Origin of the sequence: Natronorubrum sediminis, assembly GCF_900108095.1 — an archaeon.
GTDB classification, from domain to species: Archaea; Halobacteriota; Halobacteria; order Halobacteriales; family Natrialbaceae; genus Natronorubrum; species Natronorubrum sediminis.
This window is the reverse complement of the sequence record NZ_FNWL01000004.1, coordinates 115,344-227,949: the sequence shown is the minus strand read 5'-3', so window position 1 is coordinate 227,949 and position 112,606 is coordinate 115,344. Positions and strand designations below refer to the sequence as shown.

The window sequence follows — 112,606 nt, the reverse complement described above, 5'->3', positions numbered from 1 at the left end:
GTACTTAGAGCGAGCCGTCGACGAGCCAATCAACCTCCTGTTGCAGGGTCCACCCGGCAGCGGGAAGACCGCAGCGGCGCGCGCACTTGCCCGTGAGGCACACGAAGACCCGGACAACGACCTGATCGAGATCAACGTTGCCGACTTCTTCGGTCGGACGAAGACGGAGATCAAGAACGATCCGCGCTTCGAGCAGTTCCTCGTCGGGCGATCCTCGATGTCCAAACGGGACATGATCAACCGCGTCCTCAAAGAATCGGCGAGCTACGCCTCCGTCTCCGGCGAGTACAAGACGATCCTGCTCGACAACGCCGAGGACGTCCGCGAGGACTTCCAGCAGGCGCTTCGCCGGATCATGGAACAACACCACCGAACGACCCAATTCATCGTCGCCACGCGCCAGCCGACGAAGCTCATCCCGCCGATCCGCTCGCGGTGTTTCCCAGTCTCCGTTCGTTCCCCCTCGAGTGAAGAGACCGTCGCCGTCCTCGAGCGAATCGTCGAGCGCGAGGACGTCGCGTACGAAGCCGACGGCCTCGAGTTCGTCGCCGGCTACGCCAACGGCAATCTCCGGCAGGCTATCCTGGCCGCCCAGACCACCGTCGAGGACGAGGGCGAACTCACGATGCAAGCGGCCTACGAGACCATCGGCGAGGTCGGCCTCGAGGACGAAATCGAGGAGATGTTAGACGACGCCGAAGCCGGTGAGTTCACGGACGCCCGCAGCGCGCTGGACGACCTGCTCGTCGACGAAGGGCTCGACGGCGAGGAAGTCATCGATTCGATCCTCGGCGTCGCTCGCAAACGATACCAGGGCGAGCATCTGGCCCGAATTCACCGACTCGCCGCTGATATCGAGTTCGAGATGCACGAGGGCTCGAGCGACCGGATCCACGTCTCTCACTTGCTGGCAGAACTGGGACGGGATGCCTGAGTGGTATGCGCTACCCCTTCGCATACACTTTTCTCGAAGAGAGTCGAATCACGGTCGAATACGTATGCCAAGCTCACTCAGTCCGGATCGCCTCGCGTCGGCGATCGAATCGACGGATCCGCTCGCCGTCCTCGACATCCGCGAGCCACTGGATTACGCGAACGGCCACGTTCGAGAGTGCACGCCGGTCCACCGACCGGTCCTTGAGGAGCGCCTCGCGACGCTAGTCCCGAACCGATCGACCCCGATCGTCCTCTGTGATCGCTCGGGCGACCGCGCGCCCCTCGACACCGCGTGGCTCGTTCGAAACGGGTACAAGAACGTTTCGTTCCTCGAGGGCGGAATGGCGGCGTGGGAGGCCGCCGGCAACGAGGTGATCGAGGCGATCGACGGGGTCCCCCACACGGGGTTCGACTTCACCAGCAAGGAGTTCGGGGAGCGAGTCGAAGCCGAGGAGCGCCTGTCGAAGCTGACGCCCGAGGAGTTCGACGACCTGTCGTCGGCAGAGCCGCTGACCGTTGACGTACGGACGCCGGAGGAGTACGCGGACCGCACGATCCCCAGGTCGGTCAACCTCGAGGGAGTCGACGCCGCCCTCTACGCGGAGACGCTCCGCCGCGACGAGGAGCGACCCCTCGTCGTTCACTGCGCCGGTCGGACGCGAAGTATCATCGGAGTCGCGACGCTCGAGAAGCTCGGCCTCGAGAACGTCTACGCACTCGAGAACGGGACGATGGGGTGGGAGCTGGCCGACCAATCCCTCGAGGAGAATCCGGACCGACGGTCACCGGACCTCGACGTCGACGGGGAACGACGCGAGCGACTCCGCCGTTCGGTCGAGAAACTGCTCGCGGACACCGACGTGGAACTGCTCGATCCTCTCGAGATAGAACGCCTCGAGGCCGCGGTTGACGAGCGACAGACGGTGTATCGGATCGACGTGCGAACCGAAGCGGAGTACGCTGACGGCCACCTTCCCAACGCCGTCTCGGTTCCCGGCGGACAGGCGATTCAGACGGCCGAGCGACACATTGCCGTCCGCGACGCCGAGATAGTCTTCGTCTCGGACGACCACGTCCGGTCGGCGATCACCGCCTACTGGTTCGACGAGATGGGGTTCGAGAACGTCACCGCCCTCGAGGGCGGGGTATCAGCCTGGATGGAAGCCGGACGGGATCTCACGACTGATTCGCCCGAGAGCTCGGTCGTCGCTCCGGCGCTCCTCGACGATGTCGGGACCATCGCGCCGGAGCAACTCGAGCGGCTCCGAACAAACGGACGCGTAGCGATCCGGAACGTCGACGCGAGCGGCGCGTTTCGCGACCGTCACATTCCCGGATCGAAGTGGGTTCCCCGCTACGAACTCGAGGCGCACATCCGATCGAACGAGACGAGCGAAACGTTGGTCCTCACCTGCGACGACGGCTCGATTTCCAGGGCCGCTGGAGCGATGCTCGTCGCCGAGTGCGACCGCTCTGACGTGCGGGTACTCCGGGGCGGCGTCGAGGCGTGGGCGGACGCCGAACAGCCCCTCGCCGACGGCGAGACGGGGCTGACCGTCGAGCCTCGAGACGACGTCTACGACCTGACCGGAGAGGGCTTTCGAGATAACAAGCGTGCGTACCTTGAGTGGGAGGAACGCCTCGTCGAGTGAGCTGACAGCAGTGGCCGTCTCGGAACGTGCGCTTCACCGTCGACGCTCGCGTAGCGATCGGGATACGCTCATATCACTGCCCGTACTAGCCGGAAATACGCTCCTATGCCTACGGTACTCGAGACACGTATCGAGAATCGCTTTCGCGTTCAGCCAAATCACGCGAACAACAACGAGACGCTCCATGGCGGCAACCTGATGAAGTGGCTCGACGAGATCGGCGCGATGTCCGCGATGCGCTTTTCCGGCGAGACCTGCGTCACCGCCCGCGTCAACGAACTCGAGTTCGAGCGGCCGATCGGAATCGGTGACACGGCCGTCGTCGAGGCGTTCGTCTACGATACCGGTCGGACGAGCGTGCACGTCGGTCTCCGAGCGTGGCGTGAAACCCCAACGACCGGTGAGATGGAGCGAACGACGGAGTCGTCGTTCACGTTCGTCGCGATCGACGAGGACGGCTCTCCAGTCGCCGTTCCGGAACTCACGGTCGACTCAGAGCGAGGACGAAAACTCCGAGAACGAATGCTCGAGACCGAAGCCGAGTCGTAATCAGCCCGCGCCATCCCAACCGGCCAGCAGAACAGTCTTCCACGGCTCTGTTGAAATGCGCTGTGAGCGATGAGTCTGAATCCCGGTGGTGAAGACATGTCCTGTATTTAGCAGTCGGTGCGTTGGTTTTAGCAGTCGAAACGTTAGTTTCACGCTGGCGTTCGTAAGTCAACATCTCAGTGCCGACGCTAGCGATAGTTTGGTCAAACTAGGTATAGTGAGAGAGATTCGTTTGAGAGCAAAACCAGCAGACAGCAGGTGCGTCTCTGCGTTCGTTACTGGAAGGAACGAGGAGGGGCGTCTGTGCGTACGTAAAGGCAAGGTTCGCGAGATGCGCCCTCAAGACTCGCGCCACTTGTGGCTACACTCGACGCAGGTGAACAGTCGAACCTCATAGGAACCGCCCGGCTTCGGCATCATCTCGTAGTAGGCCCAGTCGCTGTCACAGTCGTCCGCTGGACAGGGTTCTTGCATCGTCTCAGTGGAGCCTTGGGTCGCGTCGGCCACGACGGGTGCCTCGTCGTCCTGTTGGTCCTCCTGGATCGACATTGCCGCTTCTGCTTGGGAGTCCCGCGGGTCCTCGTTCTCACATGAGCGACACACCCACGTGTCGCCCTCCGTATGCATCATCGACCCACACCCGTCGCAGAATTGCATTGTAAACGAATCTACGCAAGTGGCAGATATAGGTTTGTCATTCGACGACGTTCAGAGATCAGCGAACTGGACCAAACGATTCGATCTGACTGAATCTACAGGAACTGGTGTGCAAGATTCGCGACGTGTATTCAACACGCAGTTCCTGTCAAGATTGACGGTTTCGAGAGCGCCCCTTTCACCGATCTTGCATTGGATGCTCGAAAGAATCAGTCTCGAGCAACCGATTCTTCGTTCTCTTCGCCCGTTGTCTCTTCGTCGGGTTCGGATGGCTGCTCGAGTTTTCGCAGGCGAGCTTTCATGATGCGGGTGTTTTCGACGCCCTCGACGGTGATCCGGACGCCGTCGAAGGTGATCTCCTCGCCTTCCTCGACGAGACGACCCGCGCGATTGAAGATAAAGCCGGCGATGGTCTCGAACTCCTCGCCCTCGGGAAGTTCGATATCGAGGGCTTCGTTGACGTCCTCGATGTTGACCTCGCCGCGGACGATGACGGCCCGGTCGTCGACCTCCTCGATCGGTTCGTCCTCGCCGGATTTGAGGATCTCGCCGACGATCTCCTCGATCATGTCCTCGACGGTCACGAGTCCCTCCGTGGTCCCGAACTCGTCGATGACGATGGCCATGTGCATCCGGTTTTCGCGCATCTCCGTGAGGAGTTCGTCGACGTTCTTCGACTCGGGGACGTGTAAGGTCGGTTGGATCAGGTCCTCGAGTTCCAGATCATCGGCGTCCGTCTCGCCGTAGTTCAGGTCGCGAACGAGGTCGCGGATGTGAACGACGCCCTGAACGTTGTCGAGACTACCTTCGTAGACCGGAACGCGGGCGTGACCGCTCTGGATGCAGGTTTCGATGGCCTCGTCGATGCTCGCGTCTTTCGGGACGGCGGTCATGTCGAGTCGGGGCGTCATCACCTCCTTGACGATAGTGTTGTTGAAACGGAAGATTCGCTGGAGCATCTCGTGTTCTTCTTCGGCGAGCACACCCTCGCGTTCGCCCGACTCGATCATCTCCTGAATTTCGTCGCGGGTGACGTACGGCGACTCGATCGCCCCCGTCGAACCGGTCAGTTTGTTCACCTGGCGAGTGAGGTAATCGAAGAGGACGATGAGCGGGTAGAGGAGGTACTCGGTCGCTTTCAGGGGCTTCGAGATGCGGATGGCCCACGATTCCGTGTTTTCGACCGCGTAGGATTTGGGGACGCTCTCACCGAACAAGAGGACGATCGCAGTGATGCCGAACGTCGCCAGCAAAACGGCCGACAATCCGCCGAAGTACAGTCCCAATAGGGCAGTCGCGATCGACGACATCGCGATGTTGACGATGTTGTTGCCGACGAGGATCGTCACCAGCAGTCGGTGTGGGTCGTCCTTGAGCGCCTTGACCAGACTCGCTCCGGGGACCTCATCCTCGACCATCCCCTCGAGACGGTGTTTTGGGAGATTGAACATCGCAATTTCCGAGGAAGAGAAGAATCCGGAGAGTGCGATGAGGATCGTTACTGCGAGCACCCCGAGAACGGTCACCGTCGTCTGATCGATCTCGAGTCCCGCGACGGGAACTTCATACGCCGCAAACACGATCCCAGACAGCAGAGACGTCGCCATTGATGTGGGACTTAATAGCCGAACCGGTTAACCGTTTACCATTTACGGGTCGCCGCGAGCCAGACATCTCTACAGGGGAGGAGGAAGCGATACGAACGCCGCCGACGACACGTTTACCAGATCGGTTCCCGTACAACCGGGTATGGGAGATACGCACGGTACAGACACCGACGCGCCGATCACGTTCTATCGTCTGCAGGCGTGTCCGTACTGCGAACGCGTCACTCGAGTGCTCGAAGACGCCGGTCTCGAGTATCACTCACGATTCGTCGAACCGCTACACTCCAAACGCGACGTCGTCAAACGCGTCGCCGGCGTCCGTACGGTTCCCGTCATCGTCGACGAGAACACCGGCGTCACGATGGCCGAGAGTGCGAACATCGTCGACTATCTCGAGTCGACCTACGACCCCGACGGTGAGAACGCGAACGCGAACAGAAACGGAGGGGGGCACTAGTGCCCGACTTCGAAGTCGTCGAACTCGGCTCCGCCAACCATCCGACGCCAGGGGAGGCCATCGAGGACTTCACGCGGCCGCTGGTTACCGACGAGTTCTGGGAGGATCGCCAGCTATCCGAACTGCTCAGCGAGGAAGGACGCACAATCGTCGTGTTCACCCCGATGATCGGCTCGTTCGTCGGCACCTACATCTGGAGCGAACTCGAGGAGCGAGCGTGGGCCGAGCGGGCGAATTCGGTCGTCGGCGTCACCGCCTCGACGCCCTACGGAATTTCACAGTTTCTCGAGGAAAACGAGCTCCCGTTCACGCTCTTTGCCGACCCGAGCAACGATGTCGCGGCCGCCTACGGCATCGACCACGATCTCGACGGGATGGCCGGCGTCAGCGAGCCGCGAGTAGCGTTTTTCGCCGTCGAACCGGATCTGACCGTCGACGCCGCCTGGGTCGCGACCGAGTGGCCCGAGTTCCCCGACTACGACGCCCTCGAGTCGGAACTCGGCCTCGAGTCGCGGTAGAACGGATACGGCTCCAGCGACGGAGGCTGGCCACCCAAGGACGCTACGTTTTTGGCCCAGACGCGGCGACGCTACTGTATGGACACGGTGGACGCGGAGACGCTCGAGCGAGGCGCAGCGGCGATCCGTGCGGGGGAGTTGGTCGTGTATCCCACCGAGACGGTCTACGGACTGGGAGCCGACGCGCTCGACGCTGACGCCGTCGAGCGCGTCTTCGAGGTGAAAGGGAGGGATCGGTCGAAGCCGGTCTCGTTTGCTGTCCCATCGTTCGAGACGGCCGTCGAGGCCGAGTACGTTCACGCGAACGAGCGCGAACGCGCCTTCGCGGCGGAGTTCCTCCCGGGACCGGTGACGGTGCTCTGTGAACGCGGCGAGGCGATTCCGGACGTGCTCACCGCCGGCGCGGACCGCGTCGGCGTGCGCGTTCCCGACTGCGAACCCGCACTCGCACTACTCGAGCGGGCGGCACGACCAATCACGGCGACGAGTGCAAACGTCAGCGGTGAGCCAAGCGCCCGCCGCGTCGCCGATATCGGCTCGCAGGTTCGAAACGCGGCGTTCGTAGTCGGGGCCGACCAGCTGTACGCGTCTGGTCGCGAAACGGACGAAGTGAACGAAACGACCGACGGTGACGACGAAGCCGACAGGGACGAAGCGAACAACGGGGACGAACGAACCGAAAGCACCGTCGTCGACGTTTCGACGGGAACGATCCACCGCCGCGGAGCGAACGCGGCAGCGATCGACGCGTGGCTCGAGAATAACTGATCGCGAAGCGCGTTAGTCGGCCGCCTGTTCGTGGTCGGCGTGAGCGTGCTGGTCACAGCCGAGAGCGCTGATTGCGAGGCGAGCGCTTTGGCGAAACAGTGAATCGACAAATCGGAGGACGTTTCTGGGACCTGTCTGGACGCCAGGTGAGCGATAGCAAACGATCAACGACCACATGATCGCGACGCCGGCGGACCCGAGCGCAGAGAAGGTCATCCCCATCGTCGCGTACGTGAAGGCGTAGATGCCACCGATCGTCATCGACGGAACGCTCGAGCCGAGCGGGATTCGGGCGGAGGTATCTCGGATCGTCGGTGCGAGGAAGACGATCGAGAGAACGCTTCCAGCGAGAAACACAAGGTCTTGCCACATCATCGTAGAACGCATTACTCGGTTTTGAGTAAAAGTCTGACGGTCCGGGAGCGGTCGCCTTCCGGAATCGTCCCGAGAGAGGAGTATCACGGCATCTAACCTGTATTTTAGAATCCGAGTAACGAGCGAAGCGTCCGGGTTCGGACGCCACACTTCGTCGCGAACTCGCAGGCGGAACACTTCGATCGATTGGTCGTTCGAGCCGGCGGGCCGTCGAGTTCCCGAACCGAGCGAAGGACTCGTCGATACCGGGCTTTTCGACGCGTCGAGAGTTTGATTCGTCGAATTACCCCGTGAGCGGGATACTCGAGCCAGGCGTGCTCGACTCGCTGGTCGTGTTCCCACGACAGCGCCTTGGCGGCTCCGACGGCGTGGACCGACTGAGAGTCCCAGACCCCCTGTTCTGGAGGGGAACCGGTCGAAATCAGGACGGGCTCGAGTGGGTCCTCGAGAACCTTGTGGACGATACCGTGGCAGTCGCGGCCAGCGACGTAGGTGTTTTGCACACTCGCCGCCGTGAGTCGATTCCAGTGGCCGCGCGCTTCGAGTCTGTCTCTCGTCGCCCCGAGTCGCTCGCGATACTGGATCGGAGTGGCGGCGATCGGTTCGGCCTCGAGTGCGCCCGCTGGAGCGCTCAGCAGTTCGGGATAGCGCGTCGCGAGGTTTCGAATCGAGTCGACGACGGGCGGCGGTTCACCGTCGTCGTCGCTCGTCTGACGATAGTAGCACTTTCGCGGACAGTACGCGGCCGTCCGCAGATCGCTCAACGAAACGAGGGCTCGAGTCACGGACGCTCTGGCCGCCCGTTGGTATAAAAAACAGTGGCGGCTGTTCGGTGGAACAACGTTGCAACGTGCCAGCGGTGGCAGACGGAGCGTTAGAAGTCTACGTCCGTTTCCATCCCTTCCGTCGCGTCCTCGAGGCCGTCCTCGCGAACGTCGCTAGCCATTCGTTCGGAGAGGTCCGCATCCGCGAGGATGCTGTCGAACTCGTCTCGGTAGCGATCGTTGGCGGCCCGAGACTCGTCGGTCGCCGTCGCGACCCGTCGGTAGCGACTGATCTGGTCCTCGCTGACGTCGTACTCCTCGGCGAGCGTCGCATCGTCTTCCTCGCGCTCTCGGATAGCGACGAGGTCGACTTCGTCGGCGTCGTCGTCTCGAACGAGGTGCAACGAGAGGCGGGCGTCGAACGCCGTCTCGGGATCGATACCGACGTCGTCGGCAATTTCTTCGTCGGTCTCGCCATCGTAAAATGCCGTCGCCACGTCGGCGAGTTCGTCGTTCGAGAGGGTGGTATCGAACTCGTAACGCTCACGCATCTGCTGGACGACGCTCTCGAGGCGCTCTTCGACCGTTCGCTCGTCGCGCTCGAGTGATCCGCGCGTGTTTTCCTGGGATTCGGTGACCGTCGCGTCGCCGTCGGTGACGTCGGTAAAGATATCGCGGAGTTCCTCCGTTTTGTCGTTCATGGATGGTCATTCGCGACGGGTGGCTATTTAAGCCTGTTGCCAGCTTACGTTGGCGTCTCGATCACGCATAGAAAACAATTATAAACTCTGAATAGGGTGGAAATTTTCACAAGAAGGCGGGGCAATTGTCTTCGAGGGTGTGTGACAAGAATTAAGTCACAGCCCCCCACGTCATTGTATATGAACGTCATAGCACAGTCGGAGGTGGGACGGGAAACCTACCTGGGAATTGGCAGCGTGGGGTACGCGCTGTTCTATCTTCTCGTGGTGATTACGCTTTCCGTCTTGGCCTACGGCATCTACCAGCGATTCAGTCGCTACGCCGAGGGTGACGACGACCCGTTCGCCAGAGTCAACGAGCTACCGAGTCGCATCATCAGCGCGACAAAGATCGTCCTCTCGAACGAGAAACAGTTCAACAGGGATCTCTACGGCGGGCTGATGCACTCGTTTATCCTCTGGGGTTTCCTGACGCTGCTCATCGCGACGCTCATCATCGGCTTCGAGCAGTACACGACGGAACTCATCTTCGGGTTCGTCTTCTGGGAAGGTGACTTCTATCTCTCCTACCAGTTCATCGTCGACGCGATGGGGCTGCTGTTCGTCGTCGGGATCGGAATGGCGATGTACCGACGCTACTGGGTCCAGAACCACCGTCTCTGGGGCCGTCACACCTCGAACGAAGACGATATCTTCATCTGGACGCTGTTCGGGCTCGGCGTGGGTGGCTTCCTCCTCGAGGGCGCGCGAATTTACGCAACCGGCATGCCAGATCACGAGGTTGTGAGCTTCGTCGGCTACGGAATCGCCATACTCTTTCAGGCGATCGACCTGCCGACGACCGGCGCCGCACTCGAGGCATCCACCGGTGGTGCGAGTTACAGCGCAGTGAGCAACCTCGGCTACAACGCCGAGACGCTCCACTGGCTGGTCTGGTGGAAACACTCGCTGCTCGCATTCTTCTTCATCGCGTGGATTCCCTACGCCAAGCCGTTCCACATGATCTCCTCGTTCGCGAACGTCGTCACGCGCGACGAGAAAGCCGGCGCTCGGCTGCCAAACGTTCCGTCGGACCTCGACGCGACCAACGCCGAATCCATCGACGACTTCACCTGGAAGGAAATTCTCGACCAAGACGCCTGTACCAAGTGTGGTCGCTGTTCGTCGGTCTGTCCCGCAAAGGCCTCCGACCGACCCCTCGACCCGCGAAACGTCATCCTCGACCTGAAGAAGTACCGCGAGGAACTCGACGCCGGCGGCGAGGAAAAACCGATCGTCGCCGACGGTGGCACGAGCGTCATCAACACCGAGACGATGGAGTCCTGCATGGCCTGTATGGCCTGTATGGACGCCTGTCCCGTCGAAATCGAACACCTCCAGTCGTTCACCCGGCTCAACCGCCAGATGACCGACCAGGGAGACATCTCGAGTTCCATGCAGGACGTCTTCCAGAACGTCATGCAAAACGGCAACACGTTCGGCGACAGTCCACGAAACCGCGGTGACTGGGCCGACGACCTCGAGTTCGACGTTCCCGACGCCCGCGAAGAGGAGGTCGACTACCTCTGGTACGTCGGCGACTTCCCAAGCTACGACGAGCGCAACAAGCAGGTCGCCCGTTCGCTGGCGACCATCCTGCAAGAAGCCGACGTCAGCTTCGGCATCCTCTTCGACGACGAGAAGTACGACGGCAACGACATTCGCCGCGTCGGCGAGGAGTTCCTCTACGTCGAACTCGCCGGTCACCACGTCGAAACGTGGGAAGACTGCGAGTTCGATAAGATCGTCTGTACGGACCCACACTCCTACAACACGTTCAAGAACGAGTATCCGGAGGTCGACTTCGAAGAGTTCGCCGACGATCCGATGATGCCCTTCGAGTACGAAGACGAGTGGAACGCAGACGGCGAAATCGACGTCCTTCACTGGACCCAAGCCGTCGAAGAACTCGTGACCGAGGACAAACTCGAGCTGTCGGGCACCGAACTCGACTACACCGTTACCTACCACGATCCGTGTCACCTCGGGCGGTATAACGACGAGTACGAAGCGCCGCGCGAACTCATCCGCGCAACGGGCTGTGAACTCGACGAGATGCCACGCAACCGCGACAACTCGTTCTGTTGTGGTGGCGGCGGTGGCGGGCTCTGGATGGACTTCGAAGAAGAGCCAAAGCCGAGTGAAGAACGAATCCGCGAAGCGCTCGAGGACACCGACAACGGTCCTGACGTCGAGAAGTTCGTCGTCGCCTGTCCGATGTGCATGACGATGTACGAGGACGGCCGCAAGACCGGCGGCTACGAGGACGACATCGAAATCGTCGACGTCGCTGAACTCATCGTCGAAGCCATCGGTGCGGAAGAAAAGGCTGATCTCGAGGTCGCGGCGGACTAACGACGAACTCGAGGGTGCACTTGTTTTCCGATCGGTTTTGCAAGGGCGACACTACGTTCTGAGTACGACGGATAGACGTGAGTCAAAGCGATGCAGGGTCGACGCGTTTGACACACTGACGCGACGCCGAAACCGCACAGAAATTCAATCAGAACAGCCAAGCGACGCCGACGCGTCGCTGCTGGCCTCGGCGGAGACGCTACCTTCGTTCATTTCGCGGGCGAACTCGAGGAAGTTCTCGAAGACGAGCTTGGCTTCACAGGCCTGTTGATAGTTCTCCTCGGTGATCTCTTCGAGGACGGACTGGCGGCGCTCGTCGGAGAGGTCCTTGCGGTGGACGAGTTCGCGGGCGGTCTTCGTGTCGTACTCGGGGTGAAATTGGACGCCGAAGACGCGATCCTTGCGGAACCCGTGATTGGAGTAGTGATTCTCCGCGAGGGGCGTTCCACCGGGTGGGAGTTCCGAAACTTCGTCCGAGTGGCTGGTGAACGCGAGAAAGTCCTCACTGATCCCATCGAAGAGCCGCGAGTCGGACTTGAGGCGGTCTATCTCGCTGTAGCCAACCTCGTAGGCACCCATATCCTCGACGGTGCCCCCGAGGACGTCGGCGAGAAGTTGGTGGCCCCAACAGACGCCGAGGAACGGAATGTCGCGATCGATTGCGTCGGCGACCCACTCCTTGGTCGCCTGCATCCACGCTTCGTCCCAGTACACTGACGTTCTCGAGCCGGTAACGACGGCTGCATCGAACTCGAAGTTGGCCGGGACCTCACCCGAAGAGATATCGAATTCAGCGATAGAGGCGTCCAGTTCGCGCCGGAAGTTTCGTGTCGTGTTCTCGTCCTGTTGGGCTGCGTTCAGGACGGCAATACGAAGCTGAGTCATCGTTCCGTAATGACTACTCTGAAGGGATAGTCTTTCTGTCCGTCGTCGGCGTTGCCGCAACCACGGACGGCGATGAGTTTTTGCTCGAGGGCCTCGCCGACGAGTTGGGGCGGGTACTGTCATCGAAGCTGGTAGTCTCCGTCTTCGGTTCGCCGAACCGACTGTTCGGTGTGAAGCCAGCCGTCTGAAAGCTGTGCGTCTCCGTCGACCTCGTCGGATTCGTCCCCAGAACCGCTGTCGTCGACTGTCTCACGTTGTCGCTCGAGATTCACGGTCCAGTTTCCGTCCGCGATACCGGCAGGATCGACGTAACCGTCGGCGACGACCGAGCCCGAGAGTTCGAGGTCGCCCTCGCCGTCGCCAGCGAGGACGCTACCCGCGTCGTCGACGATTCGGGCGCGACAGTTCACGACCGGGCGGCCGACGACCCGAGAGGCAGTCTCCGTCGCGTCGTCGTCGGTCCCGTCGAACGACTGGCTCAACGCGGTCGGGCACTCGAGTCGTCCGTACGCGTTGGCGAGCGAGACGCCGGCGTCTCGATACCGAGTTCGAGCGTCGTCGGACATGGAGTGCTCGACGACGGTTCGCTCGAGTGACGCCGCGGCCTCCGCAAATCCGGGTTCAGCTGCGAGTTGTTCCAACGGACGTGAGTTGCCGGCCAGAACCGTCGCGCGTTCGTCGGCGATCGCTGTCAGGGTGTCACCGGGGTCGAACGCCCTGTCGAGCAACACGGTCCCCCCGACGTACAACAACGGCAACGCGACCCGAACGAGTCCAGCCACGCTCGAGAGAGGTGCCACGAGCGGGGCGACGTCGGTCCGCGAGAGGTCCCAGGTGAGAAGCGCCGAGATGCAGTTCCACTCGAGTGTGCGTTCGGTGTAGCCCACGACCGGTCGACCCTCGGTACCGTGGAAAATCGCCAGAGGCGTCCGGGTGTCGTCGCTGTGGCCATCGGGTTCGTCACGACCGTCGTGGTCGGCCCCGTTTTCGTCGGATATCGGTGCTCGATCGGCGTTCGCGAGTTCCTCGAGTGTGACCGATCGGTCGAACGGAATCGACCGGACGAGGTCGCGCTGGGCGGCTTCCGATACGACGAGGTCGGGATCGAGAACCGCGAACGGGCGCTCGACGGTCACCGGTGTGAGCCAGTGGGAAATCGGTGCGAAGGCGGCCTCAAGTCGACGGCAGGCGAAGCAAATCGCCAGCGAGGCGACCCGGTTTCGCGTGAGGAGACAGACGGTGTCACCGGCACCGATGCCGAGTGCTGTCAGGTGTTGTGCAGTTCGGTCCACGATCGCCGCGAGTTCTCCGTACGTGACCCGGTTTTCGTGTATCGTTTCTGCGGGGGCATACAATCGCTCCTCGGAGGTATCGACGACTGCCGTTCGATCGGGAAATCGCTCCGCCCGACGTGCCATCGAAAGTGTCACGGATACGCATACCACACTTCCCCCCGTAGTAGCCGGGGAGTCACTCGCAAGCCCATATTACCGAAATCGGTTCGACGGCGGAGACTGTTCACTCGGCGTCGACGTGCGCCTCGAGAAAACCCGCCAGCCGATCGTTGACCGTCCGCGAACGCTCGATAAAGCAGAGGTGGCCCGCTCCCTCGAGTTCGACGTACTCGCCGCGGGGGAGTCCGTTCGCCAGTTTTTCGCCAGCGGCGGGTGCGACCAATTCGTCCGCTCCGCCGTGGAGCACCTGCGTCGGCTGTGTGACCTCGATTAGCCAGTCCGTCGCGTCGAACTCCTCGAGTGCGGCCAATTGTGCATCCCAGCCCGCTCGGTCGGCGTCGCCGTCGGCCCGCCAGTCGACGATGCCGTCGCGGACGTCCGTCTGAGCCTCCAGAAAGGCGTCCGAAAACGCCGTCTCGAGCGACGTTCGCAGCGCCTCGTCGTCTTCGGGGGACGCGGCGAGGGACTCGAGGTCGAACGCGTCGGCTCGCGGAGCGGTTCCGAAGAGCGTCAACGTCTCGACGCGACTCGAGTCTCGAGCGGCCCGCAGCGAGATCGCACCACCGAGACCGCAGCCGACGAGGTGGGCGTTCGTGATCTCACACTTGGCGAGGACGGCTTCGAGGTCCGACACGAGGTCCTCGAGGCTGTACGGGCCGGGCGGTGCGTCGGAGCGACCCGTCCCGCGAAGGTCCCAGACGACGGTTTCGGAGGGGCCGGCGAGGGCAGCGTGTTGCCAGCCCCAGAGCCAGCCACCGAGGCCGGCCTCGGAGACGAAGACGACCGATTGGCCCTCGCCCTCGCCCTCGCGGTCGTAGTGCAGCGAGACGGAGCCATTCGTTGTGGTGGGCATAGAAGAACGGTGTGGCTGGAGGAAGGCGACGGTTTCGGATTCGTACGCTGGCTGTCGAGATAGCCTGCTACTCGTGTAGTGCCCGAACTCGATCTTCGATCCACTCGAGCACGGCGAAGCAGACACCTAAATGATGTTCGGCCTCGAGCGAAGACGGCTCTACAGTTGCGGACGCCTCCGGTGGCGGATGGTAGTGTTCTCGAGGCGCCTCTGGTTTTGGGTGTCGGTCCCAGCGACACTGCCAGGGCTCGTCTTCGCGGCTCTCGAAATAGTGGACTGTGTAGTCGCCGCCGACGAACCACCGAATATCGACGCGAACATCGCGTACTGTGGACGGATACTGCGTTCCGTCTAACTGTAATTCGAGAACGCGCGGAGAAATTGTATCAGGCCGGAACTTCCACGTCGAAACGAGCGAATGCGTCGCTGCACGCTGTGCGAGTACTTCGAGCGTCGGAACATCGAGAGGACCGCTCGGAGTTTCGTCTCGCCCCGTCACGTCTTCGACTGGATTTGGCCGTCGTTTGCTGATTCGGCTCGCTGAACGGCGCGTTTCAGAACGGTGATGTCCTGACGAATGGTCCGCCACGTTGTGAGGTCGTCCCACTGGTCGTGAAGTGCTTCGTGATCTTCGAGGGCATCGTCAGAGACGACGACTGCATCCGGATCCGGGACCCCATACGTTTCCTGAAGGTCCTGATCTGCGTCGATGAGTTCTGCCAACCGCGACCGAAGTTCGCCGACGCTGTGTTCGCGTGCAAGCGTCTCGACACGTTTCCACTGGAAGTACGATGGGTTACGCTGATACAGCGTCGGTCGCGCCCCGGTTTGTTCTGCAATTCCCATCTCGACGAGTTGCTCGAGTGAGTGACGGGCACCGGTCTCGGAGCAGTGTGCCCTCTCTGCGAACTCCTGTGCAGAAACGGGATCGGTCGTGCCGACGAGAATATCGTAGACGCGTTGAAACGTCGTTCGATCTGAATCCCACTGTCCCGACGGATCGGTTGAGGGGGTTGATCGTTCCGTCATAGTTCCCCTTCGAGGAATGAGAGTATATATCTTTTCTAGAGCGCAGATATATGATCCCGTACCGAACGGTGTGGAGAGCTAATCGGAGGATCTCAGCGTACGGGCAGGGAGAATGAACGCCAACGGTCTGAATCATGCTGAGCGCTACCGTTCTTTGAGATAGCAGGTAATCGAGTACGACGTAAAACGCTATCAATGGCACTCAAGCCTCGAGAGCCCGCTTCGTGTCAGGTCCATATACGCCGATGGCTCGGAATAGCAACCGAAACCAGAACCACAGCCCAAGCACCCAGATCGGAGCACCAATACCGATCAGTTCTTCCGCAAAAAGAACACCACACGATCAACGACAGAGCCTCGAGTCGCTCAGGCGTCCTGGACCTGTCGCAAGATATCCGGTGCGTCCTCGAGCGTCCCGTCCAGATCCTCGACGTTCGGGCCGCCGCCCTGTGCGAAGTCCGGCGGACCGCCGCCGCCACCGCCGACTCTCGAGGCGAGTTCGCCGACGACTTCGCCGGCGTTGACGCCGACGCCGTCGGGCACCGAGACGACGAACTGGGCGCTGTTCTGGCCGCTTCCCAGCACCGCGATCTTGCCCGTCTCGCTGATGGCGTTCGCCGTCGCGCGGAGTTCGTCGACGTCGGCGTCGATGCGGTCGACGACCGCGGTCGTCTCGCCGACCTCGACCTCTTCGGCGTCGCCACCGCCACCGGCTCGAGCCGCGGCGAGTTGTTCGGTCAGATCGTCGATTTCCTTGCCGCGGTCCTTCCACTCCTCGAAGAACCGTTCGGCGGTCTCGGGGACGTCTTCTGGCGAGACGTCCAGAATCTCGGCGGCCTCGTAGAGTGCGTCTTCTTTGCGTTGGGTCGCCTCGAGGGCGGCCTCGCCGGCGGCGAACGTGATTCGCTCGACGCCGTCTTGAACGCGCTCGGTGGAGAGCACTTTGATCGTGCCGATTTCGCCGGTTCGGGCGACGTGAGTGCCACCGCAGGCCTGGACGTCGTCGTCGACGTGGATCAGGCGGATCTGCTCGCCCGGCGGAATGCCCCCCTGATAGAGGCCGAAGCCGTGTTCCGATTCGGCGTCGTGACGGTCGGGCCACTCCTGGGTGACTGCGGTGTTGTCCATCACGATGTCGTTTGCCAGCGACTCGATGCGCTTGACGTCCTCGCGGCTGATTCGGTCGTAGTGGCGCATGTCGATCCGGGAGCTGTCGACGCCCTTCTGGGCACCAGCCTGTCGGATGTGCTCGCCCAGAATCTGGCGTGCGGCGTGGATGACGATGTGGGTGGCCGTGTGGTGGCGCATCAACTGCCGGCGTCGGCCGGCGTCGAGTTGGCCGTTGGCGAACTCGCCCTTGCCCGGGCGCTCGTCGGTTCGATGTAGGATGACACCGTCTTCGATCTGGACGTCCGTGACTTCGACCGTCGTATCGTCCGTCGAGAGCGTTCCCGTATCGGCGGGCTGACCCCCGCCTTCGGGGTAGAACATCGTCTGGTCGAGGACGACGTCGTAGCCCTCCTCGCGCTCGAAGACGTCGAGGACGACGGCTTCGAACTGCGTGCGCTGTTGATCGTCGTAGTAGAGTTTCTCCGTCTTGGGGAGGTCCTCGAAGCGTTCGTCTTCCTCGTCCTCGGCCGCGTCGATGGCCTCGGGCGTATCGTGGCGCTTCGCGACGAGACTGTAGAAGTCGTCGGGAACGTCGACGTCCGCTCCCGCTTCGTCGGCGATCTCGGCGACCATATCGGGCTGGATGCCGTGGGAGTCGTAGAGTTCGATGAGTTCCTGGGTCGGAATCGCTTCGCCTTTCTTCGCGTACTCCTCGGCGAGCGCCTCGACGCGACGGCCCCCGCGCTCGAGCGTCTCGCGGTACTTCTCAACCTCGGTTCGGACGATGTCGCGGATGGTGTCTCGGTTCTCGTACTCGAGGCGCTCGGCTTGCATGTCGACGAGTTCGTCCAGTGGCGCGTCGACGCCGACGTTGTCACAGAGGCGTTTCGTCCGTCGGAGGACCATCCGTGCGAGGTAGCCCGTCCCGACGTTCGAGGGGACGATGCCGTCCCCGAGCATGTACGCGAGGGTGCGACAGTGATCGGCGATGGCATAAATGTCCTCGAGGGGCTCCATTAGCTCCTCGAGGGCGGCGGCATCGACGTCGAGTTCGGCGGCGATCTCGCCGCGAGCGGTCTCCATGTCCTCGGCCTCGTCGATGTCCATGTGGCCGGCGAGTTTCGCTGCGCGGTAGACGAGTTCCGCCTGGTCGTCGGTGTGGTCGATGTCGGCGTTGTCCTTCAGAAACTCGATCATGTCCGGATAGATCGCCTCGTAGACCGTCGGCGTGCCCTGAGACACCCAGGCCCAGCGCTCGAGCCCGTAGCCCGTGTCGACGATGTAGGTGTCCATCGGGCTGTAGCGGTTGCCGTCTTTCATCTCGTACTCGCCCTCTGGATCCTGTTCCATGGACATGAAGACGAGCGTCGCGAGTTCGACGCCGCGGTAGATGACTTCGATGGCGGGGCCCGCGTTGCCGCCGCCGACCCACGGATCTTCGATGTAAATGACTTCTTCGAGGTCGATGCCGAGAGACTCGAAGAAGCCGTCACAGAGTTCGACGGTACGGTCCTTCCAGTAGACTTCGCCCTGATAGGCGTACTGGTCGGGGTCGTCGAGGTCCTCGCGTGCGTTGAAGGCGTGGTGGGCCATCATCTCGAAGGCCATCGTGTGCCGACCCGTCTTGCCGACGTTGTCGATGTCCTGCATCCGAATGCACGGCTGAGAGACCGTCAGCGGGTTCGCCGGCGGCGGCGTCTCGCCGCTCGTGACGAGGGGCTGGAAGTCGTAGATCGACGCCTGGGTCAACAAGACGTCGTCTCGCCAGCGATTGGCCGCAACGGGGTAGGGATCGATGCGCTCGTGGTCGTGATCCTCGAAGTACGAGAGGAACACCTCGCGCATCTCTTCGAGAGTGTATTCTTCCTCGAACCCGGAGTTGTCGATGAAGTCGTACTCTTCACACGGCGGCTCACCGCAGGTCTCCCGGCCGTGGTCGCGAGTCCAGAAGTGCGCGCCACATGAGGGACACTCCTTGCGCTCGAAGCCTTCCTCCTCGAAGTACTCGAGGCGGTACGCGTCCGCCAGTTCGCTCATTGTACCTGTGTTGGCGAGCCAGCGCCTAAAACAGTTCCGCAACGCCCATCTGCTGAGATCCACCGACGACAGCCGAATTAACACTCGAGTGATGAACGCAGTGCTAGCGAGTTATGTGAAGGAGAAAACATATAGTGGATAGTAAAATACAATAAATACGTAATACCGAAATGACAGGTGGTGCGAAATTCGATCGGGATCCGAAATTCGGGTACCCGATGGTGGGGCGAACGGGCCGGTGGCGGGAGAGTCTGCCGCGACGGGGACTGTGTCACTGATGGCGACGAGACGAACGTTGCTCCGAACGGGCGCGTTGGCAGGGGTCGGGACGGTCGCCGGAATCGTCGCACTCCCCTCGCCGCCCGCGACGACGCCGGCCGACCGAACCGTCCAAGGAGCCGATCCGCCGACCTCGGTGGCCGACTGGACTGACGAGACGATCAGCGACGAGGAGGCAACCCCAATCGCGCGCTACCAGTACCGATCGGTCGACGACGGCGTCGACGACTTCGGCGACAGAGACGCCTTCGTCGCGACGGCACCGATAAACGTCGTTCTGGTTCCGGACGAGGACGCCGAAGGCGACGGTGCGCCACTCGAGCGCGTGATGGCCGTCCTCGACGACGAGGGGTGGCTGCGTGGCCCCGAGGAGTACACGCGATACGGCTGGGACCGATCGGACGAGACGTTCGTCCGTCAGGAGGGAACGGCTGCTGAGACGTACTACGGGACCAGCGGTCGCCTCCACGTCCGTTGTTGGTCGTTCGAGGGCGTCGTCTCGATGCAAGCCCACGAAGACACCGGCGCGCGCCCCGAGCACGAAATCGAATCGTACAGCGACGCCCGGACGGCGATCGAAGCCATCTTCGACGCCGCTGGCTGGCGCGTCTCCCCGGACGCGATCGACCTCGACAACGAACAGGGCGATCACGACGGCATCGCGTCGGTCATCACGGAACGAGCCGACGGCGAGGAGACGACGCTGACGGAGGAGTCATGAGCACCGACGACCACCACACGCTGGGCCGAAGGCACGCGGGGTACCGACTGCTCGACCACCCGCTCGTCGGCCTCGAGCGACGCCGGACGGCACTCGCACTCGCCTATCTCGGCGCCCTGAGCGCACTCTTCGCGCTCAGCTACGCGGGGACGACGGTCACGATCGGTGACGTGGCACTCGAGTCGATGTCGACGCGCTTCGATACCATCACGGCAGGGCTGATCGCGCTCGCGACGGCGACGATCACGATCGTGCCGTTTCTCTACGCCGTCTGGAACGGCGGGCCAGCGCTCGCGATGGGGATGCCGTTGGTTCCCGTCGGGTTCGGGTACCTCGCTGCGGGCCGGTACGTCCTCACCGTCGACGCCGTAATCGGACTAACCGTCGGCGCGGCGGCCTGTGCGCTCGCGCTGTTCGCAACCGACGTTCGACGAGCGGGGTCGCTTCGACCGTGGCGACGCGTCGGAATCGACAACGCGCGACTCATCTTCGTCACCGTCGCAACGGTCGTCGCCGCCGCTAGCGTCCTTCGATTCGTCGCGACGACGACACCGCGTTCACTCGAGTGGTACGCACCCTTCGGCGTACTCTGGCTCGTGCCAGTCTGCGTTCTCGCGTGCTACTGGCAGGCGGCGCTTCGCACGTGGCGAGAGCCGCGAGCGATGGACGAGCAAGTCGAATCGTAGCTTCACGACGTCTTTCTGCGACAGAATGAACCCACTCAGAACGACGCTATCCGTCGTTTTCGAGCGCCAGCGACGCCAACATCGCCTCGAGTTGGAGTCGCTCGTTGGCACCCTCCGTGATTCGATAGTCGACTTCGCCAAGGCGCTCGAGCAACTGTACGGTCGCCTGCTCTGGAATATCGAACTCCCATGCGGAGCGATGGAGTTGGTCGATGACGTCGCCGCCGGCGAGGCCACGCTCCGTCAGGAGATCCTCTAAAGCTGCTCGAGCGGCCGTGAAGTCGCCGTCGATGGCGTGTTCGACCATCGCTTCGACTTCTTCGGGCCGAGCGGTGGAGGTGATCGCGAAGACGGTTTCCTCGTCGACGGTCTCGCCCATCACGGCCGCGGCCTGCAGGCCGTTGATCGCCTTTCGCATGTCGCCGTCGGCCGCGTAGACGAGCGCGTCGACGCCGTCGCCGGTTACGTCGATCCCTTCGTTCGCGGCGATTTCGCGAACCTGGGCTTCGATCGCGGTCTCGGAGAGTTCGGTGAACCGGAAGACCGCACAGCGAGATTGGATCGGGTCGATGATCTGACTCGAGTAGTTACACGAGAGGATGAAACGGGTGTTGTTCGAGAACTGCTCCATCGTTCGGCGCAGGGCCGACTGAGCGTCGCTCGTCAGCGCGTCGGCCTCGTCCAAAAAGATGATACGGTAGTTGTAGCCGCCGAACGAAGAGCGCGCGAAGTCCTTGATCCGGTCGCGGACGACGTCGATCCCGCGCTGGTCGGAGGCGTTGAGTTCGAGGAAGTTCTCGCGCCAGTCGTCGCCGTAGATTTCGCGGGCGGTGGCCTGTGCAGCCGTGGTTTTGCCCGTTCCGGCCGGCCCCGCAAACATGAGGTGGGGGAGGTCGTCCTGTTCGACGTAGCGCTCGAGTCGCGGGACGATGTTCTCGTGTCCCTTGATCTCCTCGAGGCGTTCGGGCCGGTACTTCTCGATCCAGACTTCGGTCTTGCCGGGTGTCGGCTCCGCCGCCTCGGCGTCGGCCTCGCTCATACCGGGGAAAGGAGTGGGCCGAAGATAAAACGACCGAAGGTCGTCCTCCGTCGAGGCTGCGGAGCCAACCTGCAAACAGGACAGTCAGGAACGCCAATAGGCCAAATTCGGACGGTCATGGGATTCGACTAACAGCTCTAACCGGCTGCTCGGTGACGAGGACAACGATGCTCGAGCAGTGGTCACCCAAACGGGGTCTCGTCGTGGTCTTGGTCGTCCTCATCGTCTGTGGGACGGTCCCGATACCGGTTGCTGCCCAGACTGACGGGCAAACTGGTGGGACCGTCGTCGTCGAGGAGGGCGAAACGGTCGACAGCCTCGAGGCGTTCGGCGGAACCGTCGTCGTCAGCGGGACCGTTACCGGTGACGTCAGCGCCGTCGGTGGCGACGTCCGCGTCGAAGAGACGGGTGAGGTCGGCGGCGACCTCGAGGCTGCTGGCGGAAGCGTGACGATCGCCGGAACCGTCGACGGCGACGTCGACGCCGCTGCGGGAAGTCTCACGATCACCGAATCGGGGACCGTCGGCGGCACGCTCGTGGCCGGCGCGGGGGTCGTGACGATTTCGGGCACCCTCGACGGTGACGCCGAAATCGGAGCCGATACGATCCAACTCGGTGACGAGGCGCAGGTCGCCGGCGACCTGCGCTACGACGCGACGATCGAAGGAGACACGGACGTCGTCGAGGGCGAACTCGAGGAAGATCCCGCCCTCGGCGTCGACGGCGCGCCGATGATCGGCCCGCTCGCCTCGTGGGTGTTCGCGGCCTACGTCCTCGCGGCGAATCTGCTGGTGGGTGCGCTGTTGCTCGCCCTCTTCCCGCGCTTTTCGAGCGGCGTCGCCGGCCACGTCGCGGGAGAACCCCTTCGCTCGGGTCTGGTCGGCATCGGCGTCCTCCTCGGGATTCCCATCGTTCTGATCGCGCTCGCGATCAGCGTCGTCGGCATTCCACTGTCGCTGTTCGGGGGGTTGCTATTCGCACTGGTGCTCTGGATCGGCTTCGTCTACGGCTGGTTCGCCGTCGCCGCGTGGCTCCTCTCGCTCGTTGGACTCGGGAATCGCTGGCTCGCACTCGTCGTCGGGCTGGTCGCCGGTGTCGTCCTCTCACAGCTCCCCGTTCCCGTCATCGGTGAGGTGATTTCCCTGTTCGTCCTGTTGGTGGGCCTCGGCGCGTTCGCTCGAGCACTGTTTGGGCACTGGCGTCGAGGCCGGAAACGAGAGTCTTCGCGTCGAACCGGAGCCAGAACCGACAGACCAGCCACAGAGTAAGACGTCAGCAGTCACCGCGACTGCACAAACGACGCGCTCAAGTTTCGGCTCGCGTAACGGTGACCATGCACGTCACCGTCGACGTCAAGGGCGAGGATACCCACGAGATCGACCTCGAGACGGTGTCTCCGCGTTCGACAGGAGCCACCGACACCGAGGAGGTGACCCCGACCTACCAGGACCTGCTGGCCGAACTCGATCTCAGCCCTCACGAGGTGAGCGTCCTCGTCGACGGCCGGCCCGTCCCCGAGGATCAACCCGTCGAGAGCGAATCGGTAACCGTGTTACGCCTGATCAAGGGCGGATAGCGATTTTTCGAGGCACTCGAGTTCCAACATGACCGTTCACGTTCGCCCCGCGACGACCGCAGACGCACTCGAAGCTCGCCGAATCCTCGACGCGGCGATGCTCGAGTACGGCGACGTCGAGACGCTGATCGACGGTGGAAACGTTCTCGTCGCGGGCGATTATCGCGGCGGAAGCGACGGCAGCGAACGGCTACTGGGTACCGTCGTCCTCGAGCCACACGAGCACGAACGCGGCGCGCACGTGACAGCCGTCGCCGTACGCCGCCGCCAGCGAGCTCGAGGCGTCGGCAGCGCGCTGATCGAAGAAGGACTCGAGCGTGAAGAGCGACTCACGGCACACTTCGACGGCGACGTCCGCCCGTTTTACGACCGACTCGGCTTCACTCTCGAGCGAACCGAATCTGACCGGTACCGCGGTGTCGCGGTCGCGTCCGAGGAGTCGTGAGCGTCAGCGTCGAAAGCACCGATATCGTGAACAGCAATATCGGAAGCACCGACGGCGTTTCCAACACGTCTCGTCGTCGGTATCGGCGGAGTTGACGAAACTAGTCGTAGTGACCCCCACTCGAGGGTGCCGGCGAGTTCCGGCCGAGCTTTATCGTCCAGACCGTGGTACGTCGGGTGCATGGCCTTCGGACGGATACTCAGTGGCGACCCATCGAAACGCTCGAAACTGTACCTCGCGATTGGCGCCGTCTCCCTCGCCAAAGCGATCGCACTTCGGAAGGACCAGGATCGATTCCGGCGAGAGCTGCTCGACGCCGCGATGTTCATCGGTGTCGGACTCGCGTTACGCAAGTACAGCCAGGTCAAAGCCGAAAAACGAGCGGAACTCGAGTCACAGATTCCCGACTGGGCGATCTCGGCCGCGACCTCCCCGGCGGCGAAACAGGGCGTTCGGAGCGTCGCGAAACGTCGACTGGGGGGCGAGTCCGAATCGGAGCCAACCGTTCGTGATCGCGCTCGAGGGATGCTCTCGAGCTGATCGTCGAACGGTCAGCGACTGCTTTTTGCGACCCGCAAGACGAACACCAGTCAGGACGAAATCGGCTCGAGCGACGCCGTGAAATGACGTAACTCGGGCACCGCGGGTTCGGAAGCGATCTCGAGTCCGTCGATCGACTCGCGCGTTTCGAGGACGGCGGCGGCGGTCTCGGCGACGTGCTCGAGGTGCTCGTCGTGATAGGTACGACGCGGCACGGCGAGTCGGACCAGTTCCGGCCGGTCGGTGCCGGGGAAGGCGAAACTGCCGAGTTCGACGCCGCGAACGCCACCTTCTCGGTAGAGCGCACAGACCAGCGCCTGCCCCGGGAACTCCTCGGCCGAGAGGTGTGGGAGTGTGGACCCCGCGTCGAGGTAGACGGCGTGACCGCCGGGCGGAGTGTAGATCGGGACGCCGACGTCCTCGAGCATCGCGGCGAACGCACGGACCTGGTCGATTCGGTCCGTGACGTAGGCCTCCTCGACGGCCTCGCGGAGGCCGACGGCCATCGCGGCGACGTCTCGACCGGCCATCCCGCCGTAAGTCGGAAACCCCTCGTAGAGGATCGCTCGCTGCTTACATTTCTCGAAGAGCGCTTCGTCGTCGGTCGCGACGAAGCCGCCAGCGTTGACCAACCCGTCTTTCTTCCCGCTCATTACGAGCGCATCGGCGTAGCCGAGTTGTTCGCGGGCGATTTCACTGATTTCGGCGTCGGCGAACTCGTCTTCCCGCCGCGCGACGAACGCGGCGTTCTCGGCGAACCGACAGGCGTCGATCACGAACGTCGCGTCGATCTCGTCTGCGAACTCACGGACCCGGCGGGTGTTTTCGACGCTAACTGGCTGGCCCGCCGCCGAGTTGTTCGTGATCGTCAAAATTACCAGCGGCACGCGCTCTGACCCCACGTCGTCGACGACCGAGCGCGCACGGTCGAGTGAGAAGTTGCCCTTGAACGGGCCATCGACTGTCAGATCGTGGGCTCGAGCGACCGGACAGTCGACGGGATCGGCCCCCTGGTTCGCGACGTGGGCCCGCGTCGTATCGAAGTGCGTGTTGTTGAGCGCCACGTCGCCATCCTCGAGCAACGTGCCGTAGAGAACGTTCTCCGCGCCGCGGCCCTGGTGGGTCGGTACGACGCGGGAGAATCCCATCACCTCCGCTACCGCCGACTCGAGTTCGTCGAAGCTTCGCGACCCCGCGTAGGCTTCGTCGCCCCGGAGCAACGCGGCCCACTGCTCGTCGCTCATCGCGCCGGTCCCGCTGTCGGTCAGCAGGTCGATGAAGACGTCCTCTGCAGCGAGATCGAAGACGTTGTATCCGGCCTGCTCGAGCGCTCGTTCGCGCCGCTGCCGGGAGGGGAGTTGGATTCGCTCGACCACCTTGGACTTGTACGCGACCATACCGACTCGACGTCGCCGCGCGTGTTCAGTCTAGTTGGAATCTCGTGTCCGGTGGCGTCTCGAACCGTTCGCTCCCGGACGAATCGGTGCATCGATGGACGAAGTCGACGGCAATCGTGATGAGCGGAGTCGACTCGTCACCGCGAAAATTCAGCGAGCGTCGACCTCGTCACTGCCGAAAGCGTCGGTAGCAATTCTCGTCGGCGTCGGATCGGGGCCGACGAGTTCGAACCCGTCCACGGCGGCCGAGTCGACGACTCGCGTCCCGCTCGAGACGGTCGCATCGGTACTGCCGATAGCGTCGGTACCGTCGTCGAGAGAACGGCTCTCGGTGTGATCGGATTCGTCCTCGGCGGCGGTCGATTTCCCCGCGGTGAGCGCGCTGAGTTCGGCCGCCGTCGACTCGACCGCGTCGCCCTCCTCTCGAACGATACTGTCCGAATCGCCGACGAACTCGAACGCGAGTTCTTCGAGAGCGTCATCGACACCGTCGGACTCGCTCGTGCCGTCCGTCGTGAAATCGGAATCGCCGTCACTCGTCGCGTAAACCGCTGTCGAGGGGTCCTCGTCGGCCGTTTCGATCGCCGCTAACTCGTCGAACAACTCGGCGGCCGTCGTGTCGTCGATCTCGATATCGTCCATCTCGGTCGGGTCGTCGTTCCCGTCCGCGTCGTCCGACCCTTCGGACTCGAGGAGGTCGTCGGGTGCGTCGACGTCAAACGCCTCGAGCACGGCGTCGGGGTCCGGTTCGATGGTCTCGAAAACGCGCGTTCCTGGCGAGTCGTCGGTCATGACAATAACTGTGAGGCTCACGGTATTCGTTACGAACTCGCTACCGACGGGTGACGGCAGCGTTATGCACGTCGTACCGTGCTCAGAAGTCACACAGCGAAACAGCCGACGGACAGAGATTAAAAGAGGTCCTGGGTCAACTCGAGGGTCTTCTCGCGGTCGTCCCACTCGACGAAGAGGGCGACGCTGGTCGCGCTCGTGATGATATCCTGCAGGTGGATGCGTTCTTCGGCGATGGGGTTGACGATTTCGCTGATGATGCCCGGCTGGTTGGGGAGTTCGCCGCCAGTCACGCGAACGACGGCGGTCGGCGAGTCGACGGTGACGCTCGAGAGTTCGTCCCGGGCGATGACCTCGCGATGGAGGATGTTCTCGGCGCGTTCGGCCTCTTCTTCGTCGATGTAGAACGTGACGGTGTCCATGCCGCTCGCGACGGCGTCGATGTTGACGTCGCTCTCGGCGAGTGCCTCCGAGAGGTGGTTGAAGATTCCGGGTTCGTTACGGATCGCGCGACCGGCGACAGTCAAGCAAGCGAGCGGGCGCTCTCGCAGGTCGACGAGGTTCTTGAACTCGCCTTCGATGCTCGTCCCGCCCGAGAGCAAGTCGCCGTGTTGATAGTGGACGACGCGAACGTCGAGATTTCCACCCTTGTAGGAGAGAGCGGACGGCGCGACGACTTCGGCCCCGCGGAAGGAGAGATTCCGGAGCTCGTCGACGGAAATTTCTCCGACGTTTCGGGCTCCCTCGACGACGTGAGGGTCGCCGGTCATGACGCCCTCGACGTCGGTGACGATGACGACCTCGTCGGCGTCCATGTACTTGCCCATCATGACCGCCGTCGTGTCGCTGCCACCCCGTCCGAGTGTCGTGATCGAGCCCTCCGGGCCTTCCGCGAGGAACCCGGTGAGCACCGGTACCGTCTCCTCGAGATCGTCTGCGACCTCGAGTGCGCGGTTCTGGGTCTCCTCGACGTCGACCTCGCCGTACTCGTCGGTGACGACCGGCCAGCCGTCCGCACCCGGTTCGAAGAACGTCGCATCGATCCCGCGCGCCGCCAGCGCGGCCTTGAGCATGCGAACGGACGTCCGTTCGCCCATACTGACGATCTGTGCGCGGTCGGCTTCGTCGGTTTCGAAGGTAATCTCCTCGAGCAGGTCGTCGGTCGTCGACCCCATCGCACTGGCGACGACGGCGATTTCGTGGCCGTCCTCGACGGCTGCCGCGATCGAATCCGCCGCTCGGTTGATCCGATCCCCGCTTCCCAGGCTCGTTCCGCCGAATTTGGCTACAACGCGCATGGTTCCACCCCATCAATCATCGTGCGGATCACGTGGCTCATATGCCAGTTCGTTACAAGAGCGAGCAGATAACTGTGTCCCATCGCTCGTGTTTTTACCACTATTCGTGTCTCGAGAACGACGCGTTCGAGCGGGTCGCTCGGGTTCGAAGACCATCAATTCGATCCCGGCGCAGGCGGGATTTATATTTGTGCGTATCATTACCACACGCCAATGAACGTACGGGACGCTCTCGAGGCCGACGCAGACGCGCTCGCGTCGATCGCGGACTCGCCGACCGATGTAATGCGGAATCTGGTTCACGATCGGACGGTGCGCGTCGCCGAAGACGGAACGCACGATCCGAACGCGGACGTTTCGGGATCGCAGTACAACGGCTCCGACCCGGAGGACTTACTCGGGTTCATCAGCTTCGACGCGAAAGAAGACACCGTCCACGTCACCCAGGTCGACGGCACGGCGGACGCGTGTAAACAGCTGCTCGCCGAACCGGTTCGGTTCGCCGAATCTGAGTCGATGGCCGTCGAACTCCTCACGTCGCCCGATAGCGACTGCGTGACGAACGCCGCCGAGGATCTCGGCTTCGAGCGCCGCGGTAGTGGCCCACAATTCGACGGCGCGCCGACGGTCCGATTTCGACTCGAGCCATAGCGGACTCGTCGGCCCAGTGTTCCAGCCGTCGGCGCTCGCTGTCAGCGACGCTCGAGGAACCGACGGTCGCTGAAACGTCCGGGTTTTCAGATCACCAGGAGAACGGCGGTGTACCCCGCCAGTCCGGCACCGAACGCCCAAAATCGACTCTCGCGGTCTTCGGGCAGTTCCTCCTTGATCACGTTGAGAATGACGCCGCCGGACAAGAACGCGAGCAACAGGCTAAGGACCAGTTCAGGAAGGCCGACCAAAAAGCCGAGCACTGTGCCAGCGAGGATCGCGCCGGCGAGAATCCATCGACCGAGGCGGTCGTAGACGTCACGGTGGTGGTCTCGAAGCCCGTAGTCGTTGACGACGAAGTGCAGTCCCATGGCCGTCCCGTAGAGCACCAGGTTCGCGAGCCCGGTCTCCTCTCGGTGCAAGAGGAAGTAGCCGATGAGCGCGTTGTACGCCGCGAACGAACCGATGTGGAGCCAGAACACGCTCGCGTCCGGTCGAGTCGCCACACCGGCGGTCGCTCGCCGGGCCACCCCCCGAGACGAGCGGCGAGCGGCCTGCTCGAGTCCGTAAAAGAACGCGAAGCCGACGAGGGCGGCGATGAACAACGAGCGTTCGTGAGTCGCCTCGAGGACGACGTTCGTCGGTTCAGTCGTCTCGACGACCCGCGACTGGTGCTCGGTGATCTCGGGAAGTAAGTGGACGAAGACGTAGGCGACGGAGATCCCGCCACACAGCGAGAGCCACCGACTCCGAGGGACGGCCCGCAGGAACTGGAGTTTGCCGGCGCCGAGGTGAACCGCGGCCAACGCTCCCGCGAGGAAGAGCACGCCGATCGTCGGGGCCATTGCCGGGGACTTCGCCGAGAACGGCCATAAAAATACGACCGGCGTGCGACCGAGTGTCGGCGGCCTCGAGCGAGCGCTAACTGAATTTCTGGACGGTCACGTCTAGCGTATCGAGGTCGACGATGGGTGCGTAGCCGGCGTCGGGATCGATGTTGACGCTCTTCTGGAAGTCCGTCTGGGACTGCCAGCAACCGGAGTTAATCGCGAGCACGTTGTGGTACTTGCCGAAGCCGAGTTTGTGGACGTGGCCGGTGTGGAAGATGTCCGGTACCTCCTCCATGATGAGGAAGTCCTCCTCCTCGGGCGCGAGTCGGGTGTGACCCCCGAACTGTGGTGCAACGTGGCGCTTCTTGAGGAGGTGGTACATCGCCTTGTGCGGATCGTCGTAACTCGCCTTCTCCTCGGGCAACTCGGCGATCACCTCGTCCAGACTGACGCCGTGGTACATGAGAACGGAGACGCCCTCGAGCGTAATCGTCGACGGATTGCTGACGATCTGTGAGTCGTGCGCCGACATGATCTCCCGAAGGTCCTCGTCGAAACCGGGTTGGGGTTCGGCCAGCCGAACCGCGTCGTGATTGCCCGGAATCATGACGATCTCGATGTCGCCGGGGACCTGCTTGAGGTACTCGTTGAACACCTCGTACTGCTCGTAGATGTCGACGACGTCGAGTTCGTCGTCCTGATTGGGATAGACACCGACGCCTTCGACCATGTCGCCGGCGATGAGCAGGTACTCGACGTGCTGGGCTTCGGGGGTGTGGAGCCAGTCTGCGAATCGATTCCAGGCGTCGTGCATGAACTCCTGACTGCCGACGTGGACGTCACTGATGAGCGCCGCCTGCACGTGACGGTCCGCGGTCGAGGGCTCGTGCGTTCGCGGTACGTCCGGAAAGTACATCGAGTCGACGAACGCGATTCCCGCGTCGTCCGACAGCGTCCCTTCCATCGCCAACACTTCGTCACAGAGCAACTCCTCGACTAAATCGGCGTACTCTCGGTCTTTCATCACCAGCCACGGAAACGTCCCCGTCGCGTCCTCGAGTTCGATCAACCAGTGGCCACTGGCAGTCGAACGAATGTCGTTGACCAGCCCGACCATTCCGACGTCGCCACCGCCCGACATGTTCTGAATCGCCGTCGCCGGTCGGTGATTGACGCGACCGCGAAGTTTTGCTCCCAACGTCTCGAGTCGGTCTCGGAACACGGCGACGAAGTCGCCGTATTCCCCCGTTCCCGTACTGTCGCCGGTCATATCGCCGTCGATCTCGAGCGACCGTAACGCCGGGTCGCTCGATCGGCTACCAGCCGAAGACCCCTTCGTTTCGACTGGAGCCGCCCCATCCACGGCTGTCGGATCAGGACGAGGATCTCCAGTTGAAACGGAGGGGTCGGAGGGCGTCTCGTCAGAACCGGAAACGTCGCCGCCGTCTCGTGGTTTTTCACCCGAGTCGCTCGAAGAAAGAACCGTTTCGACGTGATCGGTTCGAACGACGAGCGTTCCCGGTGGGAGGTCGTCGACGACGCGCTCGACGGTCGCCTGCGGATCGTCGGCAGCGGCGAGTTTGGTCACCGCCTCTCGTTCGGCGTTGTACCCACGACTCGTGAGTTCGCTGACGATCCGTGCAGACGCCTCGAGTGGCACACGAATCGCATTCGCGAGCGGAGCAAAAAGGATACCGTAATGAAATCGGCTGCTGGCGAATCAGGCTACACTCGAAGTGTTCGACTTGGTCGGGTCAAGAGAGCAGAAAGTTGATTGCAGACCCTAGCAAAACCAGTGACGATGAGCGGCCCCAACCCCGGCGACTCTCCTGACGATCCTCCCTCGAGTGACGATAACGACGGTGACTGGACCCACCGACGCGACGACGCGGGGAACGACACCGCCGAGGGGTTGGGGATGGACAACCAGACGAACAGCGGCGACCGAGTCACGATCGAAGACGACGGCATCGTCCACTGGTTCCTGAAAGCCGAAGAGGGGAACGTCGTCTTCGCTCGAGACATTTTGAGTTCCGTTGCGATCGTCGCCGTCATCGGACTCTTACTCTTTGCCTTTAGTGGGATCTGGCCACCACTGGTCGCCGTCGAGAGCGGCAGCATGGAACCGAACATGGAGAGAGGAGATCTCATCTTCGTGATCGATCAGGATCGGTTCGTCGGCGATGATCCTGCCGGAGACACCGGTATCGTGCCACTCGAGGACGCTGAAGAGAACGGTCACGAGCGGTTTGATCAACCGGGTGACGTGATCGTCTTCCAGCCGAACGGCGAGGAACACCAGACGCCGATCATACACCGGGCGCACTTCTGGGTCGAGGAGGGTGAAAACTGGGTCGACACGAAAGCCGACGACGACATCATCGGCGACACGAGTTGTGACGACATCGACACGTGTCCCGCCCAACACGACGGGTTCATCACGAAAGGTGACGCGAACGAGGGCTACGACCAACAGTACGGTGCACAGGAGGGCCAAAGTGACGTCGTCAAGTCCGAGTGGGTCACCGGCAAAGCGCGATTTGGCATCCCGTGGCTCGGCCACATCCGTCTGACCTTCGACTCGATCCTCGGCGGCATGCTCGCACCGGGGCCAGTCATCGACAGCGTGCCGGCGAGTGACTCCGCCGTCGCCGCCACCCAACTCGGTATCGCCGGGACGACCGGCGCAGCAGGCGCTGCTGGTGGAGTCGGAATCGCGCTGAAACGGTACCGAGACTAACCCCCAGCGGAACTCACCTGCCGCCGGCACGATTCTCGATGTACGATGTGTGTTGCACTCGAGAGCGAAGCCACTGTCGTGACGAGTGAAAACGCAGAATCGACGAATGTTACTTCTGGTCGTCGTCCACAGTGCCGTCCGATCCGGCGGGCGACCCTTCGGCAGGAACGCCCTCACCCGTGGTGACGCTGTCTTCCGACTGTTCGGCTTCGGAATCGGTCGCAGCGGGGTCGGCGTCGGAGACGTACCCGAGTTCGAACCAGAGTTTCGCGGTGCACTCGAACGACTCCTCGTCTAGTTCGGTTTCACCTTCGCGCTGGTCGAGGTAGCCGTTACAGCGGCCGTGGGAGACGACGTTCATCAACGTCGCCGCGGACCCACACTCCGGACAGTCGATGTAGTAGTTGCCGTCGTCGTTTTGATGCCACGAGTCGGGCGTGAGTTCCGTGTATGCGGCGTCCTCGCGATCGTGTGTGTTCATACGGAACCTATCGGAAGCCAGACGGGTAAACGAGTACCCGGATTGTGCATGTCGCCCTCGAGCGTTCGCGACGTCGACCCCTCGAACACGGTCCCACAAACCTTCGACGGCGGTGCTCGCTTCGCTCGGACGACTGCGGAGAATTCGGAAGCCAGCGTTACTCGATGAGTGGCTCGAGCAGGCCCTCGCCAGCCGTGAGCAGTTCGTCGACGCGCGACTCGTCCGTCGCCTCGGCGTACACCCGCAACACCGGCTCCGTGCCGCTGGGTCGGATCAGGAGCCACGAGCCGTCGGTCAGTTGCAGTTTGAACCCGTCGGCCGTGTTGACGTCTTCGACGTCGGTATCGGCGACGCTGTCGGGAATTTCGGCCTCGAGATCCGAGAGCACCCGCGATTTCTCGTGATCGGGGCAGGCGACGCTTCGTTTGTTCTGGACGACTGTCCCGTGTTCGGAGAGCAGCCGATCGACGCGCTCGTCCAGCGGTTCTTCGGCGTCCATCGCGGCCGCGAACAGAGCCATCATCACGCCGTCTTTCTCGCGGACGTGGCCGCGAACGGTGAAGCCGCCGGATTCCTCGCCGCCGACGAGCGCGTCGTGGTCGGCCATCGCCTGTGCGACCCACTTGAACCCGACCGGAACCTCGTGGACGGCTTCATCGTGCGCTCGGGCGACCCGATCGATCAGGAACGTCGTGGAGACGGTTCGGATCACCGCACCCGAAGCCGACTCGAGTAAGTAGTCGTAGAGGGCGGCGAAGAAGAGGTTCTCGTCGAGATAACCGCGTTCGGGAGTGACGAGCGCGATCCGATCCGCGTCGCCGTCGTTCGCGATACCGAGTGTCGGCTCGGTCGAGTCGTCGGTGACGAGGTCGGCGAGCGTCTCGAGGTTCTCGGGCGCGGGTTCGGGAGCCCCGCCGCCGAAGTCGGGGTCGCGTTCACACCGCAAACACTCGAGTGAGGCGCCGGCACGCTCGAGGAGTGCGTCAGTCGTCCCGCGGCCGCTCCCGTGCATGGCGTCGTAGGCGACGGTCCGTCCGTCGAGATCGATGGGACCGACGAGTTGCTGGAGGCGGTCGACGGTCGCGTCGGCGTGGGGCGTCGTGAGGTCGACTTCTCGGACGGTGCCGTGCTCGTCGGCGGGGAGCGGATCGGGTTCGGCGAGTCGGTCGGCGATGGCGTCCGTCACCTCGGGCAGCGCCGGGGCACCGTCTTCGGGGATGAATTTGACTCCGTTGTACTCTGGTGGGTTGTGCGAAGCCGTAATCGCGAGCCCTCCCGCCAGCTCCCGCTCGACGATGGCGTGGGCGACGAGTGGCGTCGGTCGGTCTCGCTCCGGCATGATCACGTCGAAGCCGTTCGCACACAGCACGCGGGCCAGTTCCTCGGCGAAGCCCCGCGAGGTTTCTCGAGCGTCGTATCCGATTACGACCGAGCCCTCGAGACCTTCGTCGCGAAGATACGCCCCGACGGCCTGTCCGACCATCCGAACGCGCGGTGTGGTGAACTCCTCTAACGTCGCCCGCCAGCCATCGGTACCGAAACGAATCGTCTCCATACGCGTGTCTCATTGTGGGGTGCGAAAAAAGCGACGCCCTGTTCCAGCCCTCGATTCGGCGAGTACCGTTCGCGAACGAATCAGGCGTCGACGGTATCGAGGCGCTGTTCGAACAGTCGTTCGCCGGTTTCGTCACAGGTGACGGCGATCACGTCGTGTGAGCTACAGCAAGATTCGACGACCTCCTCGTCCATACTGATCTCGCCGCCGCTCGTCGGGCAGGTTTCGAGGAACATCCGAAGCCCGTTGAGCACTTGCCCTTTCGTTTCTGGTCCCTGATCGTCCCACTCGGGTGTCCACTCCTCGAGAACGCCACTGGCAGCGATATCCGCGATCAGCGCGGGCCGAGACGGCCAGCGACCGGCGATACCGTGCGAGGCGACGAGCAACTGTGCCTTGTCGCGAGACTCGATATCGAAGTCGTCGGGGTCTTCCTCGAAGGAGAACGCGGCGACGGCGTCGGCGGGTTCGACGCCGTCGTCGTCGAGTTCGTCGATCGCGTCGAGCCAGTCAGTCTCGAACGCGTCGGTGAGACAGAGATCGTCCCGGTCGGCACACGGCTCGAGGACGTCGTGTGAGAGAAAGAACGTCTCGAGGTCGAGTTCGACCGGTTCCTCGGGTGCGTCGTCCTCGCTAGACTCGCCGTGGGATTCGGACGGTGAGCCAGCGGCCGCTGCAGGCGTGTCGGTAGAGTCGTTGGATGGGGAGTCACCGCTATCGACGCCACCGACGCCGCTCGCGAGTTCGAGTTCCGGTTCCTTGCCGAACCAGCGCAGGACTTCCGGCGGCAGATACCGTTTCGTCAGGGTCGGCGTCCCCGGGACGAGGTATCCCCGGAGGTAAATGAGCGTGATCGAGAGACCGATTGCCAGAACGCCGCCGAGTTTCGTCTTCCGGGCGACGAGCGAGCTGACGACGACCGCAATCGCGAGATTTAGTATGGTACACGGCTCACACCGGTTTTCGCCGGTGTACTCCGGTTGTTTGAGCTCCTCGGCGATATCGATCTCCATGGTGTTACGAGACAGGAAGGGAGATGATATCTATTTTTTGGTACTTGATGGGAGAATACTACTCCAATCGGGTCGAAGCAAAGCCCATTCACTCGAGGGCAACGAGTCGTTCCTTTCGGCTTCGGGAGAGTTGCTTGATCTCGTACTCACGAGACATCGCGGCCGACCGAGAGGCGTAGCGTTCGTGATACCGCAGTTCGACTGGCGTCCGGCCGCGCGTGTACTTCGCGCCCTCACCGTTGTCGTGTTCGGCGACTCGCCGCTCGAGGTCGGTCGTGTAGCCGGTGTACAGCGACCCATCGGCGCATTCGAGGACGTAAACGACGTGTTCGTGTTCGGCTTCGTGCTCGTGCTCGTGCTCACGCTCACTCATCGTGCGTTCGCTCGTGCTAGTAGTCTAAAAAGTGCTCGTACCGAGGGAACCGACGATGACGATGACGATGACTCGGGCAAGGGGTGCGAGCCTACGCACCTCGTTCGCGGTTTCGTGACGCTTCGGCGATCCCTGCATTGGCCGAACAGCTGATACAGGCGTGAATTTCGCCGTTCTCATCAGCGAAGACGCGTGCGAAGCGCTCGGAGACGTGCGCATCGCAGTGATCACAGGTAGGCATTGGGTGGTGGTCACACCGGCGGGGCCGGTACGAACAATTACTCGCCGAACGGACAAAAGTGCTTCTCCGTTCCCAGAGTTGAGTTTTGTTTTCCGAAGAATATTTTTGATTCTCATCGAGGGACGTCGGTGGTTCGAGCAGCGTCGATCGCGCGAGCGATGAGCGTTGCCTGCGCCCCAGCGACGAATCCGGCGTCGATGTTGACGACCGAGAGCACCGTACACGACTGCAACAGTCCCGCCAGCGCGGCCTCGCCGGCGCCGCCGTGACCGTAGCCACTCGAGACGGGAACCGCGATTACGGGCGTATCGACGAGTCCGGCAATGACGGTTGGGAGTGCCCCCTCGCGGCCAGCGGCGACGATGAGCGTGTCGGCATCACGGAGCCTGTCGACCTGGTCGAGCGTGCGGTCGAGGGCGGCGACGCCGATGTCGTCGACGCGGTCGACCGTCGCGCCGGCATCGGTACAGACGACCTGTGCTTCGTCGGCGACCGGTCCGTCGACAGTTCCTGCCGTGACGATTCCGACCGTCGCCTCGAGCGAGGGCTGTTCGAACTCGGCTCCGAGGACGCGAACCGTCGACCCGGACCGCTCGAGCGTCGCGTCGGGTGCAGAGTCAGCGAGCGTCGATTCGAGGGCCTCAAATTGTTCGTCGCTGATTCGTGTGATCAGTGCCCGATCGGTGGTCTCGAGTGCCGTTTCGGCGAGTGCAACCACCTGTGGGGCCGACTTGCCTTCGGCGTAGATCGCTTCCGGAATACCACGTCGCTGTCGCCGGGCCGCGTCGAATCGGCCGGCGTCACCGGTCACGTAGCCGTTGAGTTTTGCTTCCGCTTCCGTCGGAGAGAGCGAGCCGTCGGCGACCGACTCGAGGAGTTCGCGCATATTGGGGGTGAGGGAGCGGATATACTCGAATCCGTCGGGTTGCACGACGGATCGACACGCCACCGTCGCTCAAGGCGAGAACCAGCCTGAGAGGGCGCATCTCGTGAGGATATTACTGGGATCGGTAGTGAGACGAGAAGTGCAACTACACGCCCAACCGAGAGAGGTAAACACATGCAACCGCCGGTAGGGGCGCTGCAGCCACCACTGAGCGCGCGCGAGCCACCGAGAGCCGTCTCACGGGGAATCGGTCACTGCACCCGACTCATCAGTCATATACTTTCCGGTGATATCGGTCATCGAAACGGGCAGCGCAACCGCTGCAACCCCCGTATTCCGGCCCACAACCAAAATCTTTATATTGGGTAACACGAAATCCGTACATCGTATGGCAGACCTTATCGTCAAAGCCGCCGTAAAGGAAGCGCTCGATGACAAGAACGTCGCCTCGGACTTCTACGAAGCACTCGACGAGGAAGTCGACGAGCTTCTCGAAGACGCAGCCCGACGTGCCGAAGCAAACGACCGGAAGACGGTCCAGCCACGCGACCTGTAAGGGACGCCAGTAAGAATTCTTTTATCGACGCTACACCCCGTAAGCGACTGCTATCGACTGGGCACCGACCAGATCGACGAAACCGGTCGCTCCGTGCGTACCACCGAGTTCCTCGGGGGCTCCAACTCGACAGATCTGGCTCACTCGAAGGAGTGTGAGCGTGGTGGACTCGGAGGAACAGACACCCTAACCGGATACGACGCGGAGCGTGAATTCTCGAGCTACGATCGTCGCTGCTCGAGATACTCGTTCGTTCGACCGGTGACCACGTACTCGGCGGATTGGAGGTCGGAAACGGACGCAGAACCGGTGACGAACATCGCCGTTCGTAACTCGAGGGAGAGCGTTTCGATCAGGTCGACGACGGCGTCGGTTCCCTGTGCGGCCGGCGCGAGAAACGGCTTCGCGAGACCGCCAGCGCGAGCGCCGAGGGCGATCGCTTTCGCGATGTCGAGTCCCGAGCGGACACCGCCGCTGGCGATGACGCAGTCGTGGACCGACGCTGCTTCCTGCGTGCTGACCGCGGTCGGGACGCCCCAGGCGCGGAACAACTGGCCGACGTGTTCCTGTCGCGACGCGCCGACGGCCGCTGCCCGGTAGGATTCGATTCCCGACCAGGTCGTTCCGCCCTGTCCGGCGACGTCGATCGCGTCGACGCCGGCGTCAGCCAATCGCCGTGCCGTCTCACGGGAGATTCCGTTGCCAGTCTCCTTGACGACGACTGGGACCGAGAGCGACTCGGTGACGCGTTCGATCGCTTCGAGACAGCCGCGTGCGTCGACGTCACCCTCAGGTTGGACGGCCTCCTGCAGGAAGTTGAGGTGGATCGCCATCGCGTCGGCGTCGATCATCTCGACGGCCTGTTCGACGTCGTCGACGTCGTACTCGAGTAACTGTGCCGCGCCGACGTTGCCATAGAGGAAGGCGTCGGGGGCGACGTCCCGAACGACGGTGTAGGACTCGAGTAACGCTTCGTCCTCGAGTTCGAGACCGGCGCGCTGGCTGCCGACGCCCATGGCGACGTTCATTTCCTGGGCCGCCTCGGCCAGCGCCCGGTTGAGTTTCGTCGTGTTCGGGTGGCCGCCGGTCATACTCTCGATGACGATCGGTGCCGACAACTCGTGACCGAACAGCGTCGTGGCGGTGTCGATCTCGTCGCGGTGGATCTCCGGTAACGCCTCGTGGACGAGGTCGATATCGGCGAACCCGGCACCAGTCGTCTCTACGTCTTCTTCCTCGATGATTCGGATGTGGTCGTCTTTCCGGTCGGATGTTTCGGGCATCGAATCGTCTCACTCGAACGAAGGTGTGACGGTGTTGAAAAGGTGTCCATCTGCCCGACCCTCGCACGACGGGACACGCGGGGGACAGAGAGCGGTCGCTACCCGCTACTTCGAAGATGTGTGGGGTAGACAAAATCCCGGTCGATGACCGAGCCTCGAGCGAGCGAGACGCGCGGAATCAGTTAATGCGGGTGGAACGCGTAGAGTTCGTATGCGACGATTACTCGTGCTCGCAGCGGGACTGTTCGTCGCGGTCGCTCCGAAGCCGTTCGTCGAAACCGTGGAGCGACTCGCGTTCGAAAACGCCGACGTCGGACACCGGCGGCCGTGGACGGTGCCGATGGCTCGACTCAAAGGACTGGTTTTCTGTTTGCTCCTCGTCCGCAGTCCCACCAACATTCGTGCGCTCTCCGGCGCGCTCGCTGCGCTCGGATTCGTCCTCGCAGTGCTTCCACGCCGGGCGCTCGAGGTCGGACTCCGCGTCGCCTACGAGAATCCGGACGACCTCGAGGTGAAACCGTGGGTGCTTCCCATCGCGCGCGTTCTCGGAGCGAGCTACGTGGCCGTCGCAGCGTTCTCGAGACGGGCGGGAACCAGTGAGAACGAATCTGTCGATTCGACGGGCGAGTGAACGTCCGAGGCTCAGTACTCGCGCGTTTCGACGCCGTCGTCGGTCCCGACATACGTGAGATCGGCCAGGTCGACGAACAAGCCGTGATCGAGAACGCCCGGAACTCGAGCGAGCGCAGACGACAGCCGTTCGGGGTCGTCGATCGATCCGAAGGCACAGTCCAACAGGAGATTTCCGTTGTCGGTGACGACCGGACCGTCCTTGCACTCCGCCGTTCGAAGCGTCGGGTCGCCGCCCAGCTCCCGCACGCGCTCGGAGACGACACTGTAGGCGTCGGGGATCACTTCAACCGGCACGGATCGCTCGAGCGTCGACGCGAGTTTCGAGGGATCGGCGACGACGACGAACTCGTCGGCCGCCGAGTCGACGAGTTTCTCGCGAGTGTGCGCACCGCCTCCGCCCTTGATCAGGGCACCGTAGGCGTCGGCTGTCGGGTCGTCTGCAACCTGATCCGCCCCGTCAATCGCGAGGTCGACGTCGTCGACTTCCTCGAGCGTCGTGAGCGGAATGCCCGCCTCGAGTGCAGCCTGCCGGGATTGGAACGAGGTCGGAATGCCGCGGATCTCGAGTCCGTCGTCGATGGCCCGACCGAGCGCGTCGATCGCGTAGGCGGTCGTCGATCCGGTTCCCAATCCGACGACGAATCCGTCTTCGGCCCGTTCGGCGGCGCGTTCACCCGCTCGGCGCTTCGCTGCGTCCGAACCGCCCGTCGTTTTCATGCGCCTATGGTGGGTAGGCACCGAGAAAAACGTTGCACACTCTCGTGAGTACTATCGAGTCCGACGACGGGCCCCGTTCGTCGAGCGAGACGTCGGGCTACGAGAGGTCCGCTCGATCGAACCGCCACAGACCGATCGCCACCGGGACGAGCGCCCAGAGTGCGAGCAGGACGAAGCCGAACCAAGGCTCGGCGAGCAACGGAACGCTCTCCGTTTGATAGACGTCTGCCATCGCAAACCCGCCTTCACCGAGGACGACACTGAGTGCACTGCTGTAGGCCGAATCCGGTGGGATAGAGACAAAGCTCACGAACCACTCGGGCAGTGGATCGACCATCATGCTCCCCTCTCGCCAGAACAGGAGCCCCTGCGCGAGGGAGCCCCAGACGATCCAAAATACGACGATCAGCCCGACGACTCCGACGGCTGCCGTCGTCGTCGACCGCGTCATCGCGGAGATCCCCACGCCGATACAGACGTAGACGGCCCCGAACAGCATCGTCACGAGCGTAAACAGCAGATAGTCGACGATCGATACCGACCCAACGAAGACGATGAGTCCGACGAAGCCCACGCCGAAGCCGACGAGAATCGAGACGGCGACGACGGCAGATCGGCCGAGGATTTTTCCCGCGACGACCTCGCGGCGACTGTGTGGCTGCCCCAGCAAGAACTTCAGGCTCCCTCGCTCGCGTTCGCGAGCGATCGCCGCGTAGCTAATTACCAGCGCGATGATCGGCACGAGAAACCCCGCGGGACTCTGCAGTGCGAGGACGAGTTCCGTCGTCGACTGGGCACCCTCGCCGTCGACCTCCGCGAAGAGGTCGCCCGCCCACGACGCTAGATACGCGCCGCCGAGCGTGAACAGGGCGAAGACGGCCGTCAAAAGCGCCAGCTTTCGCGAGCGAACGGCGTCTCGAAACTCCTTCTTCCCGACGGTGATCGCACTCATTGAGTCACCTCTCGAGCATCGCCCTCGGTGTACGCGACGAACAGGTCCTCGAGCGATGATTCGTCGGTTGCGAAGTCCTCGACGGTGACGCCGTACTCCTCGATGGTCCGCATGACGGTCGTCTTCGTGCCATCCCCACAGGTGACGACGACCGTCGATCCGTCCGTCGTCACCCGCGAGACCCCTTCAATCGACTCGAGGGCCGCCCGTGCGGCCGAGGCGTCCTCGGGAATCTCATCGAGGTGGAGACGAAGCTGAGTCTGATTCGGCATCGAGTCCCGAAGGCCGTCGACGGTATCTTCGGCGATCAACTGGCCGTCCCGGAGGATTCCCACCCGGTCGCAGATGGCTTCCACCTGGCCGAGGACGTGCGAGGAGAAAAAGACCGTCGCGCCGCGAGCGTTCTCCTCGCGGATGATCTCGCGCATCTCGCGGGCCCCGTTGGGATCGAGTCCCGTCGACGGCTCGTCCAAGATGAGGAGATCCGGCTCGCCCACGAGCGCCGTCGCGAGCATGAGTCGCTGGGCCATTCCCTTCGAGTAGCCCCCGGCCTTCTGGTCGGCCGCGTCGGCGATCCCAACTCGCTCGAGGAGGTCGTCCGGATCGTCGGCCGCCTCGTTCGATTCGATAGCGAACGCGACGTGCTGGCGACCGGTCAGTCGGTCGTAACACGCGACGCCCTCCGGTAAGATTCCGGTCCGGGACCGAATCTCGAGCGTGTCGTCGGCAGCGTCGAGACCGAAGACGCGGACGTCGCCCGTCGTCGGTCGAATAAAGTCGAGGAGCAAGTTGATCGTCGTCGACTTGCCAGCCCCGTTCGGACCGAGGAAGCCGTATATGTCGCCGCGTCGGACGGTGAGAGACAAATCCTCGAGCGCGGTTTCCGACCCGTATCGTTTCGTCACGTTGGAAATATCGATCGTCGCCATAGTTTGTATTAGTTAGTAGTTGTTTCTCAAAAGACATAACTTATTGCACTGGATGACTCACTATCGAGAAGGTCGCTGGATCGAGTTACCCAGCCGGCAATGGACCGAACCATTCGGCCAGCAGTGGACTGAGCCACTCAGCCAGTCGATACGATCACGATGATGGATACGACCGAACGACGAAAGCTCCTCGAGCGTGCGAATAGCCAGAGTGCGACCATCGGACAAGAACTGCCAGACACCATCACCGTCGGTGAGGCACAACTGCCACTCGAGGAGTTCCTCATCGAGACGCGCAAGATCGACGGCATTCCGGACGACGTGAAGCCGGTGCTCCGGGAGACGGAACTGGAACTGACCGACGAGCGGAGTCGACTCGTCGAACGCCTCGAGTCGGCACCGATCGATCGCGCGGAAGGCGAGGAACTCCTCGAGATGATCGTCGGTATCGACCGGGCGCGTAACGCACTGCGGAGCCTTCGACGGGATCGGTTCGCAGCGCAAACACGGACGGCCTCGCTCGACGGCCACGAACGCTGGCTCGAGTTCGTGAACTCGATCCGACGCTGAGAGTCACTTGAACCTTTTTCGCCCCCGCTGTGGTCGGACACCCATGGCGACATCGGACCCAGCGACTACCGGTGACTCCGGGTCGGCAGTCTCCCTCCAGAACGTCCACAAGACCTACCACCTCGGTGAGCCAGTTCACGCGCTCGACGGCGTCTCACTCGAGATTCCGCGAGGGTCGTACACGGCGATCATGGGCCCGAGTGGCTCCGGCAAGTCGACGTTGATGAACCTCGTTGGCTGTCTCGACACGCCGACGAGTGGCACCGTCGTGGTTGACGGCCGCGACGTTGGCAGTCTGAGCGACGCCGAGCGAACGACCCTCCGCGGGACGACCGTCGGCTTCGTCTTCCAGACGTTCAACCTCATGCCGCGCCTGTCCGCCCTCGAGAACGTGGCGATGCCACAGCTGTTTCGAAACATTGGCCGAGCGGAACGCCGTGAACGAGCGAGTGCGTTGCTCGAGCGCGTCGGCCTCGCGGATCGAGCGGACCACCTCCCGAATGAACTCTCCGGCGGGCAGCGACAGCGGGTGGCGCTGGCTCGAGCGCTCGTCAACGAACCCGAACTCATCCTCGCCGACGAGCCGACGGGCAATCTGGACACCGAAACCGGCGCGAACGTGCTCGAACTGTTCGCCGAGTTCCACGAGGCCGGGACGACGATGGTCGTCGTGACCCACGAACGCCACGTCGCCACCCACGCCGAACGGATCGTTCACCTGCTCGATGGAACGCTCGAGGACGTCGAGTCGCTCGAGGAATCCGACGGCACGGACGATCGAAGCGGCGTACACGGAGGCCACTGATGCGTCCCGGTGCGAGTCTGGCGCTCGCCTGGCGGTCGATTCGAGGGCACAAACTTCGCTCGTCGCTGACGACGCTCGGCATCGTCATCGGCATCGCAGCCGTGATCGCGTTCGTCACGCTTGGAGCGAGCCTGCAGGCGGGCGTCATCGGCGACATTAGCCCCGACGACCAGCGAAATAGCTACGGCTGGGCGAGCGACCCCGACACCGAGGGCGGCCCGCTGGCCGGTGCCCAACCCGTCTTCAGTGAGGACGACCTCGAGACGCTCTCCGACGACGAGGATATCGACGCCGCCTACGGCTACATGCCGATTTCGACGCAGGCGCTCGTCTACGAGGACGAACTCTCTCCACAGAGCGACGCGCTGGTCGCGGCCGGGCCGACGTACATCAGAGACGACACGCTCGAGGAGGGCCGACAGTTCGAACAGGGCGAACGCGAGGCGGTCGTCAATCCCGCCGTCGCCGGCCAGTTCGAGGAGGATCTCGAGATCGGCGACGAACTGACCGTCGCGTTACAGGGCGGCGAGCAGACCAGCGTCACCGTCGTCGGCATCACCGAAACGTCGGAGGGGCTGAGTCCCTTCGAGGGCTTCGAGCCGTCGCCGCGAGTGTACGTCCCGACGGACCCCTACTACACCGAAGACGCTGCCGGGGACCTCCCCGGAGGCGAGGCCGGCGGTGACGGCGACGCCGCCGGCGGGGAGGGCACCGAAGGGGGCGAAGCTACCGACGAGAATGCTGGCGAGAACGGCGAGGAGGACGATCAGGCGATGGCAGACGCCCGCTTCCTCGCCATCGTCGTCGAAGCCGAATCGGCTGACGAGGAAGCGATCGATCGCGCCCAGGAGAGTGCGACTACCTACCTCGAGAGCGAGGACTCCGACGCCGGTGAATTGCTCGACGAGGACCTCGAGATGACGTTACAGACGAGTACGGAGTTGCTCCAGCAACTCGAGGACGTGTTGGGCCTCCTACAGAACTTCATCGTCGGCATCGCCGCGCTCTCGTTGCTCGTCGGCTCCATCGGCATCGCGAACATCATGCTCGTCTCCGTCACCGAACGAACCCGCGAAATCGGGATCATGAAGGCTGTCGGGGCCCAAAACCGAGAGATTCTGGGGTTATTCCTCGCCGAAGCAGTGATCCTCGGCGTCGTCGGAGCGATCATCGGCACGATACTCGGTCTCGCCGCGGGCTATCTCGGCGTCTGGTACATCGATCTGCCGCTGGTCTACCCCTACGAATACGTCGCGCTGGCGATTGCCGTCGGCGTCCTCGTCGGAATCCTCTCGGGCCTGTATCCGGCCTGGCGAGCGGCGCGAACGGATCCGATCGACGCGCTCCGATACGAGTGACGAGGACGACGTCGCGAACGGGTTCGGGGCCGTCACTCGAGCCCGTTATTGTCTTCAAGCAGATATATTTGAGATTCGATTGGTTGGGAACGAGACTTACGTCTTCACTACGTAGTCTCGCAGGATGAAACGCCGGACGGTCGTTCGTGCCCTCGGCGGCGTCGGGACGGGAGCCACGGCTGGACTCGCCGGCTGTCTGACGCGAAACGGGGACGACGAGCCACCGAACGGCGACGACGGCGATCCAGAGCCCGACGAACCGCGATACGACAGCACGCTCAGGGTCGCGACGTACCGGTCGATGGTCGAAGGCCCGAACCCGGCCGGCGAGTGGCTCGAGGAGGCGTTTACGGAGGAGTTCCCCGACGCCGAACTCGAGTGGGTGGTTCCAAACGGCGGCGTCGACCACTACATTCGCCGCTCGGAGTACAGCGGCCAGATCGACGTCGACGTGCTCTTTGGCTTTACCGTCGGCGACCTCACACGAATCGACGAGCGAATCGAGGAAGGGAGACTCCTTCGCGAACTCAATCTCGAGCGAGTCGAGGGCGTCGACGAAATCCAAGACGAGTACGAGTTCGGTGATCCACACGGACGGGCACTGCCGTTCGACACGGGCTTCGTGAACCTCGTGTACGACGGGAACGAACTCGAAGGGCCGGAGACGTTCGACGAGCTGTTGGACGGCGAGTACGAGGAAACCCTCCTCGCACAGGATCCGCGAACGTCCAACCCGGGACAGGCTTTCTTCCTGTGGACGATCGACGCGATGGGTGAATCCGAGGCCTTCGAGTGGTGGGAAGACCTCGTCGACGCCGGCGTCGACGTCCGCCGATCCTGGAGCGATTCCTACGTCGACGGCTACCTCGAGGAGGAGCGCCCGATGGTCGTCTCGTACTCGACCGATCCCGCCTTCGCCGCCAGAGAAGCAGACGACACGACTCGCCACCAGGTCGCATTTCTGGACGACGAAGGGTACGCGCTCCCCGAGGGAATGGGGATCTTCGAGGAGGCGACCGAACCCGATCTCGCCTACGGCTTTCTCAGCACGATCCTCACAGAAGAAGCCCAATCCGAACTCGCTCACCGAAATCTCCAGTTCCCCGTCATCGACGGCATCGACACCGACTCGGCGTTCGACGGCATCGCTCGCGAACCGTCCGATCCCGTCGCGCTGGGCTACGACGACCTCGAGGGGACTGTCACCGACTGGCTCGAGGAGTGGGACGACCGCGTCGGCGACGACGTCCTCGAGAACGAGTAGTCACTGCTCGTTTCTCACGCGGCAATCGGTACATTCGAGCACGGCGGCGTACTCACCAGCAGTATGGACGAGTACGTTCTCCTCATCGCGGTCGCGAACACCGCAACGGTCCTCACAGGCGGGGCCGTCGCGTTACTCGCCTACCGCGCCTTTCGTCGGACTGGGTCTGGCGCATTGCGAGCGCTCGCGATCGGGTTTAGCTTCATCGTCGCCGGGTCGGTCTTCGGCGCGTTCGTCCACCTCCTCGGTGACAACGTCGCCCTCGGCGTCACGATTCAGAGTTCGTTCACCGCTGGCGGGTTCGGAATCGTCCTGTACTCGCTGTACGCCGAGACGTCGATGACGACCACCGTCACGATTCGTCAGTCCGAATAACGACTCGAACGGTCGAAACGAGACCGACGTCGGTGGGTCCGACGGCTTACTCGAGACGCGACCGAATCCGATCGAGACCCATCTCGAGCATATCCGGGCTGACGGCCTGGAACTCGCCGTCGTCGGGGAGGAACGGCCGAACCGAATCCCAGCTATCGCGCGCGTACCGTTCGTCGAGGAGCACGCGGACGCCGACATCCTGTGGAGAGCGAATGACGCGTCCGATCGCCTGACGAGCCTTTCTGACCGCCGGAATCGTGAGCGCGTAGGTGAACCCGTCGCCGAATTCGTCCTCGTAGGCCCGTCGGACCGCCTTCGTCCGCGGACTCGAGGTGTTGACGATCGGCACGCCACAGATGACGGCCGCCGAGAGGCGGTCGCCACTGTAATCGACGCCCTCGGTGAGCGTTCCCCGGAGGCTCGTGACGAGAACCTTCCCATCGCCGTCGAAGAACTCGCGTTTAAGCGACTGGGTCGTCTCGGCGTCGCTCGCCGCGTCGAGTAAGACGGGTTTCTCGAGGCGGTCCTCGAGCGCGCTGGCGGTCCAGTCGGCCTCGGCGTAACTCGGCATGCCGACCAGAACGTTGCCGGGAAGCCGGCCGACTTTCGATATGGCGTCCACGTAGTGCGTTCGAGTCGGGTTCTCGTCCCCGGGAGGGCCGCGGTTATCGTAAGTGAACTTCGGCGCAGCGACCGCGAAACTCTCGCGGTTTTCGGCCGGGAAGTGGAGACCGTAGCGTCGTTCGACGACCGGCCGGTCTTCTTCGCGCTCGAGGTACTGCAAGCCAGTCACGTCGGTAAACGCGTCCATCGGCTCGAGGGTCGCGCTCATGAGGATGCCGCCGCCAAAGGAGGCGAGTCGGTCGCCGATGGCGTCGCTCGGCACGCAGTTGTGCAAGGAGAAACGAGCGTTGTACGCGCGTCGCCAGGAATCGGCCGGCTCGGTGTCGTCCCACGTGCGCTCGAGTTCGATCTCTCGGAAGTAGTCGGTGTGACCGCGACGGTACCACTCGCCCAGGACGCGACCGACGGTGGGGGCTGCGCGAGTTCTGTCTTCGTCTTCGGCTTCGTTCAAAATTCGCTCGACGACGGCACCGACGGATTCGACACGAACCCAATCGACGTCACTGTACCCTTCCGTTTGGGCCCACTCTGTCAGTTCGTCTTCCGCGGGCTCGGCCGGATCGCGGAGGGGAATCTCGGCATCGTCGAGCTCCGCGAGATTCGACTGCCACCCCCTGTGTTTCCGGTCGAGAAACGCGGTCACTCGTCGGTCGAGTTCGCTCCGAACGTCCTGGACGAACTCGAGCGTTCGGGTGAGTTCGTCGTAGGTAACGTCGCTATCGTTCAGTTCCGCCCTGACGAGGTCCGCGTCGGCCGTCTTCGAGCCACCCTGTGCCTGTCTGCCCTCACGTTCGAACTTGACCGGCTGGATGACTCGAGAGAGTTCGCCTTCGGCGTCTCGGAGGGTACGGTCTCCCACGCCGTCACTGACCAGATCGCGCACGCGGGGTTCTAACATGTGAGCCTCGTCGCAGACGACGAACGTCGAGTCGTCGAGGAGCGCTCCGGTGAACGACCCGGTCGTCTGTGGATCGAACGCGTGGTAGTAGTTTCCGATGACGACCTCGACGTGGCCCAACACGGCCCCCATCACCGAGTGCGGGCAGGTTCCGTGGGCGACGGAGCGCGCGACCAGGTCTTCGGGCGTGAGCATTCCCGCCTCGGTGAAGTCGTAGGGGACGGCTTCGACTGCGTCACCATCGCTGCCATCCTCGGGGAGGTCCTCGAGATACTGCGCGTAAAACGGACAGTACTCGATTTCGGCACCTACCGGGCCGCCCTCACCGTACTCGGGGAGAGCTGGCGGATACGGCGTCGGTTCGCCCGCGGTCTCGAGGAACTGGCTGGTTCCGCCGCCACGAGAGCCGCTATCCGCCAGTCCGATCTGTTGGCTGCGAGCGCGTGTGGCGAGGTTCTGTGCGGTCGTATCGCCGCCTTCGCCAGTGAGGTCGCGGGTTCGATCACGGAGCGTCTCACAGCGGTCGTAGACGTTGCCGTCGTCGATGCCAGCTTTCCCCTCGCGGTTGTACGGACAGACGTCGGCCTTTCCGACGAGCGTGAGCCCCGAAACGGGGTTCCAGTCGTCGGGCAAATTCTCGTTGATCGTCTCGAGGTCGGTTTCGAACTGGCGCAGTTGCTGTTTGACGCTCGTGAGAACGAAGACGCGCTCGTAGTCGGTGTCGGGGTCGCGAACGAGGTCGATCCCGGCGGTGAGCGCGATCATCGTCTTCCCGGTACCACAGGCCCCTTCGATGACGGTATAGCCGTCCTCTCGAGCGGTGTCGATAGCGGATTCGATGCCGTCGACTTGCTCGTCGTAGGGCTCGCGGTGGCCGAAGATCGAACGCCAGTCCGTCATGGGTTCCGTACTCGTCGTCGGTCGTCCATAGCTGTGACGAACCAGACTGGCTCCCTTATCGCTGATAAAGGTGTGGCGCTCGAGTGCGAGTGTACTCGCCCCCCATCGATTACCGAAAGAAGCCTCGAGAAGGGAAAACTGACGCGTATTTCAGCGTTTCGGCTGGACGTTGCCGGCGTAGTCCTTACCAGTGCTGGGCGCCATAGTACAAACGTGAAAGTCCCCAAGTCCCTCCGCGAAGTCGATCGAGACGGTGTAGTCGTTCGCACCCAGGAGTACGACGACGGAAGCATCATCGCCGTCGACTTCGGCGACACCGGTGAGAACGTCGCGATCGACGTTGTCGACTCCGTCGCGCTCATCGTGACCGACGACGAGCAGTTCGAGTTCGAACTGCCACCCGAAGCCAGCGACATCACCGTCAATAACGGCGTGCTCACGATCAAAGAGTAACCGCCGCGTCAGGCTCGCCGACGCGGGTGAAACACAACCCATTCCCGTTTTGCCACCCTCGTACCGATATGAGCGAACCTGACGATTCTGATTCGGCCGTCGACGCCGACCGCTGGCGCGAGGAACTCGAGTCGAAACGCACCGAAAAGGACGAATTCTTCGCGGAACATCCCCAATCACCGGTTCCGCCGGAAGACCGCGAGACGTTCGACGGACTCGAGTACTTCGAACCGGACCTCGATTATCGCGTCACCGCGACGGCGACCGTCCACGACGACCCCGAGGTCGTTCTGATGGAGACGACGGCGGGCAGAGAGATGCGCTATCTTCGCGTCGCGACCCTCGAGTTCGACCTCACTCGAGCCGACGAGGAACTCGAGGACGGGACGTACGAACTCGGAGCCTACCAACTCGAGAGTCCCAACGACGAACCGCTGTTCGTGCCCTTCCGAGACAAGACGACCGGTCAACAGAGCTACGAGGGCGGACGGTACATGGAGTTAGCCCCCGATCGGGGGCTCGAAGACGGCGACGAGCTTACCGTCGACTTCAACATCGCGTACACGCCGTTTTGTGCCTATAGCGAGACGTTCGACTGTCCCCTCCCGCCGGAAGAAAACTGGCTCGAAGTGACGATTCCCGCCGGCGAACGCAACGAGTAGCGTGACCGTCACCCTCGCTGACGGCGGCTTCTGCTCGAACCTTCGACCTCGACTGTCGGGACCGTTTCGAGTCCGCCGAGCACACGCAAAATCGCAACAAGCGACAGGGTTCGAGTAGAAACGAGGGGGTTGCCGGATGGGGTGCCTCGAGTCGAAATAGCGGGGCGTCTCACCGAACGTCTCGAGCAGGAGTCGGTTCGTCGCGTCATCGGTCGGGTCGGACAGATCGTTACGGCGAAACGCCGACGGTGAGTAACGTTCCAAGCTCTCGATACCGTTCGACCATCGCTTCGCGCGTGTCCCACTCCTCGAGTGGGAACTCGGCCTCGGCTGGGATCGTGATCTCGCGATCCGGAACGTGGTCCTGCTCGGCGACTGCGAGTCCGCTCTCTCGGAACGCGGTGCGATACTGGTCGCGATCCCAGCGCGTCATCTCGATCGAGATGTTGTCTTGCCACTCGTGAGAGTGAACGTTTTCCTCGTAATAGTTGACCGCACAGTAGAACGTTCCGCCCGGACGAAGCACGCGCGCAACTTCCTCGAGCGTGTGGTGTGGATCCGCTGCGTAGTAAAACGCCTCCATCGAGAACACGTGGTCGATCGAGTCGTCGGCGAACGGTAACTCGTCGAAATCACCGACGAGGAAGCCGACGGCGGGGTCGTCGGTGTACCCCGCCGCATTGCGTGCCATCTCGGGTGAGCCGTCGAGCCCGTATACACGGCCCGCGTCCTTCGTATCCCGCAGTGCCCGACCGGCGTAGCCGCTGCCGCATCCGAGGTCGAGAATCGTGTCGCCAACCTCCACCGGCATCCGCGCGAGGACGTGTTTCGCGGTGTGCCAGTGCCGGTCTTCCATCCCTCGGTCGCGGCCGCTCGTCGCCCACTCGTTGAACTCCTCACGAACGCTCATACTCGAGTGCTCACGCTCGGCGATCAAAACGCGTTCGACTCGAAGTGAAGGGGGTCGCAACTGCCAGCGGACGAGAAGAGCTACGACGAGTCCTCGTCCGTTCGATCGGCAGCCGTGGTTGCGATAAGTCCGTACGTTGATTCAGTTGGTTCGATAGTGCTTCAGTGAGTCCTTTCCAGAACCCACCGTTCTCGGTCGATCGACGGGATCGACAGGTTCTTTAGGGCAGCCTAAAAAGATGAGGGCGGAGAGGTTTAGGCCGGCCGAAATCCCGTGGGCATCGGGCGAAGGCCGAACCAATAGCTCCTGCTGACACACTTTTTTGGCAACAGGTTCTAAGATAATCGGAATCTATATGTGTTTTAGGCCAGCCTAAAACTAGATATGCAACAGCGCGATAGCGATCAAACGCAGCAATCTACGATGAGTCGTCGACCGTTCCTCGCAGCCACGAGCGCTTCGGTAGCCGGACTCGCCGGACTCGCCGGCTGTCTTGGTGACGACGACGCTCCACCGCTGACAGACTCCGGTCCGGGGGAGACCGGGGTCGATTCCGGTGGCGTCAGGTGGGACGATCTCGGCGATCTCGAGGGCGAGATCAGCATTTACTGCGGTCGCGACCGTGATCAGATCGACGACGTGTTCGAGGCGCTCGAGGACGAGTACGACGATCTCACCGTCAGGGTCGGTTACGACGACAACGACGTCCACGTGAACCAGATCATCGAGGAAGGCGACGCCACCGCTGCGGACCTCATGTACTCACAGGACCCCGGCGCCCTCGGGGAACTCGAGCGCGAGGGCGTCGTTCAGGCGCTGCCCGACGACATCGTCGAGGGTGTCCCCGAAAGCTACCGAGATCCCGACGGCTACTGGACCGGCGTCACCGGCCGCGTCCGTGCGATCCAGTACAACAGCGACCGACTGGACGAAACGGAGTTCGATGGCCCCGAGGACTTTCCAGACGACATCATGGAATTTGCGACTGACGAGCGGTTCCAGGGAATTATTTCGACGCGACCCAACTCCGGAACCTTCCGCGGGTTCATCCAGGCGATGGTCGAACTCGAGGGCGAGGAAGCGACCCGCGAGTGGGTCAGCGATATGATGGAAGATCAAGACGCCCAACTCTTCACGAGCGGGGGAGACCAGGCCGCGGCCGTCGAGCAAGGCGGTGACGACGACCCGATCATCGCACTCGGAAACAGCTACTACGCCGCCCGTCTCATCAGCGAGGACCCCGACTCACCGGTCGACGTCGCGTTCACCGAGAACGACGCCGGTTGTCTGTTCAGCGTCGCGGGCGTCGCCGCCACGAACGCCGTCAGCGACCCCGACATGGTTGCGGAGTTCATCCGTCACCTGATCGCCGAAGAAGGCCAAGAACTCATGATGGAACAAAACGGCGAGTACCCCGTCGTCGAGGATATCGACTACGTCGACGAACTCCCAGACCTCGACGAGATCAACCCACCTGAATTCGATCTCAGCGACTTCGACATGGACATGCAGGGTGCCAGAGATATCATCGAAGACGAAGGGATGGAAGTCTAAAACGCGAGAACGAGTCGTTACACACCGCGAGGGGCGTCGTAACTATCCGCCTTTGATTTCCAGTACGGCGAGAGCGGTTCGGGGGATTTAGGTGAACCTAACTCAAAGCACGTAGCGACAGCCGGTTTCGACATACCGAGTAGCCGACTATAATGAAATCACTCACGAACCATCTCGACTCCCTGCGGTCACTCGAGGAACTCTCGAAGCGACTCGGCGTGACCGACCGTTCGATGGCCGTTTTGGTACTCCTTAGTGCCGTCGTCGCGTTTCTCGTCATCTCCCCGATGTTCTGGTTGCTCTGGCGTGCGATTACGGTCGAACCGTCGCGAGCGATCGACCTCATCTTCTCTTCGCGGACCGCCGGAACGACGATCAACAGTATCGCCTTGATGGGGCTCGTGACCGTGTTCTCGATTGGACTCGGCGTTCCGCTAGCGATCCTCACGACCAGAACAGACCTCCCAAACCCACGATTCTGGACCATCGTCGCTGCACTCCCGCTCGTTATCCCGAGCTATATCGGTGCCATCGCGTTTACCGGAATGTTTGGCTCCGGTGGGCAGGTCGATACGCTCTTCGGGACGACGATTCCGAATCTCGACGGGCTCCCGGGGGCCATATTCATCATCACGCTGTACACGTACCCCTACGTGTTCTTGACGACGAGAGCCGCGTTGCTGTCGATGGATAGTTCGATCATCGACGCCGCACGAACCCTGAACGCCGGCCCGCTCGAGGCGTTTCGCCGCGTCACCTTTCCACAGATTAGGCCGGGAATTGCCGCCGGGGCGTTGCTCGCCGGCCTCTACGCTATTTCGGACTTCGGAACGCCCGCGTTTATGGGTGCGAGCGTCTTCACGAGTCGAATCTACTGGGAGTTCAACAACTTCGCCGTCGAGTACGCCGCTTTGCTCGCGCTGCAGTTGATCGCGATCGTCGCGATCGTTCTCGTCATCGAAGCGGGAATCGGTCGTGACGAAGACGCAACCGGTGGCCCGAGCAGTGGCAGCGTGATCCACCTTGGCCGCTGGAAGTGGCTGGCAATAGGCTTCATCTCCTCGCTCGGAGTGCTCACGCTCGTCATTCCGGTTGCGATCTTTACGAACTGGCTGTTTCGCAGTCAGGGAGATCCGATCTCGTCGCTCGAATTCGAGTGGGTCTACGCGTTCAACTCGGTCCACCTCGCCCTGATCGCCGCATTCGTCGCCTGTCTGTTCGCCCTTCCCGTCGCCTACTACTCGGGCCGAACGAACTCACTGCTATCACGGATCTTAGAGCGAGCGACCTACATCGGATTCGCCGTTCCCGGCGTCGTCATCGGACTGGCACTGGTGTTTCTCGGGACCAGAACGCTCCCTTCGTTTTACCGCCAGGGCATCTGGCTGCTCGTCTTCGCCTACGTCGTTCGCTTCCTGCCACAGGCCGTCGGAACCGTTCGTTCGTCGGTCCTGCAGGTAGACGCGAAGACGATCGAAGCCGCACGAACGCTAAACGCCAGTCGACTCGAAGCGTTCAGACGAATTACGCTCCCGCTGATCATGCCCGGCGTGGTCGCTGGCGGTGTTCTCGTCTTTCTGACGACCATGAAGGAACTCCCAGTAACGCTGATGCTTCGTCCCGTCGGCATGGAGACATTGGTTTCCATCATCTGGGGGGCTCAGGCCGACCTCGCCTATCGATACGCGGCGTTCCCGTCGCTGTTGCTCATCCTCATCTCGGGATTCTCGATGCTCATCTTGCTTCGCCAGGAAGGGAGCGATCTCAACTGAGCATTCGCAATCACTCAAACCGATAGAAGAAACGTCAGAGTATCAGTTGTCGACACCAAACAGATCCGCACTATTAAGTCGGTTCCGAAAGTTGTTCAGGCCAGTAATGGAGTATTCGCTTGCAATCGACGAGACACCAGCAACGGTATCGGGTGGAACGGGTGTACTGTTACTTCACCCGAGTACGGGTGAAACGGACCGCATCGATACTGATTTTCTCAAAACCGATACCGACCACTTCCTCGTCATCTCCACACGAACCACCGCCCGCGAAGTCAAACAAAAACTCGAGTACTACGACGTCGACGAAGACTGTGCCGAGATCCTCGACACCCTCAGTATCGAACGCGGCTACTCTCGACGCTCCGCCGACACCGTCCACTACGTCGCCGCACCCGACGATGTCGACGGAATCGTCGAACACATCGACGGCTTCCTCGAGGCACACGACGGCAAACTTCGCCTCAGTTTCGACTCCATCACCGAACTCGCCTACTACGCCGGCGACGAGGAAGCCCTCGAAACCGCCGAACGAATCGTCGAATTACTCGAAGAACACGACGCAATCGGTCTCTTTCACGTCTCGGAAGACCCCCACGACGAGGCACTCGTTGCGCAGTTCCGTGACGTATTCGACGGAACGATCGATCTCGACGAGGACGGCCACATCGACACTGACTTCGAATAACTAGTCGCTCGCGTTCGTTTTTCGAGCGTGTCACTCCTCGAGAGAATCGAACGTCTTCTCGGCCCATGTCACCGCGTACTCGGCGCCGTGATCACGATAGGCGTCCGTGTCGAGTGCCGCAAACGGGGCTGGAAGTTCGATGGCGTGTTTGATCGCTGCACACGCGAGTTCGGTTGCATCTGCGAAGTCCGTCTCACCCCGAGCAACGGCCCGTGGCAATTCCGAGACTCGATCCTCGAGTCGTGTTCCCGCATCCTGCCACGCGTCGGCGAGGGCAGGATGGTTCTCGTTCCACGTCGCGAACTCTGCTCGGGTCTGGAGGCCAACCCATCCATCGTACAGTGCCGACGCTACCTGATACGTCTCGTTCGGATCGAGTGTGACCGCGTCGTCGAGTTCGCGATACTTGTCTTCGAAAAACCCGAGGAAGTGTTCGGGAACGCCGAGTGAGACCTCGACGACCGCCTCGGCGAGTAAGAAGTCGACGAACGCCTCCGGCGACCCACCGACACGAGGCTTGATAATCACGACCGGCGGATCACTCTGGCGAGTCCACGCGACGCTTCCATCACCCGGCATCCCGATCGTGAAGTCCGTACCCGCGTATCGAGTGAGCAACGTCGGGGCGTCGTTCGGAAGCCACTCGGCAGGATAACTCGCCGGCTCGAGCGAGTCGACGAGTAGACCGAGATCTTCGGCCTCTGTGGGAGGAATCGTCTCGAAGTCCCGATCTGACTCGAGGACGTGAACTGTTGGCGCGTAGGACTCACGAACGGACTCGACCGAACTCGAGAGGTCGCGAGTCTGGAACATCAGACGAGAACAGTCTGGAAGACGACCAACAGTGACAGGAGTGCTGCGACGGTGATCGTGGTGAGAACGACCTTGGTTGGGGTGCTCATACGCTACTGAACTCGACCGCGTCGCTTAAATCCATCTGTCTCGCCTACCGATCCCCGACGAGTTCCATCGCGAACGAGACTCACGAGCACCGATCTGAGACGATCCCCAGAGCAGGGGTGGCGTCCGCTTAGATCCCTTCGGAAAACGAAACGGGTGTGGATAGTGGAACCACCTTCATTTCAACTGGAGTATGTATTCTGTATACTCCCATCGTATGCCGCCAGAAGTAGGGTTCTGGAGTTGCAACAGAGGGGTCTGTTAAGGGATGCCTGAGCGAACCGAATCCAAACGCTCTGGTTTCGGAATCGACTCCCTCGAGAGACTCGTTGGTCTCGGTCGTCCCTGGTGGCACTCGAAGGGGACGAACGCTACTACTGGACTACCCGGTGAACTCGACTAACGGGCTACCCGAGGGACCCAACCCACGAAATTACACCTCGTCTTCGTCGTTTCGCCAGGAATCGGGAACGTCGATAACGTACCGGCCGTCCTCTTGCAGCGAGATAATGTACTCTTCGCGATTGTAGAGTTCCATGAGATTGAGTTCGTACTGTCCCGGACTCACGATCTTGATACTCTCGAATTGTTCGTTGAGTTCCGCGCGGAGTTCTTCGATCGACGGTTGCTCTCCCGTCGGTTCGCTGACGACACGGCCGTCACTCGGTGGCTGCTCATCGCTCGAGGCTGCGTTTGCCTGTTGTGGTGGATGAGACGAGCCATCTCGTGTATCTGGAGACGGGTGAGCCGTTTCCGGAAGATCGTTACTCGAGACGACTTCACTCCGAGCATCGGCCTGTGCTGTATCCTCGTCGTCGGCAACCATCGTCCCGTCTGCTCGAGTTGGAGTTGGTTCGGCGTTCGTTTCGGGTGCACGCTCGTTGCCGTCACTCGAGGGGTCAGACGACGCTGGACTCGAAGTCGGGGTGGCCGACGCCGACCCCCGTGTTTCCGGTGCACCTCGATTCCCATCCGACGGGGCATTCGACCGATTTTCGGGTCGACGAGCCGTTTCGGGCCACGCAGTAAATTCCTCCGTCGTCGACTCTTCGGACGGGTTGTCCGGTTTGGCCTCGTCGGGCCACGATTGGGGCTGTGGCTGTGACGTATCGCGTTGGCTCGGTGTACTCGACTGCGGCGATCGTTCTGGTGAGGAATCACTCGAGGCTTGTGGCGTTTCGCTCGTAGCTGCTGGCGATTCGCTCGTAGGTGACGGCGATTCGCTCGTAGGTGACGGCGATTCGCTCGTAGGTGACGGCGATTCGTTCGAGACCGATGGAACATCGTCTGCGGTATCTGACTCCGAGGAAACCCAGCCACGAACTGTTTTCGCAGCACGCCCGACGGTTCCGGTGGTAGAAGATGAAGACGAAGAGGACGCGTCACCAGCACTCTCGGTGGCACCCGCTGACGCCTCACTCGAGTGAGCTGAGTTGCTCGTCGCTTGTCCAGACGGTGCAAACTGGAACTTGTTTCCACCGCAGTCTGGACACCCCGACAACATCTCTTTGGAACCGTCGGGAAATGTGCGACCGCAGTTCGTACATTCGTGTGGCATTAGTCTCGGGACACGAGGGCACTGATCAGCGTTTCATCCTTGTGGAGCGTTTCGATTTGATTTGCCGGGCCGATAACGGTCAGCTTTGCTGTCGACTCATTGTTGCCCATAATTCGACCGAGCAACGAGGAATCGCGTGTCGAAGATTTTGGATACGTCTCGATTTCGATCCCGTTGAACTCGTCGGGGCTGATCTCGGACATCGTCACCTCGATCAGTTTGCTCTCTTCGTCGGGACTCAGTCCCTCCTCGAGGATGACGATATTGCCCTCGTGGACGCCATCCAAGATCATTCGGATCTTCTCCATCGAGGCCAAACTGTCCATCCGTTCGCCGCTGATCAAGTCGATCTGGACACCGTCGGGTGTGTCTGGGTCGTCTGCGTTAGTTGCGTGTGGCATCGTTGCTCACCCGAAGTACTCCGCGATTTTTTCGTACACTTCGTCCATATTCTCGCCTTCTTTCGCCGAGAGCGGGACGGTCTTGTGCTGTGGGAATGCGTCTTCGATCCGTTTGACACTCGAGTCCTCGAGGTCGATCTTGTTCGCGAAGATCAACACCGGGAGATCACGAGATTCGATGATTCCGATCAACATCGTGTTGACCTGCGTGATCGGATCCTCCGCGCTATCGAGTACGTAAATGACGCCATCGACGTCCTCACGAAGCCAGTGCATCGCCTCTGCGACGCCTTCGGTGGCCTCACGGGAGCGACGGATTGCGTCGTCTTCTTCCATCTCGTCGGTAAACTCCTCGTAGTCGACTTTCGTCGTCACACCAGGCGTGTCGACGATATCGATCGTTACCGACTTCCCCTCACGTTCGATCTGAACATCTTCTTTCCGGCGTGCGCGACGCGTTTCGTGTGGGATATGACTCTCCGCACCAATTGCGTCACCAGTCCAGTCTCGAGCGATTCGGTTGGCGAGCGTTGTCTTTCCAGCGTTTGGTGGACCGTAGATACCGATTCGTTTGGGTTCCTCATCCGTAAAGAGGCGGTCTGTAACCCGAGAGATACTAGTTTTGAGTTCTGTGAACAGTCCCATCCTTGGGGCCCTCCAGCACCGCGGGTGGCAGTTGCGCGACCGCGGGGTGCATCTGCGCGTACTACAAACTGAATCTACTTAAGCCTACGTCAGACGGATAGACAATTCACCGTACCAGTGTAGCGTGATGTGATTCTCGAGAGTTGAGTGATGCGTTGAAGCTACCTTCACATTCTATTACTCTAGTTGCTACTCACCGATCTTTCACACTCACTGCAGTCGCTCCTCATCGTTCGTCGTCACAATTCGTGCGCACCGTCCATCGTCACAATTTGTGCGCACCGTTCGCCGTCACGATCCGTGCGCGATGATAGAAACGAGTACGGAATACCTCGGATCGATTGGAACTCGCCTGGGTCTAAAGCAGAAGTAACCTTCGTTCAGAACCGATCCGTGTTCGAGAGTTGTCGTCGTGTAGGCTGGATGCATCCCCACGAGTATCAAGAATTTCGATCTGACAGGTCATGGATGCTAAGAACATATCCCATGAGTACTAGGAACGGACAACATGCCAACCAGGGGCATTGAAAACCTGTAACATGGGAACCGGAACACTAGTTTGGAACTCGACACTGAATGGCCGAGGGGAATCACCCCCACCCCTTCGTTTCGACTGGAGACGCCCGACCCCCAGTGGGGGATCTTTCGTCGAATCTGGTCGCTTCCGGCTGGAGAAAACGATGATACTGCTGATGTTCCGGACGTGAAGCCTCCTGAGGAGTGATTAGGTGGAGGAGAGCTAGTCTAGTAACCCATGCGGTCTAGAGACGGCGTTCTAGCAGGATCTAGTAACTAAAACCAATCCACCTAGTAAAAATCTGTTTTTGCTAGTGCTACGGACCGAGTTTCTCACCCAACCACTTAAATCCCTCCTGTTTAGAAGACCTCTCGAGACCCCCACCCTCCTTCGATGCGTTCCACCTGAAACGAAGGGGTGGGGGGCTTCACCCAATCGCGTAACTGGCTTCGAAAACGAACCAATCTCGTTTAGAGGGGATCTCACGGCCGTTTCCGGACGTCCAACGGAATTTTGCTTCCGTCTCCGACCGTCCAATCAAATCGATTACTTCGCCGATCGAGCAGCCTCCGTCGGTATTCCTAGAACTCTTATCGCAATATCTAATTACCCTTATTGGTACTAGTACAGTGTGATACGGACGATGCTCGATCCACAAGCTAGTCTCTCCAATCTCGCTATGTAAATCACACCACTACGTTGGATGTTAGCACAATTAAACACAAAACTCGAGTAACGTTCTACTACTACTCGAGACACTGCGAGCGGAGTACATCGACCGTCGAACACTGTTCGTGTACAATCGACCTGAAACGGACGTGTTAAGAGGTTCTGATGGGTCAATCTGTCTTCGGTCGATCGCAGGTTTTGCGTATTAGCGCTCAACGGACGACAATCGTCGACTCTCTCGTTCCTCGCTCTGCAGCGAAGGGAAGAATTTAATAGCCTGGTTTTCCTCTGTTTCGTTTGCATCAACTGGACCCTGGTTAGGAACGTTTGGTAGTAGATCACCGAATTTGGGCCATCTACCCCACAATATTCCTGATTTTGGGTCTTGTATTCCACTCGAAGTAAGGGGGTATGTGTACGACGGATGTCAGACGATAATTCAGAACCCACAGGCGCAGACCACGTCGATACCGACGAGGCACACGGATTCTCGAATCTCGAGCGATCCGATCTCGATGGCAACGACTCGAGCCAGGGGCTATTCGACGATCTGCTCAGCGGTGAACCGATTTTCGAGAACAAGGAAGTGCTTCGTCCTTCCTACACGCCACACGAGCTCCCACACAGAAGCGACCAGATCAACAAGATGGCGACGATTCTCGTCGCAGCGTTGCGCGGGGAGACACCCTCGAACATTCTCATCTACGGGAAAACTGGTACCGGGAAAACTGCGAGTGCAAAATTCGTCAGCAAAGAACTCGAGAGTACGTCCCAGAAGTATAGCGTTCCCTGTGACGTCGAATACATCAACTGTGAAGTCACTGATACGCAGTATCGCGTGCTCGCGCAACTCGCGAACAAGTTTATCGACAAGAACAAAGAACGCATCGACGACCGAATCGACGACCTCGAGACGCTCAAAGAGGCACTCGAGGAGTACGATCGAGCGTCTCAGTCGGACCCCGACGTTTCCGCTGGAACTGACACCGGGTCGGAAACGTTGTTCTCAGAGACGGCGGACCACGACGATACATCCGGGGGTACATCCACGGAGTTGGGATCTCCAGATGACGTAGATACGCACGCTGTTACCGACGAATCATCGGAAACTGATACCCACACCGATGATCGAGCTACTCCGAACGCATCGTCGGCTGATGACTCCGAACACCCTTCCGCGGTTCCAGCTGAAACGAAGGGGGAACCTACCGAGTCGACGGCGGCGGGTTCCGACACACCGGCCACGGCGGAATCATCGCCACACCCACTCGAGTCGACGCCGTTCGAAACGAGCGAGGATATCGACGATCGAATCGCCGAACTCGAAGACGACAAGGAATCCTTCGAGGAAGTTCCGATGACTGGATGGCCGACAGACCGTGTCTACAGCGTCTTTTTCGACGCCGTCGATTACGACGAACGCGTCGTCGTCATCATGCTCGACGAGATCGACAAACTCGTGGAGAAAAGCGGCGATGATACGCTGTACAACCTCTCGCGAATGAACTCCGAACTCGAGAATTCGCGCGTGTCGATTATCGGTATCTCGAACGATCTGAAGTTCACCGACTTTCTCGATCCTCGCGTCAAATCCTCACTCGGCGAAGAAGAGATCGTCTTCCCACCCTACGACGCAAATCAACTGCGTGATATCCTCGAGCACCGCTCGGAGGTTGCGTTTAAAGAAGGTGCTCTTTCGGACGACGTTATTCCCCTCTGTGCTGCATTCGCCGCACAGGAACACGGTGACGCACGCCGAGCGCTCGATTTGCTTCGCACGGCAGGCGAGTTAGCGGAACGATCTCAAACGGAGACGATCGTCGAAGAACACGTCCGCCAGGCACAGGACAAGATCGAACTCGACCGAGTCGTCGAAGTCGTTCGAACGCTGCCGACACAGAGCAAACTCGTCCTCTTCGCGATCATTTTGCTCGAGAAAAACGGCGTCAATAGCATCAACACTGGCGAAGTGTTCAACATCTACAAGCGCCTCTGTGAAGAGATCGACGCAGACGTATTGACCCAACGCCGGGTGACAGACCTCATCAGCGAACTCGATATGCTCGGTATCGTGAACGCAGTCGTCGTCTCGAAGGGACGATACGGTCGAACGAAGGAGATCAGTCTCTCCGTTCCTCTCGGTGAGACGGAGGCCGTGTTGCTCTCGGATTCCCGCCTCAGCGATATCGACGAAGTTCAGCCGTTCGTCCAGGCACGATTCGAAAACTAACTCCGTTCCTCGTGAGGGAACCGTGTACTCGAGTCTCCCTCGATTGATACACCGAGAACAGCAACGTCGTTCCTGTCGAGAGCCCGCGCGTCTCCCCTGTCCAGTCGAAATAGGGGGGCTATCGGCGGACAACGAAGCACCGATATGCTGCGACTGCCTCCGCTCTCGTATGAACAGACGAGCAGTTCTCGTCGCGTGCTCGAGTCTGCTACCACTGGCTGGCTGTACGACACTTTTCGAAGACGATGCGATCGATAAACGAGGAGAACTCGATGTCGTCATCGACGGCGAACCACACGACCTTTCCGCTGATCGATATCAGGCGGAACACGCCGACGATCACTCGATCGACTTTCACCTCCACGAACACAACGATCAGTGGTACATGGAAGGTGAGGAACCGGTAACGTTCGCAACCGGAATCGATCTCCTTCCTCACTTCGAGTACGAAACCGAAGCCGACGACCACGTTGTGACGATAGATGACACTGTCTACGACGGGTCGGAGTCTACGATGTCGATCGACTTTCTCGCCGACGACGAATCAGTCGATCCGACCTCCTACGAGATCCAAGATGGCGATGCGCTTCGACTCGAGATCGAGACCGACGAATAACCCGCTGTACCGTCGGTTAATGCGTGAGGCGACTGTCGTCTGTCATTCGGTGCAGCGTCCTCGAGCGCTGTTTTCTCTCTGAGCCGTTTGGTTACTCTTCGTCGACGCGTTCGGCTGGAACGCCGGCAACGGTCGTGTTCGCGTCGACGTCTTTCGTGACGACCGAGCCTGCGCCGACAGCTGCACCTTCACCGATCGTGATGTCGCCGAGTAACGTCGCGTTCGCCCCGATGTGGACCTCGTCTTCGACTGTCGGGTGTCGTTTGACCGGTTCGTTCCGATCGCCCCCGAGCGTAACGCCGTGGTAGAGATGTACGTCATCACCAATTTCGGCCGTTTCGCCGATGACGACGCCCATTCCGTGGTCGATCGTCACGCGTCGTCCGAGCGTCGCACCGGGATGAATCTCGACGCCGGTCACTATGCGGACGAGATGCGAGAGGAACCTGGCGAGAACTCGAAGGTCGCGCGTCCAGAGCCAGTGGGCGACCTGGTGGGCCCAGACGGCGTGCAACCCAGGATAACAACAGACGACCTCGAGGGACCCGGTTGCAGCCGGGTCACGCTCGCACATTGTGCGGACGTCTTCACGAAGCCGGCTGAGCATTTTCCTCCCGAGAGGTCGCGGTCGCTGGAGTGTGATGTGCACTGGGAACGTTCGTTCGACCGCACGAGTGACACCACCGGCTGTCGACGCGAGTGTGGTCGTTCCAGCCGATTTCAATACTCTTGCCGGTGGTGTTCATACCCGTCCGTTCCGGCGAAATCACCTAAAAGGGTTCGTTTCCGCGCCTCGAGCGAACTACTTCCCGCGCTCGAGTCGAGACCCGATTCGTGTCGGGAGATCGGCGTCGGAAACTGCCGTCTGGACCGATTCGATGTCGTACTCCACACGGTACGTGTCGACCGTCAGGCGATCGAGGTCGACCACCGCGTAGGCCGCCCGTGGATCGCCGTCTCGAGGTTGGCCAACGCTGCCTGGATTGACGACGATTCCCTCGCGAAAGCGCTCGACGCCCTGGACGTGCGTGTGGCCCAGAACCAGGACGTCTTCGTCCTCAAGGAGCCTCGGTGAGAACTCGTTGGGGTAGGTGTAGCGAGTGTAGCGTTTCGGGTCGTCAGGATGGCCGTGGACGAGTTTTACTCGTCCGTCACACGCCAGTCGTTCGGTCGGCAGCGACTCGAGCCACCCCAACTGATCGTCGGAGAGCTGGTCCGTCGCGTGTTCGACGCCAGCACGGGCCATTCCGTTGAACTGAAACGGAGCCTCGTCGACGACTGCGGCGTCGTGATTTCCCATCACTGTCGGCACGTCTCGCGAGCGAAGTACGTCGACACAGTCCGCCGGCCACGGGTTGTAGCCGACGACGTCACCGGCACACAGCAGGCGGTCGACTGACGGCATGTCCTCGAGCACTGCCTCGAGGGCGATCCGGTTGCCGTGGATGTCGGAGAGTAGTCCGACGTTCATACCCGAGTGTAGGGTCTCGAGCAGTTTGTACGTTCGCCGGGCGAACGCCCATTGAACGCACCGTGTCTGACTCCCACTTCCAGCAATTTGACCCCGAAATCGGCAGTTCGAGCCAGTACGATGGAGGTCGAACGTTTAGTGCCGCAAAAAGGGCTGTACGTACTCAGTCGCCGTTCTCGAGTGCCGTCTCGAAGCCGTTGTCGGTTCGGGCGACGCCCGCTGCACAGACTGCGTGTTCGAACTCGAGGTCGTAAGCGTCGGTTGCTGCTTCTGTCGCGGTGGTTGCCTCGAACTCGAACGAGTCGGGTGCGTTCTTCTCGTAGGTCGCGACGAGCGTCGGCTCTTCGACGGTCTCGACGAACAGGGCGTCTTTTCGGACCGTTCCGATCAGGGCCTCGCCGTCGGCACCGATCGTCGCCCCGATTCGGGGCGTATCGTAGTCGTCTTTCTCGTAGTCGAGTGCGAGGAGACTCTCGGCGAGGGCGTCTCGAGCGGGATAGCCCAGTTCGAGCTTCTCTGCGATTGGGTCGACGTGTGAGCCGTTTCCGAAGGCGGCCGTTTCGCCCGTCGGGGTGTCGACGAGTCGGAGACAATTATACGAGACGTACGGGTTGTCCGTTTCGGGTGCATCCGCCGTGGGACCGACGGTGAGTGCGTCGTCTCGAGTCGAAATCTTTCGGTTCGGGAAGGATCGTGATGAGACGCGGTAGGCACCGACGTCGGGACCGACGACGACGAATCGTCCGATGTACATGCGCGAACCTGCGCAGGTGAACGGAAAAGGAATGTCGATTCTCCCCAGCGTGGCCGAATTTGCCGTCATTCGAAAGACGGGCGATGTCGGCGTTGCTCGGGCGGTGACCCGACGACGGCGACGGTCGGTGGCTCTCTCCTGTCTGGCTCACCCGAGTTCGTAACACCTTAATACGGATGCCCACTACTATCCTCTACACCGTTAGAAGCGATACCTGACGGGTGATCGCAGTCCATTGGGGTAGTGGCCAATCCTGAAGCCTTCTGGGGGCTTCGACCCTGGTTCGAATCCAGGATGGACTACTCTTCTCGTTCGTTCGTCTCGAGGTTCATCGCCCAGCCGTCCGTCCGTCTCCAGTTGAAACGAAGGGGTTCGATAGGCGGCCCATAACGCACCTTCCACTCGAGAATCGCTGCACACTGATTCGGGCCCGACAGCTGATTACACGTCATCACGTTCGTAGGCCCCGTCTCGCTCGAGTTCGCCGCGTTTTCGCAGAACAGTGGGGGTCCGACAGATTCCCGGTGCGCCGGTCACCTGTGGAACGGTGCAGTTGTTACAGCTTTCACAGAGCACTCGTGGCAATTTTCCCGTATCATCGGCCGCGGACTCGAGCAATCGTGCCCCGAGTTTTGGCTCGGCGTAAAACGGACGAGCCATGCCGACCATGTCACAAGCCGGCACCTCGGGGTCCGCCGTCCTACCGAGTAATCGATCCATTTCCGCACGTTCGCGAACGCCACCTTCCGTCAGTACTGGAATCGAGACCTGTTCACGAACGCGCCGACAGAACGGTTCGTTCCACGCAGCTTCGAAGTCGTACTGTCGCGACTGAATCCAGTTTGCGCCAGCGACGAGACGCCGCCGATGTGCGCCGCCGAAGGCTTCGTCGTACTCCTCGTGTAACTGTTCGTTCGCCCACGCTCGGTCGGGATACTCCCCGCGAACGATGCTCATATCCCAGACGACGGAGGCTTGCACCGGCACGATGCCGTCGTAGCCGATTTGCTCGAGTCTCCGTGCAATTTCGACCCCATCTCCGAGGGAGAGCTTTCGACGCACGATCGGTGACGGCGGTGTAGCCGTTTCGGCCGGCACCTTGGTGATCAGCGGAACGTCTCCGGCCCGGTCGCGAATCTCGTCGTGGACGACGGCGAGAAACTCGAGTCTCGAGTCGGGATCACCGCCGAACTCGTCCTCGCGTCGGTTGTAAAACGGCGAGAGGAACTGCTGGACGATCCCCATGTTGGCTCCGGCGAGGTGGATTCCGTCGTAGCCGGCGTCGACGGCCGAGGCTGCGCAGCGACCAAAATCCGCGGCGAGTTCGTACACCTCGTCGGTCGAGAGCACGTGCGGGTCGTAGTTCAAAAATCCGAGCCGATCGAGCGCTCGCAACTGCCAGGGCGGGTTCGAAACCGCTAGTTGCTCGAGAGTCGGGTTCTCTCGACGATACGCAGCGTGCCAGGTTTCCATACTTCGCAGGCCGCCGTGCTCGAGTTGCAGGAAGATCCGGCTGCCGTGATCGTGGATCCGGTCGGTCAGACGAGTGAGTTTCGAGACGAAGTCGGGGTCGTGTACGCGAGTCATTCCGGGTGCAGCACAGCCACCGTCGCCGCGTACGATTGTCGCACCCTGGCAAATAAGGCCGACACCCGACTCGGCTGCTGGCTCGAGGTCGTCGATCAGGGTATCGACTGCGTTCGGACCGTTTCCCGCACACTCGAGCAACGGGGCACGATAGAGCCGGTTTGGGACCGTCACGCCGCCGATCTCGAGTGGTTCCTCGAGGGTGGTCATACAGTGTATACAGCGGGGACGGTCAAGAGAATACTGTCCCTTCGAGAGCACGATTTGGTCCGAACGACGCGATCTCTCCGCCCTACTCGGATCAGGGTGGGAGGATGACCGCACGACCTTCGATCTCGCCGTGCTCGAGTCGTTCCGCGACGGTGTTGATCTCCTCGAGGTCGTGGCGTTCGGTGTGCAATTCGACGTCTCCCCGATCGACGAGCGAGACGAGTTCCTGTAGTTCGGTGTAGCGACCGACGAGCGTCCCTTTGAACGAGAACTCGCCATTGACGAGGGCCTGACACGGTTCGTGGATGTTGCCGCCGTAGCCGACGACGTGGTGATCGCCGCCCGCGGCGACCATTTCAGGTGCAGTTGCAGTGGTTTCGTCCGCGCCGACGAAATCGAGCACTTGTTGGGCCCCTTCGTCGTCGGTCAGGTCCATCACTCTGCTCGAGAGTTCCTCCTCGCTCGAGTTGACGGTGTGGTGCGCACCGAGGTTGGCGGCTAATTCGAGCGCCTCGTCTTTGCGGTCGACGGCGACGATATCCGCGGCGCTCATCGTGTCGAGACACTGGAGTCCGATGTGACCGAGTCCACCGATGCCGATGACGACTGCCGTCTCGCCGGGGTTGAGTTCTCGGACTGCCTTCTTCGCGGCGTGGTAGGCCGTAATCCCTGCGTCCGCGTGGGGGGCGATTTCGGTCGGATCGACGCCCTCCGGTAGTGGGATGACTGCCCGCTCGTTGGTCAGCAGGGACTCAGCGAATCCGCCGTCGGTTGTGAGGCCGTTGAACGCGCTGTTCTCACAGTACATGTCCTCGCCGAGTCGACAGGGGCGACAGATGCCACACGTTTGGACGGGGTGACAGATGACCGGGTCACCCTCCTCGACGAGCGTCACTTCGTCGCCGGTTTCGGCGACGATTCCTGCGTTCTCGTGACCGAGCGTCATCGGCAGGTCCTGCGGGGCGTAGTCGGTCCACATTCCTTCGATAATGTGGTTGTCAGTCTGGCACCATCCCGCGCCTTCGACGTCGACGACGACTTCATCCGACCGATCGACCGTTGGGCGGTCGATGTCGTCGATCTCGAGTCCCTGGCTCATGTCGTCGGTATACTCGTGGAGACGGGCTGCTTGCATGTTAACATGGGCCACTTCGGTACCCTCGCAGATAATGTTCCCCCCTCGTGTCGCAAACTATCAAATACACTGTTTGACATATTAACGAGGTTTGGGTGCTACTGGGCTGATAACTGGTGAGAAACACTCATTCTGTTATATCTGAAGAAGTATAATGGTTGTTGGTAACAATTATCATAATGCCATGTACCGGCACAACGGAGAAGACATCTTCGTCATCGATGGTCACGTTCACCTATGGGATGCGACCGAGTCGAACATCGTTCACGACGGCGGGGAGGAGTTCATCCAGTGTTTTTACGATTATCACACGACGTTCACACCCGAGGACCGTCAGTGGGACATCGACGAATACCGAAAGTACGGTGCCGAGCGAATGCTCGACGACCTGTTCTCGAGTGCAGCAGTCGATATGGGAATCTTTCAGCCGACGTACCTCACCGACTTTTACGAAGATGGATTCAACACGACCGAGCAAAACGCCGAACTGGCCGAGGAGTATCCAGAGCGATTCGTCCTGAACGGGTCGTTCGACCCGCGAGATGCGGATCCGGGCCTCGAGTACCTCGAGGAATTGCACGAGACATACGATATTCCGGGCGTCAAACTCTACACCGCAGAGTGGCGTGGCGACTCGAAGGGGTGGCGACTGGATGACGAGGACGCGTTCGGCTTCCTCGAGCGGTGTAGCGACCTCGGAATCGACAATATTCACGTCCACAAGGGGCCGACGATCAGACCGTTGAATCGCGACGCATTCGACGTGAAAGACGTCGACGACGCGGCCTCGTCGTTCTCCGACCTCAACTTCGTCGTCGAACACGTCGGATTACCTCGCCTCGACGACTTCTGCTGGATCGCCGGGCAGGAACCGAACGTCTACGGTGGCCTCGCGGTCGCGGCACCGTTCGCACAAAATCGCCCCGGGAAGTTCTCGGAGATCATGTCCGAACTTCTCTGGTGGCTCGGTGAGGATCGAGTGTTGTTCGGTTCGGACTACGCCCTCTGGAACCCCGATTGGCTCGTTGAGGAAGTCATCGAAGCGGAACTCACCCAGGAAGACCGTCTCGAGTACGGCGTCGAATGGGATCTCGAGACGAAAAAGAAGGTGATGGGAGAAAATGCCGCCGAACTCTACGATATCGACATCGACGACAGACGGCGGACGTTCCAAGACGACGAGATAAGCGCGCAGTTCGGACTCGAGGATCACTATGCAAACGAAGAACCAGCAACGGCGGACGACTAATGACTGCACAGACATCCGATGAGGTCACGCGGCGGGTCGTCCGCGAACGGTTGGATCGAGTCACCGATCCGGAACTCGACCGATCGATAGTCAGACTCGAGTACGTCGATGCGATCGAGATCGCGGGAAATCACGTCGCCGTCGAATTCACGCTGCCGACGGCGTGGTGTTCCCCGGCGTTCGCCTGGATGATGGCGAGCGACGCTCGAGACGAAGTAGAGACGCTCCAGTCGGTCGAAACGGCAACCGTCACGCTTCGTGAACACGTCCACGAGGACGCGATCACTCGCGGGGTGAACAATCGTCGCTCGTTTGCGGAGGCGTTTCCGGACGCCGACGGTGACGTCAGCGCCGTCCGTGCGGAGCTCGATAGAAAGGCACGCGTGGCCCGTCAGTACGATGCCGTCGAGGCGCTCCTCGAATCCGGCCTCGACGCGGCGACGATCGTCGGTCTCCGACTGCCTGATTTCGAGACCGTTTCCGGAGACTCCGCCGCCGAACACGGTCTCGGCGAGATCGAAGACGCCGAAACGGCTGCTGTACACACCGATAGATCTCCCGGAGCCAGCGACGCATCCGAACGACTCGCCGTCTACGCTCACGACCGCTCGTTCGCCGTCACGCTCCCGGGGACACCGATCAACCATTACGTCGAAAAGGCCCGCGAAACCGGCCTGCTCTCCGAACCGGACGCGCGTCTCTTTCGGACCCCCGAGGGCGACCCGATCGATTCCGAATCGTTCCCGCTCGTCCACCGACGCTGTCGCCTCGCGAAAGTCAATATGTCGAGTCAGGGCGGCATTTGCGATGGGCTTCGCGAGGCCAGGACGGATCGCCTCGAGGACGCCACTGACAATTGATGCATGCCGGGCCCTTCGCATATCCTGACGCGTAGATGCCAACGATAATCCGCTATTCGAGGGACTAACGTCTCACTTTTCGACCTCGAGTAAGGCCACGCGTTCGCGGACGAGGTCCGAAAGCGACGCGTCGGTTGTCGCCCGCTCGGTGTCGGTGATGTCGTAAAACGAACAGACCGTTTCGGTGTCGACGGACTCGAGCGTCGATCCGGAGGGTTCGACGGCGTCTAACGTCAGCAGTTCCTGCCGGGCAGCCGTCTCCCGTTCGAGTGCCCCAGCACTCTCGTCTTCGTTACCCCCTTCATTTCCACTGCAATCGGCGTCGATCAGGATGATGGCGTCCGTTTCGCCGACGTCGATTCCCATCTCGAGTGCACGGTTGATCTGTCGTCGACCGGCGGCGTAGAGCAGGATTTCGACTGCTCGATCTCTGGCGATGTTGTCCCCACGAGCGATGGCGCGGTCTGCCAATTTTTGCGCGTGCTCGAGGTGTGAGCGGTCGACGACGTAGCGCGCATCGAAGGCTTGGATCGTCACGTCGTGTCGGTCACCGATTCGACCCAGTTGGGCGACGAATTCGTCGAGGTCGTCGACCGTCAGTGTACACTCGAGGAGTTCCACTAGAAATCACCCAGACTGGATTGGTTGTCGTCCGCCGTTTCTTCGTTCGTCTCGTCACTTGTGCCTGCTTTCGACCCGTCGCTCGTCGCGCTTACGACACCACTAGCCGGTTCGACGCCGTCCATCGACGGATTCTCTCGACCGGCGTTCTCGAGGATGTTCTCGGCCGTTTTCTCACCCTTTAGCGCTCCGAGGATGACCTCTTTCTCGGCACTGCGAAGGTCGGCTGGCTCCTCGACCCCGGCTTCGTAGAGTCGGCGCGCCCGTTTCCGACCGACGCCGCCGACCGAAACGAGTTCGAGCAACTCCTCGCCGACGCCGTGTTCGACGCGTGCGCGGGCTTCGCGGACGGCGACGGTCCACTCGCTGTCGATTTCGGCGGCCAGGGACTCGGCGGCACCCAACAGCCACTCGGCGGTATCGACCTTCCCGCGGAGGTCGCCGGGTCCGATCTTGTAGCGTTCGGTGATCGTCTCCTCGTCGGCCTCTTCGGCCCAGTCCTCGAGCAGCGTCCCTGTTTTGAGGGCGGCCAACCAGTCTTCGAAGCGTCCTTCTTCGAACTCGCTTGGGGCGTCACCGAGCAGTTCGCGCTCGCGCTCGTAGAACAACTCGCCGAATTTCTCGTCCTCGCCCGAGCGCAAGTAGAGTTCGTACATGTCGGGTGTCCGCGAGACGAGTTGGTACAGGCCGAGTGCCGTTGGCCGCTCCTCGGCTCCCTCGAGACCGTGGACGATCTCCGCTGCACTCATCGGATCGAGGTAGAGTCGGGAGACGGTGTGACCGAGGCTGGTTGCCTCGAGCGTCTGTTCGTTCTTCGAGCGCTGTTGGTCCGCGAGGTCGGCTGCCGAGGTGAATGCCCCGGCGTCGTCGTTCGTTTGTTCGGTTTTGCCGTCCCGCTCGATGAAGTCGTTTCGCTCGAGGTAGCTCAGCACTTCGTCGGTGACGCTCTCGAGTCGCCCGGCTTCGCTCGACTGACTCGCGTAGAGGGTGGCCTCGAGGAACTCGAGGAGTCCGCCCCGTGTGCGGGCGAAGCCGGAGGCGATGGTGGCGAGGACGTGCGTCCGGAGTGCGGGTTCAGCCGCGAGTTTCGATCGGACGGCCTCCGGATCGGCCCAGATGTAGCGGTCGAACAGCTCTTGGCTCTCGTCGTGGCTCTTGGCGAGCAAGACGGCTTCACCGTAGGGGTCGAGACCGGGACGTCCGGCTCGTCCCATCATCTGGTGGACCTCGAGGACGTCCAGGGGAGCCATCCCGCCCGCACTCGGATCGAAGCGTCGCCAGTCGCGGACGATCACGCGACGGGCGGGCGTGTTCACCCCGGCGGCGAGGGTCGGCGTCGCGGAGATGACCTTCAACAGCCGGTCGCGAAAGGCGTCCTCGACGAGCGAGCGCTGGGTGCTCGAGAGTCCGGCGTGGTGAAATGCTGCACCGCGCTCGACGCAGTCGGCCAGATCCTTGCTTGTCTCGGTGTCGCTGTCGTCGCGAATCTCCGCGGCGAGTTCGGCCAGTTCGGTGCGCTCCTCGCCCGATAGCTCCGGACCCGAGACGCCACCCAATCTGCTCGCGGCGGCCTCGGCGTTGCGCCGGGAGCTGACGAAGACGAGCGAGGAGCCACCTTCTTGGAGGATGTCTCGCACGAGCGCAGCTTCCTGTTTTTCGCTGCCCTCGACGGGAACCTCTCGCGTCGAGCCGTCGTCGAAGTTGAGCGCGTTCCCGTAGTGGACGCCCATCTCCAGGTCGATCGGTCGCCAGTCGCTGTCGACGAGGGAGGCGTCGAGCCAGTCGGCGATTTCGTCGGCGTTCCCGACGGTTGCAGAGAGCGCGACGGTTTGCATCGCGGGATTGAGCTGTTGGAGTTTCGCGAGGGTCACCTCGAGTGTGGGCCCTCGATTTCGGTCGTCGATCAGGTGCACTTCGTCGCTGACGACGCAGGTGAGTTCGGAGAGCCAGCCAGCCCCGTTTCGGACGAGTGAGTCGACCTTTTCGCTCGTCGCGACGATGATATCCTTCGTCGCGAGCCAGTCGTCGGTGCTCTCGTAGTTGCCCGTCGTGACGCCGGTCGTGATGCCAAACTGTTCGTACGCCTCGAACTCGTCTCGTTTCTCGCTGGCGAGCGCTCGCAACGGGACGATGTACAGCGCTTTCCCGCCGCGTTCGACCGCCGAGAGCATCGCGAGCGCGGCGATCATGGTCTTGCCACTCGCAGTTGGCACGGCAGCGACGAGGTTCTCGCCGTCGGTCGCGCCGGCGTCGACCGCCTCGGCCTGTGGCGGGTAGAGCTCCTCGATGCCCTCTTGCCGAAAGTGGTCCGTGGCACCGGGTGGGAGCCCCGACAGCTCCTCGAGATTCATTACCCGTCTTTGGCGCGTCCCGTGGTTTAAACTGTCGTCTCGAGGCCCGTCCGTCGGTCCACCCGTGACGTCGACGAGTCGCGGCGTTTTTGTTCCACTCGGGTTGACACTCACGCATGTCGACACTCGCCCGCGCGCTCGAGTCGTCGCCGCTGCGGACGAAGAAGCCGCGGGGTCGAAGCGGTAAACTCCTCGTCGGGACCGCGCTCGTCGTGCTCACGCTCGGGATGTTCACCGGGACGCTCGACCGCCGACTCGAGGCGCTGGAAACGTCGATTTCGGTACTCGAGGCCTGCCTCGTGTTGGTCGGCGCAGCCGTCGCAGTGGCCTTCGCTCGGTACCTACTCGGCACACTCAAACGCGCGGCGGGATACGGCCTCCTCGGAACGTTCGGGTTTGGGATTGGACTCCCGGCACTGGTGGCGCTTCCCGCAGTCGGCGGCGTCTTTCGGCGGGTGGGATCGACGGTCTACGGCGCGATGCCGTGGGTCGAAACGTCTCGCTGGCAACGATTGTTGTCGGTCGTCGGCGGCCCGCGGGGACTCGCCTCCGGGTGTTACGGCACGACGCTGCTCGCGGCCGGTGCGTGGACCGATTCGCTGGGCGATTCGCACGTGGTTTTCGGGTACGAACTCACGCTACTCTCCGTGTTCGCGATCATGACGGTTCCGGGAATCGCCGTCTACTACGTCCGTCGATAAGTCGATATCTCGTTTCCAGGTGCAGAGAGATCACGAGGAAGGATTCTCGCGGACCGCTAACGATTTACGACAATCGGCCCAACCATCGATCATGAAAGTCGAATTCGACGAGGAGACCTGTATCGGCATGTATCAGTGCGTCGCCGAGTGGGACGCCTTCGAGGAGGACAAGACGAAAGGCAAAGCGGTTCTCGAGGACAGCGAGGAGGTCGAAGACGGCATCTTCGTCCGCGATGTCCCCGAAGGCGCGGAACTCGACGCGAAGTTCGCGGCTCGAACCTGTCCCGTCGACGCAATCACGATCTACGACGACGATGGCGAGCAGTTGATTCCGTGAACGCAGCGCTCTTATCCGTCGACCTTCGCTGACTGTTCGCGGATGCGGTGAAAAAATGACGGTATCGGTCGCGGTCGCGGTCGCGTTACGAGATTTTGTCGTACTGATCCGAGAGCTTCTCGGCGGCTTCGCCGAGTTGGTCGCGCTCGAACTCCGAGAGGTCCCACTCGACGATCTCTTCGACGCCGTCGGAGCCGAGTTTGGCCGGGACGCCGAATGCGGTGTCCTCGTGGCCGAACTCGCCCTCGAGGGGGACGCTGCACGGAAGCACTTCGCCGGTGTCGCGCAGGATGGCCTCGACGGTGTGTCCGACGCCGGTCGCTGGCCCCCACTGCGTCGCGCCTTTCTTCTCGATGACGTTCATCGCGGAGGTCTGGAGTTCCTCGAGCAGTTCTTCTTTCTCGTTCTCGTCGAACTCGCGGTCCTGTCCGTCGACGCGGACTTTCGAGAAGACGGGGACTTGGGCGTCGCCGTGCTCGCCGAGGATGGTCGCGTCGACGTTCTGAACGGGGGCGTCGTAGCGCTGGGAGATGACGTAGCGGAATCGAGCGGAGTCGAGTCGGCCGCCGAAGCCGACCACCTGCTCGCGTGCGCGGTCGCCGACCTCGTAGAGGTGGCGGTTGAGCAGGTCGACGGGGTTCGAGGTTGTGACGGTGATGAAGTCGTCGTTGTACTCCGCGATGGAGGAACCGATATCCTCCATAATCGGTGCGTTGTCGCCCGCGAGGTCGATTCGTGTCTGGCCGGGCTGGCGCGGAATGCCGGCCGTGATGACGACGACGTCCGAGCCCTCGGTGTCCTCGTAGCCTCCCTGACGGATCGTCGTGTTCGAGTCGTAGGCTGCACCGTGGTTGGTGTCCGCAGCCTGTCCGACCGTCGTGTCCTCTTGATCCGGAATGTCCACGAAGACGAGTTCGTCGGCGATATCCCGAAGTGCGATGTTGTAGCCCGCTGCGGCTCCAACCGTTCCAGCCGCGCCGACCACGCTAACTTTCGTCATACCACGTAAACATCGGCCACCCCGTGCGTTAAATCCGTCGAAACCCCTTCTCTCGAGCGATTTGACGAGAACTAGATCGACACCTGTCGAACCACTCGCGATCGGGCAGCTACCGGCGTCGAACCGCCGACCAGCCGCGGTCACGCTCGAGAGTGAATCGATTGCAACCGTCCTCGAGTGGATACCGTCGGCTATGCGGAACGGTTCGTCTCCGCGGAGAGACGCTCGTATCGAACCGATCATGGTCGCTGCCCGCGACGTCTCGGCTATGCGAGTCAGTGTTATCGGCGGCGGAACGATCAGCGAGACCGCGGCGAATCGAGCCGAAGCCGTCGGTCGCGAGCTTGCGACTCGAGGCCACACGGTCGTCTGTGGCGGTCGTGGCGGAACGATGGCGGCCGTCTGCCGTGGTGCGAACGATGCAGGAGGAACGACCATCGGCATTTTACCCGGCGAGCACCGCGAGGACGCGAACGAGTTCGTCGATATCGCCATCGCGACCGGACTGGGCCACGCCCGCAACGCGCTCGTTCCGTTGAACGGTGACGCGGTGATCGCGCTCGCGGGTGGCGTCGGCACGCTCTCGGAGATCGGCTTCGCCGGCATCTACGACCGACCGATCGTCGGCCTCGAGACGCACGATTTCTCGCCATTCGAGGCCGACCGTGACCTCGGCCTCGAGACCGTCGAGACGCCTGCCGAAGCCGTCGATGCGATCGAAGCCGCGGTCGCCCAATCGCGGTGAACGCGGCCGGCGAATCGGTATCGCCTTCGGTCTCCGTCGGGTTGTTCCGGTATGACTGTCGACGAATCGGACGCGTACGTACTCCGCGATGAACTGCCCGATCCCGAGACGTTCGCCCACTTGCGCGAGGTCGCTGGCATGGGTCCGCGTTCGCTCGAGGCAATCGAACGCGGCCTCCCGAATACGATTTACGGCGTGATCGCGGTTCACGAACCGTCCGGTGAGGTCATTGGCATGGGGCGACTCGTCGGCGACGGCGGTGCAGTCTACCAGATTTCGGATATGGCGGTCCATCCGGACCATCAGGGGAAAGGGCTCGGAACTGGAATCATGGACCGTCTCGAGGCCCATCTCGAGGCCGAGGCGCCGGCTGGCGCGTACGTCAACCTCGTCGCCGACGTCGACGACTTCTACGAGCGATTCGGTTACGAACCCGTCCGCCCGGGTTCTAAGGGGATGCACCGCCGGATAGAGTGAGTGACACGCCACCGTCGACGCTTGACGGAGTGCGCGCGTCTCCGCAGCTTTTTCGACGGTCGGGCGCTTTCTGTCGGCTATGAGCGACTTCGACAAGGAAGCCGAACGCGAGAAACTTCGAGAGAAGTACGAACGCGACGCCAAAGAGCGCGAGGCGACCCAGCGAATGAGCGATCTGCTGCTCAAAGGGGCGACGATGACGAACGCCCACTGTGGGACCTGTGGCGACCCGCTGTTCCAGCAAAACGGAACCACGTTCTGTCCGAGTTGTCACGGCAATCCCGACGCGGTCGAAGGGACGGACCTCGAGGCGCAGCCGGCGACCGAATCGGACGCTAACGCTACCGCTGACGCTGGTGATGCGTCAGACTCCACCGCTGACTCGAGTGAGCGTGAGTCCCGACGAAACGAAGCGGCGGCCTCGAATACTGCTGGCCAGCCCGACGGGACTGCCACTGAACGACCGAACTCGAGTGGAAACGAGGGGGCGTCGTCGAACGCAGCCGAGCGACCCACTCAGAATGCAGCCGAGCAGACCCCTTCGAGAGAATCCACCCAACCATCCTCGAGCGCTGCCGAATCGGCACCGAACCGATCCGTAACTCCCGAGCAGCTATCGACACCGAACCAGCGATCGCCGAGCGCTCGGCAACCGACGGCCGATGTCGGTGTCGAGGACGAATCTCGGTCGCCTCGTCGCGACGAGACACCGTCTGCACCGGCGGTCGACGGCGACCGCGAGGCCGCTCGAGCCTCGCTCGTCCGGGCGCTCGAGAAGTTCGCCGCGAAGGCGGCCGAAACGGACGACCCACGCCACGCGACGGCCTGTCTCGAGGCCGCACGCGAGGCGAGCGAGGCGCTCGAGACGCTCCGGTAGGGCTGAAACGGGTTCGATACGGGTTGAGAACGAAGTTCGGACTCGAGAGCGACCCACGCTACAGCTCGGGTGGCTGGATCTCTTTCGGTTCGTTGTCGCCACAGCCGTGTTCGTAGAGGTGCGTCGTGTTCCTGTCTCGCTCGTCGTGGTCGTCGATGGTCTCGTAGGTGATGTCTTCGCTGACGACGTACATGTTGATGTGCGTCAGTTCTTCGCCGTGATCGTCTTCCCACGTCGAACAGAGGTGTTCGGCGAGCGCCGTTGGCACCTCGTTGTCGTTTAGCCCGCTGCTGCGGACGCTGTTCATGTAGAAGCGTTCGCGATACGTGTCGTATTGGGTCTGGAGTTCGTCGGACGGCCGTTCGTACGTCAGCTCCCGTTCGTTGTAGGCGTCGATGTACTCGCCATCCTCGGTCACTGCCGGGAAGACGTAGTATCGGTCCGTCGTCCGCGGTTCGGGGGCGAACACGCTCCACTCGGGTTGGTCGACGCCGAAACTCGAGGCGATATCGTCGACCTGTTGTTCGGGCGGTGAGTTGCCGTCGATGACGGAGACCACGGGCACGTACGACAGGATCGAGAGCAACACGAGCGAGCCGACGACGATGCCGAGGAAGACGCTGTGGACGTTGCCCCGGAACCGATCGAGGGACGGACTCGAGAGACACGGATTCGGCACGGACGCGGCGTGTGAGGCGAGCGTTCGTCTGGTTCGGGTGAGACGAGACCTGTCGACGTCGAGAAGGTCGGCGACTCGCTTCAGATCGGTCCAGAACTGCGCCTGGAGGAACAACAACAGGCCGGCGATCGCGACGTAGGGGAACGCGCCGATACGGACCGTGAGGATGAACGAGACGTGCCCGCCGACGAACAGCGCGACGAGGAACATGCGTTTCCGGCCGACGAGGACGATGAGCAGCCAGGAGAACATGAGCATGTAGTACCAGAGGTGGGTTCCCAACTCGAGCAACGCCGGGAACTGCCGGATGTACGGTGTCAGGAGAAAGGTCATGTCGTCGAGGCCCATGACGAGCGGCGTCGCCTCCCCGCCGGTCCACAGGTCGCTCTGGGACTTGTGATACCAGTTGAGGAAGTACATGTACACCATCTGCGAGAGGATCAACGCGGAGGCGATACCGGCGACCGACTCCCGTGGCCCGCGGTCGGCGTGAACGGCGTCGACCGACCAGCGTTCCCCGAGGGGGAGGAAGATGGCCCAGAACAACAGGAGCCGAAAGAGCGTGTCGGCGTAGCTCAAGACGAGTGGGTTGTGGTGATCTAAGGAGACGACGAACAGGAACGAGAGGACCATCGCTAGACGCGTCTTGTAGCCGACGATCAGCTGAATCGCGATCAGCACTTGCAGTCCCATCAGCGCGGCGATAACCGTCGGATCGGTCGTCAGGTGATAGAACGAGAACGCGTTATCTGCGCTCAACTCCATCGCGATCGATTGGGGGACGACGCCGTCCTCGGTGTAGTAAAAGGAAAGGTTTCGCGAGCGAAGGAACACGTCGGCGATGATGAGGAGGCCGACGAAGACGCGAAAGACCACGAGCGTCCGCGTATCGATCCGAACGGAGTCTGCGAGGTTCCGTCGCACTCGATGGGCCCCTGTCTCGAGTTGCGACCGCACGGGACGCTCCATGTGCTCACACATGCCGATGTTATCGAAATAATCATTTCGGTCGAAACTGATCTCGGGGTGACAATACCTCGTTCAGGGGAATCTGAGGAACTGCCTGTCGTCTGCTCGTTCTTCCGTCGCCGGGTACATCACGACGAAATTTGCATCTGTCACTCTTGCGAGTCGGTTCGGGAGGGTCCGTAACTCGCTGTGCCAGCCGACTTCGTTTCGCCGGGCGCTCACGCAGACGAGGAAGTCGTCCGATCGCGTCTCGTCGCGGAGTTCTTCGAACAACTCGTTCCAGCCGTCGACCGCGTGGAACGTCGCCGACGTCGGTGGCTCGAGGCGCGTTGTCACTCGATCGAAGTGGCTCGGATTTCCGTCGACGACGAGGCCGTGAATCGGGGCTCCGGTTTGCGCCGAGATACGTTTCACCGTGTGCACCGACTCGGAGAACCCGTCGTTGTGGTGGATATCCGGCGGGAGCACGAGGACGATCCGCTGGGTCGTGTTGAGTGGCTCCCTGAGTCGACCGACCAGCGTCAACTCCGTGGTTCGATCGAGCACCTGATCGATGATGTGGCCGAACACCTGCTGCGTCCGTGCTTTCTGCCCGTCCCAGCCGACGACGAGCGTCGTAATCCGGTTCTCGACGCTCGAGCGAACGATGCCCGAAGCAATGTTGTGGTTGACTCGAGTGTGGGGTTCGATCGGAACTTCGGCACCGGCGGTGTACGCCTCGAGGTCCTCGAGACGCGTTTCGACGTCGGCGACGTTCGCCGTGGTCCGCGATCGCTGTTCCGGGCGGACCACCGTGACCGTGTGAATCGGCTCGTGTGCGCGTTCGTTACGGATCGTGACGGCGAGATCGAGTAGCGACTCCGCGTATTCAGTTTCTCTCGAGATGGGAACGAGGATCCGTTGTGACGTCTCGCCTGGATCGTACGCTTCGTGGTCGCGAGCACGGACGAGTGCGACACCGGCCCGTTCGACCAGCGCGGGACTGAACAGACTCACGACGAGGATCATCACGACGACGGCGTTGATCATGTCCTGGCCGAATCCCGGAACGCCTGCGTCGAACCCGATCTGGACGATCGCGAGTGCAGCGGCGGCCTGCCCCACGGAGAGGCCGAACATCCCGAGGACTTGATCCCGATCGTAGCCGTAGACGCGGCCGGCGGCCCACGCTGCGACGTATTTCGTGACGAAGACCATGACGAGAAGCGAACCGGCGAGTGCGAGCGTGTCGACTCCCTCGAGCACGACGCCGACGTTGACGAGCATCCCCACCGAGAGGAGGAAGAAGGGGATGAAGAGCGCGTTGCCGACGAACTCGATGCGATTCATCAGCGTTCCCGACTCTGGGATTAGTCGGTTGAGCGTCAATCCGGCGAGGAACGCCCCGATGATGTGCTCGACGCCGACGAGTTCGGCGAGAAACGCACAGATGAACAACACGGCCATGACGAACAGAAACTCGAAGTAACTCTCCTCGCTGTGGATGCGAAAGAACCAGCGACCGAGTCGAGGGACGAGTACCCAGACGCCGATGAAAAACAGCGTCAATCCGACCGACAGCTGTGTCCAGAACGCGGCGTCGAGCGTCCCGTCGACGCCGGCGATGACGATCGCGAGCACGAGCAACGCGAGCGTGTCCGTCAGAATAGTGCCGCCGATCGTCGCGGTCATCGCTTCGTCGTTCGCGATGCCGAGTCGGTTGACGACCGGATACGCGAGCAGCGTGTGCGAGGAGAAAATGGCGGCGAACAACAGTGCCGCCGGAAGCTCCAATCCGAGCAACGAGACGCCGACGACCGTTCCGACCGCCTGTGGAATCACGAACGACAGCAATCCGAAGACGATGCTTCGATCCTTGTACTCGAGAAACTGCGTGAGGTTAATCTCGAGGCCCGCGATGAACATCAGGTAGATCAGGCCGACCTCGCCGAGCAACTCGATCGTGGCGTCTCGTTCGAGTAAGTGCGCGCCGTTGGGGCCGATCGCCGCACCGATCAGGATGATCCCGATGATCCCCGGCAGTCGATAGCGCTCGAGGACGAGCGGGGCGACGAGGAAGATCACCATCGCGAGCCCGAAGATGAGGACGGGATCGTCGAACGGCGGCGTCAGTGATGGACCCGTCGACAACAGCGTCTCGTATCCTTCGAGACGGACGCCGTCCGTAGCCACCACCGAATGCGTACTCACCAGCGACGGAGGGCACAGTTCGTTCATCGATACCGACACGGAAGTGAGTCGAAATGCACGTTCGTCCGCGAGCGTCCGTGGCTACTCACGGTGCTATCGGACGACGGTGACAGGAACGGGTGATCGGCGCACGACGGTCTCGGTGGTGCTCCCGAGGAGCTTTTGCTTGAGGCCTTCTCGACCTCGAGTGGCCATGACGATCAGGTCGACGCCGAGTTCGTCCGCGCACGTGACGATGGCGTCGGGAACGGCCCCGGGGAACGTCACGGTCTCGAGTTCGACGCCGTGGTCGTTGGCCACGGCCTGTGCTTCTTCGAAGCGTTGTGTCACTTCTTGTTGCCACTCGCGATCTTCGTCGTCGACCCCACTCGAGTCGCCGCCGGTCATCGACGCGTAGACGTCGGTACTCGCCGACTCGTGGACGTAGAGACAGGTCACGTCGGCGGTCGGATAGGCGCGACAGGCGTGGGAAACGGCCGACAGGGCCTCCTCGGTGCCGTCGATCGGGACGAGTACGCGGTAGCCGGTTCCGTCGGTATCGCCAGTCGTCGCCGCGGTAGCCTCGGTTATCTCGGGGGTTTCTTTTTCGGAGTGGGGAACGATCAAAATCGGGTACGTGCTCTCTCGCGTCAACCGATTCGCGCGATTTCCGGTGAGCAGTTTGATCCAGCGACCCCCTGGGCGGGGTGTGAAGGCAATCGCGGTCACGTCGAAGGCCGCCGCAGTGGCGAGAATTTCGTCGACGACGTCCGGCCCGTATCGAAGTTCCGTCTCCACGTCGTAGCCGGCATCGCCGAATTGCTCACGAGCGAGCGCGAAAATCTCTGTTGCTTGCGCCTGTCTGGCTTCTCTGGGCGCTTTGTCGGGTCCGCCCTCGGTCTTCTCGATGACGTGCACGACGACGACCTCTCCCGACGACTCGAGGTAGGGAACGACGGCCTCGCACGTCGCTTTCGCGTCTTCCGGTTCGGCGATTGGAACCAACACGCGTTCGAAGAGCGGTGTCGTCATCGACTATCACGCCGAAATCCGGCACGGACACGAGCGACGGCAGCAATGCGGGGACACATTATCCTCTCGTCATTTTGACGGGACCGACCGGTATATAACTACGTCCTGAACGTTCCGTAGTGAGTGTGTTGGGGCGGTGTCGCTCAGTGTCTTCGACTATCGATTGTGGGGTTCGGTGCGCTCACTTCGATCCCGTGTACTCGGTGCCGATAACCTCTCGCATCCGCTCGGCCGTAACCGACCCGACGCCGTCGGCTTCCTGTAACTCGTCCTCGCTCGCGATCATCACCGCTTCGACGGTGCCGAACTCCTCGAGCAGCGAACGGGCCGTGACGGGGCCGATTTCGGCGATCGAGGAGACGACGTACTCCTGTTGTTCGGCGACCGTCTTGGCCCCTTTCTCGCCGTGGACCGAGACCTCGCGGTCTGACGTTTGTTGTTCGCGACCGGCGAGCACTGCGAGCAGTTCGGTCGACTCGTCTTCACTCTCGGTCCGGAGCACGCTCGCACCGAAGTCGACGGCCAGACTCGAGAGCGCGCCCCGAATCGCGTTCGGGTGAATATCCCGCTGCTCGTACAGTCCCTCGCCCTCGACGAGGACGATCGGTCGCGAGTAGTGTCTGGCCATCGCGCCGACCTGCTCGAAGATCGAGCGCTCGCCGCCGACTAACGAGTCGACGAAGTCGGCCACCGATTTTCGCTCGATAACGACGCGATCCGAACAGACGTAGTCGCCCACCTCGAGCGTCTCGAGGCGGATATCTATCTCTTCGCGTCTCGAGAGGTCACGGGCGATGTTGGCGTCCATCTCGCGTTGGTCGGCGACGATTTCGATCGTCTCGCCCTCGGCGTGTGGTTCGTGGACTGTGACGTCGTCAGCGTTCGACTCCGAATCGGTGTCGTTGCTCTCTGTCCCATCCCCGGTGTCGTTCACGTCCTTCGAAAAGTCCTGTAATCCTGGTGCTGTCGAACCCCCTTCATTTCCACTGGAAGAGTCGCCGACTGCGTCGGGGTCGCGTTCGTCAGCGCCGTCGCTGCCGGCGGTTTCGCCGCCGAAGTCTGACAGCGCCTGCTGGGAGTCGTCGAGTTCGTCCGCGAGGGTGTCGGCCATGCCCTTGAGTTCGCGGAGTTCGGACTCCATCTCCTTCTCGCGGCGCCGGGAGATCCAGAAGTACGCCTCGTCGCGGGTGTCTTCGGCCATGAGGACGACGACCCGGCCCTCGGACTGGCGGCCCGTTCGCCCCTTGCGCTGGATGGAGCGAATCGCCGTCGGAACCGGCTCGTAGAACAACACGAGGTCGACTTCGGGCACGTCCAGTCCCTCCTCGGCGACGGAAGTCGAGACGAGCACCTCGAACTCGCCGCCGCGGAACTGGTCTAACACCTCCTGTTGTTGCTTCTGGGTCATGCCGTCCGACCCCTCTCGGTCGCCCTGTCCGACGAATCGCTTCGCGTCGAAACTCTCGGAGAGGAAGTCCGTCAGGGCCTCTGCCGTGTCTCGAGATTCGGTGAAGACGATGACGCGCTCGCCGCCCTCGAGTCCAAGCGTCTCGGCGAGTAACATCCGGGTCTTGCGGTACTTGGGGTGGAGTTCGTCGAAACGCTCGGCCTGTCGTATAGCTTCGCGAACGCGCGGATCCGAAACCATGCGTTGGCTGGCCTTCGAGGCCCCCGAGGATCTGGCTTGATTGCGCTGACGATCGAAGTACCGCCGGACGGCCTCGACGCTCTGAGTTTCGACGAGCGTGACGGCCTGACGGAGTTTCATCACCTCCGCGTGGACGGACATTCCCTTGAACCCCTCCGATTGGTCGTTGTTGATCAACTTCTGGAGTTCCGCGCGCATTCGATTGAGGTCCTTCTGGGACTGGTCGGGTTGGGTCGAGGAGGCAACGCCGAGTTCCTTGAGTTTCTCGAGGCGATCCGTGATCACCTCGTTCAACGCGTCGCGAATCTCGAGGACGTCCTCGGGGAGGCCGATTCGTTCCCACTCGACGTCGGTGTCGTGGGTAAATTCGGAGACGTCGGCGTCCTCTTCGGTCATCACCTCGACCTCGCTGATGCCGAGGTTCTCACAGACCTCGAGGATGGCCTCCTCGTCGCCGCCGGGCGAGGCCGACATGCCCGTCACGAGGGGTTGATTCGCGTCGGCATGGTAGCGTTCTGCGATGTAGTTGTAGGCGTAGTCGCCGGTCGCGCGGTGGCACTCGTCGAAGGTGATGTGGGTCACGTCGGAAAGCGAGATTCGGCTGCCGACGAGGTCGTTTTCGATGACCTGCGGGGTGGCCATGACGATCGTCGCTTCTTCCCACGTCGCCGCCCGATCGTCCGGGCTGACGTCGCCCGTGAAGACGATGATCTCTTCGTCTGGGATCTGGAGGGCTTCCCGGTAAAAGTCCGCGTGTTGCTGGACGAGCGGTTTTGTCGGTGCGAGCATCAACGATTTCCCGCCGACTTCCTCGAGCCTGCGAGCCGTCACGAGCAGGCTGACCGTCGTCTTCCCGAGTCCCGTCGGGAGACAGACGAGCGTGTGGCCGTTCGCGGCCGTCCCCGCGAGTTTCAACTGGTAGAGTCGCCGCTCGAGAAAATCGGGCTCGAGGAGGGGGTGCTCGATTGATGGTGGCTCTGCACCCTCGTCCGTTGTCGCCATTGCCGGTGATTCATCCTCGCGGTGAATAAGGGTTCTCGTACCGGGGTGAAAGTATAGGTGCCACTGCGAGTCAGCGGACACTCGATCGCACGATAGCTGTGCGGTCGGTGTGTAAACCGTTTCAGTTGGCACTATCGACGGTGTGGGTGGGTAGATGGTGCGAGTGAGACGACTTACGTCGGCGAGTCGACTTCCGCTGGTTCGTTGTCACCGCAGCCGTGACGGTAGAACTCGTCGAACTCCTGCTCGCGGTCGTCGGGTTCGGTGATCGTGTCATGGGTGATGTCCTCTTCGACGACGTACATCGAGATCCGCACGAGTTCCTCGTCGTGCTCCTCGCTCCAGCGCTCGCAGATCTCGTCGCCAAACTCGACGGGCACGTCGTTCTGGTGACCGCCGTTTCGGACGCTGTTCATGTAGAAGCGTTCTCGATAGCTGCCGTATTGTTTCTGTAACTCGCCGTCGTACGGCCTGTCGTAGGTCAACTCCCGCTCGTTGTAGGCGTCGACCACCTCCCCGCTCTCGGTTTCGGCGGGGAAAACGTAGTAGCGATCCGTCGTTCTGGGATCCGGCCCGGCGAAGACGGCCCAGCCAACGGGCTGATCGACGCCGAACCTCGAGGCGGTGGATTCGATCTGTTTCACCCCTGCCGTCTCGTACAGCGTCTCGTCGACGGTTCCCTCGACGCGTTCGTCCATCGACTGATCCGCTTCGGTGTCGGCTATCGAAGTGCCGACGTTGAACGCCATGACGACGGCGACGAACAGGAGCGAGACGACGACGATGCCGAGTGCGAGACTGTAGGCGACCCCGCGTGCACGCCGAATTCGCTCGGCGGTCAGCCGATAGTCCGGAACGGCCGCCGCGAGGGTCGAGAGCCGCGTCACCGCCCCGGCGACGCGACTCGAGTCGACGGTCGCGTACTCGCCGAGGCGGTTCAGGTCCGTCCAGAACGCCCCCTGTAAGAAGAGCACGAGCCCCGCGAGCGGGACGTAGGGGAACGCGCCGATGCGAACCGTGAGGGCAAACGAGACGTGTCCGATGGCGAACAGGGCGACGAGCGGATACCGTGCTCGAGCCGGTAGGACGACGAGCAGCCACGACAACAGGAGGATGGTGAACCAGACGCGCCCGCCGAGCTCGAGTAGGATCGGTGCCTGCCGGATCGTATTCCCGAGGAAGAACGTCATCTCGTCGATGCCGAGCACGAGCGGGGCCGCGTCGCCGCTGGTCCAGACGTCCGACTGGGACTTGATGAGGCCGTTCGTGAGGTACATGTAGACCATCTGAGCCAGGATCAAGACGGTGGCGGCGTTGGCGACGTGTGCCCGTCGCTCGCCGTCGGCGTGGACGGCGTCGACCGACCAGCGTTCCCCGAGCGGGAGGAAGATGGCCCAGAACAACAGGAGCCGAAAGAGCGTGTCAGCGTAACTCAAGACGAACGGGTTGTGGTGGTCGAGCGAGATGACGAACAGAAACGAGAGGATCGTCGCGATGCGGGTCTTGTAGCCGACGATGAGCTGAATTGCGATCAGCCCCTGCAGGACGAACAATCCAGCGATGACGGTTGGATCCGACGTCAGATGGTAGAACGAGAACGCGCCGTCGGCACTCAACTCCTGTGCGAGTGCCTGCGGGACGACGCCGTCGTCCGTGTAGAATCGCGAGAAATTCCTCGAGCGAGCCAGCAAGTCGGCGACGATCAGGACGCCGACGAAGATCCGAAAGACGGCCAGTGATCGCGTGTCGATGCGAATCCGTCGACGCAGGTACGTCCGAAGCCGCCGTCCCGACTGGTAGAGGGCGTCGCGAGAAGCGGGACTCATCTGCCAATGTGATTCTAATCGAACACAATAGGTGTTTCTATCGGGACACTCTCTCTGACGGCCTCAGTCGTCTCCCCCCGTCGAAGCCTCCGTCGAGGTTGCTGATGACGGGCGTATCACTTTCCGGTCGCCGGTCGTGTTCACACTATGGTCGCCGACTTCGCCAGCGTCAAACGTCGCCTTCCCGATCGGGACCCGCTGCTTCAGGCCGTCGGCTTCGTCATCCTCGTCAACCTGATCGGCAGCCTCCCCGGCGTCCTCTCGACGAGCGATACGGCCTGGTTTCAACAACTCGAGAAACCGTGGTTCTACCCGCCCGGAATCACGTTCTCGGTCGCCTGGACGGTCATCTTCACGCTCCTCGGGATCGCGCTGTGGCTCGTCTGGCGCAGCGACTCGTCGGGACGGCGACTCGCGCTCGGCCTGTTCGCCGTCCAGATGGTGGTCAACGTCACGTGGACGCCCGCGTTCTTCTCGCTCGAGGCGCCGCTGGTCGCCTTCGGCATCATCGTCGTCCTCTGGGTGCTGGTTGCGGGGACGCTCGCCGCGTTCGCTCGCGTCGACCGACGCGCCGGAGCGTTGCTCGTCCCGTACATCGCGTGGGTGACGTTCGCCGCCGTGCTCAACGCCGAAATCTGGCGGCTCAACGCGTGAGCGAAGCTGGAACCCCCTTCAAACGCGTGGGTCCCCTCGAGGACGCATCTCCCCTCCGCCGCTTCTCACCCTCGCGCTTCGTTTGGCAACAACGGAATGAGGGCGATCGCCACGACGGCGAATCCGGCCAGCACGATGTAGCCCTCGTCGAAGTAGCCGTTGTCCGCGAGGATGCCGAACAAGGCTGGACTCGCGGCTCCGATGGTCATGTAAAACGTCCGTAAAAGGCCGAGTCCCGTCCCCTTCATGTCCGCGGGGAACGCCGCGGTCATGTACGGCAGCGTGATCGTCCCGTAGCCGAGGATGCTCGAGAGAAAGACCGTGCCGACGACGACGGGCCAAAAGCCCTCGAGAAACGGCAGTGCGACGAGCGAGACCGTGATCACGCCCAAGACGACGGGAAGCGATCGCCGAATGCCGAAGCTATCGTACAGTCGTCCCGTCAGGGGTTGGACGACGATGCCGAGCGCGAAGAACGCGCTGAACAGCCCCGTCGCCATCGCCTCCGAAAAGCCCTTCATCTCGATCAGGTACGTCGGATAGAGGCCCGTAAAGCCCTGCCAGATGCAGTACGTCAGGATCTGGATCACTGTGACGACGATGATGGCTGGGCGGCGAAGCTCCGCCACGACGTAGCGCGCGGCCTCGAGCGAGAGGCTGTCGACGGCGCTCGTGGCACCCGAGGTTCGGGCGGGGACGACGAGCCAGAGGAGGACGGCGACGAGCGCGAAGACGGGGACGGCGAGGCCGAAGCCGTACTGCCAGGCGAGCGTGGCCGCGATTCCCCCGGCGACGAGTGGGAGGACGGCGTTGCCGACCTCGCCGGCGGCCATCGTGATGCCGATCGCCGTCCCGTCGTTGTTCGGAAATACCGCCGAGAGAATCGTGAAGCGGGCGACGCCGTAGAGCGCCGTGCCGAACCCGAAACACGCCGTCGCGAAGAAGACCAGCGGTGCCGAGCCGGCGACGGCCACGACGCCGAGCATCACCGCCGAAATCGCCGTGCTGAGGACGAGGACGTTTCCCTCGCCGAGTCGGTCCGAGAGAATGCCACCCGGGAGCTGTCCGAGCGCGTAGGCGAGCCAGAGAACGGTCAGCAAAAAGCCGGCCGTCGTCAGGTCGAGACCCAGTCCGGACTGGAGGTAGGGCAACAACACCGGGTAGGCGAGTCTGACGCCGATCGAGAGACACCACCCGAGCGCGACGGCGAAGAGGATCTGTCCGCGACCGTCGGCGAGGACGTCCCGCACGTGCTGCCCGTCGAATCCGAGTACCTGTGCCACTGTCTGTGCCTTGGTCGGGCAGCCCCCAAGATCACACCGTTCAGCGACGGTGTTGCCGATACCGCTCGTATCAGGAAATCCCGACGCCGTCATCAACGACCGACGCTGCCGTCAAACCATCAAAAATCTCATACGATACTACTCAGATGACCGACGTATGACTGCAATCGAACTCCGCGGCGTGACCAAACGCTACGAGCGTTTCGGCCCTCTGAGAGGCCGATCGATCACCGCCCTCCACGACGTCGACCTCACCGTCCGATCGGGTGAGATATTCGGATTTTTAGGACCGAACGAGGCCGGAAAATCCACCACGATCGATCTCTTGCTCGACTACGCCGCGCCCACCGAGGGAACGGTTCGCGTCCTCGAGAACGACGTCGCCACCGAGAGCGCGGCGATTCGCCAGCGCGTCGGCGTCCTCCCCAACGGCTACGGAGCCATCGCGAGTCGTTCTCTCGTCGAAGTTGCTCACCGGAAAAATCGGCGGCCAGTTAGGCCGGCACGAATTCGACGACCAGCCAGGCCAGAACCCCCGCGTAGATCGGAATCGTCAGGTTGTCGTCGACGATGTAGTCGCCGATTCTGAGCTTGACGCCGTCGGCGATCGTCGCTCCCAGCGCCGCCGCGACGACTGCGAGTGGGAGTTCGTAGAGGAAGGGAGTCGCGATAATCGCGCTGACGACGAACATCGTGAGGAGCACCTTCGGCCCCTTGACGAATTTGAGGCTGTCGTCCGAGACGGCCCCGCTGATCGGATCGCCGAGCGCGAGCATCAACATCGCGGGGAGGGCGATCTGGGGGTCGAAGAGCAACACGGCGACCGTCATACTGACCATGTAGTAGCCGTAGCCCGCGAACTGGTCCTGTTCGTACTCACGCGTGAGTTTGTCGTAGATCGTCCAGTCTAATCCGACCTGCAGACGGAGGAACTCGAGTCCGATCGTCCCGACCGCGAGGACGACCATCAGCGCCTGAAACCGGGGCCACGTCAGCCCGAGGTCGGCGTAGTTCGCGAGGAGGTAAAGTGCGACGAGTCCCGCGCCACTCGAGTGGACGAGCCGTCGTTTCAGTTCGTCGGCCATCAGGCCAATCCTCGAAGGTCGGTACCTTCAGTCCGTCGGTTACGTCGTCTCGAACGAGAGGCGGTCCTTCGTGGTGTCCGTCACTCGCTGTCTGCAGGAGGTAGGGCCGGACGCGTTCAGGTGTCCGGCGGCTTGACGACGACGGAGCCGTCGTTCGAGACGGTTACGTGACAGCCCTCGTACGTGAATTTCGCCTCGACGGAGTGGTTTCGTGGTGACGCAAGGAGTGTGGAGAGGGCCTCCGGATCGACGATGTCGTAAAGCGGCGTCATCGAAACGAGCCGACAGTCGATGACGGTAGCGACGGTTTCGACGATCGCCAATGTGACTGTCTCCGTCCCCCCGTCGAAACGCGCGTGGAACGTCTCTGTCGTTGGGTCGTAACCCACGCTGTCATCGCTGACCGACGGCGTTTCCGTGCGTACTGTTTCATCGTTCATTAGACTTGAGTACGGGTGCAACGGCCTAAGAGGGGACGCTGACTAGTCAGTGTGCGTCCGCGCCGGATTTTTCGAAGAGGTGACGGAAGACGATCTGTTGGGCTTTGCGGAGGTGCTGGTTGAACGTCTGTCGTGTCACGTCGAATCGGTCCGCGAGTTCGTCGCCCGTGCTGGTTCGGGGTGAATCGAAGTAGCCGCCGAAGTACGCAGTGTCGAGTACGGCGAGTTGTCGCTCGGTGAGCGCGTCGGCGACGACGTCGTACAGCAGGTGCGGCGAGTAGACGAGGTCTTCCGACACCAGTTCGACGTTCGAGTGGAACTTCCGAATTCCGTCGGCTGCCTGGCGGGAGTCGACGTCGCCTGGCAACTCTCCGAGGAACCTGACCTCGTCCGGGGCGATGACGATGGTTCGGGCGCGGCCGCCGAGCGAAGTAAACACCTGCGAGACCGTCGACGATTCGGCGTGCGCCTCGACTCGGTTGTAGCCCTCGATCGAACTGAGCAGGCGGGCGTCGAGGTAGTGGGGAACCTCTTCGACTGCAACGATGAGGTCACTCGCGGGGAGGTCGGCGGTTCCCATGTACTGGACCGTCGTTCCATCGGGAAGGGGGACGACCGAATCGATATCGAGGTGGATCTCGCTGTCTTCGACGCGAAGGCTCGGCGGAACCGCCGACTCGTCGGCGCGGAACTCGAGGTGGCGAACGTGGTCGCTGGTCAATCGCTTTTCGCGGCGTTTCAACGCCGTCACGTCCTCGAACGCGACGACGACGAACTCGACGGCTCCCCCGTTGTCGTAGATGGGCGTCGTGTTGCTCGAGAGCCACCGTTCGGTGCCGTCGGAGAGTTCGATCCAGTGTTCGAACCCGAACTCCGGTTCACCGGTTTCGAACACGCGGGTGACGGGATTCTCCGATACCGGGACGGGATTTCCGTCGTCGTAGTAGATATTCCAGTCGGCGGCGTCGTACTCTCGGCTGGTGAGGTCCTCGCGCGCGAGGTCGAGAATTTCAGCCGCGCGTCGGTTCGCGTAGACCATCTCCCCCGCCGAATTGACGACGATGGTACCGACCGGAGTGACGTCGAACACTCGCCGAGCCAGATCACTCGGCGGCGTCCACTCGAGGTCGTTCGACCTGTATTCGGTCGCTCCGTCGATATCACTCTCGTCAGCTGATGAGTCCGTCACCGTTCCACCACCTCACGTGAACGCCATCGGTGTGGCTGTCGGTTGAACCGTTCGCCAGCGAGTAGACACCCTGTTCGTCTGTGCGTCGGATCGACCGTTCGGTCGGCGAGTCGATGCCACCCCATAGCTTCGATACGGTCTCAGCGGATATGTGTGTTCCACAGGTCACCCATTGTGACGGTCCGTCACGATCACGTTGGCCGGCGACGGTCCTCCGGGAAGATTCCTTCTGGAAGGTACGCGGAGACGACCCAGTTCGGGGCATTGACCACTTCGCTCACCTTGAGGTCGACGGCGGCCGAACACAGCATGTACGCCTCCGTTCGGCCGAGCCCGCGTTCGGCCTGCATGTGGTCGATCTGCTGGCGAATCGCCGTTCTGGCGGCTGCCAGCAGATCGTCGCCGACGCCAGTCGTCCCGTACATCGGCTCGTCTCGGCCGGTCGGCGTGAACGGGCCCGTCGTCTCGAATCGGGGCTGTTCGATCGGGGAGTCCGAGCGGATGTCGAAGCGACACGTCACCGTCATCGGCGCCTCGATGCCGGTTCCACAGACCTCGCCGTCGCCCTGTGTGGCGTGACAGTCGCCGATCGAGAACAGCGCGTCCTCGACCGCGACGGGGAGGGACAGCGTTGACCCCGCCGTGAGGTGCTTGATGTCTACGTTCCCGCCAACGGACCGCGGCGGGAAGGTGCTGTGTGCGCCGTCCTCGGCTGGTGCGACCCCGATCACGCCGGGGAACGGGTCGATCGGAACCTCGATCCCGTCGACGAACCGGGCGACGCCGTCCTCGAGTTCCCAGACGTGGAGCGCAGGCTCCGGAAACTCGTCAGCGAGCAGTCCGAGTTCGAGTTCCCCGGGGAGAACCAGCGTCTGTCCCCAGCCGTGATGTTCGAGTTCGAGCAGTTCGACCTCGAGTACGTCCCCCGGACGAGCGCCCTCGATTGCGATCGGACCCGTCAGCGGGTGGATTGGCTCGACGTTTAGCGTCGCGATATCCGCGGCCGTCGAGCCGGGACCGAGCTGCCCGTTCGTCGCGTCTCGACACTCGAACCGGACGACGTCGCCCGGCTCGACCGTCGCCACCGGCTCGAGGTCGTTGTTCCAGTTACTGTGAACGGCGTCGTCGTCCGCGCTCACCCGATAGTCCGCCGCGTCACTCTCGTCTGACATTCGAATACAGTATGTACGCCAGTAGAATAAAGGGTACTGCGACGATCGGTCTTCGAGTCAGCCGCGGAGTGATTTCGGAAACGTGGCGCGTTACAACTCCTCGAACTCGAGGTCGCCCTCCCGAATCGCCGAGAGCGTCTCCGCCAGTCCGTCGACGGGCAGTCGCGTCTGGTCGGTCGTGTCTCGTTCGCGGACCGTGACGGTCGTCTCCTCGTCCTCGACGGTCTCGTAGTCGATCGTCACGCAAAACGGCGTGCCGACCTCGTCCTGGCGGCGGTATCGCCGGCCAATGTTGCCCGAGTCGTCGTAGGCGATCGAGAGCCCCGCTTCCCGGAGGTCGTCGACGACGTCGTCCGCGACAGCCTCAAGTTCGTCGTCGCTTTGCAGCGGGAAGACGCCGACGAAGGTCGGGGCGACCTCGGGCTCGAGTTCGAGGTACGTCCGCTCCTCGCCGTCGACCTCGTCCTCGCGGTAGGCGTGGTGGAGCACGGTGTAGACCAGTCTGTCGACGCCGAAGGAGGGTTCGACCACGTGGGGGACGATATGCTCGCCCGCCTCCGTCTGTTCTTCGACCGCGAAGCCGGTCTTCTCGACGGGGAGTTCGTGGCTCTCACCCTCGAGTTCGATTTCGACGCTCTCACCCTCGAATGCCGCGCGGTTGCGGCCGGCCAGTGTCTCGAGTTTCTCGACGACGGCCTGCGCGTCGCCGCCGAACTCCGGACCGAGGTAACTCATGTCAGGGTCGACGGTGGCGCGTTCGACCGTCTTCGGTTCGTCGTACTGCTTGAACACGGTGAATCGGTCGCCGGAGTGTTCGGCGTGTTTCGAGAGGTCGTAGTCGCCGCGGTAGGCGAAGCCGGCCATCTCGATCCAGTTGCCGTCGATTTCGCTCTCGGCGTCCCAACAATCTGCCGCGTAGTGGGCGCGCTCGCCCGAGAGGTGTTGGCGGAACCGGAATCGGTCCATGTCGACGCCGACGGCGTCGTACCACGGCTTGGCGACGCCGAGGAAGTAGGCGACCCACTCATCGCCGATGATACCCTCCTCGACGGCGTCGCCGATGGTCGTCCGGATCTCGTCGCCGTCCTCGGCGTTTTGCTCGCTGGCCGGGTAGAGCGTCACCGCGACGTCTGCGACCGCTTCGAGGTCGGGTTCGTCCTCCTCGGGATCGACGAAGAACTCGAGTTCGGCCTGCGTGAACTCGCGGGTCCGAATGATCGAGCGCCGCGGGCTGATCTCGTTTCGGTAAGCCCGACCGATCTGGGTCACGCCGAAGGGAAGCTGATTCCGGGCGTACTCCTTCAGTCGGGGAAACTCGACGAAGATGCCCTGTGCCGTCTCGGGGCGCAGGTAGCCCGGATCGGAGTCGCCTGGGCCGATGTTCGTCGCGAACATGAGGTTGAAGTTCTCGACGGCGACGTCTGCGAGGCCGCTACCGCACTCGGGGCAGACGAGTTCGTGTTCGGCGATGACCTCCTCGACTTCCGGAATTGGGAGGCTCTCTGCGTCTTCGTACTCCGTGTTGTCCTCGACGAGGTGGTCCGCACGGCTGCTCGTCTCGCACTCCGGACACTCGATTAGCATGTCGTCGAAGCCGTCGAGGTGGCCCGACGCCTCGAAGACGGGTTCGGGCATGATCGTCGGCGCGTCGATCTCCATGTTGCCCTCGGCGACGGCGAAGCGGTCGCGCCAGGCGTCTTCGACGTTGCCCTTCAACGAGGCTCCCTGCGGACCGAAGGTGTAGAAGCCGCCGACGCCGCCGTAGGCTCCCGAGGACTGGAAGAAGTAGCCTCTCCGCTTGGCCAGTTCGACCAGTTTCTCGCTCGTCGGTTCCGCTGCGTCGTCGGTCGGTTCTGTGTGCTGGTGTTCACTCATAGAGGGCCTCCAGCAGGTCGACGTCACAGACGATGCCGACGAGTTGCTCGCCCGTGACCATCGGAATCTGCTCGATGTCGTTGGTGATCATCTTCTGTGCGGCGTCCTGGATCGACGTCTGGGCCGACACCGTCACTACGTCGTCGGTCATGAACTCGCTGACCGGCCCGTTCGGGATCTCGATGTCCCGCGTGGGGAGGTAGCGGCTGCCGACTCCCTTGATTCCCTCCCAGGACCACTGGGAATCTTGATCCGGGAAGTTGTTCCCCGTCTCCTCTTCGCCCTCGACGATACGCGCGACGTCGATGATGTCGACTTCCGTGAGGACGCCGTTCATCTGCCCCTCGTCGTCCAGCGCGACGGTGTATGGGACGTTCGCGTAGTACAGCTCCCGCTCGGCGACCGGCAGCGGTGCGCCCTCGTAACTCGTGTTCACGTCGGTGCTCGCGTGTTCGTCGACGGCCCCGTCGGTCTCTTGGTCGCCCGCTGCGATCGCGTGAATCACGTCGGTGACCGTGACGATCCCCTCGAATTCGCCGTCGACGACTGGGACGCGCCGTGCTCCCTCCTCGACCATCGTTCGCGCGACGTCCTCGAGCGCGGTCTCGGCTGTCGTCGTCGGGACGTCGTCCATCAGCATCACGAGTTGGTCCTCGTCGGGTTGTTCGATCAGGACGTCCCGCGAGACGAGTCCGCGGTACTCGAGGCCGTCGTCGGTCTCTTTGACGACCGGAACGGACGAGAACGACCGTTCTTGCAGGTACTCGAGGACGTCCGAGCGGGTGCCGGGTAGTTCCACGGTGACCACGTCCTCGCGAGCCGTCATGGCGTCGGCTACGTTCATATCCCCACGCTACGGCGAAAATGAGTATAAACCCAGTGTTTCACTGGTCCGTGATTTCGCTGATTGATCAGATCGCGTGAGAATTCAATCCGACGAGTTTATATACGGGTGAGAGACACTCTCATACATGGCGACGAACTCCCACGTCGTATCGTCCGACGAAACCGTCGTTGGGTCGATCGACTCGAGCGACTCGAGTACGGACTACGTCATCGCCGATATTTCGGCCGACGGAGCCTGGTTATCGATGCAAGCGGACGACGCACCGTCACTCCCGGCATGGCGATAATCTCTGCTAATCGGTCCATTCGATTCTGCTGGCACGTCGACTCTGCTTCTCTCGATTGACGCACGTCTGTCCCGAGTGCCGTCGCTTCGACCCTCGAGTTACCACACTAAAAGAATGCGAGTACGTTCGTCCGGTACAGCGGAGTCCGCTCAGACGAGGCCGACGCCCACCGCGTAGGGCCACTCGACCGTACTGACCGCCAGCAAGAGCACCGTCATTCCGAGCAAGCCGACGTTCTTGAGAAAACTGTTCAGTTCGTCCTGTCGTTGGTCCTCGGGAACGGCCCAGAAGTCGTGCATCATCGGCGTCGCGACGACCAGGAAGCCCGCGAGTGCGCCCGCCGCGAGCGTGGGGAACGCACCCAGTGCAACCGCGAGTCCGCCGAGCACCAAGACGACACCGGAGGCACCGACGGAGAGCGTCGGTGCCGGTGCGCCTTTGTATTCGGCGTAGCCCGCCATCTCCTCGAGATTCAGGAAGTGGTTGAGGCCGATGAACGCGATTACTCCGCCAAAGAGAATGCGCGCAGCGAGGAACAGTTCGTCAGCAAAGGCTCCATCGAACGTCTGGAGCGCAGCCGTTTCGATAGCAAATATCATCGTGCACTAGTTTCTGAGGGACCAGATAGATATAGGCGTTCCCGGACATCGGTTTCCCCGGGTGACGGCGGTGTTATCGGCCGATTTAGACAAATGGTGCCACAGACCGCGCTGTCAGATACCGTCTATAGTACCACCTGAAACGGATTACACACTGCTCGTCGAACCGTCTGGCGATCAGCCGTGCACTGACGTGCAGTGGCTAGTACAGTTTTGTCGGTGACGTGCGTAGGGGCGTTCGATGGTCGGTCCACGCCCGCGAGACGAACAGGGAGCCGATGCGACGGACGAGTTCGGGACGCGACCGGAGAGCGATCGCTACACCGCTGCGACCTTTCTCTCGGCGCTCGTCCCGACGGCTCTCGCTCGTCGAGCGATCACCGTCTCGCTCGAGACGACTCGAACGGTCTACGAACGCGGCGACCCCGTCGAACTCACAGTCGAGTTCAAAAACCGATCGCCGCTTCCCGTCTCGATTCCGACGCCGCGCCGACGCCGCTGGGGGTGGACGTTCGACGGCGAACTCGAGGCCACCGACGAACGACTGTTCACCCGAGAGCGTCCATCAACGTTCGAATTTCACGGCGGCGAGCGAAAACGAGCGACGGTCACCTGGAACGGTCGACTCAAGCGCACGACCGATGATCGGGCTGACACTCGCTACGAGTCCGTGCTCCCCGATGCCGGTGAGTACGAACTTCGCGCGTTCGTCGCGACGCACAACGGCCGTTACCAGCCGAGTGACTCGACGACGATTCGCCTCGAGTAACGACTGGCCCTCGAGTTCTCGCACCTGCTTGCGCCTGAGGAGGAGTTACTGCACGTGAGACGAGAGAGAGAGAGAGAAGAAAACGGAGGGCGACGTAGCGTGTAGATGGTCGGTAGACAGGATCGCTGGGAGAGAGGGAGGGAGTAGACGAGAGGAGGGTAGTAGCGAGAGAGAGACGGTGTAGACGAGAGGGAGGGCGAACTGTTGCGGTCGCAGTTCCTGCTTATCCGGTGAGGAAGCCACCGGGTGGGATCTGTCCCGTTGGGCTGTCCTCGTTGGTCTCGTCGTCTGCACCGAACTCCGGCGAGTGCTCGATCGTTCGTCGTGCCTTTGCGAGTCGTTGCGTGCCTGCCGTGAGGGTAGCGAGGATCTTACTCATACACGAGTAAAGACGAGCGCCACGCACATAAGTATTTTCGAGATGAACAATTGTGTTAGTTCGACCGCGATTGCTGCCCTCGAGTAAATCTCCAAATGGGCCTTTCCAGCCGTCTCGAGTGCAAATTCACCAATTGGTGTGAACCAAACGATCGAGTCACGAGGCCATATCACAAACATACAAAATCAGACACAACAACCGACTTTCGGTCGAACCGTCTGTCAGCGGTGTCGATGACACGCTGCGAAGTGCGTTCCCGACCCGTACTCGGACTCGAGTTCGTAGGACGGTCGTTCCTGTGCGCAAATACTGCGCTCGGCGAACGACTCGAGGAGGAGGTCGGTCGCTTCTTCCCAGTTCTCTTCGACCTCGTCGTCGCCGTCAGGCGTCCGTTCGCCGCCCTGTCGGTCGGTCGCAATCAGGTCGATGGCATCGCGTACGACCTCGCCAGCCTCGTCCCAGGGGAGCGTGCCGCCGAAGAACTCCGCCTCGAGTTCCTCGGCCGTCATCGGTTCGAACGTTCGCCGTTTGACCGCCCGCATGAACGTGCGAACGTGAGCCCACTGCTCGTCGGGCAGGTCGTACTCGTCGGGAGCGATGAGTTCCGGACACCGCGTTCGGAACCGACAGCCCGATGGTGGATTCTGTGGGCTCGGCACCTCTCCCTCGAGCACTCCGCGAGCGCCCTCGTTTCGGGGGTCCGGGACGGGAATCGACTCGAGCAACGCCTTCGTGTAGGGGTGTTGGGGATTCTCGAACAGTTCCTCCTTCTCCGCAATTTCGACGATGTGACCGAGGTACATCACCGCGACGCGGTCGGAGATGTGCCGGATGACCGAGAGGTCGTGGGCGATGAAGAGATACGTTAGTCCGAACTCCTCTTGGAGTTCTTCCATCGTGTTCATCACCTGCGCCTGAATCGAGACGTCGAGCGCGGAGACGGGTTCGTCACAGACGACGAAGTCGGGGTCGACCGACAGCGCCCGTGCGAGGTTGATCCGCTGGCGCTGCCCGCCGGAGAAGGCGTGTGGATACCGATTGTAGTAGGCCGGATCGAGCCCGACTTTCCCGAGGAGTTCCTTCGCCCGTTCGCGTCGGAGTTCGTCTTTCGACGTCGAGACCGAAACGGCAACCGAGATGGTGCCATCCGACTCGACCGACGCCGTCGCCTCGAGGTGCTCGGGAACGGTCGCCGTCACGCCGTACTCGTCTCGAGCGACCGTCACCGGCACCGTTGCCACGCCCCCATCGTCGGGTTCGACGACGAGGTCGACGTCGTCCGCGACGGTAACGTCGACCGGCTCGTCGACGTTCTCGACCGTGACCGACGCCGTCGTCGCCACGTCCGGATCCGACTTCGGCATGTCGTGGGCGCGCATGGGTTCCTCGACGATTTGGCCCATCTTCATCCGCGGATCGAGCGACGACTGGGGGTCCTGGAAGATCATCTGGATCTCCGAGCGCTTCTGGCGCAGTTCCTCGCCGGAAATGTCCGCGAGGTCCTCGCCTTTGAACTCGATCGTCCCGTCGGTCGGATCGACCAGTCGTAAGAGCGAGCGACCCAGCGTACTCTTCCCACAGCCGGACTCGCCGACGAGACCGAGCGTCTCGCCGCGTTTGATCTCGAAACTCACGTCGTCGACGGCTTTCACCTTCTGCTGGCCGAGACTGACCGGCGGGAACTGATCCGGCTCGAACGAGATACTCGAGAATAGCCCCGAACTCTGGGTGAAGTACTTCTTCAACCCGTCGACGTCGACCAGCGTCTCACCGAAGGCGACCCGCTCGTCGCCCTCCGCCGACTCGCCAGTCTCCTGTTCGTCGGCGACGTTGCTCACCTCGCTCATCGGTCCTCACCCCTCTCCGGCGTCGTCGTGAGCTGTGGCGCTTCCTCGAGTGGTGCGCTCTCGTCGTAGCCCACGTCGAAGGCGTCGTGTTTGATACACGCCGATCGATGGACGTACTCGCCGTCTCGAGCGACTTCCGCCGGTTCGGGGTGGACGCGCCGACAGGCTTCTCTGGCGTCCGGACAGCGCGTGTGGAAGCGACAGCCCGCCGGCGGATCGACGGCCTCGGGCATCACCCCGCGGATCGCCTCTAAGTCCTCGACCGTGCGGTCGGGTCGGGGCATCGAGTTCAACAGCGCGTTCGTGTAGGGATGGTGCGTGTCGTGGAACAACTCGTCGACCGGCGCTTGCTCGACGATCTCGCCGAGGTACATCACGTTCACCCGATCGCAGATCTCGGCGACGACGCCCATGTCGTGGGTCACCCAGATGAAGCTCGTATCGTACTTCTCCTGTAAGTCGTCGACGAGGTCGAGAATCTGGCCCTCGACGGTCACGTCGAGTGCCGTCGTCGGTTCGTCGGCGATGATGAGACTCGGCTCACAGGCCAGCGCCATCGCGATGAGCACGCGCTGGCGCATTCCGCCCGAGAACTGGTGTGGGTACTCGCCGTATCGGTCCTCGGGATCCGGAATGCCGACTTCCCGAAGCATCTCGATCGCTTCCCGTTTCGCCTCGTCTTTCGAGAGGTCGCGATTGAGTTCGATGAACTCGCGGAGTTGGCCGCCGACCGTAAAGACCGGATTGAGCGACTCCATCGGATCCTGAAAGATCACGGCGATTTCGTTGCCACGGATCTGCTGGCGAACTTCTTGCTCGGAGAGCATCTCCGCTCGCTCTCGAGGCTCGCCGTCCGGCCCCTCCTCGAGGCCGAAGATGGTCTGGCCCTTGTAGGTAATTTCGCCGGCGACGATTTCGCCGGGATTCTCGACTAGTCGCAACAGACTCATCGAGGCGACTGATTTGCCGGCGCCGCTTTCGCCGACGAGACCGACGATTTCGCCTTCGTCGACGGTAAAGGAGATTCCGTCGACGGCACGAACGGTACCGCTCTCGGTGAAGAACTGTGTCTTGAGGTTTTCGACGCGAAGGAGTGGTTCAGCCATACTTATTCGTTGAGTCGTGGATCGAGGGCGTCTTGGAGGCCGTCGCCGAAGAGGTTGAATCCCATAATCGTGATGAGGATCGCGAAGCCCGGCCAGATCGAGAGCCAGACGTTCGCGTGCATGTAGCCGTGGGCGACGTTCAGCATCTCGCCCCAGTCGGGGGTCGGCGGCTGCGCGCCGTAGCCGAGGAACGAGAGGCCGGCGACGATGAGGATCGTCACACCGATCTGAAGCGTCGCGTAGACGAGAACCGGTGCGAAACTGTTCGGTATCACGTGTCTGAGGATGATGTGTCTGTTTTTCACCCCCGAGGCGCGCGCCGCTTCGATGTAGTCCATCTCGCGGACGGACAACACCTCGCTGCGGATGATCCGCGCGAACACCGGGATGAACGTGATTCCGACGCCGATGACGGCGTATCTGATGTCGGGTGTCCCACCGCTCACGAAGACCGTGAAGACGATGATGAGGATCAGTGGCGGAATCGCGTAGATCGTCTCGACACTACGCATGAGGATGTCGTCGACCTTTCCACCGTAGAAGCCGGCGACGGCACCGATGGCCGTTCCGCCGACGAATCCGATGAGCGTCGAGACGATGCCGACGCTCACCGACACTTGCGCCCCGTAGACGAGTCGGGTGAAGTAATCCCGTCCGTCCGGATCGGTGCCGAGTGGGTGGCTCATCGAGCCGTCGACGTGAAACGCAGGCGGCACGTTCTCCTCACCTTGTCCCGGCGGTGGAATCCGCTCTGGGTGATCGAATATCGGGAGCATCTCCGCGAACGTGAAGTCGGAGACGGCTCCGAGCGTGAGTCGCGAGAGGTTACTATCGATCATCGTGTACGCCGAGATGAGTAAGACGAGGACGACGATGTAGAGCCCCCATCTGGCGGTCGTATCGTCTTTGATCTTCTTCACCGAGTGTCGCCAGCCGAACTCCGCCTCGACGGTGTCGGACGATTTGCCGTCGTCGACCTGTGATTCACCGATCGCCATCGTTAGTCCTCACCTCCATACGTAACTCGCGGATCGACGTACGCGTAGGAGATGTCGGTGATGATGACGCCGATGATGAATATCGTCCCGAAGATGAGCGTTACTCCCATGATCAACTGATAGTCGAGGTTGTGAATCGCATCGATGAACAGCCGTCCCATTCCGTTGATGTTGAAGACGTACTCGACGAGCACCGCGCCGCCGAGTGCCGTCGACAGGTTCAATCCGATGATCGTGATGATCGGCAACTGCGCCGTTCGGAAGGCGTGCTTTCGGAGGATCGTCCGCTCTGAGACGCCGTAGGCTCGAGCGAGTTTGACGTACTCTCCTTGCAGCGATTCGATCATCTGCGTGCGCTCGATACGCATCAGCGTCGCCATCTGTAACGTTCCCAGCGCGATCATCGGTAGCAGCAGGTGCCGAACGATCTGGAACACGTGCTCGGGCCACCCACCCAGCGTGTACTGGCTGAATATCGCCCCAACGACGGGAAGTTGCTCGAGCGGTCCGGGCCACCCGGTGTAGCCGTAGGCCTCGGGTGACCACCACGGATAGACGAGGCCGGTCGACGGGAACCACCCGAGTTGGACGGCGAAGATGATGATGAGCATGATGCCGATCCAGAACGACGGCGTGCTGACGCCCAGCAGTGCGACGATGCGCGAAATGTGGTCTGCTGGCTCGTTTCGTCGCTTCGCGGCGAGGATACCGAGTGGTATCGACGTGACGATCGCGAACGCATACGCCGACAACACGAGGAGAAGCGTTGGTCCGAGGCGACTCATGATCAGATCAGAAACGGGCTGGTTGTAGTGAAAACTCTGCCCGAGGTCGCCTTGCAATACCCCAGTCATATACGAGATGTACCGTTCGTGTACGGGTTCGTCGAGTCCGTACCGTTCTTCCATCGTCTGGATCAGGTCCTCGTCGACTTCCTGTCCCTGCAGCATGATCTGGACGGGGTCGCCGGGTGCCAGATTCGCGAGGGCAAACGTGATAATCGTGATTCCGAACAGTACGGGAATCGCTTGCACGAATCGGTACAGTGTGTATCGAAGTAGTCCCATCTCGAAATCGTCTGTTAAATTGGTGTCTCTTCCGTTTTTGGTGAAACGCGAATGGACGTTTGCGGCCGCCGACCGGCCGCGTCGAATCGCAAACTGGCTGTCTCTCAGTCGTCAGTCGTCGTCGACCCAGACGTTTCCGTCTCCGGAGACGACGTGTGGGTTGTACTGCATCTGCGGGTGGACGTGCATGTCCTTGATATGCTCGCCCGTCGCCATCGAGTTGTGTTCCGTGAAGATCGGCAGTGCCGGAACTTCCTCGATAATCTCGCCGATCACGTCGGTGTAGAGTTCTTCGCGTTCCGCCTGGTCCCCGGTTTCGCGGGCTGCGATGATGTTGTCGTGGAAGTCGTCGCTTCCGTCGTAGAAGTGACCCTGATTGAGACTCTCCTGACTCTCGTGGAAGTTGGGGTAGAGATACTGGTCGGGGTCGGGTCCGCCGGTCCACCCGGAGATGTACAGTTCGTAGTCGTCCGGATCGCCCTCACTGTAGACGGTCTGATCCAGCATCTGGTCGAACGCCATCGTCTGGACTTCCATGTCGTAGCCGATTTCGTCGAGGCGTTGAGCAACGCGTTCGGCGAGCGTCGCTCGCTCGTCGTCGGGAGCCATGAACGTCGGATTCCAATCGTCCGGAGCGTTCTCGTCGAGTAACTCCTGTGCGAGATCGGGGTCGTAGTCGGGATAGGCCTCCCCCCAGTCGTCGAGCGGGAAGTCCCACAGTTCGTTCGTGATCGGTGACGTCGGCGTCACGACCGGCGCTGCCGCGTTGTACAGGTACGTCTCGACGTAGTCCGTCGCCGAGAACGCGTGAGCGATGCCGCGACGAACGTCCGCGTCGGCCGTTCCCGCCCCGTCGTTACAGTTGAAGAACATGTACGCGACCGACGGGCTCTCCGCGACGTGTGCGTTGATGTCGTCTTCGCCGTCGATTTCGTCCCAGTCGGCGTTTGGCACGTCACCGATCGCGTCCGTGTCCCCAGCCAGAATCTCACCAACGCGACTCGAGTCGTCGACGTTGTCCTCGAATCGAATCTCCGCGAGGTACGGCAGCGGGTCGTCCCAGTAGTCGTCGTTTCGCTCGAGTTCGACGTACTCGCCCATCTGGTAGTCGCTCCACATGAACGGCCCGGAGCCGATCGGATCGGTGTTGAACGCTTCGGTGTCGTCCGTTCGGGCGTCTTCCGGAACGATGTTGACTCCCTGATTGAACATCTCCCAAGGTCCGTAGGGGAACTCGAGATCGACTTGCAACTGAGTGTCGTCGATGATCTCGATGTCATCGATCATGTCGTAGGACGACATGTTCGGCGTCTCTTCTTCGACGGGAGCCAAAAACGAGTGTGCCACGTCGTCGGCGGTCAGTTCGTCGCCATTGTGGAACTCGATTCCGTCGTGGATCTCGTAGATGAATCGCGTATCGTCACGCTCGACGTCCGGGAAGTCGACGGCAACCTTCGGCTGGAGTTCGTACTCGTAGTCGAACTCGTAGAGGCTGTCGTAGAGGAGGTTAGCGACTTGCATACTGTATGCGTCGTTCGAGACGACCGGATCGAAGTCGTCGTCTCGCTCGAGTTCCTGCGTGTAGACCATCGTGCTCTCCATCGCAGCGTCTTCGTCGTCCGGTTCGTCTCGCTCGTAGTCGTACTCGTCCGGATCGATGATTTCACCGTCGCCATCGTCATCGCCGTTCCCACCAATACACCCTGCGAGCGCAATTGCCCCTGCGGACGCTCCAGTGACAAGTACTCGCCGTCGAGTTGCACCCTTGTTGTTACCTCTCATACTACTCATCCTGCCGATGGCAAAACTCTTATTAGTTTTGGTTTTTCACCCAGTTTGCACTTACTTTACACCATCGATCATTGAATAACAATCCTCGTGAGATTTGCATATTATCAACAACGAGTCCATTTGTACACTATTGCCCAACAATATACATCGGGTTTATCGTTGCTCGAGGGTGATATCGCTCTGGCGACATCCCGCGCGTGCACCGATCGTCGCGAGCCGTCGTCCGCTCGAACGCCACGACCAGTAGTATTTTTCTCCTGGGGGTACAGTGCCTTCCTATGAACTATCGCGCTGTCGAAACTACGTCCGAGTATGTCGCTCGCCTCGAGACCGGGGCCGACTGGCGGGCCCAAATCGAGTCACTCGCACGCGAGGTCGACGCCGGTGGGGCCTGGTTTAGCGCACTCGGTGCTGTCCAGGACGCCGAACTCGCCTTTTACGATCAGGACGATCTCGAGTACTACGCGATCGACGCGGACGAACCCCTCGAGGTCGCGAGTTGCATTGGCAACGTTTCCTGGCTCGACGACGAACGGTTCGCGCACACGCACGCGGTCCTTTCGGGACCAGACGGCGAGACGATCTCCGGCCACCTGAACGAGGCGACCGTCTGGGCCGGCGAAGTGTACATGCGCGTCTTCGAGGACGACCTGGTGCGCGAACACGACGAGACGACCGACCTCGACCTCTGGCTCTGATATGCGCGAGGAGGACCGCCAGTACTTCACCCGACTCGAGTCACAGTTAGACGAGGCGTTCGAGGTCGCCGAAACCGCCAAAGAACGCGGCGCGGATCCCGAACCCGAAGTCGAGATTCCCGTCGCAAAGGACATGGCCGACCGTGTCGAGAACATCCTCGGCATCGACGGCGTCGCCGAACGCGTCCGCGAACTCGAGGGCGAGATGTCCCGCGAGGAGGCGGCCCTCGCCCTCGCCGAAGACTTCGCCGAAGGCCGCGTCGGCGACTACGAGACGAAAGCGGGCAAGATCGAGGGTGCAGTCAGGACCGCGGTCGCCTTGCTGACCGAAGGTGTCGTCGCCGCGCCCATCGAGGGGATCGACAGGGTCGAACTCCTCACGAACGACGACGGGAGCGAGTTCGTCAACGTCTACTACGCCGGTCCGATCCGCTCCGCGGGCGGGACGGCACAGGCGCTGTCGGTCCTCGTCGCGGACTACACGCGCGCGTTGGTCGGCATCGAACAGTTCAACGCGCGCCAGGAGGAAGTCGAACGCTACGCCGAAGAGATCGCACTCTACGACAAGGAAACGGGCCTTCAGTACACGCCGAAGGCGAAGGAGGCCAAGTTCATCGCCAAACACCTCCCGATCATGTTGGACGGAGAGGCCACCGGCGACGAGGAGGTGTCGGGATTCCGAGACCTCGAGCGCGTCGACACCAATAGCGCCCGCGGTGGCATGTGTCTGGTCCTCGGGGAAGGTATCGCGCTCAAGGCACCGAAGATCCAGCGCTACACCCGCAATCTCGACGAGATCGACTGGCCGTGGCTCCAGGACTTGATCGACGGCAACTACGCCGACAAGTCGGCGGACGATTCTACTGGGGACGACCCAACAGGCGACAGTGACAGCGACGGCGACAACGGTGACGCGGCCGACGAGTCGACGGACGGCGACGACGCGGATGCGACACCCGAAGACGCCGCGGACCCCGACGCCGATGAAGCCGGTGTCGACGGCCCGTCGGGCCCCCCGCGAGCGGATCCCTCGAAGAAGTTCCTTCGGGACCTGATCGCCGGCCGGCCAGTCTTCTCACATCCCAGCGCCGAAGGCGGATTTCGCCTCCGCTACGGCCGCGCACGCAATCACGGGTTCGCGACCGGCGGAATCCATCCCGCAACGATGCACCTCGTCGACGACTTCCTCGCAACGGGAACCCAGATCAAGACCGAACGGCCCGGGAAGGCCCACGGAATCATCCCCGTCGACAGCATCGACGGTCCGACCGTCAAACTCGCAAACGGCGACGTCCGCCGGATCGACGACCCCGAGGAAGCCCTCGAGATCAGAAACGGCGTCGAGGCCATCTTGGACGCCGGCGAGTACCTCGTCAACTACGGCGAGTTCGTCGAGAACAACCATCCACTCGCACCCGCCTCATACGTCTACGAGTGGTGGATTCAGGACCTGAAGGCCGCCGGCGCAGACGTCCAGGCCCTCGAGGACGATCCGCGAATCGACCTCGAGTTCCCCGCACCCGAGAACGCCCTCGAGTGGGCCCTCGAGTACGACGCACCGCTTCACCCACAGTACACGTACACCTGGCACGACCTCTCGGTCGACGCGTTCTGTGCCCTCGCGGCCACCGTCGCCGAGGGCCGAATCGAGGCCGCTGGCGAGACGGGTGATACGCTCGTTCTCGAATACGACGAATCGACTGCCGAGGCCCTCGAGACGATCATCGTCGAACACCGCCAGCGCCCGGACGAGGGGCGACTCGAGGTCGACGACTGGCGGCCGTTCGTCAGCACGCTCGGCTGTGAGCCCCGGCAGGCGGTCGCCGACGGCGCGACGCTCGAACCCGACGCACAGACGCCCCAGATCGAACTCGAGCGAACGTGGGCCGACGACGACCTCTCCGAGCGCGCTCGGACGTGGGGCCACGAAACCGAGGGGGACAACGCCATCGAAGCGCTCAACGAGGTCGCTCCCTTCGAGGTCCGCGAGCGTGCACCGACGCGCGTCGGCAATCGGATGGGTCGCCCCGAGAAGTCAGAGCGCCGGGACCTGAGTCCCCCCGTCCACACCCTCTTTCCGATCGGCGAAGCCGGCGGCGCACAGCGAAACGTCGCGGATGCGGCCACGCACGCGGAGACGATGGCCGACACGCCGGGTGTCGTCGAGGTCCAGATCGGACGGACGTACTGTCCGTCCTGCGCCACCGAGACGTTCAAAAACCGCTGTCCGGAGTGCGAGACTCGAACGAAACCGGACTATCGCTGCCCGGATTGTGACGAACGGATCGAACCGGACGAAGCGGGCCGCGTCGAGTGTGGCCACTGCGAACGCGAGGCGACCTGCGTCGAAATCCGCGAAGTCGACATCCACGAGGAGTACCGTGACGCCCTCGAGTCGGTCGGCGAACGCGAGAACGCCTTCGAGATTCTGAAAGGGGTCAAGGGGCTCACCTCGACGACCAAGATCCCCGAACCGATCGAGAAAGGCGTCCTTCGGGCGAAACACGACGTCTCGTCGTTCAAAGACGGAACCGTCCGCTACGACATGACCGACCTCCCCGTCACGTCGGTCCGCGCGCGCGAACTCGACATCGACGTCGGCCAACTCCAGGCTCTCGGCTACGAGGAGGACATGCACGGCGACCCGCTGACCCACGAGGATCAACTGGTCGAACTCAACGTGCAGGACATCGTCCTCTCCGACGGCGCGGCCGAGCACATGATGCAGACGGCCGACTTCATCGACGACCTTCTGGCGCAGTACTACGGCCTCGAGCCCTTTTACGAACTCGAGGATCGACAGGACCTCGTCGGCGAGTTAGTGTTCGGGATGGCACCGCACACGAGTGCCGCAACTGTCGGAAGAGTGATTGGATTCACGAGTGCCGCAGTCGGATACGCACACCCGTACTTTCACGCCGCGAAACGGCGTAATTGTGACGGTGACGAAGACTGCGTTATGCTCCTCATGGACGGACTTCTCAATTTCAGTAGAAGTTTCTTGCCGGACAAGCGAGGCGGGCGGATGGACGCCCCGCTCGTCATGTCCTCGCGAATCGATCCCTCCGAAATCGACGACGAGGCCCACAACATGGACATCGCGAGCCAGTATCCACGCGAATTCTACCTCGCCACCCTAGATCAGGCCGACCCCGAATCGGTCGAGATTCAACTCGGCGAGGACACGCTCGGCACCGACGGCGAGTACACCGGTTTCGAGCACACCCACGACACCACCGACATTGCCATGGGGCCCGACCTCTCGGCGTACAAGACGCTCGGCTCGATGATGGACAAGATGGACGCCCAACTCGAGATCGCGCGGAAACTCGAGTCTGTCGACGAGACGGACGTCGCCGAACGAGTCATCGAGTACCACTTCCTGCCGGACCTGATCGGGAACCTTCGGGCCTTCTCTCGCCAGGAAACTCGCTGTCTCGACTGCGGCGAGAAGTTCCGCCGGATGCCCCTGACCGGCGACTGCAGAGAGTGTGGCGGCCGAGTCAACCTCACCGTCCACAAAGGGTCCGTGAACAAGTACATGCAGACCGCGATTCAGGTCGCCGACGAGTACGACTGTCGAGACTACACGAAACAGCGACTCGAGGTCCTAGAACGCTCGCTCGAGAGCATCTTCGAGAACGACAAGAACAAACAGTCGGGAATTGAGGACTTCATGTAGTGAACCACGCGGTAACTTCTCCATAGCAGTGAACGATAGCGTGATCTCGCCGTTTGATTCACAGAACTAGCAATATACGGGGTCAGACGAGCCCGAGTGCTGGAAATAGCAACGCAATGCTCCCAGCGACTAGCCCGTAACCGATCAGGACCATTATGACGTATCCCCACACATCGCGAACCTGTAACCCGGCAATACCGAGAACCGGTAGTGCCCAGAAGGGGTTGAGCAAGTTTGTCCACACGTCACCCACGGTATAGGCTGAGACGATCGCTGCGTGTGAAACACCCATACTCTCTGCGACAGGGTGTATCACTTCCGCAGTCACGATATACTGGCCGCCTCCCGATGGCACGAACACGTTAATGATTCCAGTTATCACCCACACGAAGAACGGGAACGTTTCTGCTGAAGACACTGTGGTGATGGAATCGATGAGTACTGCTGTCAGCCCAGTTCCGATCAGGATCCCTTGAATCCCACCGTAAAACGGGAATTGGAGAATCACCTGTCCACACCGCTCTGCGCCATCTGTTATTGCCTTGGCGTAGCTGACTACGTTACCATGAAGGGCGATACCTATCGTGAGGAATATCAGGTTCATGGTATTGAGTTCCAACATCTCGAGTGCGCCCTCAGATAGTATGAGCCACAGTGAAACTGACCCTCCCAATAGAACGATAATGATGTTGAATAGTCGCGAGCCGTTGAAACGATCTGCGAGCGACGCCGAGTCGAACTCCATCTGATACTCTGGGAGTAAATCGTCCACTTCGTCGTCTGGGAGTGGTTCCGTGTTCTCCTGCGTTGGATAGATGAAATATATGATGACTAATAGGATGAAGAACGCTCCCCAGACCATCGAGAGGTGGAAGAGACTGAACACCGTTTCGTTGAGTGGGATCAGCCCGATATGATCTTCCATGAAATGATCGGGTGTGTTGACCAACAGTGGTGCTGTCTGTGATATTGATCCTGCAGACCCAACCGTCGCTGAGGCGTAAGCCATGGCAACGGTAAACCCGAAATCGACGTCGTCTCGCTCTTTACCGAGGAACACTGCATAGAGGGCTGAGGCAACCAGTCCGAGTCCCCAGTGGATGAGGGTAACAAGAAATCCGAAGATAGCGATCGAGATGTACGCCTGGAGGGGAGTATTTGGAATGCGAACTAACCGATTGATCCCGCGTCTCGTCACGGGCGCAGACGCAATTCCGTATCCTGTCACAATTATTATGACAAGTTGCATCGCGAATTCGAGAAAGCCCCAAAACTCATTGTTCCATTCTATGACAATTTCTGACGGGCCAGTAGATGTCATCAAGAGTGCTGCAATACATGCGATGAACGTGAGAATTATCGCAAAAACAAACGAATGAGGCATGTATTTTTCTACGCCAACACTCAAACGGCTTGTCATTCTCTTGAGTATGTTTGTCACAACCACGGAACTATTACCGTTGCTATTAAATATTATGTTGAGTTCCTAACAAAATCTCTTTGGTCTAGTTACTGACCTCCGTCGGCCACAAACGACTCGAGCAATTCGAGATGTCTGCTCGAAAATTACACACCCATCGCTCGCCACGTTGGGTCGTTTACTCTCTCGTTCGAGTCACTCCCGGTATCCCAGCTTTCGGATACGCCTCCTCTGAATCACGTAATTGCGTTCGAGTCTCCGAGAGCCACCGCATCAAGCGTTCGTTGAACGCCTCGGGTCGCTCTCGAGGTGCCCAGTGACCGCAGTCGTCGACGATTTCGAGCGTCGCGTTCGGGATCCGATCTGCCGCTCTGACCGACCACTCGGGGGGCACGAGTGGATCCTCTTTGCCGTGGACGAGCAGCGTCGGGATGGAAAGCGACTCGAGGTCGTCGACGTAGTTCGTCTCGACGCGTCCGTCGAATGCGAGTTCGTTTCGCTGAAACGCGCTAAACGCTCGCATCGATCCGGGCTCTCTCAGCTTCGTTCGCACGTCTTCGACGAACGGTTCGGGGAGTTCGCTGGCGTCGGCAACGAGATTGTCGAGGACCAGTCGTGCCGTACCCGGCGTGACCCCCGCGGCAAATTTTCCGAATTCGGTCATACCGGGCACCTGTGACTGGAGTTTCCAGGACAAGGCGGACGGCAATTTCTCACCGAGGCCGTAGCTGTCGACGAGCGCCAACCGGTCGACTCGGTCGGGGTGTTCGAGGGCGTAGCCCAGCGCGACACCACCACCCATCGAAATGCCGACGAGCGATACCATTTCGCCGGGGATTGTTTCGACGAACCCCTCGAGTACGTCGACGTAGGACTCGGTCGTGTGTGTCACGTCCCCCGTGCTCTCTCCGTATCCCGGCCAGTCCGGTGCGTAGACGCGATAATCCTCGGCGAGAGCATCGACCGTGTGACGCCACGATATACTCGCGTCGTCGACTCCGGCACCGTGACAGAGCACAATCGGGGGGCCACTCGTCCCGGCCCGTCGGTAGGAGAGTCGACACCCACGAACGGTAGCGACGCCGGTTCCCGTCATCGTGTCGTTGTGTCGGTCGAGAGCGATTCGAGAGCCCGAACGACGTACGACGGCTCCTCGAGTCGAACTGTAGTAAGTGATGGAGGGCGCATGTCCAGCAGTTGGGCTGGTCACTTGTGGCTGTTTCTATCGATGACTCGTTCGCAAGCCATTCCCAGACGTCACGATTGCATATCGCATATAGGGGTTTACTAACCCGTTCCATCGTTACACACGACACTCACGAAAACGTGTCCTACAGCCTGCCTGAACACCGTATCGCCTTTATTACCTCCCTCGGCATGGGGGCACACATGGCCATAGAACGCGACCGCCCAGACCTCGGGTTCGGAACGGCCGTCTACACCGACGACGGAGAGAAAATCGGCCACATCCGTGGCTTCTCCGAAGACGGCTTCTACGTCACGCTACGCGACGGTTTCGAGGGAATGAGTGTCGAACACGTCCGTTCGGGCCACGAATTCGGCGAGGCACACCTGATGTGGCGGTGTCTCGAGTGCGGCGAGATGGGCCCACTCGACACTGACTTTCCCGACACGTGCCCCTCCTGTGGAACCGGTCGGGAAGACCTCTACTACTGGACCGAAGACTGACGCGGTAACACTCCGACGCGAAGACGCAAATCGTTTTTATCGTACTTGCAGTGGTTGGTCCATGAACATCGTCGTTTTCGGAGCCGGGAGTGTGGGGAGCCTCGTCGGGGGGCTTCTCGCGCGCGAACGATCGAACGACGTCACGCTCGTCGGCCGAGACCCCCATGTTAGTGCGATTCAACGCTCGGGACTCGAGATCCGAGGCGAACTCGAGGCATCGACGGCCCCGGCTGCAACCACCGACGGCCGACACCTCGAAGGTGACCTCGCGATCGTGACGGTCAAATCGTTCGACACGGTCGCTGCCGCCCGCACACTCGCGACGGGCTCGTTCGACGCCGTTCTGTCGTTGCAAAACGGACTGGGGAACGAAGCGACGATCGAAACACACCTCGAGTGTCCAATTCTCGCCGGAACGGCTTCCTACGGGGCGATGCTGGTCGAACCGGGTCTCGTCGAGTGTACTGGTATCGGGGAGGTCGTTCTCGGGCCTCGAGACGGGGGGAAATCGCGGCGTGCAGACGAAGTCGGGGCACTGTTCGATTCGGCCGGTCTCGAAACGACGGTCGACGAGGAGATGCCCCGTCGCCTCTGGGAGAAACTCGCCGTCAACACCGGTATCAACCCCGTGACGGCACTAACGCGAACTGACAATGCAGCGGTGCTCGAGGACGAGGCTCGTCCTCTCGCACGTGCCGCCGTTCGTGAAACTGCACGTACCGCACGAGCCACTGGTATTTCGCTCTCGAATCGTGAGGCGCTGGCTGCACTGGAATCGGTCGCGAGTGACACCGCTGCGAACACGTCTTCGATGCATCAGGACGTCCTCGCTGGCCAACGTACCGAAATCGATTCGCTCAACGGCTATGTCGTCGATCAATCCGCCAAAGTTGGTGTGGAAACCCCGATGAACCACTCCCTCACGTCCCTCGTTCGAACGTGGGAACGAGGACAGGGTCTTCGCTAACGCAGCCTCTAAACCATATTACGATATATAGAATTGTTCCTCGATCGCTACTATCGAACTTCTTCGTGACGGTTGCTGTGGCTTGTCGGGACGAACAGGCTCACGGTCACTGTCGTCGAATTACGGCCACTTCGCTCGAGTAATGGCATCGAGTAATGGCAGTTTCAGTGCGCACGCGTGACTACGCGAGCGAGAATCGATCTACAGCGAAACGTGTTCGAGAATCAGGGGTGACCGATTAAAACGGTGCTTCGGGACCTTCGTCTGCTTCGCCGTCGTCGACGGTTTCACCGGGGAATGATGGGCTCATTCCACCCATGTCGCCTTCGTCGCCACCTTCCATACCGGTGTGGGCGTTGACCTGCTCGATCTCGGGGATCTCTTTGACCATCCGGCTCTTGATCGCCTGAATCGTCATCGGCGAGATACCACAGCCACTGCAGGCACCGCCGAGTGCGATCGTGACCTCACCGCTCTCGCGATCGAGATCCTGAATCGCTGCACTGCCGCCGTGCATCTGAATCTGTGGGAAGTTCCGGCGCAGGAAGTTCGCGACGCGGTCCTCGAGGTCGTCCCCGTCGTTTTGGGTCTCGGTACTCATACGCCACGGTTGGGTACGAGTGCCCCTAAACCTTCCGTCATCTCTGTTTGTTAGACGACACGTTTCTCCGTCGTCGACCCATATTAGTCTCTGAAGTCCTCACTGGAGACCGAAGACGCGCTCCAATTCGGTTTCGATCTCCTCGACGTGTCGCTCGAGGAGTTGGTCGAATCGTTCTTTTTCGACGACGACCCCTGACAGGCGATCGTGGGGTTGATCTGGAAGTTCGATACGGAACGCGCTCTCGTAGTCATCGTCGTCGCCGACGTAGAACGGTTCGCTCTCGTTGAGCACCTGTTGGTCGATCGCGTGGACCAGTTCCGAGTCGTAGCGATCGTTCATTCGATTGAATGCGTTCTTGTACGCTTGCTGGAGCTCGGGGAAATAATTCGCGTACTTGTCTTCGAACTTCTCGGGATCGAAATCGGCCATACCCATTGTGAGGGGTGGCGAAGACAAAAGTCGGACGATCGGTGTTGCCTGCTTGCTCCAGGTCGTTCACCGGTTGTACCGACTCTCTCGTCGAGTCACTCGGTTAGCAGCCGAACGTGATATCTAGACTGATTCGGAGAGGCCCCCCTATACGGACGATGCGTACGCAAGCGGAACCAACACTCGCGCGACCACCATCACAAATCGATATGCTCCCCGATCACCCACCAATCCCGCGTGAAGCCTTGCCGCCGGGATGGGGGTTGACGTCGTTCTGTGACGACGAAGTGATCTACCGTCAC

General features: G+C 61.7%; 107 protein-coding genes, 1 tRNA gene and 1 pseudogene (2 of these 109 only partly in view). 46 read left to right on the top strand and 63 right to left on the bottom strand.

All coding sequences use genetic code 11. The annotated features are described in order from the left end of the window. From BLW62_RS16165 to BLW62_RS16155, 3 genes are all read left to right on the top strand, one after another. Nucleotides 1-934, top strand: partial view of an AAA family ATPase gene (locus BLW62_RS16165; RefSeq protein ID WP_090508068.1) — the 3' portion only. The gene continues 71 nt to the left of window position 1, outside the view; the window shows 934 of its 1,005 coding nt (coding positions 72-1,005); its start codon lies beyond the left edge, outside the window; its stop codon occupies nucleotides 932-934. Nucleotides 935-998: 64 nt separating this feature from the next. Further along, nucleotides 999-2,588 (top strand): rhodanese-like domain-containing protein, encoded by a 1,590-nt coding sequence (locus BLW62_RS16160; RefSeq protein ID WP_175459778.1) that lies wholly within the window; start codon nucleotides 999-1,001, stop codon nucleotides 2,586-2,588. Between the two features lie 105 nt (nucleotides 2,589-2,693). Next, nucleotides 2,694-3,137, top strand: coding sequence for an acyl-CoA thioesterase (locus BLW62_RS16155; protein ID WP_076583307.1), 444 nt, complete (start codon nucleotides 2,694-2,696; stop codon nucleotides 3,135-3,137). Between the two features lie 339 nt (nucleotides 3,138-3,476). On the opposite strand, the gene BLW62_RS16150 is transcribed toward BLW62_RS16155, so the two are convergent. Then, on the bottom strand, nucleotides 3,477-3,794 hold the full coding sequence (locus tag BLW62_RS16150) for an RPA12/RPB9/RPC11 RNA polymerase family protein (RefSeq protein ID WP_090508066.1): 318 nt from the start codon (nucleotides 3,792-3,794) through the stop codon (nucleotides 3,477-3,479). A gap of 209 nt (nucleotides 3,795-4,003) precedes the next feature. Continuing rightward, nucleotides 4,004-5,401 (bottom strand): hemolysin family protein, encoded by a 1,398-nt coding sequence (locus tag BLW62_RS16145; RefSeq protein WP_090508065.1) that lies wholly within the window; start codon nucleotides 5,399-5,401, stop codon nucleotides 4,004-4,006. 142 nt (nucleotides 5,402-5,543) lie between these two features. Here BLW62_RS16145 and BLW62_RS16140 point away from each other — a divergent pair, with 142 nt between their 5' ends. From BLW62_RS16140 to BLW62_RS16130, 3 genes are all read left to right on the top strand, one after another. Then, nucleotides 5,544-5,858 (top strand): glutathione S-transferase N-terminal domain-containing protein, encoded by a 315-nt coding sequence (locus tag BLW62_RS16140; protein ID WP_090508064.1) that lies wholly within the window; start codon nucleotides 5,544-5,546, stop codon nucleotides 5,856-5,858. Continuing rightward, nucleotides 5,858-6,376: a redoxin domain-containing protein gene (locus BLW62_RS16135; protein ID WP_090508063.1), complete on the top strand. Its 519-nt coding sequence runs from the start codon at nucleotides 5,858-5,860 to the stop codon at nucleotides 6,374-6,376. Before BLW62_RS16140 ends, BLW62_RS16135 begins: the two co-directional genes overlap by 1 nt. 78 nt (nucleotides 6,377-6,454) lie before the next feature. After that, nucleotides 6,455-7,144, top strand: a complete 690-nt coding sequence (locus BLW62_RS16130; protein WP_090508062.1) for an L-threonylcarbamoyladenylate synthase — start codon at nucleotides 6,455-6,457, stop codon at nucleotides 7,142-7,144. A gap of 12 nt (nucleotides 7,145-7,156) precedes the next feature. Here BLW62_RS16130 and BLW62_RS16125 read toward each other — a convergent pair whose 3' ends face one another. The 3 genes from BLW62_RS16125 to BLW62_RS16115 form a co-directional block, all read right to left on the bottom strand. Next, nucleotides 7,157-7,519, bottom strand: a complete 363-nt coding sequence (locus BLW62_RS16125) for a hypothetical protein (protein ID WP_090508061.1) — start codon at nucleotides 7,517-7,519, stop codon at nucleotides 7,157-7,159. A 104-nt stretch (nucleotides 7,520-7,623) separates the two neighbouring features. Further along, a complete protein-coding gene (locus BLW62_RS16120; protein ID WP_090508060.1) occupies nucleotides 7,624-8,304 on the bottom strand; it encodes a CRISPR-associated protein Cas4 in 681 nt (226 codons plus the stop codon). Nucleotides 8,305-8,393: 89 nt separating this feature from the next. Beyond that, a complete protein-coding gene (locus BLW62_RS16115; RefSeq protein WP_090508059.1) occupies nucleotides 8,394-8,984 on the bottom strand; it encodes a conditioned medium-induced protein 4 in 591 nt (196 codons plus the stop codon). 180 nt (nucleotides 8,985-9,164) lie between these two features. Here BLW62_RS16115 and BLW62_RS16110 point away from each other — a divergent pair, with 180 nt between their 5' ends. Then, nucleotides 9,165-11,378 (top strand): (Fe-S)-binding protein, encoded by a 2,214-nt coding sequence (locus tag BLW62_RS16110; protein WP_090508058.1) that lies wholly within the window; start codon nucleotides 9,165-9,167, stop codon nucleotides 11,376-11,378. Between the two features lie 144 nt (nucleotides 11,379-11,522). On the opposite strand, the gene BLW62_RS16105 is transcribed toward BLW62_RS16110, so the two are convergent. The 5 genes from BLW62_RS16105 to alaS all read right to left on the bottom strand — a co-directional run bounded on the left by BLW62_RS16105 (nucleotide 11,523) and on the right by alaS (nucleotide 18,746). Continuing rightward, nucleotides 11,523-12,263 carry a type 1 glutamine amidotransferase gene (locus BLW62_RS16105; RefSeq protein WP_090508057.1) on the bottom strand — a complete coding sequence of 247 codons (741 nt, stop codon included), beginning with the start codon at nucleotides 12,261-12,263 and terminating at the stop codon, nucleotides 11,523-11,525. 119 nt (nucleotides 12,264-12,382) lie between these two features. Then, a complete protein-coding gene (locus BLW62_RS16100; RefSeq protein ID WP_175459777.1) occupies nucleotides 12,383-13,681 on the bottom strand; it encodes a class I adenylate-forming enzyme family protein in 1,299 nt (432 codons plus the stop codon). A gap of 100 nt (nucleotides 13,682-13,781) precedes the next feature. Continuing rightward, on the bottom strand, nucleotides 13,782-14,570 hold the full coding sequence (locus tag BLW62_RS16095) for an alpha/beta fold hydrolase (RefSeq protein ID WP_090508055.1): 789 nt from the start codon (nucleotides 14,568-14,570) through the stop codon (nucleotides 13,782-13,784). Nucleotides 14,571-15,065: 495 nt separating this feature from the next. Further along, nucleotides 15,066-15,599: a DUF7342 family protein gene (locus tag BLW62_RS18820; RefSeq protein ID WP_175459776.1), complete on the bottom strand. Its 534-nt coding sequence runs from the start codon at nucleotides 15,597-15,599 to the stop codon at nucleotides 15,066-15,068. Between the two features lie 366 nt (nucleotides 15,600-15,965). Then, complete coding sequence (alaS, locus tag BLW62_RS16080; protein WP_090508053.1) at nucleotides 15,966-18,746, bottom strand: alanine--tRNA ligase; 2,781 nt, start codon at nucleotides 18,744-18,746, stop codon at nucleotides 15,966-15,968. Between the two features lie 277 nt (nucleotides 18,747-19,023). Here alaS and BLW62_RS16075 point away from each other — a divergent pair, with 277 nt between their 5' ends. Then, nucleotides 19,024-19,746, top strand: coding sequence for a hypothetical protein (locus BLW62_RS16075; protein WP_090508052.1), 723 nt, complete (start codon nucleotides 19,024-19,026; stop codon nucleotides 19,744-19,746). Further along, a complete protein-coding gene (locus tag BLW62_RS16070; RefSeq protein WP_090508051.1) occupies nucleotides 19,743-20,432 on the top strand; it encodes a hypothetical protein in 690 nt (229 codons plus the stop codon). Before BLW62_RS16075 ends, BLW62_RS16070 begins: the two co-directional genes overlap by 4 nt. Before the next feature lie 46 nt (nucleotides 20,433-20,478). Here BLW62_RS16070 and BLW62_RS16065 read toward each other — a convergent pair whose 3' ends face one another. Continuing rightward, a complete protein-coding gene (locus BLW62_RS16065; protein WP_090508050.1) occupies nucleotides 20,479-21,471 on the bottom strand; it encodes a replication factor C small subunit in 993 nt (330 codons plus the stop codon). A gap of 167 nt (nucleotides 21,472-21,638) precedes the next feature. Between BLW62_RS16065 and BLW62_RS16060 the strand changes: the two genes are divergently transcribed. The 4 genes from BLW62_RS16060 (at nucleotide 21,639) to BLW62_RS16045 (ending at nucleotide 24,032) form a co-directional block, all read left to right on the top strand. Further along, nucleotides 21,639-22,739 carry a bactofilin family protein gene (locus BLW62_RS16060; protein ID WP_090508049.1) on the top strand — a complete coding sequence of 367 codons (1,101 nt, stop codon included), beginning with the start codon at nucleotides 21,639-21,641 and terminating at the stop codon, nucleotides 22,737-22,739. Between the two features lie 65 nt (nucleotides 22,740-22,804). Next, entirely contained in the window at nucleotides 22,805-23,047 is a 243-nt protein-coding gene (gene samp2, locus BLW62_RS16055; protein WP_090508048.1) for a ubiquitin-like small modifier protein SAMP2, read from the top strand. A 28-nt stretch (nucleotides 23,048-23,075) separates the two neighbouring features. Continuing rightward, complete coding sequence (locus tag BLW62_RS16050) at nucleotides 23,076-23,492, top strand: GNAT family N-acetyltransferase (RefSeq protein ID WP_090508047.1); 417 nt, start codon at nucleotides 23,076-23,078, stop codon at nucleotides 23,490-23,492. Nucleotides 23,493-23,672: 180 nt separating this feature from the next. Then, nucleotides 23,673-24,032, top strand: a complete 360-nt coding sequence (locus BLW62_RS16045) for a hypothetical protein (protein ID WP_090508046.1) — start codon at nucleotides 23,673-23,675, stop codon at nucleotides 24,030-24,032. A gap of 50 nt (nucleotides 24,033-24,082) precedes the next feature. On the opposite strand, the gene BLW62_RS16040 is transcribed toward BLW62_RS16045, so the two are convergent. The 3 genes from BLW62_RS16040 to BLW62_RS16030 all read right to left on the bottom strand — a co-directional run bounded on the left by BLW62_RS16040 (nucleotide 24,083) and on the right by BLW62_RS16030 (nucleotide 27,519). Continuing rightward, complete coding sequence (locus BLW62_RS16040; protein WP_090508045.1) at nucleotides 24,083-25,429, bottom strand: tryptophanase; 1,347 nt, start codon at nucleotides 25,427-25,429, stop codon at nucleotides 24,083-24,085. Nucleotides 25,430-25,579: 150 nt separating this feature from the next. Continuing rightward, nucleotides 25,580-26,221 carry a hypothetical protein gene (locus BLW62_RS16035; protein ID WP_090508044.1) on the bottom strand — a complete coding sequence of 214 codons (642 nt, stop codon included), beginning with the start codon at nucleotides 26,219-26,221 and terminating at the stop codon, nucleotides 25,580-25,582. A 119-nt stretch (nucleotides 26,222-26,340) separates the two neighbouring features. Beyond that, nucleotides 26,341-27,519: an aspartate kinase gene (locus tag BLW62_RS16030; protein WP_090508043.1), complete on the bottom strand. Its 1,179-nt coding sequence runs from the start codon at nucleotides 27,517-27,519 to the stop codon at nucleotides 26,341-26,343. A gap of 213 nt (nucleotides 27,520-27,732) precedes the next feature. Here BLW62_RS16030 and BLW62_RS16025 point away from each other — a divergent pair, with 213 nt between their 5' ends. Beyond that, nucleotides 27,733-28,170: a hypothetical protein gene (locus tag BLW62_RS16025; protein ID WP_090508042.1), complete on the top strand. Its 438-nt coding sequence runs from the start codon at nucleotides 27,733-27,735 to the stop codon at nucleotides 28,168-28,170. An 86-nt stretch (nucleotides 28,171-28,256) separates the two neighbouring features. On the opposite strand, the gene BLW62_RS16020 is transcribed toward BLW62_RS16025, so the two are convergent. After that, nucleotides 28,257-29,015 (bottom strand): hypothetical protein, encoded by a 759-nt coding sequence (locus BLW62_RS16020; protein ID WP_090508041.1) that lies wholly within the window; start codon nucleotides 29,013-29,015, stop codon nucleotides 28,257-28,259. Between the two features lie 76 nt (nucleotides 29,016-29,091). Then, nucleotides 29,092-30,660 (bottom strand): DNA-directed DNA polymerase II small subunit, encoded by a 1,569-nt coding sequence (locus BLW62_RS16015; RefSeq protein ID WP_090508040.1) that lies wholly within the window; start codon nucleotides 30,658-30,660, stop codon nucleotides 29,092-29,094. Nucleotides 30,661-30,801: 141 nt separating this feature from the next. On the opposite strand from BLW62_RS16015, the gene BLW62_RS16010 reads away from it, so the two are divergent. Next, on the top strand, nucleotides 30,802-31,740 hold the full coding sequence (locus BLW62_RS16010) for a S24/S26 family peptidase (RefSeq protein ID WP_090508120.1): 939 nt from the start codon (nucleotides 30,802-30,804) through the stop codon (nucleotides 31,738-31,740). A 109-nt stretch (nucleotides 31,741-31,849) separates the two neighbouring features. On the opposite strand, the gene BLW62_RS16005 is transcribed toward BLW62_RS16010, so the two are convergent. From BLW62_RS16005 to larB, 6 genes are all read right to left on the bottom strand, one after another. Next, nucleotides 31,850-32,221: a hypothetical protein gene (locus BLW62_RS16005; protein WP_090508039.1), complete on the bottom strand. Its 372-nt coding sequence runs from the start codon at nucleotides 32,219-32,221 to the stop codon at nucleotides 31,850-31,852. Nucleotides 32,222-32,378: 157 nt separating this feature from the next. Then, complete coding sequence (locus tag BLW62_RS16000; RefSeq protein WP_090508038.1) at nucleotides 32,379-33,776, bottom strand: phosphoglucomutase/phosphomannomutase family protein; 1,398 nt, start codon at nucleotides 33,774-33,776, stop codon at nucleotides 32,379-32,381. 80 nt (nucleotides 33,777-33,856) lie between these two features. Continuing rightward, nucleotides 33,857-34,789, bottom strand: a complete 933-nt coding sequence (locus BLW62_RS15995; protein ID WP_090508037.1) for a DUF8054 domain-containing protein — start codon at nucleotides 34,787-34,789, stop codon at nucleotides 33,857-33,859. Nucleotides 34,790-34,877: 88 nt separating this feature from the next. Continuing rightward, nucleotides 34,878-35,162: a GIY-YIG nuclease family protein gene (locus tag BLW62_RS15990; RefSeq protein ID WP_090508036.1), complete on the bottom strand. Its 285-nt coding sequence runs from the start codon at nucleotides 35,160-35,162 to the stop codon at nucleotides 34,878-34,880. Between the two features lie 91 nt (nucleotides 35,163-35,253). Further along, nucleotides 35,254-35,403 carry a DUF7563 family protein gene (locus tag BLW62_RS18815; protein ID WP_168170958.1) on the bottom strand — a complete coding sequence of 50 codons (150 nt, stop codon included), beginning with the start codon at nucleotides 35,401-35,403 and terminating at the stop codon, nucleotides 35,254-35,256. A gap of 112 nt (nucleotides 35,404-35,515) precedes the next feature. Then, nucleotides 35,516-36,289, bottom strand: coding sequence for a nickel pincer cofactor biosynthesis protein LarB (gene larB / locus BLW62_RS15985; RefSeq protein ID WP_090508119.1), 774 nt, complete (start codon nucleotides 36,287-36,289; stop codon nucleotides 35,516-35,518). A gap of 388 nt (nucleotides 36,290-36,677) precedes the next feature. Here larB and BLW62_RS15980 point away from each other — a divergent pair, with 388 nt between their 5' ends. Beyond that, nucleotides 36,678-36,845, top strand: coding sequence for a DUF1931 family protein (locus tag BLW62_RS15980; RefSeq protein WP_005578700.1), 168 nt, complete (start codon nucleotides 36,678-36,680; stop codon nucleotides 36,843-36,845). Nucleotides 36,846-37,066: 221 nt separating this feature from the next. Here the strand turns inward: BLW62_RS15980 and fni are convergent, their stop codons facing one another. Then, nucleotides 37,067-38,128 carry a type 2 isopentenyl-diphosphate Delta-isomerase gene (fni, locus tag BLW62_RS15975; RefSeq protein ID WP_090508035.1) on the bottom strand — a complete coding sequence of 354 codons (1,062 nt, stop codon included), beginning with the start codon at nucleotides 38,126-38,128 and terminating at the stop codon, nucleotides 37,067-37,069. Between the two features lie 211 nt (nucleotides 38,129-38,339). On the opposite strand from fni, the gene BLW62_RS15970 reads away from it, so the two are divergent. Next, nucleotides 38,340-38,759: a hypothetical protein gene (locus tag BLW62_RS15970; protein ID WP_090508034.1), complete on the top strand. Its 420-nt coding sequence runs from the start codon at nucleotides 38,340-38,342 to the stop codon at nucleotides 38,757-38,759. An 11-nt stretch (nucleotides 38,760-38,770) separates the two neighbouring features. Here the strand turns inward: BLW62_RS15970 and rpiA are convergent, their stop codons facing one another. From rpiA to BLW62_RS15955, 3 genes are all read right to left on the bottom strand, one after another. Then, on the bottom strand, nucleotides 38,771-39,478 hold the full coding sequence (rpiA, locus tag BLW62_RS15965) for a ribose-5-phosphate isomerase RpiA (RefSeq protein ID WP_090508033.1): 708 nt from the start codon (nucleotides 39,476-39,478) through the stop codon (nucleotides 38,771-38,773). A 97-nt stretch (nucleotides 39,479-39,575) separates the two neighbouring features. After that, nucleotides 39,576-40,430 carry an ABC transporter permease gene (locus BLW62_RS15960; protein ID WP_090508032.1) on the bottom strand — a complete coding sequence of 285 codons (855 nt, stop codon included), beginning with the start codon at nucleotides 40,428-40,430 and terminating at the stop codon, nucleotides 39,576-39,578. Then, a complete protein-coding gene (locus BLW62_RS15955) occupies nucleotides 40,427-41,359 on the bottom strand; it encodes an ABC transporter ATP-binding protein (protein ID WP_090508031.1) in 933 nt (310 codons plus the stop codon). Before BLW62_RS15955 ends, BLW62_RS15960 begins: the two co-directional genes overlap by 4 nt. A gap of 159 nt (nucleotides 41,360-41,518) precedes the next feature. Between BLW62_RS15955 and BLW62_RS15950 the strand changes: the two genes are divergently transcribed. The 5 genes from BLW62_RS15950 to BLW62_RS15930 all read left to right on the top strand — a co-directional run bounded on the left by BLW62_RS15950 (nucleotide 41,519) and on the right by BLW62_RS15930 (nucleotide 45,731). Next, nucleotides 41,519-41,929 (top strand): DUF5788 family protein, encoded by a 411-nt coding sequence (locus tag BLW62_RS15950; RefSeq protein ID WP_394328164.1) that lies wholly within the window; start codon nucleotides 41,519-41,521, stop codon nucleotides 41,927-41,929. Nucleotides 41,930-41,972: 43 nt separating this feature from the next. Next, a complete protein-coding gene (locus BLW62_RS15945) occupies nucleotides 41,973-42,734 on the top strand; it encodes an ABC transporter ATP-binding protein (protein ID WP_090508029.1) in 762 nt (253 codons plus the stop codon). Beyond that, nucleotides 42,734-44,092 carry an ABC transporter permease gene (locus BLW62_RS15940; RefSeq protein WP_090508028.1) on the top strand — a complete coding sequence of 453 codons (1,359 nt, stop codon included), beginning with the start codon at nucleotides 42,734-42,736 and terminating at the stop codon, nucleotides 44,090-44,092. Before BLW62_RS15945 ends, BLW62_RS15940 begins: the two co-directional genes overlap by 1 nt. 124 nt (nucleotides 44,093-44,216) lie before the next feature. Further along, the gene (locus tag BLW62_RS15935) at nucleotides 44,217-45,356 is read left to right on the top strand and encodes a thiamine ABC transporter substrate-binding protein (protein WP_090508027.1); all 1,140 of its coding nucleotides are present in this window, start codon (nucleotides 44,217-44,219) and stop codon (nucleotides 45,354-45,356) included. Nucleotides 45,357-45,419: 63 nt separating this feature from the next. After that, the gene (locus BLW62_RS15930; protein WP_090508026.1) at nucleotides 45,420-45,731 is read left to right on the top strand and encodes a DUF7521 family protein; all 312 of its coding nucleotides are present in this window, start codon (nucleotides 45,420-45,422) and stop codon (nucleotides 45,729-45,731) included. Between the two features lie 46 nt (nucleotides 45,732-45,777). On the opposite strand, the gene BLW62_RS15925 is transcribed toward BLW62_RS15930, so the two are convergent. Next, complete coding sequence (locus BLW62_RS15925) at nucleotides 45,778-48,153, bottom strand: ATP-dependent DNA helicase (RefSeq protein WP_090508025.1); 2,376 nt, start codon at nucleotides 48,151-48,153, stop codon at nucleotides 45,778-45,780. A 213-nt stretch (nucleotides 48,154-48,366) separates the two neighbouring features. Here BLW62_RS15925 and BLW62_RS15920 point away from each other — a divergent pair, with 213 nt between their 5' ends. Both BLW62_RS15920 and BLW62_RS15915 read left to right on the top strand, forming a co-directional pair. Further along, complete coding sequence (locus tag BLW62_RS15920) at nucleotides 48,367-48,606, top strand: DUF7127 family protein (RefSeq protein ID WP_090508024.1); 240 nt, start codon at nucleotides 48,367-48,369, stop codon at nucleotides 48,604-48,606. Nucleotides 48,607-48,674: 68 nt separating this feature from the next. Next, a complete protein-coding gene (locus BLW62_RS15915; RefSeq protein WP_090508023.1) occupies nucleotides 48,675-49,268 on the top strand; it encodes a DUF1684 domain-containing protein in 594 nt (197 codons plus the stop codon). 229 nt (nucleotides 49,269-49,497) lie between these two features. Here BLW62_RS15915 and BLW62_RS15910 read toward each other — a convergent pair whose 3' ends face one another. Next, a complete protein-coding gene (locus tag BLW62_RS15910; RefSeq protein WP_090508022.1) occupies nucleotides 49,498-50,178 on the bottom strand; it encodes a class I SAM-dependent methyltransferase in 681 nt (226 codons plus the stop codon). Between the two features lie 384 nt (nucleotides 50,179-50,562). Between BLW62_RS15910 and BLW62_RS15905 the strand changes: the two genes are divergently transcribed. The 3 genes from BLW62_RS15905 to BLW62_RS15895 all read left to right on the top strand — a co-directional run bounded on the left by BLW62_RS15905 (nucleotide 50,563) and on the right by BLW62_RS15895 (nucleotide 54,192). Beyond that, entirely contained in the window at nucleotides 50,563-51,732 is a 1,170-nt protein-coding gene (locus tag BLW62_RS15905) for an extracellular solute-binding protein (RefSeq protein WP_175459775.1), read from the top strand. 152 nt (nucleotides 51,733-51,884) lie between these two features. Continuing rightward, nucleotides 51,885-53,504: an ABC transporter permease gene (locus tag BLW62_RS15900; RefSeq protein ID WP_090508021.1), complete on the top strand. Its 1,620-nt coding sequence runs from the start codon at nucleotides 51,885-51,887 to the stop codon at nucleotides 53,502-53,504. Between the two features lie 106 nt (nucleotides 53,505-53,610). Continuing rightward, nucleotides 53,611-54,192, top strand: a complete 582-nt coding sequence (locus BLW62_RS15895) for a DUF7090 family protein (protein ID WP_090508020.1) — start codon at nucleotides 53,611-53,613, stop codon at nucleotides 54,190-54,192. A gap of 30 nt (nucleotides 54,193-54,222) precedes the next feature. On the opposite strand, the gene BLW62_RS15890 is transcribed toward BLW62_RS15895, so the two are convergent. The 4 genes from BLW62_RS15890 to BLW62_RS15875 form a co-directional block, all read right to left on the bottom strand. After that, nucleotides 54,223-55,005, bottom strand: a complete 783-nt coding sequence (locus BLW62_RS15890; protein WP_090508019.1) for a DUF7089 family protein — start codon at nucleotides 55,003-55,005, stop codon at nucleotides 54,223-54,225. Between the two features lie 520 nt (nucleotides 55,006-55,525). Further along, nucleotides 55,526-56,650 carry an OapC/ArvC family zinc-ribbon domain-containing protein gene (locus BLW62_RS19230; protein WP_090508018.1) on the bottom strand — a complete coding sequence of 375 codons (1,125 nt, stop codon included), beginning with the start codon at nucleotides 56,648-56,650 and terminating at the stop codon, nucleotides 55,526-55,528. Next, nucleotides 56,650-57,051, bottom strand: coding sequence for a DUF2073 domain-containing protein (locus BLW62_RS15880; protein ID WP_090508017.1), 402 nt, complete (start codon nucleotides 57,049-57,051; stop codon nucleotides 56,650-56,652). The genes BLW62_RS19230 and BLW62_RS15880 overlap by 1 nt, the downstream gene beginning before the upstream one ends. A 6-nt stretch (nucleotides 57,052-57,057) precedes the next feature. Then, nucleotides 57,058-57,696, bottom strand: coding sequence for an Era-like GTP-binding protein (locus BLW62_RS15875; RefSeq protein WP_076583213.1), 639 nt, complete (start codon nucleotides 57,694-57,696; stop codon nucleotides 57,058-57,060). A 1,610-nt stretch (nucleotides 57,697-59,306) separates the two neighbouring features. Here BLW62_RS15875 and BLW62_RS15870 point away from each other — a divergent pair. Beyond that, entirely contained in the window at nucleotides 59,307-61,112 is a 1,806-nt protein-coding gene (locus tag BLW62_RS15870) for a Cdc6/Cdc18 family protein (protein WP_090508016.1), read from the top strand. A gap of 169 nt (nucleotides 61,113-61,281) precedes the next feature. Then, the gene (locus BLW62_RS15865; RefSeq protein ID WP_090508015.1) at nucleotides 61,282-61,728 is read left to right on the top strand and encodes a hypothetical protein; all 447 of its coding nucleotides are present in this window, start codon (nucleotides 61,282-61,284) and stop codon (nucleotides 61,726-61,728) included. A gap of 91 nt (nucleotides 61,729-61,819) precedes the next feature. On the opposite strand, the gene cysE is transcribed toward BLW62_RS15865, so the two are convergent. From cysE to BLW62_RS15850, 3 genes are all read right to left on the bottom strand, one after another. Beyond that, a complete protein-coding gene (cysE, locus tag BLW62_RS15860) occupies nucleotides 61,820-62,335 on the bottom strand; it encodes a serine O-acetyltransferase (RefSeq protein WP_090508014.1) in 516 nt (171 codons plus the stop codon). Between the two features lie 195 nt (nucleotides 62,336-62,530). Further along, complete coding sequence (locus BLW62_RS15855; protein ID WP_090508013.1) at nucleotides 62,531-63,199, bottom strand: metallophosphoesterase family protein; 669 nt, start codon at nucleotides 63,197-63,199, stop codon at nucleotides 62,531-62,533. A 163-nt stretch (nucleotides 63,200-63,362) separates the two neighbouring features. After that, entirely contained in the window at nucleotides 63,363-63,953 is a 591-nt protein-coding gene (locus BLW62_RS15850) for an IMP cyclohydrolase (protein ID WP_090508012.1), read from the bottom strand. Nucleotides 63,954-64,182: 229 nt separating this feature from the next. Here BLW62_RS15850 and BLW62_RS15845 point away from each other — a divergent pair. Next, a tRNA-Gln gene (locus BLW62_RS15845) sits at nucleotides 64,183-64,255 on the top strand. A gap of 139 nt (nucleotides 64,256-64,394) precedes the next feature. Here BLW62_RS15845 and BLW62_RS15840 read toward each other — a convergent pair. Together BLW62_RS15840 and BLW62_RS15835 are read right to left on the bottom strand one after the other, a co-directional pair. Further along, nucleotides 64,395-65,750 (bottom strand): oxidoreductase, encoded by a 1,356-nt coding sequence (locus BLW62_RS15840; protein ID WP_090508011.1) that lies wholly within the window; start codon nucleotides 65,748-65,750, stop codon nucleotides 64,395-64,397. Between the two features lie 91 nt (nucleotides 65,751-65,841). Next, the gene (locus BLW62_RS15835) at nucleotides 65,842-66,885 is read right to left on the bottom strand and encodes an NAD(P)-dependent alcohol dehydrogenase (protein WP_090508010.1); all 1,044 of its coding nucleotides are present in this window, start codon (nucleotides 66,883-66,885) and stop codon (nucleotides 65,842-65,844) included. Between the two features lie 184 nt (nucleotides 66,886-67,069). Here BLW62_RS15835 and BLW62_RS15830 point away from each other — a divergent pair, with 184 nt between their 5' ends. Together BLW62_RS15830 and BLW62_RS15825 are read left to right on the top strand one after the other, a co-directional pair. Continuing rightward, nucleotides 67,070-68,134, top strand: a complete 1,065-nt coding sequence (locus BLW62_RS15830) for an amidohydrolase family protein (RefSeq protein ID WP_090508009.1) — start codon at nucleotides 67,070-67,072, stop codon at nucleotides 68,132-68,134. Further along, nucleotides 68,134-68,994 (top strand): iron-sulfur cluster assembly protein, encoded by an 861-nt coding sequence (locus BLW62_RS15825; RefSeq protein WP_090508008.1) that lies wholly within the window; start codon nucleotides 68,134-68,136, stop codon nucleotides 68,992-68,994. Before BLW62_RS15830 ends, BLW62_RS15825 begins: the two co-directional genes overlap by 1 nt. A gap of 72 nt (nucleotides 68,995-69,066) precedes the next feature. On the opposite strand, the gene cgi121 is transcribed toward BLW62_RS15825, so the two are convergent. Continuing rightward, a complete protein-coding gene (gene cgi121 / locus BLW62_RS15820) occupies nucleotides 69,067-69,615 on the bottom strand; it encodes a KEOPS complex subunit Cgi121 (RefSeq protein WP_090508007.1) in 549 nt (182 codons plus the stop codon). Next, nucleotides 69,615-71,966 carry an ATP-dependent DNA helicase gene (locus tag BLW62_RS15815; RefSeq protein ID WP_090508006.1) on the bottom strand — a complete coding sequence of 784 codons (2,352 nt, stop codon included), beginning with the start codon at nucleotides 71,964-71,966 and terminating at the stop codon, nucleotides 69,615-69,617. The genes cgi121 and BLW62_RS15815 overlap by 1 nt, the downstream gene beginning before the upstream one ends. Before the next feature lie 116 nt (nucleotides 71,967-72,082). On the opposite strand from BLW62_RS15815, the gene BLW62_RS15810 reads away from it, so the two are divergent. Both BLW62_RS15810 and BLW62_RS15805 read left to right on the top strand, forming a co-directional pair. Continuing rightward, nucleotides 72,083-72,667, top strand: coding sequence for a hypothetical protein (locus BLW62_RS15810; RefSeq protein ID WP_090508005.1), 585 nt, complete (start codon nucleotides 72,083-72,085; stop codon nucleotides 72,665-72,667). 91 nt (nucleotides 72,668-72,758) lie between these two features. Next, on the top strand, nucleotides 72,759-73,004 hold the full coding sequence (locus tag BLW62_RS15805) for a ferredoxin (protein ID WP_090508004.1): 246 nt from the start codon (nucleotides 72,759-72,761) through the stop codon (nucleotides 73,002-73,004). Nucleotides 73,005-73,089: 85 nt separating this feature from the next. On the opposite strand, the gene mdh is transcribed toward BLW62_RS15805, so the two are convergent. Next, complete coding sequence (gene mdh / locus BLW62_RS15800; protein ID WP_090508003.1) at nucleotides 73,090-74,004, bottom strand: malate dehydrogenase; 915 nt, start codon at nucleotides 74,002-74,004, stop codon at nucleotides 73,090-73,092. A 268-nt stretch (nucleotides 74,005-74,272) separates the two neighbouring features. Here mdh and BLW62_RS15795 point away from each other — a divergent pair, with 268 nt between their 5' ends. From BLW62_RS15795 to BLW62_RS15785, 3 genes are all read left to right on the top strand, one after another. Further along, complete coding sequence (locus BLW62_RS15795) at nucleotides 74,273-74,749, top strand: TIGR00725 family protein (RefSeq protein WP_090508117.1); 477 nt, start codon at nucleotides 74,273-74,275, stop codon at nucleotides 74,747-74,749. Nucleotides 74,750-74,800: 51 nt separating this feature from the next. Next, nucleotides 74,801-75,226 carry a GNAT family N-acetyltransferase gene (locus tag BLW62_RS15790; RefSeq protein WP_090508002.1) on the top strand — a complete coding sequence of 142 codons (426 nt, stop codon included), beginning with the start codon at nucleotides 74,801-74,803 and terminating at the stop codon, nucleotides 75,224-75,226. A 79-nt stretch (nucleotides 75,227-75,305) separates the two neighbouring features. After that, entirely contained in the window at nucleotides 75,306-76,103 is a 798-nt protein-coding gene (locus tag BLW62_RS15785) for an Sjogren's syndrome/scleroderma autoantigen 1 family protein (RefSeq protein ID WP_090508001.1), read from the top strand. Between the two features lie 58 nt (nucleotides 76,104-76,161). On the opposite strand, the gene BLW62_RS15780 is transcribed toward BLW62_RS15785, so the two are convergent. The 5 genes from BLW62_RS15780 to BLW62_RS15760 all read right to left on the bottom strand — a co-directional run bounded on the left by BLW62_RS15780 (nucleotide 76,162) and on the right by BLW62_RS15760 (nucleotide 85,428). Then, nucleotides 76,162-77,751, bottom strand: a complete 1,590-nt coding sequence (locus tag BLW62_RS15780; protein ID WP_090508000.1) for an HTTM domain-containing protein — start codon at nucleotides 77,749-77,751, stop codon at nucleotides 76,162-76,164. 72 nt (nucleotides 77,752-77,823) lie between these two features. After that, on the bottom strand, nucleotides 77,824-79,968 hold the full coding sequence (locus BLW62_RS15775; RefSeq protein ID WP_090507999.1) for a cation:proton antiporter: 2,145 nt from the start codon (nucleotides 79,966-79,968) through the stop codon (nucleotides 77,824-77,826). Between the two features lie 66 nt (nucleotides 79,969-80,034). Then, nucleotides 80,035-80,952 (bottom strand): universal stress protein, encoded by a 918-nt coding sequence (locus tag BLW62_RS15770; RefSeq protein ID WP_090507998.1) that lies wholly within the window; start codon nucleotides 80,950-80,952, stop codon nucleotides 80,035-80,037. A 181-nt stretch (nucleotides 80,953-81,133) separates the two neighbouring features. Beyond that, on the bottom strand, nucleotides 81,134-83,602 hold the full coding sequence (locus BLW62_RS15765) for a DEAD/DEAH box helicase (protein ID WP_090507997.1): 2,469 nt from the start codon (nucleotides 83,600-83,602) through the stop codon (nucleotides 81,134-81,136). A gap of 173 nt (nucleotides 83,603-83,775) precedes the next feature. Beyond that, a complete protein-coding gene (locus tag BLW62_RS15760) occupies nucleotides 83,776-85,428 on the bottom strand; it encodes an HTTM domain-containing protein (RefSeq protein WP_090507996.1) in 1,653 nt (550 codons plus the stop codon). A gap of 147 nt (nucleotides 85,429-85,575) precedes the next feature. Here BLW62_RS15760 and BLW62_RS15755 point away from each other — a divergent pair, with 147 nt between their 5' ends. Beyond that, nucleotides 85,576-86,082 carry a TspO/MBR family protein gene (locus BLW62_RS15755; protein ID WP_090507995.1) on the top strand — a complete coding sequence of 169 codons (507 nt, stop codon included), beginning with the start codon at nucleotides 85,576-85,578 and terminating at the stop codon, nucleotides 86,080-86,082. A gap of 65 nt (nucleotides 86,083-86,147) precedes the next feature. Here the strand turns inward: BLW62_RS15755 and BLW62_RS15750 are convergent, their stop codons facing one another. Then, nucleotides 86,148-87,458, bottom strand: coding sequence for an MFS transporter (locus tag BLW62_RS15750; RefSeq protein WP_090507994.1), 1,311 nt, complete (start codon nucleotides 87,456-87,458; stop codon nucleotides 86,148-86,150). Between the two features lie 64 nt (nucleotides 87,459-87,522). Between BLW62_RS15750 and BLW62_RS15745 the strand changes: the two are divergent. Beyond that, a pseudogene (locus BLW62_RS15745) lies at nucleotides 87,523-87,822 on the top strand (ATP-binding cassette domain-containing protein); the annotation flags it as partial. Between the two features lie 37 nt (nucleotides 87,823-87,859). On the opposite strand, the gene BLW62_RS15740 reads toward BLW62_RS15745, so the two are convergent. From BLW62_RS15740 to BLW62_RS15715, 6 genes are all read right to left on the bottom strand, one after another. Next, entirely contained in the window at nucleotides 87,860-88,450 is a 591-nt protein-coding gene (locus BLW62_RS15740; RefSeq protein ID WP_090507993.1) for a diacylglycerol/polyprenol kinase family protein, read from the bottom strand. Between the two features lie 116 nt (nucleotides 88,451-88,566). After that, nucleotides 88,567-88,890, bottom strand: a complete 324-nt coding sequence (locus BLW62_RS15735) for a HalOD1 output domain-containing protein (protein WP_090507992.1) — start codon at nucleotides 88,888-88,890, stop codon at nucleotides 88,567-88,569. A 46-nt stretch (nucleotides 88,891-88,936) separates the two neighbouring features. Then, a complete protein-coding gene (locus tag BLW62_RS15730) occupies nucleotides 88,937-90,049 on the bottom strand; it encodes a bacterio-opsin activator domain-containing protein (protein WP_245726734.1) in 1,113 nt (370 codons plus the stop codon). Between the two features lie 221 nt (nucleotides 90,050-90,270). Further along, a complete protein-coding gene (locus tag BLW62_RS15725) occupies nucleotides 90,271-91,251 on the bottom strand; it encodes an acetamidase/formamidase family protein (RefSeq protein ID WP_090507990.1) in 981 nt (326 codons plus the stop codon). Between the two features lie 90 nt (nucleotides 91,252-91,341). Further along, nucleotides 91,342-93,126, bottom strand: coding sequence for a glycine--tRNA ligase (gene glyS / locus BLW62_RS15720; protein WP_090507989.1), 1,785 nt, complete (start codon nucleotides 93,124-93,126; stop codon nucleotides 91,342-91,344). Beyond that, nucleotides 93,119-93,970 carry a CBS domain-containing protein gene (locus tag BLW62_RS15715; protein WP_090507988.1) on the bottom strand — a complete coding sequence of 284 codons (852 nt, stop codon included), beginning with the start codon at nucleotides 93,968-93,970 and terminating at the stop codon, nucleotides 93,119-93,121. Before BLW62_RS15715 ends, glyS begins: the two co-directional genes overlap by 8 nt. 127 nt (nucleotides 93,971-94,097) lie before the next feature. Between BLW62_RS15715 and BLW62_RS18810 the strand changes: the two genes are divergently transcribed. Beyond that, nucleotides 94,098-94,259, top strand: coding sequence for a DUF7556 family protein (locus tag BLW62_RS18810; RefSeq protein ID WP_175459774.1), 162 nt, complete (start codon nucleotides 94,098-94,100; stop codon nucleotides 94,257-94,259). Nucleotides 94,260-94,408: 149 nt separating this feature from the next. Here BLW62_RS18810 and BLW62_RS15710 read toward each other — a convergent pair whose 3' ends face one another. Continuing rightward, nucleotides 94,409-94,858 carry a DoxX family protein gene (locus BLW62_RS15710; protein WP_090507987.1) on the bottom strand — a complete coding sequence of 150 codons (450 nt, stop codon included), beginning with the start codon at nucleotides 94,856-94,858 and terminating at the stop codon, nucleotides 94,409-94,411. Nucleotides 94,859-95,099: 241 nt separating this feature from the next. Between BLW62_RS15710 and BLW62_RS15705 the strand changes: the two genes are divergently transcribed. Continuing rightward, nucleotides 95,100-95,627, top strand: coding sequence for a DUF7974 family protein (locus tag BLW62_RS15705; RefSeq protein WP_090507986.1), 528 nt, complete (start codon nucleotides 95,100-95,102; stop codon nucleotides 95,625-95,627). Nucleotides 95,628-95,850: 223 nt separating this feature from the next. On the opposite strand, the gene BLW62_RS18805 is transcribed toward BLW62_RS15705, so the two are convergent. The 6 genes from BLW62_RS18805 to BLW62_RS15675 all read right to left on the bottom strand — a co-directional run bounded on the left by BLW62_RS18805 (nucleotide 95,851) and on the right by BLW62_RS15675 (nucleotide 102,806). After that, a complete protein-coding gene (locus BLW62_RS18805) occupies nucleotides 95,851-96,006 on the bottom strand; it encodes a hypothetical protein (protein WP_175459773.1) in 156 nt (51 codons plus the stop codon). 221 nt (nucleotides 96,007-96,227) lie between these two features. Further along, entirely contained in the window at nucleotides 96,228-97,853 is a 1,626-nt protein-coding gene (locus tag BLW62_RS15695; protein WP_090507984.1) for an ABC transporter ATP-binding protein, read from the bottom strand. Further along, nucleotides 97,850-98,959 carry an ABC transporter ATP-binding protein gene (locus tag BLW62_RS15690; RefSeq protein WP_090507983.1) on the bottom strand — a complete coding sequence of 370 codons (1,110 nt, stop codon included), beginning with the start codon at nucleotides 98,957-98,959 and terminating at the stop codon, nucleotides 97,850-97,852. Before BLW62_RS15690 ends, BLW62_RS15695 begins: the two co-directional genes overlap by 4 nt. Nucleotides 98,960-98,961: 2 nt before the next feature. Next, complete coding sequence (locus BLW62_RS15685) at nucleotides 98,962-99,957, bottom strand: ABC transporter permease (RefSeq protein ID WP_090507982.1); 996 nt, start codon at nucleotides 99,955-99,957, stop codon at nucleotides 98,962-98,964. Between the two features lie 2 nt (nucleotides 99,958-99,959). After that, nucleotides 99,960-101,024, bottom strand: a complete 1,065-nt coding sequence (locus BLW62_RS15680; protein ID WP_090507981.1) for an ABC transporter permease — start codon at nucleotides 101,022-101,024, stop codon at nucleotides 99,960-99,962. A 111-nt stretch (nucleotides 101,025-101,135) separates the two neighbouring features. Continuing rightward, complete coding sequence (locus tag BLW62_RS15675) at nucleotides 101,136-102,806, bottom strand: ABC transporter substrate-binding protein (RefSeq protein WP_175459772.1); 1,671 nt, start codon at nucleotides 102,804-102,806, stop codon at nucleotides 101,136-101,138. A gap of 287 nt (nucleotides 102,807-103,093) precedes the next feature. On the opposite strand from BLW62_RS15675, the gene BLW62_RS15670 reads away from it, so the two are divergent. Beyond that, entirely contained in the window at nucleotides 103,094-103,513 is a 420-nt protein-coding gene (locus BLW62_RS15670) for a PPC domain-containing DNA-binding protein (RefSeq protein ID WP_090507980.1), read from the top strand. 1 nt (nucleotide 103,514) lies between these two features. Next, nucleotides 103,515-107,195, top strand: a complete 3,681-nt coding sequence (locus tag BLW62_RS15665; protein ID WP_090507979.1) for a DNA polymerase II large subunit — start codon at nucleotides 103,515-103,517, stop codon at nucleotides 107,193-107,195. 82 nt (nucleotides 107,196-107,277) lie between these two features. On the opposite strand, the gene BLW62_RS15660 is transcribed toward BLW62_RS15665, so the two are convergent. Both BLW62_RS15660 and BLW62_RS15655 read right to left on the bottom strand, forming a co-directional pair. After that, a complete protein-coding gene (locus BLW62_RS15660) occupies nucleotides 107,278-108,636 on the bottom strand; it encodes a short-chain fatty acid transporter (RefSeq protein ID WP_090507978.1) in 1,359 nt (452 codons plus the stop codon). A gap of 157 nt (nucleotides 108,637-108,793) precedes the next feature. Then, nucleotides 108,794-109,711: an alpha/beta fold hydrolase gene (locus tag BLW62_RS15655; RefSeq protein ID WP_090507977.1), complete on the bottom strand. Its 918-nt coding sequence runs from the start codon at nucleotides 109,709-109,711 to the stop codon at nucleotides 108,794-108,796. Nucleotides 109,712-110,004: 293 nt separating this feature from the next. Between BLW62_RS15655 and BLW62_RS15650 the strand changes: the two genes are divergently transcribed. Continuing rightward, nucleotides 110,005-110,304, top strand: coding sequence for a DUF7130 family rubredoxin-like protein (locus BLW62_RS15650; protein ID WP_090507976.1), 300 nt, complete (start codon nucleotides 110,005-110,007; stop codon nucleotides 110,302-110,304). Nucleotides 110,305-110,365: 61 nt separating this feature from the next. Beyond that, nucleotides 110,366-111,271 (top strand): ketopantoate reductase family protein, encoded by a 906-nt coding sequence (locus BLW62_RS15645; protein ID WP_090507975.1) that lies wholly within the window; start codon nucleotides 110,366-110,368, stop codon nucleotides 111,269-111,271. 238 nt (nucleotides 111,272-111,509) lie between these two features. On the opposite strand, the gene BLW62_RS15640 is transcribed toward BLW62_RS15645, so the two are convergent. Continuing rightward, nucleotides 111,510-111,872 carry a NifU family protein gene (locus BLW62_RS15640; RefSeq protein WP_090507974.1) on the bottom strand — a complete coding sequence of 121 codons (363 nt, stop codon included), beginning with the start codon at nucleotides 111,870-111,872 and terminating at the stop codon, nucleotides 111,510-111,512. A gap of 99 nt (nucleotides 111,873-111,971) precedes the next feature. Then, on the bottom strand, nucleotides 111,972-112,304 hold the full coding sequence (locus tag BLW62_RS15635) for a DUF5783 family protein (protein ID WP_090507973.1): 333 nt from the start codon (nucleotides 112,302-112,304) through the stop codon (nucleotides 111,972-111,974). 209 nt (nucleotides 112,305-112,513) lie between these two features. On the opposite strand from BLW62_RS15635, the gene BLW62_RS15630 reads away from it, so the two are divergent. Further along, a protein-coding gene (locus BLW62_RS15630) for a hypothetical protein (RefSeq protein ID WP_090508115.1) crosses the window boundary here: on the top strand, nucleotides 112,514-112,606 show its start. The gene runs 282 nt beyond the window's last position; 93 of the gene's 375 nt are visible here — the first part of the coding sequence; the start codon lies at nucleotides 112,514-112,516; its stop codon lies beyond the right edge, outside the window.

Bases quoted from the DNA above. Each gene is read 5' to 3' on its own strand.
- BLW62_RS16160 (WP_175459778.1), top strand. From the start codon at position 999: ATGCCAAGCTCACTCAGTCCGGATCGCCTCGCGTCGGCGATCGAATCG.
- BLW62_RS16155 (WP_076583307.1), top strand. From the start codon at position 2,694: ATGCCTACGGTACTCGAGACACGTATCGAGAATCGCTTTCGCGTTCAG.
- BLW62_RS16150 (WP_090508066.1), bottom strand. From the start codon at position 3,794: ATGCAATTCTGCGACGGGTGTGGGTCGATGATGCATACGGAGGGCGAC.
- BLW62_RS16145 (WP_090508065.1), bottom strand. From the start codon at position 5,401: ATGGCGACGTCTCTGCTGTCTGGGATCGTGTTTGCGGCGTATGAAGTT.
- BLW62_RS16140 (WP_090508064.1), top strand. From the start codon at position 5,544: ATGGGAGATACGCACGGTACAGACACCGACGCGCCGATCACGTTCTAT.
- BLW62_RS16130 (WP_090508062.1), top strand. From the start codon at position 6,455: ATGGACACGGTGGACGCGGAGACGCTCGAGCGAGGCGCAGCGGCGATC.
- BLW62_RS16125 (WP_090508061.1), bottom strand. From the start codon at position 7,519: ATGATGTGGCAAGACCTTGTGTTTCTCGCTGGAAGCGTTCTCTCGATC.
- BLW62_RS16115 (WP_090508059.1), bottom strand. From the start codon at position 8,984: ATGAACGACAAAACGGAGGAACTCCGCGATATCTTTACCGACGTCACC.
- BLW62_RS16110 (WP_090508058.1), top strand. From the start codon at position 9,165: ATGAACGTCATAGCACAGTCGGAGGTGGGACGGGAAACCTACCTGGGA.
- BLW62_RS16105 (WP_090508057.1), bottom strand. From the start codon at position 12,263: ATGACTCAGCTTCGTATTGCCGTCCTGAACGCAGCCCAACAGGACGAG.
- BLW62_RS16100 (WP_175459777.1), bottom strand. From the start codon at position 13,681: ATGGCACGTCGGGCGGAGCGATTTCCCGATCGAACGGCAGTCGTCGAT.
- BLW62_RS16095 (WP_090508055.1), bottom strand. From the start codon at position 14,570: ATGCCCACCACAACGAATGGCTCCGTCTCGCTGCACTACGACCGCGAG.
- BLW62_RS18820 (WP_175459776.1), bottom strand. From the start codon at position 15,599: ATGACGGAACGATCAACCCCCTCAACCGATCCGTCGGGACAGTGGGAT.
- alaS (WP_090508053.1), bottom strand. From the start codon at position 18,746: ATGAGCGAACTGGCGGACGCGTACCGCCTCGAGTACTTCGAGGAGGAA.
- BLW62_RS16075 (WP_090508052.1), top strand. From the start codon at position 19,024: ATGGCGACGAGACGAACGTTGCTCCGAACGGGCGCGTTGGCAGGGGTC.
- BLW62_RS16070 (WP_090508051.1), top strand. From the start codon at position 19,743: ATGAGCACCGACGACCACCACACGCTGGGCCGAAGGCACGCGGGGTAC.
- BLW62_RS16065 (WP_090508050.1), bottom strand. From the start codon at position 21,471: ATGAGCGAGGCCGACGCCGAGGCGGCGGAGCCGACACCCGGCAAGACC.
- BLW62_RS16060 (WP_090508049.1), top strand. From the start codon at position 21,639: ATGCTCGAGCAGTGGTCACCCAAACGGGGTCTCGTCGTGGTCTTGGTC.
- samp2 (WP_090508048.1), top strand. From the start codon at position 22,805: ATGCACGTCACCGTCGACGTCAAGGGCGAGGATACCCACGAGATCGAC.
- BLW62_RS16050 (WP_090508047.1), top strand. From the start codon at position 23,076: ATGACCGTTCACGTTCGCCCCGCGACGACCGCAGACGCACTCGAAGCT.
- BLW62_RS16045 (WP_090508046.1), top strand. From the start codon at position 23,673: ATGGCCTTCGGACGGATACTCAGTGGCGACCCATCGAAACGCTCGAAA.
- BLW62_RS16040 (WP_090508045.1), bottom strand. From the start codon at position 25,429: ATGGTCGCGTACAAGTCCAAGGTGGTCGAGCGAATCCAACTCCCCTCC.
- BLW62_RS16035 (WP_090508044.1), bottom strand. From the start codon at position 26,221: ATGACCGACGACTCGCCAGGAACGCGCGTTTTCGAGACCATCGAACCG.
- BLW62_RS16030 (WP_090508043.1), bottom strand. From the start codon at position 27,519: ATGCGCGTTGTAGCCAAATTCGGCGGAACGAGCCTGGGAAGCGGGGAT.
- BLW62_RS16025 (WP_090508042.1), top strand. From the start codon at position 27,733: ATGAACGTACGGGACGCTCTCGAGGCCGACGCAGACGCGCTCGCGTCG.
- BLW62_RS16020 (WP_090508041.1), bottom strand. From the start codon at position 29,015: ATGGCCCCGACGATCGGCGTGCTCTTCCTCGCGGGAGCGTTGGCCGCG.
- BLW62_RS16010 (WP_090508120.1), top strand. From the start codon at position 30,802: ATGAGCGGCCCCAACCCCGGCGACTCTCCTGACGATCCTCCCTCGAGT.
- BLW62_RS16005 (WP_090508039.1), bottom strand. From the start codon at position 32,221: ATGAACACACACGATCGCGAGGACGCCGCATACACGGAACTCACGCCC.
- BLW62_RS16000 (WP_090508038.1), bottom strand. From the start codon at position 33,776: ATGGAGACGATTCGTTTCGGTACCGATGGCTGGCGGGCGACGTTAGAG.
- BLW62_RS15995 (WP_090508037.1), bottom strand. From the start codon at position 34,789: ATGGAGATCGATATCGCCGAGGAGCTCAAACAACCGGAGTACACCGGC.
- BLW62_RS15990 (WP_090508036.1), bottom strand. From the start codon at position 35,162: ATGAGTGAGCGTGAGCACGAGCACGAGCACGAAGCCGAACACGAACAC.
- BLW62_RS18815 (WP_168170958.1), bottom strand. From the start codon at position 35,403: ATGCCTACCTGTGATCACTGCGATGCGCACGTCTCCGAGCGCTTCGCA.
- larB (WP_090508119.1), bottom strand. From the start codon at position 36,289: ATGCGCGAACTCCTCGAGTCGGTCGCCGACGGCTCGCTCTCTCCGACG.
- BLW62_RS15980 (WP_005578700.1), top strand. From the start codon at position 36,678: ATGGCAGACCTTATCGTCAAAGCCGCCGTAAAGGAAGCGCTCGATGAC.
- fni (WP_090508035.1), bottom strand. From the start codon at position 38,128: ATGCCCGAAACATCCGACCGGAAAGACGACCACATCCGAATCATCGAG.
- BLW62_RS15970 (WP_090508034.1), top strand. From the start codon at position 38,340: ATGCGACGATTACTCGTGCTCGCAGCGGGACTGTTCGTCGCGGTCGCT.
- rpiA (WP_090508033.1), bottom strand. From the start codon at position 39,478: ATGAAAACGACGGGCGGTTCGGACGCAGCGAAGCGCCGAGCGGGTGAA.
- BLW62_RS15960 (WP_090508032.1), bottom strand. From the start codon at position 40,430: ATGAGTGCGATCACCGTCGGGAAGAAGGAGTTTCGAGACGCCGTTCGC.
- BLW62_RS15955 (WP_090508031.1), bottom strand. From the start codon at position 41,359: ATGGCGACGATCGATATTTCCAACGTGACGAAACGATACGGGTCGGAA.
- BLW62_RS15950 (WP_394328164.1), top strand. From the start codon at position 41,519: ATGATGGATACGACCGAACGACGAAAGCTCCTCGAGCGTGCGAATAGC.
- BLW62_RS15945 (WP_090508029.1), top strand. From the start codon at position 41,973: ATGGCGACATCGGACCCAGCGACTACCGGTGACTCCGGGTCGGCAGTC.
- BLW62_RS15940 (WP_090508028.1), top strand. From the start codon at position 42,734: ATGCGTCCCGGTGCGAGTCTGGCGCTCGCCTGGCGGTCGATTCGAGGG.
- BLW62_RS15935 (WP_090508027.1), top strand. From the start codon at position 44,217: ATGAAACGCCGGACGGTCGTTCGTGCCCTCGGCGGCGTCGGGACGGGA.
- BLW62_RS15930 (WP_090508026.1), top strand. From the start codon at position 45,420: ATGGACGAGTACGTTCTCCTCATCGCGGTCGCGAACACCGCAACGGTC.
- BLW62_RS15925 (WP_090508025.1), bottom strand. From the start codon at position 48,153: ATGACGGACTGGCGTTCGATCTTCGGCCACCGCGAGCCCTACGACGAG.
- BLW62_RS15915 (WP_090508023.1), top strand. From the start codon at position 48,675: ATGAGCGAACCTGACGATTCTGATTCGGCCGTCGACGCCGACCGCTGG.
- BLW62_RS15910 (WP_090508022.1), bottom strand. From the start codon at position 50,178: ATGAGCGTTCGTGAGGAGTTCAACGAGTGGGCGACGAGCGGCCGCGAC.
- BLW62_RS15905 (WP_175459775.1), top strand. From the start codon at position 50,563: ATGCAACAGCGCGATAGCGATCAAACGCAGCAATCTACGATGAGTCGT.
- BLW62_RS15900 (WP_090508021.1), top strand. From the start codon at position 51,885: ATGAAATCACTCACGAACCATCTCGACTCCCTGCGGTCACTCGAGGAA.
- BLW62_RS15895 (WP_090508020.1), top strand. From the start codon at position 53,611: ATGGAGTATTCGCTTGCAATCGACGAGACACCAGCAACGGTATCGGGT.
- BLW62_RS15890 (WP_090508019.1), bottom strand. From the start codon at position 55,005: ATGTTCCAGACTCGCGACCTCTCGAGTTCGGTCGAGTCCGTTCGTGAG.
- BLW62_RS19230 (WP_090508018.1), bottom strand. From the start codon at position 56,650: ATGCCACACGAATGTACGAACTGCGGTCGCACATTTCCCGACGGTTCC.
- BLW62_RS15880 (WP_090508017.1), bottom strand. From the start codon at position 57,051: ATGCCACACGCAACTAACGCAGACGACCCAGACACACCCGACGGTGTC.
- BLW62_RS15875 (WP_076583213.1), bottom strand. From the start codon at position 57,696: ATGGGACTGTTCACAGAACTCAAAACTAGTATCTCTCGGGTTACAGAC.
- BLW62_RS15870 (WP_090508016.1), top strand. From the start codon at position 59,307: ATGTCAGACGATAATTCAGAACCCACAGGCGCAGACCACGTCGATACC.
- BLW62_RS15865 (WP_090508015.1), top strand. From the start codon at position 61,282: ATGAACAGACGAGCAGTTCTCGTCGCGTGCTCGAGTCTGCTACCACTG.
- cysE (WP_090508014.1), bottom strand. From the start codon at position 62,335: ATGCTCAGCCGGCTTCGTGAAGACGTCCGCACAATGTGCGAGCGTGAC.
- BLW62_RS15855 (WP_090508013.1), bottom strand. From the start codon at position 63,199: ATGAACGTCGGACTACTCTCCGACATCCACGGCAACCGGATCGCCCTC.
- BLW62_RS15850 (WP_090508012.1), bottom strand. From the start codon at position 63,953: ATGTACATCGGACGATTCGTCGTCGTCGGTCCCGACGTCGGTGCCTAC.
- BLW62_RS15840 (WP_090508011.1), bottom strand. From the start codon at position 65,750: ATGACCACCCTCGAGGAACCACTCGAGATCGGCGGCGTGACGGTCCCA.
- BLW62_RS15835 (WP_090508010.1), bottom strand. From the start codon at position 66,885: ATGCAAGCAGCCCGTCTCCACGAGTATACCGACGACATGAGCCAGGGA.
- BLW62_RS15830 (WP_090508009.1), top strand. From the start codon at position 67,070: ATGTACCGGCACAACGGAGAAGACATCTTCGTCATCGATGGTCACGTT.
- BLW62_RS15825 (WP_090508008.1), top strand. From the start codon at position 68,134: ATGACTGCACAGACATCCGATGAGGTCACGCGGCGGGTCGTCCGCGAA.
- BLW62_RS15815 (WP_090508006.1), bottom strand. From the start codon at position 71,966: ATGAATCTCGAGGAGCTGTCGGGGCTCCCACCCGGTGCCACGGACCAC.
- BLW62_RS15810 (WP_090508005.1), top strand. From the start codon at position 72,083: ATGTCGACACTCGCCCGCGCGCTCGAGTCGTCGCCGCTGCGGACGAAG.
- BLW62_RS15805 (WP_090508004.1), top strand. From the start codon at position 72,759: ATGAAAGTCGAATTCGACGAGGAGACCTGTATCGGCATGTATCAGTGC.
- mdh (WP_090508003.1), bottom strand. From the start codon at position 74,004: ATGACGAAAGTTAGCGTGGTCGGCGCGGCTGGAACGGTTGGAGCCGCA.
- BLW62_RS15795 (WP_090508117.1), top strand. From the start codon at position 74,273: ATGCGAGTCAGTGTTATCGGCGGCGGAACGATCAGCGAGACCGCGGCG.
- BLW62_RS15790 (WP_090508002.1), top strand. From the start codon at position 74,801: ATGACTGTCGACGAATCGGACGCGTACGTACTCCGCGATGAACTGCCC.
- BLW62_RS15785 (WP_090508001.1), top strand. From the start codon at position 75,306: ATGAGCGACTTCGACAAGGAAGCCGAACGCGAGAAACTTCGAGAGAAG.
- BLW62_RS15780 (WP_090508000.1), bottom strand. From the start codon at position 77,751: ATGGAGCGTCCCGTGCGGTCGCAACTCGAGACAGGGGCCCATCGAGTG.
- BLW62_RS15775 (WP_090507999.1), bottom strand. From the start codon at position 79,968: ATGAACGAACTGTGCCCTCCGTCGCTGGTGAGTACGCATTCGGTGGTG.
- BLW62_RS15770 (WP_090507998.1), bottom strand. From the start codon at position 80,952: ATGACGACACCGCTCTTCGAACGCGTGTTGGTTCCAATCGCCGAACCG.
- BLW62_RS15765 (WP_090507997.1), bottom strand. From the start codon at position 83,602: ATGGCGACAACGGACGAGGGTGCAGAGCCACCATCAATCGAGCACCCC.
- BLW62_RS15760 (WP_090507996.1), bottom strand. From the start codon at position 85,428: ATGAGTCCCGCTTCTCGCGACGCCCTCTACCAGTCGGGACGGCGGCTT.
- BLW62_RS15755 (WP_090507995.1), top strand. From the start codon at position 85,576: ATGGTCGCCGACTTCGCCAGCGTCAAACGTCGCCTTCCCGATCGGGAC.
- BLW62_RS15750 (WP_090507994.1), bottom strand. From the start codon at position 87,458: ATGACGGCGTCGGGATTTCCTGATACGAGCGGTATCGGCAACACCGTC.
- BLW62_RS15740 (WP_090507993.1), bottom strand. From the start codon at position 88,450: ATGGCCGACGAACTGAAACGACGGCTCGTCCACTCGAGTGGCGCGGGA.
- BLW62_RS15735 (WP_090507992.1), bottom strand. From the start codon at position 88,890: ATGAACGATGAAACAGTACGCACGGAAACGCCGTCGGTCAGCGATGAC.
- BLW62_RS15725 (WP_090507990.1), bottom strand. From the start codon at position 91,251: ATGTCAGACGAGAGTGACGCGGCGGACTATCGGGTGAGCGCGGACGAC.
- glyS (WP_090507989.1), bottom strand. From the start codon at position 93,126: ATGAGTGAACACCAGCACACAGAACCGACCGACGACGCAGCGGAACCG.
- BLW62_RS15715 (WP_090507988.1), bottom strand. From the start codon at position 93,970: ATGAACGTAGCCGACGCCATGACGGCTCGCGAGGACGTGGTCACCGTG.
- BLW62_RS18810 (WP_175459774.1), top strand. From the start codon at position 94,098: ATGGCGACGAACTCCCACGTCGTATCGTCCGACGAAACCGTCGTTGGG.
- BLW62_RS15710 (WP_090507987.1), bottom strand. From the start codon at position 94,858: ATGATATTTGCTATCGAAACGGCTGCGCTCCAGACGTTCGATGGAGCC.
- BLW62_RS15705 (WP_090507986.1), top strand. From the start codon at position 95,100: ATGGTCGGTCCACGCCCGCGAGACGAACAGGGAGCCGATGCGACGGAC.
- BLW62_RS18805 (WP_175459773.1), bottom strand. From the start codon at position 96,006: ATGAGTAAGATCCTCGCTACCCTCACGGCAGGCACGCAACGACTCGCA.
- BLW62_RS15695 (WP_090507984.1), bottom strand. From the start codon at position 97,853: ATGAGCGAGGTGAGCAACGTCGCCGACGAACAGGAGACTGGCGAGTCG.
- BLW62_RS15690 (WP_090507983.1), bottom strand. From the start codon at position 98,959: ATGGCTGAACCACTCCTTCGCGTCGAAAACCTCAAGACACAGTTCTTC.
- BLW62_RS15685 (WP_090507982.1), bottom strand. From the start codon at position 99,957: ATGGCGATCGGTGAATCACAGGTCGACGACGGCAAATCGTCCGACACC.
- BLW62_RS15680 (WP_090507981.1), bottom strand. From the start codon at position 101,024: ATGGGACTACTTCGATACACACTGTACCGATTCGTGCAAGCGATTCCC.
- BLW62_RS15675 (WP_175459772.1), bottom strand. From the start codon at position 102,806: ATGAGAGGTAACAACAAGGGTGCAACTCGACGGCGAGTACTTGTCACT.
- BLW62_RS15670 (WP_090507980.1), top strand. From the start codon at position 103,094: ATGAACTATCGCGCTGTCGAAACTACGTCCGAGTATGTCGCTCGCCTC.
- BLW62_RS15665 (WP_090507979.1), top strand. From the start codon at position 103,515: ATGCGCGAGGAGGACCGCCAGTACTTCACCCGACTCGAGTCACAGTTA.
- BLW62_RS15655 (WP_090507977.1), bottom strand. From the start codon at position 109,711: ATGACGGGAACCGGCGTCGCTACCGTTCGTGGGTGTCGACTCTCCTAC.
- BLW62_RS15650 (WP_090507976.1), top strand. From the start codon at position 110,005: ATGGCCATAGAACGCGACCGCCCAGACCTCGGGTTCGGAACGGCCGTC.
- BLW62_RS15645 (WP_090507975.1), top strand. From the start codon at position 110,366: ATGAACATCGTCGTTTTCGGAGCCGGGAGTGTGGGGAGCCTCGTCGGG.
- BLW62_RS15640 (WP_090507974.1), bottom strand. From the start codon at position 111,872: ATGAGTACCGAGACCCAAAACGACGGGGACGACCTCGAGGACCGCGTC.
- BLW62_RS15635 (WP_090507973.1), bottom strand. From the start codon at position 112,304: ATGGCCGATTTCGATCCCGAGAAGTTCGAAGACAAGTACGCGAATTAT.